Origin of the sequence: Halobacillus sp. A1-3, assembly GCF_050971765.1 — a bacterium.
Taxonomy (GTDB): Bacteria; Bacillota; Bacilli; order Bacillales; family Halobacillaceae; genus Halobacillus; species Halobacillus mangrovi_B.
This window is the reverse complement of record NZ_JBPCEO010000006.1, coordinates 115,344-230,686: the sequence shown is the minus strand read 5'-3', so window position 1 is coordinate 230,686 and position 115,343 is coordinate 115,344. Positions and strand designations below refer to the sequence as shown.

Sequence of the window (115,343 nt, the reverse complement as noted above, 5' to 3'; positions counted from 1 at the left end):
GGTAAGAAGCCATAGGGTGCTGATAGAATTGATCAAATTCTTCCCACTCATCAAGGTGCAGGAGTCTAGAACTTCCTCCTATCGCATTGCTTTCTTCCATTTTCATCATTAAAAGCCAATCGGTCGGTTCATCCACATAGGTCCCGTCCGTATGAAGCGTAAACCTTCTATATGCCTGACGCAGATAAGAGTCACTGTCGTCCGTATGCTTAACTGAAAAACGCGCATAATATTTTTTGGACATCGCATCAAAATTCGGAATTCCAGCGATATGAGTCAGCGCCGTTGAAAACTTGACGTAATCCTGGTCATCTGTCGTCCGCTGTCTTAAACCGACCGTAAAACCTCCAGAGTTTCGATCATGAAGAATATGACGCAGCGTTTCACCGAACTTATCATCCAACAATCTTAGTAAAGTATCGGAGGTCATTAAACGTTGGTACGGGATATATTCCAATTGTTCATCACTGATTTCTTTCACTTCTTCAAGAAATTGATCAATGACACGTTCCTCTATTTCAATATGGTAAAGTCTGGCGTGCTCAGGATGTGGCTGAATCTTATACCCTTTTCCTTTGATTGATGATAACTTTTCTTTCTTCATTTCAACTGTACTCATAATGATTCTCCTCCATAATAAAGTATTGGTTACATTTCTTTATGGGCCCATAAAAATCAAAAAAGCCAGTCTTCCCCTTAATGGGAAAACTGGCTTTAAGCTGCGTTAGGAGTTTCTGGCGCTCAGAAACGGGACAGCTTTACAGTTAAGATATTGAATTTTACTTAGTGTCGTTGTGCAACCGGATTTTAAAAGGGGATGCCTTTCTAAAGGGTTGCTTTCTAAAACTTATGTTATAACTTTTAAAATTTTCTGTCAATGCCTTTGTTAGTATTCTCACCCACTTACTTCTGACGATAAGAACATACATATAAAGAAATTATTTTCCTAAAACCATGAATTCACCTATTTTATGAGATTAATGTTTGGAATATTTTTCATTTATAGTGTATGTTTGTGAATAAGAAAGAAAATTCTGTCATTTCATGTTCGTTTCTTACTAATCAAAGGGGGATGTTGAGGTGCGTCAACGAATTTTTGTTAGTGTTGTGGTCTGTCTTCTAATAGTTATGATGGGTATCGGAACAATAGCTGCAGACAAGAAAAACGACTACTTTGTAAATGAGGCGAAGCTTCCGTTTAAAGCTCTTGATGGTATGGAAACTGAACGATTGTGGGGCGTACATAATGGAGCAGGCTATAGAATAGAAGTTCCAGAAAACTGGAACGGTGATTTAGTTCTCTATTCTCATGGATACCGTAATGAGGAAATTAAAGAACTAACCGTAGATAACCCTGCTAACCTACGAAAATACATTCTTGAAAAAGGGTATGCCTGGGCTGCCTCAAGTTATAGTAAGAATGGTTACGAGGTCAAACAAGGAGTGAAAGACACTCACGCACTTGGTGAATTTTTCAATGGAAAAGTGGGTAAGGCAGAAAACACCTATATTGTAGGGCATTCCATGGGAGGTCATATTACCGGAGTACTGGCTGAACAATATAAGAATACCTATGATGGGGCGATGCCTATGTGCGGGGTCATGGGTGATAATGAGTTGTTTGACTTTTTTACAGATTATAACCTTGCTGCGCAAGCACTCGCTGGAGTTTCCACCCAGTTCCCAGCTCCTGCTGATTACCAAACAACGATCGTTCCGCAAATAAAAGAAACACTTGGATTGAACACTGGATGGTTAACAAGTGAAGGAAAAAAACTTCGTGACCTTACTATGTATTTATCCGGAGGAGAACGGCCGCTTTTTGGTGCAGCATTTGCTAGTTGGAAAGATTTCCTTTTCACCCTCTATCGCGAGGATCCCTCGTATGGAACCCAGGGAAATCTAATTGATAATACGGACTCTATCTACCAATTGGATTCTCTTCCAGAGCTGTCAGAAGAAGAACGAGAGCTCGCTCGTCTGATTCCTGAAATTACAGCAGACCCTCAGGCAAGGAATGAAAATGGGCTGGCTAAAATTCCTCATCTCTCTGGGGAAATTAATGTCCCAGTCATGACACTGCATACGATTGGAGACTTATTTGTGCCATTCTCAATGGAGCAGCTTTACGCTCAAAGAGTTGCGGAAAACGGAAAGTCAGATATGCTAGTCAGTCGGGCTGTAAGAGCGGTCGGACACTGTGAATTTACACCTGCTGAAGAGACTGACGCATTCACTGCACTAGTCAAATGGGCTGAAGACGGTGATAAACCTCAAGGTGACCAAATTTTAAATCCTGATATTGTAAACAATGAAGACTTTGGTAGTGAATTCACTTCTCCATTAAGACGTTATGATCCCTTAAAAAATAGAAACTAGTGTATGGATATAAAATGGTCTGATTGAGAGCATAAATGTTTGAAAGTAATAAGAAGGACAAGTTTTCCGATTAGGAGGCTTGTTCTTTTTTATTTAATTTTTATAAAATCCACACTCTCTCTTTTTTGTTATGATTTAAAAAACCGATTCTCAAAGGAGCGTCACCTATGGAATTAACTGATCAACTAGGAAAAGAAATCATACGCAGACTATCTAAATACATCGACGTCACAATAAATCTCATGAATGCAAAAGGTAAAATTGTAGCAAGTACAGATCCTAACCGGATCGACCAATTACATGGTGGTGCACAGACAGTTATTGAAACGACGGAATCCCAGTTTATTACGAAAGAAAATATTGATTGTTATTCGAATGTTAAACCTGGAGCTAACCTGCCCATCTTTCATAGAGGAAAGCTAGCAGGAGTTGTTGGATTAACAGGAGATCCTGAGCACGTCGTGCAAGCGGCAGGGATGACCCAGGGATCTGTTGAGATTGCACTGGAACAAATCTTCATACAGAGGCAAGCGTTTTATCAGGAAAGACAATGGAGTCACTGGCTGCAGCGACTTCTTCAAGATGGAGAAATGGACCATGAGGATTTAGAAAGTGAAGCTAAATTCACATTACGGGTAGATGTACACCAAATATGGCAAGTAGGCATCTTTCAATCTGACAACCCTTTTGAGCTTGCTGAAAATCTTCGGAAAAATCTCCATCCGTATAATCCTCTTTTTGTGCTTCCTTTCCAAGAAAACAGGGTCATTGTTCCTTTTCCATACGATGATTTTCCTATTAAATTATCAGCAATAGATGGAGTAAAAATTGGGATTGGGGAACCTGGATATTCCGTAGCGGGGGTCAGGAGCTCCTACTATCAGGCAAAAGAAGCTATTGAACTATCGGGCGAATATGGAAAAATCGTTTACAGTAAAGAGCTTGAAATGGAGAGACTATTGAACTTTAAAGATTCATTAACTTATGACGAAGTAACAAAGGTCTATCGACAGCGATTCACTCAACTAGAACAAGCCTATATCGAAACTCTTACCTCATATTTTGATAACGACTTAAAAATGTCCAGAACGGCAGAGGCCTTGCATATTCACAGAAATACACTCATTTACCGGCTGGATCAAATCCATAAAAAAATAGATTTAGATCCCAGGAAGTTTAAAGACGCCATCCTATTACAGAGCATTCTTTTAAACACTTAATTTGTGCAATTGCACAAGTATCCGCTTACATTATTCAGAATTTTTGTATCTTTCATCAATTGTTTTGAAGAAGAATATTCGTTTCAATAGAACTAAGCTAATGTTGGGAGGTACCTAAATATGAAAATCGTTTTATCACCCGATTCATTTAAAGGAAGTCTATCATCAATAGAAGTATCAGAAATTATGAGACGTGCCTTTCTAAATGCTGAAGGAAACGTGGAAACAGTATTAAAGCCAATGGCCGATGGTGGTGAAGGTACGCTAGAGACGTTGGCAAAAGGTACAAATCACCAAAAGATTCATTTTCCATGTATCGGGCCCCTTGGGGAAGAGCGAGAAAGTTGGTATCTACAACTGAACCAGAAGCTGGTCGTTATCGAAGGGGCCAATATCGCAGGATTACCTCTTATTTCTGAAGAAAAAAGAAATCCTGATCATACAACAACTTTTGGTATTGGTCAGGCTATCCAACATGCGCTCGACAAAGGTCACCGCGATTTTATTGTGGCCATTGGAGGGAGTTCGACCAATGATGGCGGGATGGGCATGCTCCAGGCGTTGGGTATGAAGGCATTTACTAAAGTTGGAGAAGAAGTTGGTATATTTGGAAAGGATGTCTTAGACATTGAACGTGTTGATTTCTCTTCCATCGATTCTCGCCTGTTAGAATCCACAATCCGCATTGCTTCTGATGTTGATAATCCTTTAACAGGTCCCAGGGGGGCAAGCCATATTTATGGACCGCAAAAAGGTGCTACAGAAGAACAGGTCTTAACGTACGATCAAGCTCTCGAAAGGTATGGTCTTCTACTGGAAGAGGAATGTGGAAAACAGTTAAGGACAACCCCAGGTGCCGGCGCCGCGGGCGGGCTCGGTTTCGCTTTTCTTTCCATTGGAGCAAAGTTAGAATCTGGAGCTAAGCTTGTGGCAGAAGCGATACAGCTAGAAGATGAAATCAAGCAAGCCGATCTGATTATTACAGGGGAAGGTCAGAGTGATGAGCAAACGTTATTCGGAAAAGCTCCTGGTTATGTAGCTGAACTTGCCCGTAAGCACAAAAAACCCGTCGTTCTTTTATCTGGCAGCTTAGATGGTGATGTGGAAAAGTTAAATGAACTCTTCACAAGCTGTTTTTCGATTGTACCTGGACCTAGATCACTGAAGGATTGTATGGATCATGCAGAGGAATTTTTATATCATGCCTCTCAGCAAATTGCTCGGTTCACCTTAAGAAAGATACATTAGATAAAGGAGTGAAAGTATGGATGGACTCGGTCTTATCTTAGTTATTGTTTTAGGTGTTTTATTTGTCATTTTGGCTACAGCTAAGTTCAATCTCCACCCTTTTTTATCGTTGTTACTCGCTGCATTCGCCATAGGTATCCTCTCAGGTATGCCTCTAGCAGACGTTGTCGAAGCCGTGAATAGCGGATTTGGTGGGTTAATGGGTGGAATCGGACTCGTTATTGTCTTTGGTACCATCATTGGTGTCATTCTGGAAAAATCAGGGGCTGCTCTTCGTATGGCTGAAGTTGTCCTTCGAATTGTAGGCGAAAAACGACCTCAGCTTGCTATGAGTGCAATCGGAAGTATTGTCAGTATCCCTGTCTTTTGTGACTCTGGATACGTTATTTTATCATCGCTTAAGAAAGCGCTTGCGAATAAAGCGAAAGTTACCATTGCATCAATGGCGATTGCCTTGTCTACCGGTCTATTTGCTACACACACCCTTGTTCCTCCTACACCGGGACCCATAGCAGCTGCAGGAAATATCGGAGCTGAAAATTATCTGGGGACAGTCATTTTGTTCGGCGTCAATGTAGCTATTCCCGCCATTATCGTCGGGTATATTTGGGCCATGAAAGCAGGAACGAAGATTCACATTGAAAATGATGAAGACACCTCTGTTTATGATTATGATGAAGTCGTAAGCAGCTTCGGAGATATGCCTTCAGCTGCTAAATCATTCGCACCGATTCTAGTACCGATTCTGCTTATCGGATTCAGTTCAGTCATCACATTTGCCGGTTGGTCAGGAGCTCTTTTTTCCTTTTTCTTATTCTTAGGATCTCCAGTAGTTGCACTGCTTGTCGGTGTCCTGTTTGCTTTCGCATTACTTCCTAAATTTGATCAAGAAACGCTGACGGACTGGGTCGGGATCGGTATAAAAGAAGCAGCCCCTATTCTTTTGATTACAGGTTCAGGCGGGGCGTTTGGATCTGTAATCAGTTCAACCAGTGTTGCAGAATTGATTAAAGGAATTGCAGGGAACGATGTAGCCGTAGGAGCGTTGTTCATTTTCATTCCATTTGTGATAGCGGCCGCTTTGAAAAGTGCTCAAGGTTCTTCCACAGCAGCCATCGTTATCACTTCTACATTAATCGCACCGCTCCTTCCACAAGTCGGTATTGAAGGTGCTGTGCCACTGTCACTTGTTGTCATGTCTGTCGGGGCAGGCGCAATGGTTGTCTCCCACGTTAATGACAGCTACTTCTGGGTTGTAAAAGAATTCAGCGGTATGTCAATTACGCAAGCGTACAAGGCGCAGACGATGGGAACTTTGTTACAAGGGATAACAGCGATTATTGTAACATCTGTCCTGTGGTTTATTTTGGTATAAAACAGGAAACATCGCGCAAAAACTGCGCGATGTTTTTTCCTTTTCTATGATTATTCAAAATTACACTTAGTGAGCAATCAATCTTTTCCTAAATTAGAAGTTTACCAATATTATGAAGTTGGACGAGAGTTATGGCATGGGTTAATTTGCCCCTAATATACTGTACCTGTTCATCTAGCTTTTTAATTTAATACTTTCACGGTAAACCCACCCGCTTCCACTATCTTCTTCTCCCCACCCACCTCAACAGTATAAACACCAGTTTGGCTGGTAGGTGTAATCGAGTTAACTGTCTGGTTCCTCTCACAAAAATAGATCCTAATTTCATGTTCATCCTCTGGGTCAATCCCCGTTGAGTTAAACTCCATTACGCTCAAGCCGTCTTCAGTGACAAAAGAAGAGTCATTTTTCAGTGTGGTCCCTGCAAGGCTGCGGTCATAGATGCCTTGAAGTAGTTTGATAACTTCTGCAAAACCAAAAAAAAGAATCCCAGAAACAAGCCCACTTGCTAAGGCACTCAATCCTATTGCTGTTTGGAGACCTGGTATAGCGGATGCTAACTCTTCATCTCCAAAAAATATAAAACTAGATAGTATTCCAAGTGCAATAAAGAAAAGACCGCATATACTTAATAAGTTAGCTACTTTGTTCTGATTCCCGATCATAAAAGCCTACAACTCCTTCCCCCTTAAATGATTCGAAGCTATATTATGTTATAATTTTTCATCTTATGTATTGAGATATGTAGCCTTTAAATAAAAACTTTCACTAATTTTAGCGAAAAATAAAATCTTCGAATCAATCCCCCTCTCCATAAATATAAAAAATAAGGGAAGGGAGGAATCCTAAGATGAGATGGATCCTTATTGTGGGTTTCGTTTGCACTTTGCTCACAGCCTGTTCGACCGCAGACGGAAATGATACCAATGAAAGCGAAAAAGTGAAGAATGAATTTATGGATGAGGTTACGGATCAACTGAAACAAGGCGACCTTTCCAAGTATGTCTCCACGGAATTAGAAGTGGAAGATGTAGAGAGTATCTTGAGAGGAGATACGACGCATTATGGATTTAAACTGACAGGAAAGTTGAACCGGGAGTTTGAATCATTGACGGAAAGAGAACAGTACGAACTCTTAAAAGAATTTGACTCTAAAGCTTTTACAAAAACCTTTGATGAAGATCATATCGATTACTCCTGTGAAGTGGACTCCATCGCACTCTCTGATTCTTCCGATACGTTTGAGGTCTCACGGGCTACTTCCTTTATCATTCAGAAAAATGATCAATACTTCAGTCCAACTCCGACCGTTACGGCTTACAAAACTTTAGACGAGGTGGATGATTCAGAGATTTACAGCTATATGAAAGACCAGTACGACAAACTCACTGATTCCGGTGAGAATTATGATCCTGATTACCATGACCCGTTAGTTGCGGAAAAAGCGGCAGATAAATTTAGTATTACCGCAGAAGAAGCGGCTGAAATTTATGTAAACTATCAAATAAGAAAAGAATGAGAAGCTCGGCGCATTGCCGAGTTTCTTTATTGCCCGGATGATTGATTTCTTCTCCTGTTTGAGCGATATCCTTTCAGAATTCGTTGATATCCTCAATCATTGGAGCGATTCCAAAAAAGACTTCGTCGATTTCATCCCGATTTCGCTATTCACTCCTCCATCGATCGAGAATCACTAAAAAATGGCTGCCTCCCTGAGAGACAGCCTGCTTTCAATCCTATCAATTTAATGGATAGACCATTAACCCCTTAACAAGCGCAAAACCGTTGTCTGCAAACACATCCACTCCCCGGCTGTCAGGATCAGGATAAATCCGATTACTCATAGCGATCCTGCCGCCATCACTGAAAACCTCTACAGAAGAGGTATCAAGAAAGACGTGCAGTGTGATTTCATCATTTGAGGCAACGACTTTAGCCTTACAGCTTGCTTGTGGTCCCTTACCACCTTTGCTTCTGTTGACAACGACTTCTTTTTCGACCTTGTCATAAAAAACAAGGGTTTCCTCAGAGCCGTCATCAGAGCAACGAAGTTTCAGACCAAAAGCAGTCGATTCAGACTTACTTAAATCAAACGTTACTATTATCTCCAGCGTTTCGCCCTTGATATCACTCAGGTAAGAGGCTTCCCCTTCCTTCACTAACAGATCCTCAAACTGATATTTTTTCCTGCGCAGCTTTTTCAGCTCTTCGACAGGTGTCTGACTCATCCTGCCATCATCCAGCAGTTTCAATTCGCGTGGAAGAGTCATGGCTCCGGCCCATTGATAACTTTGAGTAGGTATCTCGCCTCCCCACATATCCATCCAGCCAATCAGGATTCTCCGTCCTTTGTCGTCTTGAAAAGTTTGAGGAGCATAGAAATCTAATCCTAAATCAAGTTCCTGGTAGTGCTTTTGGGTGAAGCGCTTACTTTTATAAGATAAGTCTCCTACTATATACAGGGTCTTAGCGTCTTCCATTTCCATTGGAGAACAAATCAAAACGTGGTGCGCTCCCAGCTTAAACAAGTCCGGGCATTCCCACATCACGCCTTGAGACCCATTACTTTCTGCCATCACACCCTCATACTTCCAATCCAAGAGGTCAGCTGAAGAATACAGAACGGCTTTTCCAACTCTATCCTTTCCTGTGCCAACAACCATGTACCATTTGTCTTCATGCTTCCACACCTTTGGATCGCGAAAGTCTTCCGATCCATCAACTGGAGGGGCAGCGACCACCGGATTTCCTTCAAACTTTTCAAAATGAACTCCGTCTTCACTGACCGCTACACACTGGACTTCTTTTGGACTGTGATCATCGACATGCCCTGTATAGATTAAGTATAATTTCCCGTCATGCTCCACTGCACTGCCGGAGAAACAGCCATCCTTGTCATACGCTTGATTCGGTGCGAGTGCAATGGGAAGATGCTGCCAATTAACGAGATCCTCGCTCTTCATGTGTCCCCAGTGCATTGGGCCCCATTCGGCACTGTAAGGATGATGCTGATAAAAAACGTGGTATTCGCCGTTAAATTGGATCAAGCCGTTCGGGTCATTGATCCAATTGGCCTGAGCCATGATATGATAGCGCAATCGATGGGGATCAAGCTTTGCCGTTTCGGCAGCTACCCCCACTGCCTGATCTGCTTGTCTTAATAATTCGGTATGTCCTCTCTGATTCAGTTGCACCTTACCCCTTCTTTCTATTATGCAGACCCTTGCCTTGACTCATCATCCACATGGGTGATCGTCTCAAAGACTCGATTGCACAAATAATATATAAAATAGGCACCTACACTTCCTAATAGAAGAATAGAAATCGGAAAAGTAATCAATAAATAAAGAGCGATGGCCATCGTCCCTGCCAGCAAAAACGTTGTACCTGGATAGGAAAATGTCAGCATAACCGCATTACGTATCGTATTTTTAGCATCCGTATCGACATGAGCGATGACCGGAAACAAGTAAGTCGACACGATGACAAACATGAACGTCAAAATAATCGTGACGATAAATAGTAACAAGTGAAACGACGAGGCAGATGGATCAATCAGAATATAATCAAGCACAAGCAGCACCCCAACCATTATCCAGACCGCACCAATTTTCATGGTTTGATTTATGCCTTCTTTAAAGAATTTCCAGAAAGGCTTTACTACCACGTAATCGCGGTCTCTTTGCCATTTCCTCACAACGGAATAAAGCGCTTTCGTTGCTGGAAAAATGGTTACGACCGGTGTACAAAACACCAGCCACACCATATTCAGCAAAAAGAAGTTCACGATTACATCGAGTGCGCGGAACCAATTGTTTTGAAAGATATTCATCGTTCACCATCTCCTTGTTGTTTCCCTGTGTTCCTTATGAATAAGCCGAATTCATGCTCCAAATTCGAAGCTTGTGGACTGAAACATCTTCAAGGGCTTTATTTGCCCATATCGATAGCCCCGTGGCTTCCCGCCGAGTTGGATAGACGCGGCTCGTCAGTCCGATTCGTTCATCTAAGTAGACTTCAATCATCGAGCGGTCAAGAAAAATATGCAACTTCACTGTGCTACTATTTATTTCCACTTCTCCGCCTTCAATTCCATTAATCACTTCTTCATCTAAGCTGGATTTTTCCCGGTTGATCTCAAACCGCTTTTCACTGTGATCATAATACAAAATCGTTTCCTCATCATGATCATCCGTATGCCTTAAAACCATCCCGACTGCACTAGCTTGATCACTTTCAACTTCCAAGTTAATCTCAAGCATATCCCCCTGGACATTTTTCAGCTGCTCATTCACTGTTGCAGCATTTGTTGTTTCTTCAAGTGAGAAAAGTTGTTCCTTTCGAAGCAGCGCCATTTCTTCAATTGGCCGCACCATTAAAGAATCGTCTTCGTGAAGACCGAGCTCAACAGGAATTCCCCCGTTGTGCGCCCATCCTGCTTCATATTCATGCATCGGAAGCCTTTTTCCTTGAGCGATGCTGAAGACAAGGGATCGGCCTTTCGGATCGACCATTCCGCTTGGACCGGTGAAATGCTCCCCTACATCCGTAAGACGCGGTTCTTCATGATCAGGGGCAAACGTCAGGGATTCAGCGTCCCAGCTTCCGATCCAGTACCATACGTACTTGATATTGTCCGGATGAGGGTAGTCATACCAGGGATTGATCAGGAATACATGCTTTTCTTTTCCACTCGAATCTCTTCCAAGCGGCAGGAATACGGGCAATTCCCATACATGACCAGTTTTCGGATACTTGGCATAATCGCCCTCCATAAACGATCCTTCATAGGTCCATCTTTCCAAATCGTTAGACGAGTACATCAGGGCAGTGCCACCGACGTAGCGATCCCCTTCTTTAATCCCAGAACCGATGATTTGAATCCAGCGATTGCCCTCTTTCCATACAAAAGGATCGCGGAACTGTCCGTAAAAAATTCCTCCAGTCCTAGCCTTCAACCCTTCTTCCTGAACAGTCACAACTTCCGGATGCTTCTGCCAACACTTTAAATCGCGGTCCCCGTCCTCAGGAAACGTACTGCGCGCGATTGCCGTACGAGTCGGAGGAAAAACGGAATCATCTCCCGCAGTTATGAACAGCACCGGTATACCATCATCATCGACCACCGCTGAGCCAGACCAGTCTCCATCCGGGTCGACAGCACCTTTTTCCGGCATCAAAGCCATCGGCAGATCATGCCAGTGCACGAGATCCTCACTCACCATATGTCCCCAGTGGATGTTATGCCAAAATGGACCACGCGGGTTAGCTTGATAAAATAAGTGATACTTACCTTCAAAATAAAGCGGGGCATGCGGTTCATTCATCCAGTGCTCTGGTGGTAAGAAGTGATACCCCGGCCGGTGCGGATCGTCCGCCAATCGGCTGCGATCCATCGCTACATTCGCTTCTGGCAAGCTCCCGTCATTCTGATCAATCCTGGATTCATAGATATCCAGCACTTCTTGGTCAGATAAGGCTCTCTTATATACGGTAACTTCATCGATTAGTCCACTGAACATGTGAAGAGCCACAGCTTCATTAATCATTAATGCCTGATTGTTTTTTCCGATCCATAACGGCTGATCCGAAAGAACAAGGCGGGAACCGGCTGTTAAAGATTTTTCTGCAACCTTTGTTCCATTGATAAAAAGATTCAGCTTGCATGCCTCAGAATCAAAGGTCCCAGCAACCATCGCCCACTCCCCAGCAGGAATTACCTCATCCCCAGACCAGACTTCCAGCCACTTCTCTCCTGTTCCTACTTGGAACGAGCATTCTCCGTGGCGGTAATGGCCTAAAATGAACCCTCGCATCTCTTCACGATGATGCTGGTTGATCACGGCGGTTAGTCGCTTCTCATTACCTGATTCGAACGAACGGGCCGCAATCCAGGCAGCTACTGTAAATGCCTGCTCTGGGAAAGAATCACTTTTCCAGCCTTCGCTCTCGACCCAAGTCGAGTAGCCATCAAATAGGAGGCTCGATCCCTCCAACCCTTTTCTCCAAACGGGATCACTGTTCGGTTTATACTTTGCTTCATTGAATACATAGTTGATATAATGCTCTTCCCCCGAAACCTGCTCGCGGACATGCTTTCCTTTTCCTTCATCAAACTTCCAGGAGGCTAGCAAAGGAGCTTTCATCGCACTCCCCCTCTCTCTTATAAATCAGAACAAGCCAGATTACCAGATAACCTGGCTTGTTCGGTTGGCTTACTTTTTGTTTTCGTTGAAACGCTCAAGGCCATTTTGATAGATTTCCATTAATTTAGGAAGCCCCATCTGTTCGAGCGTCGCTTTGTATTCATCCCATTCTTCTTCAATACCGCCATTTAACAGCCATTGTGCTTTCTTCTGCTTCACGAACTCTTTTATATTGACTTCGATCTGGTTGATTTGCTCAAGTTCTTCAGGGCTGAAAAAGATTTGTGGATACTTCTCTTCTCCAAGGTATGGCTCATAGTAATCCTGGATATCTTTCAAACGCTGTTTAGCACGCGGTTCCATATCAACCACTGTACCGAAGTCTTCTTCAAGTACTACGATTGGTCCACCTGGTGCAACTTTCTGACGAAGCTCTCCCATCGCCACATCTTCAGGCAATTCTTTGTTTACAAGCATACCGTTTTCATCTTTTTCATAGATGGTGCCGATTGGACCCCAGCTGACTTGAGCGGACATATACGGCTCATACAACTGGTCAACCCAGCGCATCGTTACTTCTGGATGCGGGTTGGCTTTTGTGATCGCAAATGCTGCACGTCCATATTCTGATAGATTACTAGGTCCGATGAATTTCTCGCCGTCCAAGTTTTCTAAAACTGGCAGAATCGCATAATCATCGGCGCGTTCAGGCCCGACGACTTCTTCGGTTTCCCACCAGATGTAAGAACCAAGCGTTTCGTCTTCGGTTTTCCCTTTGGCGAAGTAAGCTTTGGAATCCTGGGTGAAGGACTCTTCATCAATCAAGCCTTCCTCAACCCAGCCGTGGAAGTAAGAAATCGCTTCTTTCCATCCTTCTTGTGCTGGTGCGTATTTCACTTTTCCATCTTCCACGTAACGGTGATCATCCGGCTGGTCCGGTACACCGAAGTTGGAGAAGAAGTTGCTGAAGTTTCCAGTCCAGAACTCATACATGAAGCTTAGCGGAATTTCATCCTGCTTACCGTTTCCGTTAGGATCTTCGTTTTTGAAAGCGACTAACACATCATGGTACTCTTCAAGGGTTGTCGGCATTTCAAGTCCCAGGTTATCAAGCCACGTTTTATTGATGGATGCGAAGTTCGGTGTCCTCACAAGTCCCATTTCCTCAGCGCGCGGCAAAGTATAGATATGTCCATCTGGAGCGGTGATCATGCTCTTAATTCCCGGACGTTTTTCCAATACTTTTTGCAAGTTCGGCGCATGTTCTTTAATTAAATCTTCAAGTGGAATCAACGTTCCATTTTGTCCGTACGTTACAATATCGTGATCCGTAAATTGCGCGTCATAAAACGCATCAGGCAAATCTCCGCTGGCAAGCATCAGGTTTTTCTTCTCCTGATAGCCTTCTCCAGGGATGTTATCCCACTCGATGTGGACATTCGTGTCTTCCTCTAACTGCTGTACAATTTCCATCTCGTTGTAGTCCGGGGCGAGCGGTGCTTTCGGTGATACAAAGTTCAGTGTGACTTTTTCATCGACGATCGGCAGACCTTCTTCGTTCATATCGACGCTTTCTTTCGTCTCACTATCTGCCTCTTTATCCTGACAACCGACTAAAATCAATCCGAATGTAAGTAGAATGAATAAGTATAACAAACTCTTTTTCATAGGATTTCCCCCTATCCTTTAATGGTTGGAATAAAAGTCGTACAATCGTTCGAAAGCAGCGCCCGTTCACCTCCTTTTAATGAAATCCAAATTCCTTATCCCTTGATTCCGCCAATCATGACTCCTTTGACGAAGTACTTCTGTACAAAAGGATAGATGATCAGCAGTGGAATTGTAGCAACGATAATGACGCCGTATTTGATCAGTTCGGAGATTCGCTGTTGAGCAGCATAAGAGCCGATATCAGAAACCATGTTGGCTGCCGCTTCGTTTTGTATCAGAATGTTACGAAGCACAAGTTGCAATGGATAAAGACTTTCATCATTCAAGTAAATCAGGGCATCAAAGTAAGAGTTCCAATGGCCGACGGCGTAGAAAAGTACCATAACCGCTATGATCGGCTTCGATAGAGGCAGAACGATCTTTGTGAAGAATTTCGTGTTGGAGCACCCATCCATTTTCGCTGCTTCTAAAAGAGCATCCGGAATGGTCGATTGGAAAAACGCTCTTGTTACGATGATGTTCCAGACGGCAACTGCTTTGGGCAGAATCATCGCCCACATGGTGTTGACCATACCGAGATTTTTAACAACTAAATACGTCGGAATTAATCCACCAGAGAAAAACATTGTGAAGACGAGAACCATCAGGATAACCGTTCGCCCTTTCAAGTCTTTTCTCGATAACGCGTAAGCGGCCATCAGCGTTAATGTTACGTTCAGCGCTGTTCCGACAACCGTGTAAATGATCGAGTTCTTATACCCAATCCAGATCATGCTGTCCTGGAAAATCCGTTTGTACCCTTCAAATGTGATGTCTTTTGGAAAAAGCCATACATCGCCCGCGTATATTCGGTCCGGATTACTGATCGAAGCGATAATAATGAAGTAAAGAGGGTACAACACGGCAAGCAGCATGATCGTAAGCATGACATAATTCAATACATCAAAAACGATATCTTCCTTCGTTTTCCGTGAGTTTCGGACGACTTTCTTATTACTGGCTACATCCATTTATTGTTCCCTCCTTTACCATAGGCTCGAACCAGACATGCGTTTTGCTGCTCGGTTAACCGCCCACAAGAGAATTAAGTTAATAATCGCGTTGAACAGTCCAACGGCGGCAGCGAAGCTGTATTGCGCCTGCTGCAAACCAACTTTGTACACATAAGTTGGAATAATCTCCGCACTTGAAACGTTCAATGGAGTCTGCATCAAGTAGGCTTTTTCAAATCCGATATTCATCAAGTTACCAACGGACAAGACAAGCAATATGACAGCTGTCGGCATGATCGATGGGATATCGATGTGTAAAATCCGCTGAAACTTGCTTGCTCCATCCATAATTGCCGCTTCGTGCATTTCCGGGCTGACTCCAGAAAGTGCAGCCAAGTAAATGATTGCTGCCCAGCCTGTTTCCTGCCACAATCCCGAGCCGACATATAACGGTTTGAACCATTCCGGCTGTGAGAAAAAGGCGACAGACTCTCCACCAAACATCATGAGCAAGTTGTTAATGATGCCATTGTTGGAGAAAAAGACGTACATCATACCGACTAAGACGACAACGGAGATGAAGTGCGGAGCGTAGATGACAGTTTGCACAAATTTCTTATATTTCTGGTGCATCATCTGGTTAAGCAGCAACGCAACAATGATCGGCAGTGGAAAACCGAAGATCAGCTGCAGGGCACTAAGTGATAACGTATTGCTGATCAAGCTCCAGAAGTTGTAAGACTGAAAAAAGCGGACGAAGTGTTCGAACCCGACCCACGGGCTGCCGAGCACTCCTTCTGTCGGCATGTAATCTTTGAAAGCGATCAGGACTCCGTACATCGGCACGTAGTGGAAAATCAAAAAATAAATGAGAGCGGGTAAGAGCATCAGGTACAGTTCATAATTGTTCTTGAACTGTTTAAAACGTCCGCTCTTTTTCATTTCCTTTGGCAAGACGAGCGTTCGACTTTGTTTCCCAGCCATCTCTTTCATGTTCCATTCCTCCCTCCTTTTCTTGGCAAGTCTCCCATCCTCAACAGGATCCTCTGATCTTCAGCGTTGTAGGAAGTCTATACTCTTGAAAAGGCTCTTTAGGATTCTTCAACCGATTCAAAAGCACTTCCGCAGCCTTTTCCCCAAGCTCAAAGGCCGGCTGTTTGATGACTGAAAGGGCGGGCTTTGTCACTTTTGTCCATTCATAATCGTCAAAACCAATAACAGCTAACTCATCAGGTATATTCACATCTCGATTCTGAAGAGTAATCATGGAACCGATCGTCATTACGTTGTTAGCGATAAACAAGGCAGTCATATCACTTTCATCTAAAAGCTCATCTGTCAGCCTTTCTCCAAAGTGATAACTTGCTTCACCTATTTTGACGAGGGATTCATCGACATCAATGCCGTTGTCGTTTAACGCTTTACGGTAACCTTCGTAACGTTCGTCACTTGTGGTGAGCCCAAGCGGTCCAGATATGTAACCAATTTTTTTGTGACCTTTGTCGATCAAGTGCTGGATCGCTTCGTATGTTCCTTTAGCATTATCAACAAGAATGCAGTCGCCGTTATAAGAGGCAGGTTTTCTATCAATAAAAATGGTTGGATAATCATCAGGTAAGTATTCACTCAGGTAAGTGTGATCTTCTGCGGTGGGGGCCATAATCAATCCGTCGATCAACTGGGAATGGAAGACTTCAAGCTGTTTCTTTTCCATGTCAAGATCTTCATTGGAATTACTGAGTATGAGGTGGTAGCCGTGCTTTTTCAATTGATGTTCAATTCCGTGAGCAATGGTCATGAAGAAGAAGTTCGACGTATCCGCCCGTTTTACGGGAATCAATAATCCAATCGTCTTTGACTTTTGACTTCGTAGGCTTCTGGCAATCGAATTCGGACTATAATTCAGCTGCTTCATCGCATCGGTTACTTTCGCCGTTGTCTCTTCTGCAACAAACCTGGTCTGGTTAATCACATGAGAAACAGTTGCTGTCGATACTCCGGATAAAGCAGCGACGTCTTTGATGCTTGGTCTTGCGAGTGGAGATGCTTTTACGTTGTCTTTCACTCCATCTCCTCCTTTTCTATTCATTTAAACGATTACGTCGATTGATTTAATCGTTTACGTAATCGTTTAACTAGACTATATACGCTATTGAAAACGCTGTCAATATAATTTTCTGAAAATTTACTGAGAAAATAGAGAATTTTATCGATTTGGTGATTTTAGTCCTAGTTACCCCTAACCATATCAGAAAATTCAAACAGTTCTATATACTCTGTATACTTTCAACATTTTTTCCTATAATTGGTTATATTCCAACTAGGAGGTATGTAATGAAGAAAAAACATGTAATTCCAATGGCCGTTCTATCTTCTGCTTTAGTCATGGGAAGTGTGGCACCGTCCAGTACTTTAGCTGTGAGTACTCAGACCCCAACAGAAGTTGTACAAAAAAACGTACATAAAGCAAATGACAACCGTCCGTTCTTTGTACAAGAAAAACATGCAGAAAAACAAAATAAGGCTGACGAGCGTTCTGCAAAAGCGTTCTTAAAGAATAATAATGCCAAATATAACATCGATTCTCCTGAAGAAAGCTTAGACGCTGCTGAGGTTAAAAAGGACCAGCTAGGCATGACGCATGTGAAGCTGCAGCAGAAGAAAAATGGCGTTCCTGTCGATGGGCATGCCGTTACCGTTCATTATAGTAGTGACAATCGTGTTCAAACTGTAAGCGGTCAATTTAATGAGTCTGTCGAAGACGCTTCGATTTCAACAGATGCTTCTCTTTCCAAAGAAGAAAGTATTAACAAGGCGAAAGCTTCTGTGAAAGCGCCTAAAGAGCTTCCATATGAACCTTCTTCAGAGCTTGTGATTTATCCGTTTGATGATGAAAATCACTTAGCTTACAAAGTCAATGTTACGTTTATGGGAGAACAACCAGGAAACTGGTTCGTCTACGTGGATGCAAATTCAGGGGAAGTCATCGATCAGTATAATGCGATCATGCATGCAGATGGCTATCAATCTTCCACTGGAGCTGGATTAGGCGTACTAGGTGACCATCGCGAGCTTCACATCTCACACCAGAATGACAAGTCCTTTAAAGATGGCACTAAGTTCTACCTGCTCGATCAAACGCATGAGAATTTAGACGGGATTTACACGTACGACTTTAAAAACAGCTGGGCATACAACCAGCTTCCAGGTGAGCTTTTCCAATCCAACGATGCTGCTTTCACCGATGATTATGACCGTCCTGCGGTAGATGCTCACTATAACTCTGAAGAAGTCTATGACTATTTCTTAGAAGAACATGACCGTAATTCCATTGATGGTGAGGGTATGCCAATCATCTCAAGCGTCCACTTCGGAGAAGATTACAACAATGCGTTCTGGAATGGTCGTCAAATGACGTACGGGGATGGAGACGGGGAATTCTTCATTCCGTTATCTGCAGGTCTTGATGTTGCGGCTCACGAAATGACACATGGAGTCACCACCAACTCTGCTGGTTTGAAATACCGCTTCCAGTCCGGTGCACTGAACGAAGCATTCTCTGACATATTCGGTGCTCTTGTTGACGAAGAAGATTGGGAAGTCGGTGAAGACATCATGGCTGAAGAAGCTATTGCTTCAGGAAGAGAATCTTTGCGAAGCTTAAGCAATCCTAGCAAATATCCAGTAGGATCGACTTACGCGCCTTATGGCGATGGAAACGGCATGTACCCTTCCCACATGGACGAGTACTATGATCTTCCGATTGATCTCGATAACGGCGGCGTTCATATTAACTCTTCGATCATTAACCATGCCGCTTATATCACAGGCGAACAAATTGGGAAAGAGAAGCTTGGTCAAATCTACTACCGTGCACTAACCGTCTATCTGACTCCAGACTCTGACTTCAACCACGCAAGAGAAGTGCTGATTCAGTCTGCAGTGGATCTTTATGGTGAAGGCAGTGCTGAGGCGCTGGCGACCGCAGATGGATTCGATCAGGTAGGTATTACTGAATAAGATGATATACAAAAAGTTAAGAAGCTGGCAAGAAGCCAGCTTCTTTTTTTGGTGGATGTGCGGTTTGATTGATATACACTGCCATTTCGTTGATTCCATGTCTCCTTTGAGCGATTCCTATAGGTTTATGGTTGATACTCTTCTACTTTTTGATGGAAATGTCTTAGTCATTAAAATCATTTCCCAATTGCAAAGAATGATAACTATCCAGTAATTCCGTTCTCCAGGATCCGAACCGTGACATTTACTTTCACCGGAACATTTGGATACATCTGTTTCCATTCCTTTGGATCAAACGTTCCTCGGCGGTTTTTAAGAATTTCCCCTAGTCCCAGGGGGTCAACACCATTCTCTTGGAAATCCTGGATAAGCTGTGTACCCTTCTCAGTAAAATAGGCATCGAAAGCTTTTTCTAATTCCCTGGTTGTCATTTTTTCATTCGTAGGAACAATTTCTCCGACCATACCACTAACTTTAAGGTTGATTTGAAATTCAGGCTTCTTTCTATCTCCTTTTATTCTGTACTTCACTTTAGACCCAATGTTTTGGAGAACGACTTCATGGTTCTTATACTCAATCGGCTGCAGCCCATCTTTAAAATTTTGACTCAACAACTTCAAGACAAACGCATCTGAAAAAGGGATCGTATGAACCATTTTTTCCTTATCAAAAAACACATAGCCGTCTAACATGAGTTCGTCTCCTTCTCTTTTGAAATAAGGAAGAGAGGGATCCATGCCTTCCGCATAATAGGCATATAAGAATTTTTGTAAATTTTGGGTAGGTATATATTTCGTCGTATTCTGTTCAATAAGTTTTTTAATGTATTCCCCTGTGGGTTGAGTCTTACTGTACTCCCCTTTAATAATGTTTTCCGCATTTCCAGCGACAATCCCCAGGTACACATCTCTACCAATGTCCGGGTTTCGCTGAAGGAAGTCGATATAATTAGAAATATCTTTCTTTGCAATCTCGTCTCCGTATAAAACCACCGACACTTTCCCCATCCTTAACGGCATAGATGATTTATTTTCAATGTCCCGATGAATTTCCTGTACGTTGTCTCCAATTGCACTAATATGTTTCTCTTCGACCCCTCCGGACTCGTCCTGAATAAATTGGGGAATTAGAATCGTCCCTTTAATTTTTTCTTCTTCAACAAGGTCAAAAGCAGCAACATTTACAAGCGCTACGTCCTCTATACTTTTGTTAGGAACACAGCCTGTAAGAAAAAGCAATAGAATCAACAAGCTATGAAAAATATAGTTACGTTTCATTACGATTCCTCACTTTTTTCATAATCAACATGAACAGAAACAGGACGGGGATATACATTAAAAAGTAAAAACCAACTTCACCGGTGAAACTATTTAGTCGATCAATGGCTCTACGGTCTTCTAAGAAAAAGACGGTCACATAAAGGATTACACTGTATCCCCATAGAACGTAACGTTGCTTGATATTAAACATTCGTTTTGGAATTCTGCTCGCTGCCCACAAACCGAGACATAAGTTTGGGATAATGACAAATACCCATAAGGAGATCCCAATAAATTCGAACCTTTCTACAAAACTAAAGTTAATAATTTTCCAAAGAGAAATGGTTCCCCAGGTAATTTGGTCAAGCTGTTTTTCGCTAAAATACATGAACGAAACGATAGCTGTGGCTAAATAGATCAAAACTGTATAAAACACTCCGAAATGTGCCCACTTTTTAGAATCCTGTTTATTTTTTATAAAAGGATAATAAACGAACAACAGTCCAATCCCAAGAAAACTGAGGATGCTGAATTTTGTTGAGGCTAGCAGCTCTACAATGGAGTGATCGATGGATGGATAAACGTTGTCCACATTTCCATATTGAATAGGAAAAAGCTTAAATAAAAGCAAAGGCAACCCCAGAAGGACACCTGCCATACTGGCACCCGTAATGACTCGAAATCCTCCTGCGACATAATAATAAACGAGCAACACAAAGACTAACGTGAAAAGCCATAAAGGGAGCTTTGGAAAGATCCACGTCTGGATCACTTCTATAAACGTTCTCAAAACCGTGACACTTAGGAGCAAGTAATATAGGCTAAAAAGGAAATTCATCCCCCCGCCAATATATTTTCCATAGACGAACGTATGCACAGTGACAATATCTCCATCCACTGTTTGAAGGATCCGATAAATCATCCATAGCAGGATATGTAGTCCTATTCCACCCAGGATAATCGAAATCCAAGAATCATAGCCCGCTGCAGAGGCAATATATTTCTCAAAACCAAGGATTCCGACACCTACTTGCATCGAGTGAATTAAGAAAAATACCATCGTCGAGCTCACTAATAAATGTTCAGGTATTTGAAGAGAAGAGTTATTCATCAATATCTCTCCTTTCCTTCGCTCTTTTTGGATTGAAACGGAGCGGATCATTCGAACGTGCCTGTATAGGTCTCTTTGTTTGTCTGTTAAACGGCAGGCGAATAAACGCATCCTTTAAGTCCCTGAATCTTAGCGGATATATAGGCGCTAAAAAAGGGCGTCCAATGGAAGTGAGTTTAATTAAATGACCGATAAAGAACACCATGACTATCGAGATACCTACAAGTCCCCACATTTGCGCTCCTAATAAAAATGGAAAGCGAATGAGACGAATTGTATTACTAATTTGATAAATAGGAGTTGTAAACGAGGCAAGAGCTGCTAAGGCCACAATAATTAATAACACATTGCTGGTTAACCCCGCATCTACAGCTGCTGTACCGATGACGATACCACCTACAATACCAATCGTTTGTCCAACTTTAGTCGGCAGACGGGCTCCTGCTTCCCGGAGCAATTCAATCGCTAATTCTAAGATAATCACTTCCAGTATAGGTGGAAAAGGGATATCTGATCTTGAAGAAATGATGGTTGGTAACAGGTCATCAGGAATCATTTCATGATGATAGGTTAAGATGGCTACATAAATTGGGCTGCTAAGAACTGAAAAGAATACCGCAAACAGGCGAATTATCCTGAAGATCGAAGCGACCGGCCAAGGTGAGAAATAATCATCACTCGCGGAGAAAAACTCCACAACAGTAGTCGGGCAAGTCAAAGCGTGAGGAGCACCATCCACCATGATGGCGATCTTTCCCTCACCCAAAGAACCCGTCACTCGGTCGGGTCTTTCTGTATCTAAGATTTGAGGAAATGGAGAATGAGAATTGTCAGCCAGCATTTGACTAATATAAGAACTGTCATTGATTTGATCGTATTCAATATCATTAAGTCTTTGAATGACCGTATTTACGTTTTCCTCATTGGCGATCCCATCAATATAAAGAACCGCTACTCTTGTTTTAGTAACTTTACCTATATTCATTTCTTTTACAGTGAATTGTGGCAAAGGAAGGCGTTTACGAACAAGATTGATGTTCGTGTCCAAAGATTCCACAAACGCTTCTTTAGGTCCTACGACGCTGAATTCGACTTCAGGTATGCTTACTTTCCTTGTCTCCTCTGAAGGCGCTGGGACGAGTAAGACTTCCTTAGCCGTATCTTCCAATGCGATTACTACATGGCCAAGCATCACTTTATCCCTTATTGTTGATAGCTCGTCCGTAATCGATGTACCTTCTACAGGAAGGGCCTCTTCCATCCCCTCTAATGATCGAAAAGAGTGTCCTTTTATGGATTGTAAAATCTGCTTGTTGACCGTTTTCGGATCGACAAGAGTTTCAAAATAATAAAGGACACACTTATTTTTTCCTTTGAGCTTATATTCTTTAAAATCCTTCGATTGTTTCAGCTTTTCCGTCAGCTCTTTTAAGTCCTGAGATTCTTTCGGTAACTCCTCATTCCTTTGCTCTTTCCTTTTCACGGTAGCATGCTCCTCATAGTTTCCGTAGTAGTCGCTTGCTTTTCTAATTAGTGTTAGAAGAAAGGAATGAATTTATTCCCAACGGAAAAGCTAACAGTACAGAAGGAGGGAAGAATGTGGTTTATGCATACATAGCCCCACTGGTAACACTGGTCGGTTTCTTTATTTCTGTTGTCTTAGTATATGAAAAGTTTGCAATGTTTTTTTTATATACCTTTATACTAGTCACATTTTTGCTTCCGTTTATTCTCCTATATCGGGCTGAGGGAGAAGAAGCGAAGAAACAAAATTGACTCAAGTATAAGTAAGTGAATAAAAAAGCTGATTCCTATTAATAGGAATCAGCCGTGGGTAACTACTATTCAAATAATTACAATACGATATTCAGTTCCTATTCTTGATTCAAGAAGATCTATGTCATCCCGTCAGTGACACATCTGAACCCTATATTCCCCGTCGAACTATCCATCGTATTCGAACTCCGAGCAGCAACACGATAACGGTTACAGTATGATTTATGACAAAGGTAAGAGCCGCCTCGCATGACTTTGGGAGGCTGGTTGTTCAAACGTTTCGGATCAATCTTTTTCTCTGGGTGATTGGAGAACCAATCGGAACACCATTCCCAGACGTTCCCCGCCATATGATAAAGACCGTATCCGTTGGGCGGAAACGTTTGGACTGGCGCTGTTCCTTTATATCCGTCCTCTGCTGTATTCTCACGTGGGAAATCTCCCTGCCAAATGTTACAGTAATGGTTGCCATTTGGAGTCAGTTCATCTCCCCATGGATATCTCTTTTGTACTAGTCCTCCCCGTGCTGCATATTCCCATTCTCTTTCAGTTGGCAATCTTTTACCTGCCCAATCACAGAACGCCACTGCATCATTCCAGGATACGTGAATAACGGGATGATCCATACGACCTTCTATCGATGAACTCGGCCCTTCCGGTTGAAACCAATATACTCCTTCTGCCGCCAGCCACCAGGGTGTATTTGGAATTTGCTGAACCTGATAAGGAAAATCACAAGGAACAAATTGATAAAAGACGAAGGACCATCCATAGTGTTCGGCCTCAGTTTTGTATCCCGTCTCTTCTACAAATTGTTTGAATTCTGCATTGGTAACTGTATGGCGATCTATGTAAAAAGGCTGAACTTCTTCTTTTCTAACAGGACCTTCTCCATCAAACGGAAAACCTTCTTGATCATCAGTCCCCATTAAAAACTCGCCGCCAGGCAAGTAAAGCATTTTTTCTTTAAACTTAACGGATTGATTTTCCGTTTTCGTTCTCTTAGCCTTCTCTTGGCTAGTCTTACTTTCAATTGTAGAACGACTCGCTGAACAACAGGTATGTTTCATTTCTTCCCCTCCTTATGTGCAAATCTCAATTCTTGAAGTGACTGGATAATGATCGGACGGATAGCTTCCGTCGTAGGTATTTCTATCAATTTGCGTTTCTAATACCTTACCATTTGGCGTACAAAATATGTAATCAATGGGGACTCCTTCTGATCCGCCTTGAAACGAATGAAAAGTGTTCCCTGGAGTCTCGGTTAAAGCTGCATATGAATCTTGCAAATCCGTTGTTAACCCGAGGATAGATACTTTGCCTCGTAAAAATTCGATAACGCTATTATCTGGTTGGCTATTCAGATCACCAGTCAATACAATAGGGATATTTTTTTCTCGGTAATGGCTGTTCATCCTCTCCCAAATTAAAGCGATCCCGTTCTCTCTTGCTGATTGGCTGATATGATCTAAATGGGTGTTATAAACTAGGAAGCTTTCGAAGGGCTTTTCCCTCGACCGAAAATGTCCCCACGTACATATTCTCGGAAAATCACTGTCCCAGCTTATACTATTCGGCACTGCCGGTTGATCCGACAACCAGAACTGCCCGGAATCTACACATTCTAGTACATCGTGATTATAAAAAATCGGGCAGAATTCGTCGCTCATTCCCCCACGCCTTCCTTCACCGATCCAACTATAGTCAGGAAAAAATCTTTCTAGATCTTTTATCATGTGAATCAAAACTTCCTGCACTCCTAAGACAAGTGGATTGTGCTTCTTTATCATTCTGGCCACTTTTTCTGCTCGATACCCCCAGCTATCCACTCCATCTTGCGGGAGATCAACCCGTAAGTTAAAAGTCATGATTTGTAAATCCATGATTGAAGCCTCCTTTCAAGTAGATGAAAGGATCAACTAGTAGAATAGTTGATCCTTTTTTCCGTTACAAATATCGGTTTATTCAATGGTTTGCTGATTAGCTTTATTGGTCAGTCGATCCGTAAAGAAGGAAGTCCCGCGTTTAAAGGCCGTCAATCCGTACAGCATGGAACTCCAATCGATGAGCGTTACCTTGGTCGGATACTTTTTCTCTGGACCTTCCAGGTGCCACCAGGAATACCTATGCAGTCCGTACCGGTACGATTCGCGTAGTTTACGCTCATCCTCTTTATCTTCCGGATTCTCATACGTATCGTAAGGCAAATGGAGTTGATATAGTGCATATAAATCATATATTCCAGCAGGATAAACAGGTAAAAACCCTGCTACGATATAAGCAGATGCCACATCTCCTGGGGAGTTATTGATTTGATCTGCGTGATACCCTCCGTGCAGCCCGTCGTTAGGACCTGCTCCGTACCCCCACACATAGGAAGGGACATCGTTATGCTCTTTCCATTTTAATCGGTCAGCCGCACAAGCATTTTCATAGAACTCACGGTAAACCTCACTCTTTGTATATTCCGGTACAAGGTAAAAAGGAAACTGATGGACGAATGAAGACAGAAAGGAATTTGCGCCTTCTGCTCCATTTGTATCGGTGAGGACGGGGATATCTCTGTAATGAACTTGTGGCAATTCACTGATGCTTTCTTCTGAGAAATTCTGATTCCATAAATTCTGGATGTCTGGATTTTCTGGCTGACCCAGCATAGCTAGATGAGCGACCAGCACATATTCATTATAGGCTGGAAGAGGCATAATTCCTTCTCCGTCTTTTACCACCATGTTGATGGAACCTGTATCGATATCAGCGACTACGATACTCCAGTCGATCTCATTTAATAGTTCATTCGCCATGACATTAATTTGAGGTACGGTCTTTTTGAAGTGCTGGCCAGCAAACAGTGCACCAGCCACTAATAAAGACGTATCGATGGTCGAGATTTCAGAGCGCAGGTTTTCCCCTGTTTCCATATCCACAAAGTGAGCAAAAAATCTGGTTTTCTCATCACGTGCAGGCTGACAGTTATCGATTTTTCCTAATGCAGCGCTTAAGGTGATGATGACTTTTTCCGCAGCCTGCTCATCCCAGCCTTCCGTATCAGCGACACAAAGACCAATTAAGCCTACACCGGTCGCCGCTATGGAGCATTTTTGTTCAGGGTTTTCTCCATATGCCATCCAACCATCCGCATATAAACCTGTCTCTGGGTGACGGGACGCATCTAATAGACGATAAGAGTCTTCATACTGACGATCAAAAAAGCTTTTCACATGATCCGGTAGTTTCTTATAAAACTCTGTTGTATTCATTAAAGTCAATGACTCCCTTTATTGATTAGAGTTGTAGATTTTCTGAAATTTTTGATGGCGTTTTTCCAGGCGCTCAGCTGCCTCATACTTATCTTCCTTACGAAGTTTTTCTACATAGTTATGATAATTTCCTCTAGTATGGAATGGACCGCCTTCCTGGATGACATTCCACATTGGATCCGTAGGAGAATCAGAGGTAGCCATCTGTTCGGCGACCCACTCATCCAAAAGCCTCAGTCCTTTTCCAACGATCTCTGGTTTTTCTTCCACTAGATTAGTAGTTTCGTGAGGATCCTTTTCAATATCAAACAGCATAAGATCAGGAAAGTCTTTTAGCCCATCATGATAGGTTCGTATGAACATCCAATTATCAAAACGAACTCCACGCTGGCAGCTCCATGCCCCCTGGCTAACGACGAGATATGGACGACCTGCTTCTTCCCCTTTTGTAATGGCAGGAAGAAAACTAGTCCCATCCCAGCGCTCCCGTTGTTCTCCACCGACTAATTCTGACAAGGTCGGACCTACATCAATTTGATAATGGAAATCATCATCGACGTGGCCTTGTTTTAACTCCGGCCCTGACATGATGAGCGGAATGCGGCTCGTAATATGATCCGCTGTCTGGTGATCGCCATATACGTTCAATTCACCTTGATTTTCCCCATGATCAGCTGAAATGATGATCAGAGTTTCCTCTAACATTCCTTCTTCCTCCAAAGCATTCAGAAGGACACCGATGTGATCATCTACATGCTTGATAGCGGTGTCATATCCATCAATCCAGCGTTTGAAATCTTCCACGCAAGTAATCTCTTTCGGAAGGTTTGGCCAGCGGTTATTCGCAGGGATATCTGACGCACTCATCGGACCGTAGCTTTCTCTATGCTGTGCAATGATTTCATCCGTGAGCCAGTCTGGGGCTGGGTCATTCTCGAAAGGATTCCCATAGTCTTCAGGGGTACGGTAAGGTGTGTGCGGATCCCAAAAATTTAAGTATAAGAACCAGTCCTCTTTTTCTGTGCCTCGGCCTTTAATCCAGCGTAAGGCTTCCTCAGACACATCACCAGCTGTTTCTCCTGCATGCTTACCCGTATCATGCATTTCTAAAAAGCCTTCTAATACGTTCCATTTTGCGTGACGGCCAGGGAACGGACTAATCATAGCGGTGTGGTGGCCTTTGAAACGAAGGTCCTCCACCCATGCCTGATAAGGACTATTATGGTGATTGAATGGACGGTCTTTTCCTATCGGTCTAACATCTGCATCGAGTCCTCCGTGGTTGATTGATCCAGTATGAATGCCAAAACGTGAACTGAACAATGCATTTCGTGATGGCGCACACGGGGCGTCAGATGCATAATAATTCGTGAATCGGACCCCTTTTTCAGCAATACGATCGATATTCGGCGAAGTGTTGCGGTGATACCCATATACCCCAAGGTGATCCGGTCTTAATGAATCAATATCAATATAAAGAATCTTCATAGTGATCTCCCTTCCTTAGAATCTAAAATTATCAGCAGTAATTTTACAGAGTGATGTATTCCCCACCCCCTTAAAGGTTAGGTTGAAACAGAACCATCAGCTGATCGTCTACTTTCGCGTGTTTCAGTGAACGAAGATAGGTAAGTTCTCCTTTTTGTTCAACATCATAATTCTCGCTAGGAACTACTTCTCGGCTCGTTTTGAAAACGATGAGATCCTCAGATTGGGTCAGACGGAAATCAATCGAATCCGCTTCGATGTTTGTAACCTCTGCCGTCCCGTAAATGATTTCAATACCATCAAACCTTACATTCAGCGGAAGCATGACCCCATCTTTCGACTGCAGTTCCAGCTTGCGACCATCCATCAATTTTTCGCCATTTTCATAAATTGAGAGCTCTTTATCAAACCCATCTAAATTAAGAAGATGAAGGAACCTTTCTCCCAGCTCATTGGCAGTTGTAGTCATGAAAACACCGTGATACTTGCTGTCATTCGATAAAGTGACCTTCGCACCCAGCCGTTCAATGGTCTCCTGAAACAAGTTGATATCACACTTATAAGGGGTAGCCATCACCACGGCTCTCCCTTTTCCTACTTTTGTATCAAATCCGCACACTTCATCTGTTCCATAGATCCTAATCAGAGGCTCTACTTTTGGTTCGATTTCAAATACCTGGGCTTTATGGACGCGAATCTCAGCCCGGCCTTTTGCCCATCCTTCTGCAAAAACAGATAAATCATAAGTTGGACCTGCGAGTCTTATTCCTGTAGGCTGAACGTCCATCGCCTCTGACAGAACCGTGCACGGATGACCTTCCATATCATGGGTAGGGACTTCTCCATACAGAAGCAAGCCTCCTCCATCGTTCAAATAGTTGACGAGTTTCTCTTGGATGGATTGGTCCATATATCGGGCTGAAGGAAGCGCCAGCACAGGGGTTTTATCCGCATCAATGGATTTATTTTGGATATCTACAGAACCAAAACGATAACCTGCCAAAAGCATCGCCCGTCCCATGTTTTCCCACGCAGCCGTTGAACGGTTACTTTCGATATTCTGATAAATTTCTCTCATCTTTTCACTCTCGGGATAGCGGGCTTCGGTCATATAATAATCAGGGATAAAACCAAAAGCGACGTCATCTTTTTCTTCTTCCATGACGGCGAGTTTATCAGAAACGGCCATCATTGTTTGGATGGAGCGAGCCATTCGTGGAAACGTGTAATTCAGCTCCCCTTCCGGACTGATCGGGGCAGCAAATCCATGCCTCTCACCTGTCGAGGCAATCCGATCATTTCCATCCTCCCGCTTTTGATTCATTCGATAGTTTCTTCCGCCGGTCATTAAGTAGTAATTGATCAGTCGGTTTCCTTGTGCCATACACATGCGTGTTTTGAAATCAGCTGCCGACGGATCAAGACGCCCGCTGAGGTTATCTCCGAAATTGCCATCTCCGCAATTAAACTCTACAGAGGTCAACGGCTGGTCCGGGTTGTGGACTGCATCCATGAACCCATTGATCAAATAAAGATCTTGAAAGGTTTCCATCGTTAAATCGCCAAAGTAAATATCCGATCCTGACAGGTAGCCCGGTGCCTGGGTATAGGATTCATACAGCTGACTGATGCCAATCGGAAACGTGAATCCTCTCCCTCCGCCAGTACCGTGAATGTTGACGATAAAAGGGATCTCCTTAACACCAAACTCTTCAGCGTAGGCTCTTAAGGTTGCAATATACTCTGCAAACCGGTGCCGCATAAAGTAACCAAGGTCAAAATGGAGCTCGCTGACATATTCTTCTTTCGGAGAGCGGATGGATTTTTGACAGGCGGGAGACTGGTCAAGTTTAAACGGATAACGCTCCACTAATGTTTTCTCGTCGTATTGTTCCTTCAACCAGGTAACAAAATGAGTAAGGACATTTTCGGTCAAATCCGGGCAATTGCTTACCCATGAAAGCATCCCCACTTCGTTATCCAGCTGCACCCCGATAATATTGCCGCCATTGGTTTGCAACCTTGGAGCCGTCATCCTCATCACAGCCTCATACCATTTCTTCGTTTCCTTCAAAAAATTCGGTGCCATATAATCCAGTGTTTTCGCTAATGTTGCCTTCCCATCCCAAGTGATCGGGACGATTTCCGGGTGCTTTTCGATCACCCAGTGAGGGATGCCTTCATTTTTCATTTCCGCCATAATGAACGGTCCTGGACGCAGGAAAAAGTAAAGATTATTTTCTGCACACAAATCAATAAACCCGACTAAATCCAATTCTGATCGTGTTTTCCCCTCTAAATCAATCTGTCCTTCTACTTCTTCATGACAAAGCCAGGGTACATATGAAGCTACCGCATTGCACCCCGACGCTTTTAATTTATCAATACGATCCTGCCATTCTGAGCGATCCAGTCGATAGTAATGAATTTCTCCACACATAATGAGCTGGGGTTTACCGTCAATCAGGATTTGTTTATTTTTTATCTCAATCAATTTACCGTCTCCTCTCTATCTCATCGTTTGAAAAAATAAGCCTCCTGCTCTTGATAAAACAAGAGGCTTATTCTTCTCACTATTCCTTAAAGATAAATATCAATCATATTGTTTTCTTCGTTAAAGAGACCCTCCGCATCTTTACGATTAATGCGAAGTCCCCCTTCCCGGTAAGTGTTATTCAGAATCGTTGCTTCTACCGGTTGAGTATTGATCGTTACACGCTCCTCTTTATTTCCGAGATGGTAAACGAACGTGACAGATTTGTTATTGATTTGGAAATCGAAGGTTAATCCATTAAAGCTTTCAGGAAGAACAGGATCAATTACGATGTCATCCCCTTCCTGACGGATACCCAGACAATTAGAAATCAATTGATTCATGTAGATTCCAGGACCGCTGGAATAGATGCGCCACCCGCCCTTCACAGCCACGGAACCATCGCGCAGCTGATCGAAATGTTCCGCTGCTTCATAACGCGTGTTGAACTTTCCGTCCGAGCTGCTGAAATACGCATTGCTCTGTCTCGTTTCCGCATTTGGCACGACCTTCTCGATCCCGATCGGATTGATCTTTTGCAACCCTTGCCATACCTCATCCTCTTTTCCTAGTTTCGCCATGGCTTCAACGAAACGGATGTGTGCATGAACATACTGCAGTCCGATTTCACGTCCAAAATTCGCTGCCTGCTCTGCGCGTTGGAAGTGGGTGCTTACGCCGCCTACGTAATTTGCAGGACGATTCATCAATCGTACCCCATCTGGACAATCAAGGTTTTCCTTAATAATTTGATAATGGTTTTCTGCCTGCTCGGCCGTCAGTAATTCACTGATGATGCTTCGCTGCATCGGCAGCAACCTGTAGTCGATGCCAGTTTTCGTATCTTGCGGGTGAAGCATAAGTTCCGCTTGCTCTTTATCTTCTAGATAAACAAATCCAGGCAAAATGTCGGTCTGCAGCATGAACGTCTTAAAGTCTCGTTCAATACCAGCCGCAAGCAGAGCCAATTCAGCTGAAGCTTCATGTTCAACATCCTCAAGCACCGCTGATAACTTTTCAATTACCTGATAAGTTAAGGCGACTGTCCAGCTGCTGACCATATACTGCTTCAATTGAGCATTCGCTGGCTGTAGGGTATCATCCCAATCACCATCACCGTAAGAAGATAAATGTGTATCATGCAGGAAATGACCTTTGATATAATCGATCTGTTTCTTCGCATGATCAAAAATCGTCGCTGTCTCTTCTGTCAGCGCGAAGCCATCATCCCTTTTCGAGTAAGGCACCTTCTCCTTTAGAACCTCGTAATCGTTTGTCGCTTCTAAATAATCGCCTAAAGCTTTCAATGGCCAGACGATGACGTCCCCATGACTTTCTCCCGCCTGAATATGCGTGTATTTATCAAACATAAACCACTGCGGCCAGCTGCCATCTTCTTCAAATTGATGAGTGTAGACCGTTTTGAGAATCTCTTTGACAGATTCAAAGTTTTGAGTAGCCATAAAGTACTCGGTTGGTCCCTGGCACACATCACGAGTTCCCCAGGCAGCTCCGCTATATTGCTCAAGGCCATGCGGTACGGAAAAATGAACAAGCATATTGTGGGTGTACCACCATGCCAGTGCATTCACTTTATTGAACTCTTCAGTCTCCTTACCTTTATGAGCTAGATGGAATCCATTCATCACACCTCGATAATATTCGCGGTAACTCTCAATTTCTGCTATAGCCGTCCTTTTCTCCACCGCAAGCTCTTCCCCGTGAAGCAGCCCCTGCATCGTTATCTCCCATTCACTCGCCGGTTGGATTTCACATACTACGAGCGAAGCGGAATTAGGCTGCACGTTAGTGACAAGCTTTTGCTCATCAGCTAGCTTAAAGTCGGATCCTTCGATATGAAGCTTGTACGTGAGGTTCGGATGAACACTGGCATTCATGGATGCGGGATCAGCTGTAATGGTGATCACTTCTCCGTTTCGTTCGACCTGATACGGCACTTCATACTCATTCGGGTGCATGACAACTTGATTCGTCACGAGGTAACGATACTTGTTTCCACTCGTTGCTTGGACACTGATTCGCACTTCTGGTGTATCAAGTGTCGTATAGCTGGTGATCACGAACGTTTCGTCCATCGTTTTGTAGTACCAGCGCGCATAATTGAAGCCTAATTCGTACGCCGATGGCATCGTTAACAAACGATAGGCCCCTTCGACTTCCACGTAAATCCGCTGACCTGAGGTTTTCAGGACATTCAAGGGATTACGGGCATTCGTCAAAAGCTTGTTGAAATTCGTGTTTCCTACAACGGTCTGCGCGTTGAAAATGCCGTACATCCAGGAAGTAGAAGTGACCGTATTTTCTTTAAGACGATCATTCTGTCCGGACATTAAAATGTGCCCATGCGGGCGCTCTACAAGGTTTTCTTTTTCTTTCAGTACGACGTGTTCATGCGTATTTGTGAAGAAAGAAAGCAAGGTGTTTCCATTCCACTCTTCCTGGTGACGTTGAGGATATAGTTGATTAATTTCATCACTGGAAAGCTCCTCCCCGCATAAAACGTCTCCGATTCCATCTGCTTTTGTCACTTTTTCGGCAGGCTCCAGGTCAGGAAGATCCTTCGTTTGAACTCGTTCCCATGCTTCCGCAATCTGGTCCTCATATTCAAGCTCAGTCACCGCCAACTCATGGTTTTCCTCAAACAGTCCGTAGAACACAAATTTTTCCTTACCAGATACTTTCACTTTTTCTGATTGCAGTGCGGTGTAGGCAAATTCATATTGATAGACTTCATTCGCAAGTGCAGGCTCTACCAGGACTTCCGGTTGGTTCGTTTCTTTATAAGATTTGCCGAAGAATTGAAACCCGTCTGTGGAATAGCCGACAGAGCGTGTAAGTGAACCTTGTTGTAAATAAGGGAACCCAGTGGATTGGCCCTGGTTCTGTCGGGAACAGACGACGTAACCTCTAGCATCATCCTTGAAAATACGGTGATCGATGTATTGAGATATGTACGCTTCATTGTTTTGGAGGGCTCCTTTTTCAGCCAGTCCGAGGTCTTGCCCATAAATGACATCGACTTTTGTATCGTTTCCTTCAACATTAACTTCCCAAAACCAGATCCCTTGGTCGGTCAAATGGAAAACGACTTGATACGAAAGGTTTTCTATCTTCCCTGTCCAGATCACCTGTTCCTGACCGAAGGCGACTTCACTATTTGAGTTCACGCCAAGCATGGGATAGGCTTGAATATCGTTCTCCTTGTGCAGGCGTAAATATAGGTTGTTCAGCGATCCATCGACGGGATTGGAAATCAGCTGGTTGAGCATCAATGACTTGTATGTAATCTCTGCTATATCCCCGCTGTTCAAAAACGCGAAGCTGTACTCTCCTGCTGTCTGTTTAATCGTCGTATTTTTCGTTAACATCATTTTTCATCTCCTATTCATTAATCAACTTTCACTACCATTGAAACGTTTCAATTAATCTATAAAAAATTTTGCTAGACTCACTCTGAATAAATTTGGGTTCGTTACTATTTAAGAGGAATGGAGTGGCTGGGAAACGACTCGCTTTCCTGCGGGGGAAGCTGGCAAGCCTCCTCTTTCGCTACGCTCTCTGTGGGGTCTCGCCTACCTCCTTCTCCCGCGGGAGTCTCCCCGTTTCCCAGCCACTCCTGCTTCACTGAGATTAACGAACCCATGAATATGAATATTCGGTTGCTTCTCACTTTCATAGCGTTTTCGTTATTCTCTCAAAGGCTGGGAGGGCCGGGAAATTGCGAGACTCCTGTGGGATGAACATGCTAGGTGAGACCCCGGAAGACGTAGTCTGAGGAGGCTCAACCCATGCCCACGGAAAGCGAGTGATTTCCCGGCCCTTCCCCCACCGCTTTAAGTAAACGGAAACATCCATGCAAAAATTCTCAAAGCAGAATCTGCCAAGCTACTAATGTTTAAAGCCTGTAAGACGAGTAGGTTTCACTATTCCCTCAACCAGGGATTACTCTCCAGTGATTCCGGAGCGGTCCACGCCTTCGACGAACCAGCGCTGTGTAAAGAAATAGACGATAAGCAACGGCAAGATGGACAACATCGTCCCCGCCATACTGATTCCTTCATTAATATTTTGAGTTTCCGCATCTCCTGTGTACAACTTATCAAACGTCGCATTGAACTTTTCTAACTGAATCGGTAAAGTCGTCAGCTCATTACCAAAATACAGACTGGCAAGCGCCGTTTCATTCCAGTACCAGACGAACGAGAACAAAAAGGAAATGATGATCGCTGGAACAGCCATTGGAAGGGCGATCCGTAAGAATATCCGAAAATGTCCGGCACCATCCAAATGGGCCGCTTCTTCGAGTGACTTCGGTATCATCCGGAAGAATTGATAGAAAATCAGGATAAATATCGCGCTGTTCAGCCCCTGACCGAAAGCAGCCGGTAACAAGAAAGCGAAAATACTTCCGACTAATTCAAGTTCATTGAAGAACACATACCGCGGAATCATAAGCACCTGAGGCGGTATAATGAATGTGATGAGCACTAGGGCAAATAACACTTTTTTTATCGGAAACTCGAATCTGGCAAATCCATATCCGATTATCGCGGCAACGGCGGTCTGGGCAATCGATGGAATCACCGTGACATACAACGTTTCCATTAAGGTCGGCAGCATGTCCAGCACCTTGTAGGCCACCTCATAGTTTTCTAAATAGAAGGTTGAGGGAATCCAGCTGACCAGTGGATTTAACAGGTCTTCCAAGGATTTAAAACTATAGGATCCCATGTAGATGATCGGGAATAAGTAAACGAACCCGATTCCGATCAAAAGGCTGTACACACAGAGCTTGAACAAAAACCCGTTGTTCCCTTGTACTCCTAATAGAAAGCTCTTCATTTTTGTTGGGAAATCATTCATCCGTAGCTTCGCAGCGTGTTCCTTCACCTGCTTTTTCTGTACGCGTGCTAACTTTGTCTCCATTCTTCATCCTCCTTCCTTTATGTGTACTTTTTGTTTCCTCTGATCGCCATGGTACCGACACCGATCGCCAACACAATCGTGATGACAACGAAGTAAACCCAGGAGAGAGCAGAAGCATAGCCGAAGCCCGTGGAAATATCGAACATACTGCTTTGGATATGATCAACGACAGGATTCAGGGCGAACACCGAATACGTGACGATTGTATAGATCAAATTCACAATAATCATTGGAAATAGGGTCGGCAGCGTGACCTTCCAGAAGCATTCCCAATTGGAAGCTCCATCAATTTTGGCAGCTTCATAGATTTGCCGGTCTGTTTTTTGCAAAGCCGCTAAGAAAATTAAAATCTGAACGCCGGAGTACCACAAGATGATGATCAAGTTGTCCATCAAGTATGTGAGAATGGTATTCAAGAACCCATCTGTATTCGATAGAAACATAGCGAAGAGCGCATAGTTTTCAATCGATGGAATCGACGTGACATCCTGCTCCATCAAGTCCGTAATAACAGGACCACTGGCAATGATCACGGGCAGGAAGAAGATCGTTCGAAAAAACCCTTTCATACGAATCGGCTGATTCAATAACAAAGCAATGATTAAAGAAAACACAATGATAATCGGTGTTGAAATGACAAGTTCACGTAAAAATTTGAGCAAGATCTGCGTAAATTCTGCATCTACCGTAAAGGCATACGCGTAGTTTTCGAACTTAATGAATTCCGTCTTAATTCCGCTAGGTGTAATTTTCACCTTTTGAAAACTCAGGAACAGCGAGTAGAGCAATGGAAATGCCGTGAAAACGAGAAACCCAATGATCCATGGAGACAAGAACGATAATCCCAGCAAGCTTTTTTTTCTTTTCAATGAGAGTTGCTTCATGATTCATTCCCCCGGTCGATCACCTGATATCCTTTAGCTTCCACTTCAAATTCTTCTGCCTTCACGTCCTCACTTGTGTAGTTAACGACGATCGCTTTTCCATTCGAGTAACCGACTTCCACCACTCCCGTTTGATGGACTTTCCGGTTTATAATCTTTGCTCCTTCGACCTGTCCCAAGCTTTGCTTAACCTTTTTATACTGGTCAACAATTTCTTTTTCCCACCCTTTAAATTCAGACGTGTAAAGATCTTCGGATGGCGTGTGCATCAACTCATGAGATGGTTCTGTCGTCAGGTAGAACGAAGGATAAGCACCATATTCGATCATGCGGAGCACTTCGTCTACAGGATTGTAATGGAAATTGGAAAAGGAAGCGTAATAAGGGATGTAGCCTTTTAATACGATTTGCATGAACGGCACCGTATCGGTCACAAAGTTATAATTGGATGAGTACATCGGAATATCCAGATAACGATCAGTCTCTGACAACAAGTAGTCGTTCGGTTGATACAACGCAAGAGACTCCATATTTGCGCTTAATACCTCGAACATATTCTGATAAACCGTCATCACTTCCGGTCTCTTCATCTGATGGTTAAAGTCAGAGAACAACGCATTTGCGCTCGTATCAACGGCAAGGTTTCTTATCTCATTTTCTTCGTACTTGGCGATATCCTTTTTAGCTATTTCAAGCGACTTTTCCGGACTTAGATAAAAGTAAGCTTCTTCCTCGCCCTGACTTGCGATGGTCTCTGAATTGATTTTCCTTGCGACATCTGTCCGGCCGGAAAATCCGTTCGCACCCTCATACGCCTTTGTATAATCCGTGTAGTAATACAACGGGACATTCTCATTCTTGAAAAAGTCATTCACTTCCTTGAATTCTTCGTTACTTCCTACCTTACTTTCTAATGGAAACTTCTCGGGAAGCGTCCCTGTCAAACCGCCTTCTGACCAGCCGCGGTAGGTGACGTGCATATCCTCCACCCCTTGCTGCTGCAAACGTTTAACGTAGTCAGGCAAGTCCTTGACTGGGGTCATCGGCTGAACAGAATCCCAGAGTAAGCCTTCTTTCATTTCTCCTCCAAGAAACTCCAAGCGGATATCGACTTGATCTTTCCCTTCCTTGAGCACGTCATTTTCTACGAGATACTGCTGGTAAGTCTGAGCCATTCCGACATAGTTGGCTTCTTCATCATTCAAAAAGGTGATCCGTTCTTTAATATCGAACGCATTCATATCTTTCTGGAAAACATTAAAGCCGCTCATGTTTTGGCTCGTTGGCTGATAGTACTGGTACCGGTAATTATACTGCGCTGTGATCCAATGAAAATCGGTCGATACGCCAGAAGGGTATGCGAGGATGTCCGCGAAGTTTTTCCCTTCTTCAATGACATTCACATAAGCGTTCTCATCGACGCCATTTGTAACGCCGTATACAGGCATCGTCACTTTATGAGCCGGAGTAACCCGAACGACTTCCTCCGTTTCAGTCTTCTTCCTCTTAAACCCTCTGTCCTCCCCATAAATGGATGCTCGATAAGGAGACATCGATGCTAATTGCTTTTCTTCAAAACGCATCAGTGCACCACTTCCATCAGGGATGAACATGTAACCATCCTGATCTGTTCCTTCTACAGCACCTAAGAACGGATAGACTCTTAGAGTAGCGAGCTTATTTTCTCCTTCGACGATTTTGTCATGAGGAACACTTACCTCAATAGACGCTCCATCTAAAAGAACATCGAGCTGCAGCGCGATCTCTGATTCTTCAAAAGCAATCGTGGCGGAGAAGCCGTTCTCCTCTTTTTTCAGAGACACCTGAGATTCATTGGCTAAGATACTTTCCGAAGACGTTTTATCTCCGTCAATATAATCGATGGTTAAGGCCGAATGAGCCATATTGGACCACATGGTGTTCAAGTTGTATTCCTTACCTTTGATAAGTCCGGAATTCCAGATAAAGCCGGTTTGTTTGTTTTCAATCTTCAACGCGAGAGAGGCTTCTTCCACATATAAAACAAGGGTGTCGTTCTCTGCGACCTTCTCATACCCCTCGACGCTGTTGTCCTTTTCAAAGGATCCTTCCTCATCTTCTGGTTGAGTGTATTGATTGGATTTATATCGTAGCATCTTCGTTGAACGTTGCTTTTCTTCTTCAGAAATATCGGTTTTGGGTTCATCGTCTGTCAGTGTCGTGGCAATGACTTGAACAGGAAAAAGTAAAATGACGATGAGCACCATCCACTTCCATTTATTAGACACGAAGAATCACCTCCTCAATGATTGAGATGACAAAGTCAATGACTTGATCGAACAGTACGTAAAGCACGAAAAAGATTAAGACTGTAAGGAACATGCCGAAGATCGTTACGAGAAAGTTCCTGACAGTACCCCAGAAGGAATAGTCATGGATTTCCTTCATCGTCGTAAACAACAAAACGATCGACCAGATAATCATGATCTGCATAGAGAAGTTATAGACGAATGCTTCGTTGTAAGTTAACACATTGGAAACGAGCGTAATCGGCAGCAAGAATAAGATCGCTGGAGCAAGTGAATAGATCGTTCCGATATAAACATCCCTGAATCTTCCCGCTCCATCGGTAATCGTGCTGACAAGATAGTTGACACCAACGAACAATAATAACGGAAGTAAGACCGTTCCTACTTCAAAAAAGACATTAACATCCACAAGCGTCCTGTTTGTAAAAAGGAACCCTGTCCAGTAAATCGTCAACAGGTACTCAACGACTAAGAATAGGTAGAGAATCGTCGCAGACAAAATCGATACGCGTTCGCCGTTTTTCAAATAATAGACACTATCGATCGGATGCTTAATGAAACGAGGCAAAAAGGCCAGCTGGTTTAATAAACTTTTTCGCTTCATCTTCCTGCCCATATCTCTTGCAGGCTGTAAGATATTTTTTCTCTTATCCGTTACCTTGATCGTCACCCTTGTCACGAATACAGCGAAGAGAAGCATAAAGGCTCCTGCCAGATTCTCCTCCATCCAGCGGTAACGCAATTCCCAAAAGGCATTTGAATAGCCTTCTTTATCGTTGGCTAGTCGGAATTCTTCTAGTGACTCGTCGTATTGCTGTTGTTTATAAAGGGCTTCCCCTTTAGCTGTGTGGGCGAGTCCGAATGAGGAATTCAAACGGAGAATCTCGTTCCAATATTGTTCACTTTCTACATAGAATCCTTCTTCAAAGAGCGCTAATCCTTGATGAAGCGTTGTTGTAAACTCCGTAGGTTCATAGACTTGGATTGTTCCTTGCTCCCGGTCGGTCACGTAAAGCCTGCCTAAATCATCGACTTCGATCCCGGACGGCTGCATGGTCAATCCCAGCCGGTTCGTTTCACTTGTTTTCCCGCCAAAGGAAAAAAGCACATTCCCAGCGCTGTCATATTCAGAGATGACCCCATCATTTCCAACCGTATAAATATTACCGATCGATCCTACCGCAACATCCACTAGATTCGTCTTTTCTGTCATTTCGGAGGGCAGAATATTTCCTCCTGCGATGTTCAATTTACGAATCGATTCCCAGGTCGTGCCTGAAGTGACGGTGTAAACTAACCCTTGATCATCGATCGATATATTCGTCGGTGCCGGGGGTTCTTTCATGAACAGGCTTGCTTGCTGACGCTGAGTTGTAATCATCTCTTGAATAAACGATTTAACAGATGGTCGTAACGTATTTGCGCCATAATATCCGAGAAAAGTTCCATCCTGACTCAACTGGATGATTCCGTTGTTCGCACTTTCTCCGATTATGTAGATGTTCCCTCGCTTATCCACCGAAACCTTTTCCGGTTTAAAGGGGGCATTTTTTCCGAATAACGGAGATTCCGGTCTGGTGTATTCCTGAAGTAGTTCTCCATCTTCTTTGAATTTCAATACTTTTTGGCTCCCATAATCCGCCACATACACGTTGTCCTGTTGGTCGGTATAAACGCCTAACGGCTGCTGCAATAGATCTTTGCCATAGACCTGCAGTGGATTTCCTTCATCGTCAAATTTGGTTACGGTTTTGGTTCCGGAATCTGCGACATAGATCTGGTTTTGATCATCGACGTAAATGTCTTCCGGATTGACGATATCTGCTCCTTTTGCAAATAAGCCAATGGGAGCATAAGCGGTTTGTGTTTCAATTTGCTCTCCATCAGCTGTTAATGTTTCTGTTTTATAGGGGACAGAAACGGAAGCAGAGGAAACTGCGGGAAACAAAATGAGTAACCATAAGCTAAGCAATGCAATGAAAAATCCCCTCATTTCCCTTCCTCCTTCTCGTTACTTGATACCAGAGTGTGCCATTGTGTTCATGACCTTGCTTTGCAAGAAAATGAAGATGATCAAATTCGGCACGAACATGATCAGCGACGCTGCTGCTGCCATTCCCTGCCCCGCAACAGAGTTGCCTCCCGTATCTGATGCTAGCGTCGACATAAAGAAAGCGAACGTTTTTAAATTTTCGTCGTCGACAAACAGCGTAGAGGTTTCAGCGTTGTTCCATACCGCCTGGAAAGCCAGAATGGCGATTGTTGCGATAGCTGGTTTAACTAATGGCACGATAATTTTAAAGAATATATGAAAATCATTGGCCCCATCGATTCTGGCTGCTTCGAGCAATTCATCCGGAATTTGATCAATGAACTGTTTGACAAGGAACAATCCGACCGGCATAGCTAAAAGCGGAAAGATATGGGCGAAGAATGTGTCTAACAACCCTACTTCATCAATCAGTAAATAACGCGGAATCACGACGGCAGCTGGAACAAACATCAAAGCAATCGTATTAATTTCAAAGATGGTTTTCTTGAACTTGAAGTTTTTCTTTGAAAAGACGTACCCTGCCATTGTACTGATCAAAACTGTAAGGAAAACGACAATGAGTGTAACGACGATACTATTAAAAAGATACCGGGACATCGGTACGCCCGTTGCGTTGGTATTGCTGGCGAGATCCTGGAAGTTTTGAAGCGTTGGCTTTTGTACAAAGAATCTCGGTGGATAAGCGAAAAGCTCATCAATCGGCTTAAAGGCATGTGAAAAAATGTACACGATTGGAATGATCATAAGGATCGCAATCGGAATCAGTATGAAATAAAACTTAAGCTGACTTTTATGAAACCGGTCTGGATTTATTTTCGTCCCATGGAAAGATGCCATGTGTCCCACCCCTCTTAAAATTATCTATTAATCTTTTTCTCCGAATAATTTCATAGCCACTCTAGAGAATGCATAAATGAATAAAAGCAACAATACGGACAAAGCAGCTGCATATCCCATTTCATAACGGATAAAACCGAAGTCTTCCAAGTGATTGACGATTAGCTGTCCAGCATATTGCGGCGTCGGGTTCTGACCGGATAGTTCTACTCCGATCGCTCCGGCCTGGAAAGTTGTAACGACAGCCATGACCGCTCCAAAAAGCATTTGCGGCTTCATGGAAGGAATCGTAATATAAATGATCTCCTGGAATCGGTTCCTGATGCCATCAATATAAGCAGCTTCGTATATTTCCCGGTCAATATTTAATACACCTGAAAGCATGGCCAGGAATCCTACCCCCATGGATCCCCACAATGTTACGACGATCATGATGGTCATTAAGTATTCTGGGGATTGCAGAAATTGAACGGGTTCGTTGATGAAGCCCATCGAGATTAATAGATTGTTCAAATACCCGGTCTGATCTCCACTGAATATGATCTTCCACACAACGGCCATGGCCACCCCCGCCGTCATAGACGGCGAGTAGAGGATCAAGGCGAGAACGGTGCGCGGTCCTTTAGAAATTTGAGCAAGCATCCACGCAAGTAAAAAGGCGAGGATGTAGCCACCCGGTCCCACGATAAGGGAAAAGATCAACGTATTAGGTAGCACATACTGCATGAAGGTGTTATCCTGCGTAATGATGTTGACATAATTGGATAATCCAATAAACGAAGGTAATTCAATCGTATTGAAATAGGTGAAAGACAAACTAATGGCAATAGCGACCGGAATGATGATGAACGTTGTAAATAACAGTAAATAAGGAGCCAGAAAGACGGATGTGCTTAAGTATCCTTTACTATTCATTTGTCTCCAGCCACCCTTCTATCGTTTCAATCGTAGGAATATTGTAGTCTTTGACCACGTTTCCATTTTCCATATATCCGAATTCCTCAAGCTTCCGCCTCATTTCACGGTTGATTAAGATGACACTGTCATCAACAGCCGCCCGGGCATTTTCTCCTTCAAAGACGACTTTGTTCCATACATTACTGATTTCACGTTCCACCATGTAGGCGTACGGCGTCTTAGGTACCTCTCTCAAATACTCCCACTGCTCGAGGATCACTTCTTTGTGCTCATCAGGCAGTGGCAATTGAGCAAAAGAATCCAGATTCGCTGTGTTCCACATATATTCAGGTCCGAATAACGTCTGCAGTGTGACTGCAAAATCGGTCTGAGTTTCTGAAGACATCCACCACTTCAACAGCTCCCAGGCATCCTCTTTTTTCCCGCTTCCATCAAAAATCATCGAAGCTTGGCCGGAGCCTGGCGCCCACCTGGCTACACTGCCATCTTCTTGCTTGACGCCGGGCTGTGGAGTAATGTCCCACCACCCAGAAATTTCAGGAGCAGCTGTCGTCAGCTCAACATACGTTCCAAACGGGGCGACACCAATGGGAAGCGTAGAGTATCGAAAGTGGTTGTAGAATCTCGGTACTTGAAGCGGCATACTGTAAATGGTAGTAAGGTCAGCCATGAACTGAATGCCTTCCAAAGCGTCCTCTTCATCGATCGTTGTCCCGATACCATTTTCTTTATAAAGACTGCCGCCAAATTGATAGATGAACGGCGCTGTGGTTTGAAAAGCCTTAAACGCGGATTCCTGAGCCAATGGTGTATAATAATTCATTCCGTACCGCTGTAATTCCGGAAGAATCTCTGTTACATCTTCCCATGTGTCAGGGACAGGAATATCAAGCTCCTGCATAATGTCTTTACGGTAAAACTGGACGAAAAAGTCCTGAGTCTCAGGCAGGGCATACACCCCTTCATCCACGATGAGTGGCAAAAATGCACCTGGGGAAAACTGTTTTCCAACTTCTCCGAAATCCTCGAACTGTCTTAAATCAACAGCAGCGCCACGGATGGCGAGTTCATAAGGAACCCAGTTACTGATCCCCAAAGCCAAATCCGGCTGGGTGTCAGCTGCGCTCGCTAAGACAAGCTTCTGCTCATCCGGCATTAAGGAATATTTCACTTTGATACCTGTTTCCGGGGTGAAATTCTGATCCGTCATGTTTTGCAAAAGCTCTACATACTGCCTTGGACGGTTCACCCAAACCTCCAGCGTATCGTCGCTCACTTCTGCTGTCGCTAAGTTATCTTCTGTAAACGACTGGAAAAAGCTGACGATAGAATCTTTCGCTTTTTTAAAGAAACCAGCCTGTGGATTTGGTAAAGAGGTATCCCCATGGACATAGAACCGATCCAAAAGCAGGGGTTGAGCGGTCAAATCCGTAGAAATGTCCCCCAGAAGCTGCGCAGCTGAATTAGAGCCCGTTGATAATTGTGTCAGCTGATTCGGAATTTCATCCGGTGTTTCGGCCAGCATTTCCAGTCTTTCAATTGCAATTTGCAACGAAGCGATCTCCGTCGTCTCTTCCCCTCCACTCAAGGAAAGTAAGTAATCTGTCTCTTCTTTCAACTGGTCCGCCCAGCCATTTAATTGATCCTGTATGTCAGGAAGGTATTCTTCAATATCCCAATCACGGTTGCCCTGTCCGTTTCCGATTAATTTTCTGATCGATAAGGAAAGCTCATCAATGCCTCTCATCACTTTATCGATTGTAAACAATACACGTGCATTCGGAGACGGATCGGCCTTCAGACTGATCGTGTTTTTACCCTCCTCGAGATAAAAGAGGTAAGGATCGCCTTTTTCATCACTGATTGTCTCGTTGTACCACTCTTTACTGTATTTGAAAGCGTACTGCTCGACTTCCTCAAAAGGAACACGATCATTGATCTTGATCGTCCGATACACTGGAGACTGGGATTCTTTATTTTGAATCGCTTTAAAAGATAACTGATAATAACCTGCTTCTTCTGTCTCCACTTCCCACGTAACGGTTTGACCAGGTTTCTTCCATGAGTCCCCTCCTAACGTATTTAAAAGGAGGTGGTCCTGATCATATGGATGGACGGATGGATCTTCTTCCGCCATCGGACGAATATAGGAGCTGTTTTTTTCAAACGGGTGCTCCGCTTCATACGTTGTCAATTTTTTCGGTTTTGCTGCATCTTGATGTTCTTTCACATAACTTGCATAATCAGGGATTTGAGCGGGTGCAGTCACATGAACATCACCGACTAGCATTTCCCCTCTTAAATTCTGAAGTGTTATCGTATTTTTTCCTTCGTTTAAATGAAATTTAAGTGGACGTTTGTATTGATATGTAGAATCTTCCGCTTTTACATTCATCCATTCTTGAATCGGTTCTTGTTTCGGAATGATTTCATTTCCAGAACGATCCGTTTCAAAGTCTTCTGTTTCATTTTTCCATTTGGCAGGGAAAACGATCTGTCTGCTTTCAGAGAAAGGATAGTTCCCATTCACCTGGATTGCACCCTCTATTGGCATGATCAAATCACCTTGCGGGTAATAATCGAATCCAATCTCGTATAATCCTTCTTTTTCAACCTCGACTTCAACCGTTAATGACTTTTGATTACGCCAATAGAATACGCCATCCCCATATCCATGGCTTTCTGATGATGGGAGTAAGTCTTCATCGTCAACATTTGTAAATGAAGAAGGTGGGACAGCTCGCTCAAACTGAGCGATGCTATCCAAACCTTGTTTCTTCCATTCGTTGAGTTCGAGGTGATAACTCTGTTCTGCAATTTGCTTCACAGCCTCCTCGCCGTCTTTTTCACCGTTTGCTAGAACGACTGTCTGCGGGATGAAGAACAGAATTATTAGTGACCACAAAAGCACGTTAGACTTCATGCTATTACCTCCTCAACCTTTCTCGTTCGTTCTTACTTAAGAGCTTCTTTCGCTTCTTCGTATTTCTTGTTCGCTAATTCATTAATTTGACTCGCATAGTTTTCAATGTTGATCTTTCCAGAAACACTTGCGTCAATAAGCGCTCCAATCGGTGCATTAGCCTGATCGCCAACTTCTACTCCTGTCGGTGCTTCCCAGCGAGCTTGTCCATAGCCAGGAGTTGTCTTGAATGGCTCGACTACAGCATTTTCGATGTTTTCATAAGCCTTCTCTACTCCTGCTACGTCAACTCTTTCGAAATAAGCATCTAAGACTTCTTGGTCGTTAATCAGTGGTACACTGGATAGACCAAGTTCATCTTCCTGATCTGTGATTTCGATACGCTTCATGAAGCCATCTTTACCAAAGCCCATCCATTTAGCGAGCTTGTAAGCAGCTTCTGGATGTTCTGTAGAGCTTGAGATTCCGTAGAAGTCATGAGTAATGACCGGTCGATCTCCTGGAATACCGATGAAATCCCAGTCAAAATCGGCATTTTGTTCATATCCACTAAGGGCCCATGTTCCACCCCACATCATACCGATTCCGTTATTGAACCAAGCTTCTGTTACGTCTTTCCCGTTAAAATTCGCTTTTTGATCTTCTGTCAAAGTTGCGTATGCATAGCCGTTTGTATTCATGTCATTCGCTAATTTTATTCCGTTGATAAACTCTTTACTATCTAGAGAAAATCCATCATTAAACGTGTACCAGCCCAAATCCTTGCTTGCTGCAGCTGGATACCATTCAGGAATTGCGTTTGCTTCATTCAGACCGACAACTCCTTGATTTACATTGGTTACATCACTTGCGGCTGTCTCAAATTCTTCTAAGCTCATTCCAAAATAAGGAGCGTCCAAGTTCGCCTGGTTGTACAAGTCCTTGTTTACAAAATACCCCATGATATGTTGAGAGGAAGGAACAGAGTAGACACTTTCGTTATAAGTAATCGCTGTTCTTACGCTTTCTGGAAGCTTTTGATATTCCTCATCTGCTTCAACATATTCCGTGATGTCCAAAGTCCAATCGTTTGCAACCGCTGTTGGAACATTTGTCAAAGAAAATACATCCGGCATTTCCCCTGCACTTGCTGCAGAAGCCAATGATTCTTCCCAAGGATCTGCAATCGATTCGTCGATTTCCACCTTAATGTTAGGGTTCTCTTCCATAAAAGCGTCTAGCATCATACGGTTAAGGTTCTTTTCACCTTCCGTACCGAAGGACCAGCTGGCAATCTTCAAGGTCACTTGATCGCCATTGCTCTCTTCAGAATTTCCTTCACCTTCTGATGATGATTCATCGGAACAAGCAGCTAAAAATAAGACCAAAACAGTTAATAAAGATACAATAGAAAACCATTTTTTCATTCCATACACCTCTTTTATTATTTTTACTTGGATTAAAAGAAAGCAGCATTTCTTTCAATCAGCAAGTTGATCAAACAAACTTCTCAAAATCTATGGTCGCTTCTTCCTCCAGGGATCTGAGCAGAGTTACATGAAAAGTGTCTTCGGCTTCGTTATCCACTATGATTCCTGGAGATTCCAATGGTCTCCATGTAGAGGAGATAAATCGGAAGACGTCCTCTGCTTGCTTCAGCTTCACTTTTACACGTAAAGCGTCAGCTGTTTCTTCGACATTGAATACTTCCGCTGTTCCATAAGTGATGGTTACATCATCACGAATAGGGATATTGACCGGAAGCATCAATCCGCTTTTAGAAGGAATACTGACTTTGCTACCTTCAAATAATGGCTGCCCCGCTTTATAAACTGGGGTTTCTTTTCTATATTCATCAAAATTATGAAGGAAGATGAAATAGCTCTTTTCGGAAATAGCACGGATAGAAATATCCAGTTCTTCTTCGAGTTCAAAGTCGCTTTTCACACCTACCCTTTGAGCAAGCTCCCGGATGACGTCATATTCATGGTTGAAATTCAACCCCAGTGCCGCTCCAAAGACAAAGAGGCGACCTTTGCCAACCTCCTTCTCAAAAGCAACCACGTCCTCTGCTTCATCTTCTGACCAGGCAAATGCTCCTTTTTCATCCTTGAACGTTTCCATATAAGGAACTTTGACACTGTCGATGTCACCTGCTCGGACAAAACCACTCTTGCGGTCTTTAGACTCCACTTGGATATATTCTTTTAACAGAGTAAATGGCTGATCGTTCAAATCACGGGTCGGAATCGTCGGAAACAGGACTAGCTTTCCACCATCCTCTAAGTAATCGACTAATTTTTGCTGAACTTGCGGATCCATCCACTTCATTGAGAACATCCATAGCGTCGGAACCTTGCCGACATCAATCTTTCCATCCTCTTGAACATTCAGACTGTTGAATACAATGTTGTTTACACGTAACCCTTTTGCCATTCCATTGAAAATGTTCAAATCGCGTTCGCGTTGAAACGTTTCAATTAACGGCGAAGAAAAATGATTACTATAATCAGTCATGTAGTAATCAGGATAAAAAGCAAAGCATGTATGCCTCGTTTGTTTCGCTTCCAATAACGGTTTTTCAAACGTTTGGAACATCTTACCGAGGTGGCCAATCACTTGAAAGTGCGGCTTCTTTTCTCCGCTGGCTGTAAGCGGCGCCTGCCACTCATGCCGTCTTCCGTTTAGACCGATGCCTTCGTAGTTTTCTCCTCCGACAAACATATAGTAGTTCACGGCATTCATGCCGTTGGCAAAACACAGTCTTGTGGTGAGATCAAACGTACTCGGCTGCAACTTGGGCCTGTATGAGGCGTTTCCTCCCTGAAACTCAGCAGAGAACAGCGGCTGATCAGGTGATTGAATTGCTTTTGTAAAAGCATTAGCAAGCACAATATCGATGTAGTTGTCGTATTCGATATTCCCGATATAGTAATCTCCCGCTACTAATGTGTCCTCCATCTTCGCAGCTTCTAACAATTGCGATATTCCAATTGGATACATCGTGCCTCGCTTCAGAAAGTCCGTCGTATGGAATCCATGAATGTTAATCACAAAAGGGACGGTGATTCCCAGCTCAAGGGCCAATTGCTTCAAGTGTTCCAAATACGCTCGGTAGTGTTCTCGCATAAACAAAAAATAATCATTTTTCAGTTCAACAGGTAGGGGCTGAATGGTATCTCCGCTTTTGTATACGTTTTCAAAATAGGTATGATCGTTTGCAGACAGTGATCGTTTTTCTTCTAAGTATTGTTGAAATTGCTTTACCGTCACTTCATTGAAATCACCTTGATGTGTGACCCAATGGAACATCCCTACCTCGTTATCCAGCTGGAAAAGGATGACTGGTCCGCCTTGATCTACTTGATACGGCTGAATGACTGAACAGACCGACTCATACCAGTTTTTCACCTTTTCTAAATAAATCGGGTGAAGATAACTGACTACTCGAGTTGCATGTTTGTCGCCTTTCTCTGTCAGCGCGACCGCCTTCGGGTAGTTCTCAATGAACCAGGTCGGAACGCCGTGATCGATAATTTCCGCCATCACATAAGGACCTGGGCGAACGAGACAGTATAATCCTTCTTCTGCAACCATTTGTAAAAAGGATTGAAAGTCACGCTCTCCTCTTGTCTCGCCTGTTAGATCTATGTACCCTTCTTCGATTTCGTGGAACTGCCACGGCACATAGGTGCTGATCATATTGATGCCAGCTTCTTTCACATCTTTTAACCGATTTCTCCACTCTTGCTTGGGAACTCGAAAGTAATGAAGTTCTGCACCAAATAAGATCGTTTCTTTTCCATTAATCATGACCTTTTCCTTCTCAACTTGGATACTTACACCCCCTTTCAGCTTGAGGAACGTGGCACAAATTCAATAGGAATTTGTTCTCCATCTACATCAGACTTCTTCTCGAGCATTCGGAACATCGATTCAGCAGCTATTCGCCCCCATAATTTTTTCTGTACTCGAACCGTAGATAAGGACGGTTGAAAATATTGGGCCAAGTCGATGTCATCAAAACCGACGAATGCGATCTGTTCAGGGACTTTTAATCCTCTATGTTGGACAGCCTTGATAGCCCCCATCGCCATCTCATCGTTAGCTGACACAAAAGCGGTCGGATATTCATCATGATTATCCAGGTAATCCATCATCCCGAACATTCCGCTGATTTCTGTAAAATCAGCGCGGATCAAATCAGACTCATGAAAAGTTAGTCCTCTTTTTGCGAGCGATTCTTTAAATCCCTCCAAGCGCTTTTCACCATCGTAAGACTCCTCTGAACCAGCGATAAAACCGATTCGCTGATGACCTTGTTCCACGAGATGATTCACAGACTGGTCAATCCCTAATTTGTTGGGAAGGAGAACTTCCTTGACGTATGGATTGTCCAACTCCCGGTCCAATACGACCATTGGGAACTTATCACTAGCTAAACTGTTTAGTAAATCATTGCTGATGTGATAATTTAAGATGATGGCTCCATCTACGTATCGTTCTACGAGCAGGCGGTGCTTATCATCAGAAGCACAAACCACCATTTCATATCCTTTTTCAATCACCGTATCCTGGATGCCTTCTAATATTTCGTTGAAGAACGGTCCTGTAAATCCACTTAAGAAAAATCCGATAATATTGGTTTTGCTTTTTTTCAAATTTTTAGCGTTTCTATTTGGTCGATAGCCGAGTTCTTTTGCTGCCAGTAACACCTTGTCTTTTGTTGGCTGAGTAATCAGCTTACTATCATTCATGACGTAGGATGCAGTGGCTACACTTACATTAGCCTTTTTTGCAACATCTTTTAACGTAGACAACTCTTTCCCTCTTCTCTACCTCTAAGGCAACTATTAATAGTTTTATTGAAACGTTTCAATAGTATTATAACCAGTAAAGAAAGCGATTACAATATAATTTTCAGAATTTTTTATGGTTTGTCGTTTTTTGAGTGTTTAGTACTAATATTGAGAAATTATTACCATCTTTGGCTATTCTACTCTCACAGCCATTTCCTGTGCCTTCAGACAAAGCTCAGCAGCCTTAAAAGCATGTGCTTGAGTTATGGCGTTTTCAGTGTGATGAAGAAAATCACGGATAATTTCACGTAAAAAAGACTTTAAATTTGAGGTGTGGAGAACTAGGTGTTTGCCTCTCCAAAGGTTTACTCAAACCATAACCAATAAAGAAAAGCGCTTAACCCAATTGTTTCATGGGTTAAAGCGCTTTTTCCGAGCCACCATCTATTCTCTTTTAGTTCAATCTCTTAGACGATTTGTATGCTGAAGGAACCACTCATATAACTTTGGATTCCGGTATGTTTCGGTCCATGAGTCATGACCCACACCCTCATAAATCGTAAAATGAATATCTCCGCCGTGTTTTTTTATGGCTTCCACCATCTCTTTAGACCTTTGAATAGGAACGATATCATCTTGATCCCCATGAAAGACCCAGGCAGGGGTATCCTTAATTGTTTCTGCCTTTTCTACTTCTCCACCACCACATACAGGCGCAATAGCTGCAAAAGTCTCAGGTGATCGCGCAGCCAGATGCCACGTCCCATAGCCTCCCATACTTAGACCGGTTAAGTATATCCGTGATTGATCGACGTTATAGTTGGCCTGAATTTCGGATAATAGCCTTTCTAAAGGGTCTAATTCCTTTGTCCAAAAGGAATCTTCTGAACATTGTGGGGAAGCGATAATGAAAGGAAACTCTCCTCCTTCTTCAATTTCTTTCGGGAGTCCTTGCCTTTTTACAATCTCTAAATCTATTCCGCTTTCTCCTCTTCCATGTAAGAAAAGAATAAGAGGCCACTTTTGATTAGAACTTTGATCATATTCCTTGGGTAGGTGTAAAAGGTATTCCAAAGGTCTTTCATTTTGGCTTCTCTGTTTTAACTTGCACTTCTTTTGCATGTCAATCTCCTCCAAATGTTTAGCAGGTTTATAGATAATAGGAAAAGTAATTATCCAATCTTACTTCTTTCTATCCTTCAACACTTCTCTATTGATACCCTTTATCATTTTGACTAAAGTTGGTAACCTTTTAAATGTGGCCATTAACCTAGCCATACTATATGATCAACTCTCGTATAATTCTAAAGGAAGTTCATCAGGGTCCTTAAAGAACGTAAACTTCTTTCCAGTAATCTCGTCCACCCTTACTGGCTCCACCTCTATCCCTTTTTCTTCAAGTTCTCTTTTAAAGCCCTCTACATCATCCACCTCAAATGCCAGATGCCTTAGCCCTCTCGCTTCGGGATAGCTTGGTCGCTCAGGTCTGTCTGGAAAAGAAAACAACTCGATCTGATACTCATTTCCGATTGCTAGATCTAACTTATACGAGTCCCTTTCTTCTCTATAAGTCTCTTCTACGACTTTAAACCCTAGAGTCTCAACATAGAATTGTTTGGACTTCTCATAATCAGAACAAATAATCGCTATATGATGAATTTTATTTATCTTCATGTTTATGCCCTCCCTATCTCTTAATCACTTAATACTACTATATCTTTCTATGTAGGAGGAAGACAGCTCTCGACAATTTCCATTTTATTTCCACGTATATTTTCTAGCAATTTGTAGGCAAGATGTTTGAAAAGGAGGTGACTTAGATGTTACTGATCATTGTTCTAGGATTTGTGATTCCATGGTTAACAGCTGGGTATGTGTATAAAAGGACACCAAAACTCTTTTTTACAGTGGCCCCCTTCGCTGCACTCATTGCCCTAATTTTGAACCAGCTAGGAATCCAAATCGGCCTGTGGACCATCTCCCCCTCTTCAAATGTCGTACTTATTGATACGATCTTTCTTGATCTAGGCATTTTTACGATATCAGCCGTATGGTTTACGTATTTCCTCTATTACAAGAAGAAAAGCCCAATATGGGTGTATCCGCTGTTTGTACTAGGTATGACAGGAGTAGAATTTATTGCTACTTTGCTACACACATTGTCCTATCATGAAAAGTGGAACTTCTTCTACACGTCTTTAATGTACCTTGGCGGATTTGCCACGATCCATCTCATCATTCGTAAGCTAGACAAACTTGAAGTCTACCCTTGATATCCTCTTATTTTGCGGTAACAGGTACGCAGTGATCACTTCACCGTACCTGGTACCACTTCGCTTCTTTTTGGGTGCCAGGTACCGACTTATTAGATTGATACCTGACACTAAAAAAGGCCACCTCCCAAAGGCAGCCTCTTTGTAAGTATTACGAAAACAACACACCTGCATTCCGCTCCAACATCTGCGAAACCTGCTCCTCCGTCATCCCTCTTTCTTTCAACTGCGGAAGAATACGCTTAAACAGATGATCAGGCGACCAATTCTTCATCAGTGGCTGAATTGGTTCAGGAATCACAGGGTCTCTGCCCCACCAGACATTAACCGTATCGTGAGAAAGAAACAGCTGTTTTTCATAGCCTTGCCCTACCAATCCCATGAGAACTGTCATTCTCGCCTCGTCCATCGGTGCACCGACCATCCCCTGGAGTCCGAAGCGATCCATCGCGATATAGACGCCCTGGTTTAAGGTTTCTAAATGCTGGGTGATATCGGTTGTCCCACACATGTGGCCAATGACAATTTTGGATGGGTCGGCTCCTTGTCCAATGAGAAAAATGGCTTGTTCAGGTCCCATCGTCCCTTCCTGCGTATGAGTAAGCAAGACGATCCCTGTTTCTTTTTGAGCTTTAACGGCTGCCCGGAAGAACATTTGCTCATACTCGGTAATTTCTCCTTTACTGGAAGCGAGTTTAATAATTCCAGGCTTAATACCGGTTCCTTCGATCCCATTTGTGATTTCTTCCATAAACAGTTCATAGATTTCCTCTTCAGCTGTTCCAAGCTGTTGGCGGAACTTAAAGTACGGAGTAGCGCCTTCGCCTTCATAGTAATAACCGGTGGCGCAAATGATGTTCAGGCCTGTCTCCTCGGATACCGCTTTTAATAGATTCACATCTCTACCGCATTCATTTGGCGTTGGATCGACAACTGTATCCACGCCCTGTTCCTGAATTAGACGAGCCACTTCTATCCCTTGCCGCTTCTTTTCTTCGAAATCTGAAGTGCCAAGTGTCATGTCTCCTTGAAACCCTGGATAGCCGAAGTAAAGGTGCTCGTGGATCAAGGTTTTCCCAAGTTCATTGGCATCTACCGGTCCGAGTACCGTTTCTACGATCCCCATCCAAATTCACTCCTTATTGTTCTCTTCTCACAGACTTGAATTCTTGATTCTTCTGATCTCGAATTTTCCTTCTCAAAATTTTACCGACACTAGATTTAGGAAGCTCCGACTCAAACTCTACGATACGAGGGACTTTATAAGACGCCATATTCTCTCGGCAGTAAGCAATCAGCTCTTCTTCTGTCGCCGTCTTTCCATCTTTCAATACGATAACGGCACAAACCGTTTCTCCACGGTACTCATCAGGAACACCAACAACCACTGCTTCCTGTACCGCATCATGTTCATAGATTACTTCTTCGACATCACGCGGATAAATATTGTATCCACCAGCAATGATCAGGTCTTTTTTCCGGTCAATAATATAAAGGTATCCTTCATCGTCGACTCGCCCGATGTCTCCGGTATAAAGCCATCCATCTCGGAGTGTTCCTCCAGTCTCTTCTGGCATATTCCAATACCCTTTCATGACCTGCGGACCGCGAAGCACCACTTCTCCAGCCTCACCGACAGGAAGTTCTTCAGTTCCTGTTCCGACATCGACGATCTTATAATCTGTAGATGGCACACCGATCCCAACACTGCCTGGTTTTCTTTCAGCAAAAAGAGGCGTGCAATGAGTAACAGGGGAACTTTCGGATAACCCATACCCTTCGTACACTTTTGCACCTGTTTTAGCTTCAAAACTCCGCATCAACTCCTGCGGCATCGGCGCACTTCCGCTGTTACACACACGGATGCTGTCAATCCCGTATTCCTCTGCTTTCGGATGACTGTTGATCGCAACATACATTGTCGGTACGCCTGGGAAAAAGGTTGGCTGCTCACGCTTGATGGTTTCCAGCACCTCTTCTAAATCAAAACGAGGCAGTATGATATTTTTCGAACCTGAGTAGATGGAAAGATTCATACATGAAGTCATACCAAACACATGGAAAAGAGGAATGACCGTCAAATAACGCTCATTGCCCATTTCGACTTCATCCTTAAAGTATTCATTCGTCTGCACTACATTGGCGACAACATTTCGGTGGGTAAGCATCGCCCCTTTTGAACGACCTGTCGTTCCGCCTGTGTATTGAAGAACCGCTAAATCCTCACTCGGGTTAATATCCACCGGGCTAGGAGGTCCCTCTGCCTGTTTCAAAAACTCTGGAAATTCAATTTCATCGCTAGCCCCTTCAAAATTCCCGTTGAACATTACTACAATGACGTTTTTTATTGACGTTTGGTCCTTTATTTTTTCTAGAACGGGTAAAAGAGGTCCATAAATGACAATCGTCTCTGCTCCTGAATCGGTTAGGATATGAGCAAGCTCACGCTCAACAAGCATCGGATTCACTTGAGTAACTACTGCCCCTGCTTTTAAAGTCCCATAGTAACTCGTGACATAATGAGGACAGTTCGGAAGCATAATGGCTACACGATCGCCTTTTTCCACGCCTTCTTTTTGCAGGGAGGAAGCAAAAGCGTGGACTTGGCCGTTCAACTCTTCATAGGTGATTTCATGTCCATAAAACGAAACCGCTGGATTATTCGGGAACCGATCCACCGACTGCTGCAAAACGTCTGTAAGCGCGATATCCGGAATGTCTACTTCGACCTGAATATGTTCTGGGTAATGCTTTCTCCAAACTCGTTCCATGTATGTTTTCCTCCTTATATTTAAAACGTCAATCCTCCACCATCGACCATCAGCGTTTCACCCGTAATAAAGGAAGCCTGGTCTGATGCTAAAAACAAAACCGCTTCCGCCACTTCTTCCGGCTGACCTAACCGCCCAAGCGCATTCGCTTTTGAAATGATATTCCATTTGCGCTCATCCTCACGCCAGGGTTTCACAATCGGCGTATCGATCACACCGGGGCCAACCGCATTGACGCGAATGCCGTAACGGCCATATTCCAGTGCCGCATTTTTTGTTAACGTAACAAGTCCACCTTTTGAAGCGTTATAAGGTCCTGATCGCTTCTTTCCTTTAAAGCCAAGGACACTGGAGGTATTGATGATGACGCCTTTCTCTTGCTTTATCATGATCGGGGCCGCATGTTTGATGCCAAAAAACACGCCCTTCATATTGATATCCACTACGGTATCCCATTCTTCTTCGGAGAGTTCATGGAGCTTCTTCTCTTCACCTCCAACTCCCGCATTGTTGAATAGCACATCGATGGAACCCAGTGTTTTTTCTGTAAAGGAAACGGCTTCCTGGACACTCACTTCTTTTGTCACATCGAGCTCAAAAAACTCAGCTCTTCCCCCTTGTTCTTTGATTTCCGCTGCAACATTTGCCCCTTGATCCGTATTTCGATCACTTACGATGACCGCCGCTCCTTCTTCTGCCATGCGAAGCGCCGTAGCGCGCCCGATCCCGCTTGCTGCCCCTGTAATCAGAACGTTCTTCCCCTCTAATCTCACTCTGTTCCCTCCTTTTTTCATTTGTTAACGCTTTCATATACTGACTAGTTGGTATGTAGTGTTGAAAAAAATTTACATATGCTGCCTATTGTCACTATATATCAATATTTTAGAAAATTCAAACATTATCCTGAGTTGGGCTTTGGGTGATTTTTTCACTACGTTGACCCCCACTTCATTTCTGCTGCTTCACACACAAAAAAAGAGACAGCACCTCCTCAACAGTGCTATCTCCCATTCTCATTTATTGCATCATTTCCATCTGCTCCAACGCTTCCGGATAATTGATCGTATCAAATACTTCTCCAGTATCTGCATTCACGACCTCTATCATTACATTATAATCATCTGGATTGGCGCCATCGAACACCTGGAAGAACATTCCCGTCATCCCAACGCCCATAGTCGCAAATCCATCAAAACTGTTCTCGTATGCTTCCTGGTCGACCGTCATCGTAATTTTGGAAAAAGACGAATTGGCTTTGATATCCTTAATCGAAGGAAAGTCTCCGCTGGTTTTAATATCTTCGATGGAAGCTTTCATTTGCTTTTCCATCTCTTGCATCATTTCTTTATGTTTCTTTTTAGACATCTTATAAGTAATCGTTCCGTCTCCATTATCGACGACTTCCTTCACACCGGCAGCTTCAGCCTCGGCCTTCACTTGTTCAAAATCGGTTTGCTGCATTTCAAAGAATGTTTTCGGAAGAGTAACTTCAACGTTCATTAAATTCTTATCAACACTAATCGACGTGTCTTTGTCTTCATCAGAACTCGTAGCTTCAGTGTCACCTTTCTCTTCGTCAGCGCTGCTTCCTTCACTTGACTGGCTGTCTTCATTCGCTGTAGTTTCTTCTTTTGTTTCCGCACCTTCAGCTTCCGATTCCGAACTAGAGTCATTTCCACAAGCTCCTAATACAAACAGAAACGCCACCAAGACAAACAACAGTTTTTTCATGTTTTTGCCCCCTCCCTGATATTAAAAAACACCCTCCTCATACATATGTTCCTTTAGCTTATTTATTAATATCGTACCACATCTTTTTAACTAGAAGTAGAAGAATCTATCCTAGTTTCGTACCACAAAACAACTAGACTTTCACCCTATTGAATAGGGTATAGACTTATAGAAAGACCAATTACTGACAGAAAGGAGCTGTTTTCATGTTTAGCCATGCTCTATCTACGATTAAGGGTGGGTGGCAGCTGCTGAGGTTTATAGCCGTTGTCTCTTCAAGCGTTGCGACCATAGTATCCACCCTCCTTCCTCTTTACTTATATTCCGATGTTTCCTCCAGTCAGTTGTCATACATATTTATGCTTTTAATTTTTGGTGCTGTCCTTATCCATGGTGTACTAACTCACATCTTGAATGATTACATAGACGATAAATCCGGGACAGATACCCACAGCCCAGCAATTTTGTCTGGAGGAAGCCGTGTTATTCAGACGGGCACCATTTCTTCTGAAACGATGTGGAAATTAGGAAAAGGATTGATTTTAATTTTAAGCATAGTAGTTATCGGGCTACTATTAGCGCAATCCTTCAAGCTAGCAATCTTATTATCTATCGGGATGTGGGGAGCGATTTCTTATTCCTTACCTCCGCTGCTTCTAAGCTATCGTCCTTTTCTCGGAGAATGGCTTTCCACTTTTCCATCCGTGTTATTTCTTGGACTAGCGGGGGCATGGCTGGCATTGGACACCCTGCCAGAATGGGCCTGGCAGAACGCGACTATTAATGCATTGATCTGTATTGCCTGGGTAATGATTCATCATATCCCCGATATGGAAGCCGATCGCCAGGCAACTCCGATGAAACAAACGTGCGTTGTGTGGTCAGCAGATACATTCGGTAAAGCGTTTTGCCGTCTGCCGGCTCTGTTATATTTTGGACTTACAGGGTTGTGCGCAATCTGGCTAGGAATAGACCGAATAGTTGCTGCAGGTGGAGTTCTTGTTACGGTAATCATTTCAATGGTACTTATCGTAAAAATGGATGTAGATGATCATGAGCAAGTTTCGAATTATGAAAAAGTGATTTTAATGCTAGCGATGGGGACGGCTGTATGGTTAGGAATATGTATATGAAGGAACCTCTAGAATCCTGAACGTTACTTTTTCAAATTAAATCATATAGTCGATATGAAGTTCCATTAGATTCTCACCCCATTTTGAATGATTGGAGCCGGAATGCATGTCCGTTTTTTACAAGTGCATAATATTTGAAAAGGGTATGATAGGGAAAAAGGATTCTTTTTAACTAGGAGGAGAAAAGAATGAAACCACGCGTATCAGTATTGACTTTGGGTGTAGAAGATCTAGAGAAGTCACTCGAATTTTATAAAAATGGTCTCGGGCTTCCGACTGAAGGTATTATTGGACAAGAATTTGAAAATGGGACAGTCGCTTTTTTTGATCTCCAGAATGGATTAAAGCTCGCTATCTGGGAACGAAAAAGTTTAGCTAAAGATGCGAATGTACCCATATCCCCTTCAAGTTCCTCAGAATTTACCATAGGCCACAATGTTAGCAGTAAAACTGAAGTGGATCAGGTTATGGAGGAAGCAAAAAAAGCCGGGGCAAAAATCACGGACCCAGCTAAAGATACATTCTGGGGAGGATACTCTGGTCATTTCCTGGATTTAGATGGTCACCTGTGGGAAGTCGTCTGGAATCCAGAGTGGGAAATAGAGGACTAACTTCCGCTATTAGTGAGAGCAGCCGGAATTAATAGCTACTTAATTAGTTTACTGTCTATTTAAGATCATTATGGAGATAGGAAAAAGGCTACCTTATTGCAAGGTAGCCTTTCACTTATTCAAGCCGCTTTATCCTTTGACTCATACAACTTCTCAGCTAATTCCTTCTTAAAGCCAAACAGATAAGTCAAAACAAAACCACCTGCATAAGAAATCAGCAACCCAATAATGTAAGTCAGGTATTTTCCTTCAGCGATCAACGGAATAAGGGAAACTCCAGAAGGTCCTACCGTGATGGCACCCGTATTGGTAAGAGCGAGGAAGGCTCCTCCAAATCCAGCACCTAGACACGCTGTAATGAATGGACGTCCAAGCGGTAGGGAAACCCCGTAAATGAGTGGTTCACCAATTCCTAAAACCCCGACAGGCAGCGCATTTGTAATGGTCTTACGCAACCGTTTATCAGTGGTTTTTAGATAAATTGCAATCGCAGCACCGACTTGTCCTCCGCCGGCCATGGCTAGTACAGGAAGCAATGTCGTAAACCCGATACTTTCGATCAGTTCAAGGTGCACAGGAATCAGTCCCTGGTGCAGACCAACAGTTACAAGTGGCAAGAACGTAGCGGCAAGAACAAATCCTCCAACGACTCCGCCAACTTCGAGCATAACGTCAACAAGAAACCATGTGAGTCCGCCCATAATCAGACCAGCAAATGGTTGAATCAGCACAACGGTAATCAGAGAACCTACTAAAATTGTGACAAGCGGTGTAAGCAAAAGATCCAGGCTGTCTGGCATGCGGCGTCTTACAAAATGTTCAATTTTAACGAAAATATAAGCGGCTAAAATGACACCTACAAGACCACCAAGTCCTGTGCTGACACTTAAATCTAAACCGAATAATTGCAGTGTTCCAATTTCACTTAAGACAGGAGCGTAGATAAGCAGTCCGGCAATCCCACCGAGGACGAGCGTTCCTTTAAATTCCCGTGCCGTATTAATTCCGACAAAGATTCCTAGACTTCCAAATAACAACGCACCAACAGATTTCAATAGAATATACCAATCGGATTCCAAAATAGCTGGATTTAATACTCCCTGTTCAGGGTTTGCAAGGTTCAAAATCAAGTTGGCGATACCAAGAATTAGACCTGAAGCAACGAATCCCGGAATCAGCGGGATAAAGATATTTCCAATGTGGCGCAGCATTTGCTGTGGCTTGGTCGTTTGTTTCGCTTTATAAGCAGCTTTCGTATCAGCAGCTAAATCGAGGTCGCCTTCCTCTTCTTCAGCATCTCCGCCTTCAAGGCCTGTCACTTCACCAAATTCGAACGCCACCTTGGACACTTTACCTGGTCCGAGAACAATTTGGATCGTTTCATCCTCAATGACTCCCATAACATCACTCAATTGCTCGATCTTTTTGAGGTCGACCTTAGAATAGTCTTTAACGTTGACTCTCAGTCGGGTTATACAGTTGGCAAAACTAGCGATATTTTCTTTTCCACCTAAATGTTCAGCTATTCTTTTGGCAAGTTCTTGATTGTTCATCGCGTTTCCACCTTTCTATTTCCAAATAGCTTGGCGAACAAATCCGTCTGCGTCTTGTAAACTTGCTTCTGCTTCATCCCTGCTGCATTTTTTTTCGATCATCACGATAGCGACTTTCGGCTTGTGATTCGCTTTTTCCAAGTAGTCTTCCGCAACTTCACGTGTCACGCCTGTGGCTAATGAAATAATGTTTTTCGCTCTCTCTACCAGCTTCTGATTGGATAACTGCACATCAACCATCAAGTTGCCATATACTTTGCCGATGCCAACCATCGCTCCTGTTGAGATCATATTCACGACAAGCTTTTGTGCTGTCCCCGCTTTCAAGCGTGTAGAGCCTGTAATAACTTCCGCGCCAACGACCACTTCGATGGCTGTATCAGCAAAACGGCTGATATCCGATTCTTTATTGCAAGTAACTGATACCGTATGAGCTCCTAGCTGCTGGGCATACTGTAAACCGCCAATCACATAGGGGGTACGGCCGCTGGCAGCTAGTCCAATAACAGTATCTTTACTCGTAAGCTGCAATTCTTGTAAATCCGCTTTTCCGAGCTCAGGGTCGTCTTCTGCGCCTTCAACGGCTTTCATAATTGCTCGGTCTCCTCCGGCAATTAATCCGCGTACCTTTTCGAACTCAGTACCAAACGTAGGCGGGCATTCGACCGCATCAATAATTCCCAATCTGCCGCTAGTTCCCGCTCCGATATAAATGAGACGTCCGCCATTTTTGAAGGAGTCTACAACGAGACGTACAGCTGCTTCAATAGAATCCAGTTCTTTTTCAACTGCTAATGGGACTTCCTGGTCTTCTTTATTCATTACTTGTAAAAAGTCTTTAGTGCTCATATCATCAAGCTGCATCGTATGTTCGTTTCGCGTTTCTGTCGTAAGATGAGTAATCATGATTTGTTTTCTCCTTTTTCACCACTTTGTTGAATAATTTCGTGTGTTCGTTTCAAATGGAAAAGTGTTTCTTCATATTCTTCATGCGCACAGGCTGTGTATAAAATATCTATGACGTTCAGCGTCGACATTCGTGAACTCATCGCGGCACTGCGAAATTCATCTTCTTTGGCGGCTACAAAAAGGACGGCATCGGCAAGAGAGCTGATTGCAGTATCGGCATATTTCGTAATGACGATGATTTTGGCTCCCTGACTTTTAGCAATTTGAACACAGTCGATTACCTGCTTCGTTTCACCCGAGTAGGAAATCGCGATCGCTACGTCCTCAGGTCCTAAGTTCACGGCCGATACGCGCTGCATATGAAAATCGCTATAAGCCGTACACGTTTTATTAATTCTCATAAACTTTTGAACCGCATCCGATGCGATCAAATAACTGGAACCTACACCGTACAGGTCCACTTTGTTCGCTTGTAAAATATATCGATAAGCCTTTTCCAGTTCTTCTATATTAATGAGCTGCAAACTGTTGTGCAGCGATTGGATGTTATTGTTCGTAATGACTGACATAATGTTTTCCAATGAATCTTTAGGCTCAAGTTGTTCTTTTTCAACCTCGTGCATGCCTTCAATAGACAAGTCTCCAGCCAGTTTCAGCTTAAAATCCTTAAACCCCTCATAACCAAGAGCCTTACAATATCGTAATACCGCAGAGGCGCTGGAGTAGCTAGCCGTGGCTACTTGCTGGATCGACATGGAAACGATCTCTTCAGGGTGGTCTAAAATATAACGCGCCACCACTTGTTCGGCTGGATTGACTTTCGTTACAGATTCTCTTACTCGATACATAACTCCGTTCATCGTTATACACCTCAATTGAGTATGTGTCTTAAGCGCTTACACAGAGTATAACTCTACTGAAATAAAAAATCGATAGAATAGAGTTTTTTGAAATAAAATATCAAATAATGAAATAAGCCTCATAAAAAAAGGAAGACACTCCAGCGCCTTCCTTTAAGGAACCAATCTTATAAAAGAAAATCACAAGTCCATTAACTCAACTGGCTGATTAGAACCCAGCCGATTAGAGGGAAAACACTGATAGAAGTTAATAGAATCAAAACGCCATTCCTGGACTCGCTTTTTTGTTTGTTAAGATACTCTCCGTAATTGATTTCACCTTTCGCAAACTTCAAACCATTTTCACTTGGTTCTACAGTGTACAGTTTTCCACTCTCGTCCTGTAAAGTGATTTCTGTAATTAAACCAGAAGAATCGAGTTCACATGGCCCCTCTTGTTCATCAATGTTGATTGATTGTCCTCCCGCTATGAGCAGCCTCACAGGTGTATACACAGAATGTGATCGAATCTTTTCGTAGATCGTATAACTATGTTTCTCGATGGCATCCTTTGGAAAACACATCCTTATCACCTCCGCTCACATTGTATTTCTTCCATAAAGAAATGGTGAATGCTCTAAGGAGGTCCAGATAGATTTCATTCACACAATAGTCTCAATTAATCATAAGACCTACTATAGTCTTTAGTTCAAATAACCTCGTTTGAATTAGCATATTTTGGGAACACTTTCCTTGAATTCGATTCTAATTAAGGAGGCGTTTCTATGAAGAAGTATTATCTGTTTAGCATCATTCTGGCTCTTGGCTTAATTTTAGGAGCCTGTGGATCATCCGAAAGCCAAGACAACTCCGACTCTACAGAGCAGACGAGTGAACAGGACAGTGAAGCCACTAGTGGAAATGCGGATAGTTCTGAAGGTTCTTCTGAGGAAAATACCAGCAGTAATGAAGGACAGGACACCGAACTGGCATCTGGTATTGATACCGTCATTGCCTCTGTTGAAGATTTGGATTCCAGCTTGGAAGACTCCGCTGACGTAAATGCATTAAATGAAAAAGGGAAAACTCTCGAAGAAGACTGGGACAGTATCGAAAAGAAAGTCGAGGAACAGTTTCCGGATCAATATGAAAAAATAGAAAAAAGCCTCTATCCACTCATTGATGAGGCTAAAAAAGACGAACCTGATATGGAAAAAATGAAGGAATTGGTGCAGCCCACGTTAGACAGTCTGAATGAATTGAAACAGAATGTTGGCTCTGAGGGCTAAACGAAAGAAATAGAATAGACAAAAAAGACTGCCCGCTGAGGCAGTCTTTCTCTCTAATTAACCATCCTGCTCTTGCTTCGATTCCATTACCTCTCCAGTTTGACCATTGACCTTCACTTCATACTCTGTCTTTCCATCCTTCATCTCAACCTCATAGTGACCATCATCAAGCTCAACCTCGACGACTTCACCTTTGCCTTCTTTCTTAGCGACTTCTTCAGCTTTTTCTTTAGAAACCTTTACGTCGGCATTGCTTTCCTTTTCATCTGAATCATTGTCATCATCGCGTTCGGACTTCACAACTTCACCAGAATTCGCATCAATATCAACATCAGCTTCTTTCCCGTCTTCGGTTGTTCCTTCCACTTCATAAACGAGACGGTCCCCTTCTTGATCTTTTTCTACCTTATCAATCGTCAGTCCCTGCACTTCCTCTTTCGCCGCTTTTTCCGCATCTTCCTGAGAAAGCTTGGCCTCCTGGCCGTTCCAGTCATCACCATTGTTTGTCATCGCGTTTACACCAAACGCTCCACCTAAAACAATCGCTCCTGTAATACCGCCTATGATTAATTTTTTCTTCATTGTAGTTCCTCCTTATGTTTGATTCTATCTATAGATTACACAGACAAAATGAGAATCAAAGGAGAGAAAAATGAGAATTTGATGAGAAAATTAATCATCCCAGCTGACAGACATAACTTCCCCGGTAATGGCATTCACTTGAACGGTCGCTTCACTTCCATCCTCTCGTTCAACTTCTACTAAAAAGTAAGCACCGTCATCCGATGACTCGTAATCGATATCGTCCACATTGCCGGATACACGTTCCAAAGCGACTTCTCTTGCTTGTTCTTCTGTCATCGGCTCGGCCGGCTGTTCTGATTCTCTAGAAGGGGCGTCTTCAGGAGTCCCCCTTTCCACATGTTCAAAACTAATGATGCTTCCGTTTTCCTCGGAAACCTCTAACCGATATTCACCTGTTTCGAGGGTCATTGCCACAATGTAGCTATCATCACCTGGTTCGATGCTTGTAATTTTACCGTTGTATTGCTTTTCAACTTTTTGACGGACTTCATCCGCCGATACGCTGTCTTCACCCGTCCACAACCGAACTCCCTGCCATCCTAAGAAGAGGAGGACGAGGCCAGTCGCTATAGCGATTATCACTTTGTATTTCATCGTTCGTCACCTCTCCCTCCAGTTTACAAAAGGATTATGAGAATTTACTGAGAAGGCGATAAAAGAATCGTTGCAGAAGTTCCCTGTCCTATTTCACTATCTAATTGAATCTCTGCGCCAAGGACTTGAGCTAACTCTTTAGCTAAAGAAAGCCCTAGACCAAACCCTCCTGATCTTCGGGACCTCGCTTCATCCACTTGATAGAATCGGTCGAACACTTTTTCAAAATGAGCTCTGGAAATGCCAATACCATGGTCGGTAATAACAATCCTTGCCTTATCACCGACTCTGTCCATCCGAACGTCAATTGGCGAATCACTGTACTTCCGGGCATTATCCATAAAAATATAAAGCAGCTGCTTCAGCTTATGCTCATCAGTCTTTACTTGTAAGCCATTGGTAACTTCAAACACGACTTCACGCTCATAGGCTTTTTCAAATGCATTGATCGTAGATTGCAGGATCTCAGATAAGGAGTAATTCTCCCATTCCATATTCCAGTGCTCATCCTGTTTCGCCAAAAGTAGAAGCTGCTGGGTCAGCTCACGCATCCGTTCCGCTTCGGATTGAATCGCTTCGACGGATTCCTTAAAAAGAGCTTCGTCGTTCTTGCCACGCCGCTTCAATAAACTTGAGTATGACTCAATAACTGTCAGAGGTGTCTTCAGTTCATGAGAAGCGTTCGATACAAACTGCTCCTGCCGATCATAGTTGGCCTCCAATTGATCGATCATCTGGTTGAAGGCCTCTGTCATCTGATAGAGCTCATCCTTAGATTGCTTTGGTGTCTCTATTCGTTGAAACTGGCCGCTCCCTCGGATATGATTCATCGTCTGAATCAGCGAGGTAATCGGCTTTGTTATCAAGTTGCTCAATAACCTCGCAGAAATAAACAACGGAATGATCGCAAGAAGCGTCACAACGAGTAAGACAATCCTTAATAACTCCAAATTCTCTGCTTCTGCCTCCATAGACTCGATCATTTGCAAAGACGCCACTTCACCGTCCGTCCAGACAATCGGAAGCGCCACAAAAGCATAAGGCGAGTCGTCAATTGCGCGGACTTCTGTAATTTCCTTCTGGTAAAAATGAGTCTCTTGTTCAACCAGATCCTGCTCATTACCAGCCGTCACGGTCGCGTCTGACTCGTTATTTTCCAGTACAATCTTAAGCATCCCGCCAGGAGGCACGTAAGCCCGAAGCAAGTCCTGGGTTGCGGCAGCACTCTGGTTCTCACTGACACCCGCTAGTACCTGTTCTGCCTCTTGCTTGGCTTGCTTGAGCTCGGTATTGAACATAATGTTTTTGAAAGAAAAATAAATCGCCACGTTAATCAAGATAAGCAGGATGACAAACAACACCGTCGTGAACACATGAATCTTATTCGTCAGCTTCATCGCGGATCCTTCAATACATAACCGACGCCTCTGACCGTATGTAGAAGCTGGGGTTCGTAGCCTTTGTCCATTTTGTTTCGTAAATATCGCACATACACATCGACAATGTTGGTGTCTCCGTAATAGTCATATCCCCAGACGTGATCGAGCAGTTGTTCACGGTTTAAAACCTGACGTTGATTTTGCATGAAATAAGCAAGCAAGGAAAACTCCTTCGCCGTAAGCTTGATCGGCTCCTCCCCTCGAAAAACTTCATGTGTTCCTTCGTTCACAGTTAGGTCAGCTAAGCGCATCGTTTTATCATCATCTGCTGGTGGAGCAGCCTTTGTCCGTAATGCAGCGCGAATCCTCGCCAATAGTTCTTCAATTTGAAACGGCTTCGTGACATAATCATTCGCACCAAGATCGAGCCCTTCCACTTTATCCTCCAGCCCATCTTTCGCCGTCAGCATAATGACTGGTGTTTGATCACCAACTGAACGAATCCGTCGTAAAAGGTCCACCCCGCTCATCTCAGGAAGCATGACATCCAACAATATCAGATCCCACGTTTGTTCACGGAATTGCTGCATTCCTTCTAAGCCGTCGAGAGCTTTGACGACACTGTATCCTTCATATTCAAGCTCGAGTTCAAGCACTCGAGCGATTTTTTCTTCGTCTTCGACCACTAAGATTGATGGCTTACTCATCGTCATCCCTCATTCGTTCGTATCGTTTACCGATAGTCTAGCACAGCTGTGGAAGATTTTTCATTCTTATATATCCAGGGATTAATAAAATAAAAAAGCCAAATTCTCTTAGCTCCTTGAAGAGAATTTGGCCTATCTTTCTACTACAATACCTTAACCTAAGTTCGTAGTTTCTTTTTTACTTTCATCTAACTCTTTTTCCAACAATGAAACTTTATTACGTTCTTCTTCCAACTGCTCTTTGAGTTGCTTGTTTTCCATTACGAGCTCATCTCTTTGGTCCATTAAAGCATTTAAATCTTCTCTCGACTTCATAGATTTTCCCCTACTTTCTTTTAATAGTTAATTCTGCCGGATACTAATCTTAGATGTCAAAATTTATCAGATGTTTTTTCGTAAGGAGGCTAGTTATGGTAGCCTCTATTAAGATATTATGTTGAAAGTTGTCGAATATTGCAAATAATTCGATTCATCTTCTGTTATCGTAGTCATTTTAACGAACAAAAAAACCTGATTCTAGCTGACCTCAGCTTAAGAAACAGGCTTTTTTTATTTCATTCTTTCTACTAGACTTTTATTTTAATATATGGCTATTTCGACCATTACAAAATTTTAAACTATTTATAGAGTAACAGTCTCCTTAAGCGGACTTAATACATCCTTAACAGCAGCCGCAGATTGATCCAAAGCCGCTTTTTCCTCATCCTTCAAAGGCAGCTCTATAACACTCTCAATCCCGTTTCCACCCAGGATCGTCGGAACACCTAGATAAATATCTTCATAACCGTATTCTCCTTCCAAATAAGCAATGGAAGGAAGAATTCTCTTCTTATCTTTGACAATCGCCTCTGCCATTTGAACAAGGGAAGCGGCTGGTGCATAGTAAGCACTTCCTTGTCCTAGAAGATTGACGATTTCTCCGCCACCTTTACGGGTGCGTTCCACAATATCGTTCAGCTGATCTTCTGATAATAGTTTATCTAATGGGATTCCACCCGCATAAGAGTAGCGTACAAGGGGAACCATGCTGTCCCCGTGTCCTCCCAGAACGAAACCAGACACATCTTCCACAGAAACACCTAACTCCTGTGATACAAACGTATTAAAACGAGATGTGTCCAGGACACCTGATTGGCCGATGACTCGGTTCTTTGGAAAACCAGTTGTTTTATAGCACACGTAAGTCATAGCATCTACCGGGTTACTCAATACTAGGATATAACTGTTTGGTGCATACTTTTTCACATTTTCAGAGACATCCTTCATGATTTTCGCATTTGTTTCTACTAATTCATCACGGCTCATCCCAGGTTTTCTTGGAATTCCCGCTGTAATGATAACCATATCTGCATCTTGAATATCCTTATAATCGGAGGTCCCGGTGATGTTCGAATCAAATTTCTGCACAGGACTTGCTTCTAACATATCCAGCGCTTTTCCTTTTGTCGGATTCTTCATGGACAGGATGTCTACCAAGACCACGTCACCTAGTTCTTTTTGTGCAATCATAAGAGCGGCTGTTGTGCCGGTATAGCCAGCTCCAACAACAGCGAATTTATTTCTCTTGAATGACATGCTCATTCCTCCTAATTAATTCGCTTCGCTTTCTTGTTGATTCTCTTCTTTTGCAGCATTGGATGAAGGAGTTTTCTTTCTTCTTGCAGGTGCTGCCTTTGGTTTAGGTTTGGATTCACTCGATTTCGTATCCGTGTTCACACTTTCTTTACCGTCTTTTTGTAAAATAACTCCCGTACCCTCGTCTGGATGAGGAATGACGTGATATCCTACGAGTTCTCCTACACGGTTGACCGCTTCTTTCCCTGCATCAACAGCAGCTTGAACAGCACTTACATCACCTTCTACAAGAACTGTTACTAGGGCAGCATCGATTTTCTCCTGTTTGACGAGAGTCACATTGGCTGCTTTTACCATCGCGTCAGCTGCTTCAATCGAACCAACCAGTCCTCTTGTTTCAATCATTCCTAAAGCTTTAGCCATTCGATCCACTCCTTTCTACTTCGACTGAATCTACAATTCCAATAATCAAGGCATCAATGGGAATAGCAGGCCCATCTTGAAGATGAGAGCTTGCACTACCTTTTGTCACCATTACCTTGTCTCCTACACCTGCTCCGATACGGTCAACCGCTACGAAGGTCGGTGCTTCAGGAGTATTATCCGAACGATCTGGCTTCACTACTAAAAACTTTAGTCCGACCAGACCGTCTTCCTTTCTTGTTGCCCATATATTCCCAATCACTTCGCCTACAATCATGATTCCAACCCCCTACGACTCCTCAATACTAATGGAGATATTGGCTTCTCTTGCTGTGTCCCTCGCTAGAGGAGTAATAATGGTTTTCTGTGAGATGTGAATGTCACTGTACGGCCACTTGTTGATCTCTTCCTGATTCAGTAGCTTTCCATTAAAATAAAAAGGTGAATCGGACTTTTTGTTTGGAGGTGGTGGAACTTCATCTGATTTCAAAATGGAAACATGATAAGATCGCAATTCTTTTTCATATTCTCGCATTTTGCGCAAATACGGAGTAGGTACCTTCTCTGGCTGAGTGTGAATCCATTCCATAGAACGGTCCAGAATAAAGTGAATGGCTACACCATTGCGCATCAATTTTGCAAAACTATCGCTTTCCGGAGTATCCGTTATTCCTAGAGCACTTTTTACAAACAAATCTTGATCTACATGAGGAAAAACGGCTTGAGAAATACTCTCAGATCCATCAAAGGAAGTCGGATCTACCCAATCCAGTGACCAGCTCGATTCCAACTTTTCGATAAGCTCGTCTTTGTGGCCATCCGTATGAATCACATGAAGAACGGGTTTTTTCTTCTCTCGGAGAACCTTTTTCTCCTTTAATATCTCAGCTACAATTTCTTCAATGAGCTGTTGATCATACATAAGAGGGCTCCACCTTTTTTAGCGTCCCTTTTTCTCCAGTCCTAATGGATCCAGCATTCGCTTCGTCTGTATCAATATGCATTTCTAACTGGTATTTTTCCGAGACGCGAATGATCGTCTTTGAAAAACTGACTTCACGCTGCGGGTTTTTCACTGTGACTTCGACGACATCCCCATCTTTCACCTTATAGTTGTCAGCATCCTGAGGGCTCATGTGAATATGAGCTTGAGCGATAATTAAACCTTCTTCTAAATAAATGCTTCCCTTTGGTCCAATAATGGTTACCGGGCTGGATTTCTCTATATCACCGGATTGTCTAATCGGTGGTTTCAGTCCTACTTTAAAAGCATCCGTTTGACTTACTTCCACTTGAGCGGCTGACCTGAGCGGTCCTAATATCCTAACCTTTGAGATGCTTCCTCTCGGCCCAGCTATGGTAACCGTTTCATTGGCTGCAAATTGTCCAGGCTGAGATAACGGAGCCTTCTCACTCAATTCATACCCCTTTCCAAATAGAACTTCTAGACTCTCTTTATTTAAATGACAATGTCTAGCGGAGACCCCGATTGGGACCTCGCTAGACGTGTTTTTCTCTGACATTTGCTTCATAACTTCTTCTACAATCGATTCTAAATGATCTCGACCCATTTTGTTCCCTCACTTTCCTCACTTACTCTTTAGGAGTAAACGATGTTGTTATTGGGCTGCGTCGATTTTAGGTAAAATGCTCTCGAGTTCATTGTGTGGACGAGGGATAACGTGTACGGATAGAAGCTCTCCGACTCTTTGAGCGGCTGCACTTCCAGATTCTGTAGCAGCTTTTACCGCCCCTACATCACCACTAACTAAGATCGTAACAATCCCTCCACCTACATGAATTTTTCCGACTAAGTTAACATTTGCTGCCTTCACCATTGCGTCCGCTGCCTCTACAGATGCTACTAAACCTTTTGTTTCGATCATTCCTAATGCGCCATTAAGTGCCATAATATATTCCTCCTAAGATTTTTTATTGATATTTTTGTAGTACTTTACTTACTATTGCAGATACCGTTTGAGCATCAACTTCATCCGTATCTACTTTTTTCAATACTTCTGATATTACTTTTTCGACATCATTTTCTTCCTTGTGGTTCTCTTTCACGTTTTGTGTGGAAGCGGATGGTTTAGGAATCTCCACTTCCTTCACTCCATAAGCTAGTCTTTTAATATTAATCAAGTGACGGGTCGTAATATTATCAGAGGTGATGTTACCTCCGTATGACCCGCACCCAAGAGTCAGCGATGGCTTCAAGTTTGTCGTTGCACCGACTGCCCCAATACTTGAAAGCGTATTAACCATTAGTCTTGAGACCGGCATCTCCTCACCGAACATCCTTGCAATCTGGTCGTCATTTGTGTGAATCGATAAACTGTGTCCACGGCCACCTAAATCCAGAAGCTCTATGCACTGCTCTTTCGCTTGATCTACGTTGTCAACCGTATATAAAGCAAAGATCGGAGATAGTTTTTCAAGAGAGAAAGGAACATCTTTTCCTACTTGATTCTCTTCTGCAATTAAAAGCCTTGTAGCTGGTGGTACATCCACCCCAGCCATTTCGGCTATTTTCCTAGCCGGGCGTCCGACGATTTTCGGATTCAGTTTCCCTGGAGCCGGAGAAATGAGTCGGGCTACTTTTTCTTTTTCAGCACCTTCAAGGAAATAGGCCCCATTATTTTTTAATTCGCGAACGGCCATCTCTTTAATATTTTGATCGATAACGATCGCTTGTTCAGTAGCACAAATAGTTCCGTTATCAAACGTTTTACTGTCCACGACCATCTTGACAGCCTTTTTCACATTACAAGATTTCTCTAAGTAGACAGGAACATTTCCGGGGCCTACCCCATAGGCTGGCTTTCCTGAACTATAAGCCGCTCGGACAAGTCCTCCTCCTCCGGTGGCTAAAATAACATGTACATCCCTGTGTTTAATTAGCTCTGTGGTCGCTGGCATCGATGGCTTCGAGATCCACCCGACAATCCCTTCAGGAGCCCCCGCTTGAACCGCTGCGTCATGACAGATCTTTAGGGCTTCAACTGTACACTTCACAGCAGATGGGTGAGGACTTACGACAATCCCGTTCCTTGTTTTCAAAGAAATCAATGTTTTAAAGATCGCCGTAGACGTTGGATTCGTAGTTGGGATAATTCCTGCTACAACCCCAAAGGGATAGGCAAATTCCGTAATTTTATTTGCTGGATCTTCATGAATAGCCCCTACGGTTTTGTCATTTTTAATGGATTCATAAACATCTTTTGAACCAACTTGATTTTTAATTGTTTTATGTTCGACTACACCCATAGACGTTTCTTCTACAGCCAATTCTGCTAAATATTTCGATTTGTCATAAGCAGCTTCAGCTACAGCTGCGACTACCCGATCAACTTTTTCCTGAGAAAAAGCTTCATATTTCTTTTGTGCAGCGTTAGCCTTCTTTACAGCTGTTCTCATTTCTTGCATCGATTGTAAATCGTGATCAAATTCCACTAAAATTACACTCCCTTCTCTTTAACTCCGAACAGGATGACTGGCTACATCAATCACGGCTTGACGAAACGCATCCGCCGCCGCCATACAGGAGGATTGAGAACCAGTGAGCAGCCCTCCTCCAAAGTTTGTTTCCGTTGGAGGACCATAAAAGCAGGCTAGTTCAACATCTGAAGCTTTTAGTGCCGCATCCAATGCGTAGGTAGCTTCAAGCGGTGGAGCAATCAGATAAGCAATCGCTCCTCCTTGTTCTACACCTGCTTCTTTGGATAAAAAGGATCCAGTTCTTGAAACGACGTGAGCATATAAGCTATGTGATTGTTCATCATCAAGTGCTTCAAAATAAGCTTGGCCATCGACAACCTGGTGAATGACTTCCATGGCACTCTTCACTTCATCTGGATCCGGCCCTGCAACGACACCCATGAATTCACCGGATAAGGGACCAGAGGAATGGTCAGCACCGGCATAAAACGAGTGAGCATATGCCACTTCCACGTCTGCTTTCTTAGTAGCTTCATCAAGCGCCGTGACGCCGACATCGTCCATCGTTATCGTAAAAAGGCCAAGACTTCTTTGAGATGAACTTAAATTAAACTGCTTAGCTAACATAGGATCTACGTTTGGAATGATACGGACAGAAAGAATCTCGGCATATATAGGCTCTAACTTCATTTCTTATTCCTACCCTTCCTTTTTCACAAGCTCGACGCCGCTTGCCTCGTAATCTAGTATTTTTTCTATGACGCCGCCTAAGTAGGCTCCCGCTTCCACTGGTGGAATGCCTCCTCGGTGAATATTGGAAACGACTTGACGCTGAGATTCGATCGTCCCCTTTCTCGGCTTGTAACAAAGATAGGCGCTCATCGATTCCGCACTGATAAGCCCTGGACGTTCACCAATTAAGTACACAATCACCTCAGGCTTTAACTCTTCTCCGACATCGTCCATAGCAGCCACACGGCCTTTTTCTATAAAGAAGGACGTACCGACATCAAGGCCGAGACTTTTCAAAGACTGCTGGAGCGATAGGTACACATCCTCCAGATTTTCATCAATGGCTTTGGAACTGAGGCCATCAGAAACGATGATTTGGACTTGAGGATTTTTCTTGCAAGCTTCTTGGATTTTTTCTTTCGCTTCATCGGAAAGCTTCCTGCCATAGTCAGGCCTGCGAATGTATGTTTCTTGGTCACTGACCTTTGTATTCACAACAAACAAATCCAAATCCTCTAACAAACTGCGGTCGACAGTTCCATAAACGGCATCAACTGCAGCTGCGTGATCGTAACGGAATTGAAGCCATGTGTTCGTCTTCGGTCTGACTCCCGCTCGACCAACACCAATTCTTGCGGGTGTCTTACTCTTCAATTCTTGTATATCCTCACTATCCTCTTTCTGAGCGGAAGATTTAGTTTTTGTCTCTGAACGAGTAGGTTTAGACTCTTGTTGAGTTGGAAACTTTGATAAAATAGCTTTTCCTTCTATATGAGCCTCTGTATCTGTCGTTGATTCAATCGTTTTGTAACCCTTATCGGAAGACGTGTGGTCCCAGATTTTCACACCAGAAGTTGTGGGCTGGTGATCTTTTTTTGGATCATTCATTTTTTCCATGACCAGGCGAGTTACCTTTTCAATCATTTCTTTATCCATTCGCATCACCTCCTATCGAGTGAATATCGTTGGATCTCCAGCACGGGAGGTCAGCTTCCCGTTTTCCATAATTCCCATGATCTCAAGCCAGTTTTCAAATTCAGGAGAAGGCTTCTTTCCAAACGTTTCTCTTAGAGTCGCTACATCGTGATAACTCATGGACTGGTAATTCAACATGCAGTCATCCCCCATGGGGGTAGCAATGATAAAGTTGACGCCAGCGGTAGATAGCAAGACTCCTAAATCTTCTATATCGTTTTGATCGGTTTTCATATGGTTTGTATAGCAGATGTCTACACCCATCGGGATCAGATGCATCTTACCCATGAAATGATCCTCAAGCCCTGCGCGGATCACTTGTTTGTTGTTGTAAAGGTACTCTGGACCAATAAACCCGACTACCGTATTGACAATGAAAGGATCATAGTATTTTGCAAACCCATAATTTCTAGCCTCAAGCGTCAGTTGGTCGATGCCATGATGGGCTTCTGCGGATAATTCTGATCCCTGACCCGTTTCAAAATATAGGCGCTGAGGACCGGTACCTGTTCCTTTCACTTTTGCAAGTTCGTTTGCTTCTTCGAGAATGGCAGCATCAATACCAAAGGATCGGTTTGCTGTTTCTGTTCCGGCAATACTTTGGAAAATCATATCCGCAGGGGCTCCTTGCTCAATGGCTTTCATTTGAGCTGTAACGTGGGCCAGTACGCAGTTTTGTGCGGGAACTTTCCACTCTTCCATAAAATCTTTCGTTGCGTGTAAGAGCCTCTTCACACTTTCGACTGACTCTTCAACTGGATTGATTCCGATCACCGCATCTCCTATTCCATAAGAGAGACCTTCTTTTAATGAAGCCATCATTCCGTCTACCCGATCAGTTGGGTGGTTCGGTTGTAGTCTTGAAGCCAGGGTACCTTTCTGGCCGATGGAAATATTGCATTTAGTTACGACTTCCAATTTGTTCGCCGCAAAAACTAAATCCAAGTTGGACATGATTTTTGTTACAGCCGCAATCATTTCACTATTTAATCCTCTGCTGAGTCTTTTAAGGTCTTCTCCTGATGTATCGCTGGAAAGAATGTATTCTCTAAGCTCCGCCACACTCCAGTTTTTAATTTCTTTATAAACAGGCTCATTGATTTGTCCATCAATGATACGTGAGACCTCATCATCTTCTGGAGCAAGCATCGGATTCTCTCTAATATCCTTCAGCAACAATTCGCTGAGAACGGTTTTGGCTGCAATTCTTTCCTGGACGCTTTCTGCCGCAATCCCCGCTAGCCGGTCGCCCGATTTTTCTTCATTGGCTTTTGCAAAAAGCGATGTGAGAGAAGAAAATTGATACGTGTGATCTAAATGTGTTGTAGTTAAATTCACTGAAGTACCCTCCTTTCTGTTAATGGAATGTGAGTGTTTTGATAACCACAGGCACTACACCCGAGTCCAGAGTAGAACCTATATCCAAGTAATCTCCGTTTTCAACTTTGATCTGGTCGATACAGACAATCTCTCGGTTCTTGTTAACGACCTGGAGTGCTTGCCCCAGTGATTTGGCCAAGTCTCTTTCCAAAACAATAACGATAGGCTGATTACTTAAATAGTTGTCAAAGGCGTTTGTTAACGCTTTGGCTAACCGCTGTATATCCTTGAATCCTAAAAGTGGAATATCAGAGAGATAGACCGCTATCTTGATTCCTTCTCTATTTGGATCAAAGACATCTACGCCAGCTTTAATATTGTTTTTCAACTGTTGTAAGGCTCTGTCGAATCCCTCATCAAAGGTGATAATGTGTACGGGCATATTTCGCAGAGGGAGCGTTTGATTGTCGACTTGGATGGTTGCTCCACTGATTTCTGTCGTTTGGGTACCAGCCCCGAGCACCGTAGCTCTCACTGTTTCTCTTGGCTTAATCCACTCTATTTGACTCAATTGTTGGTTAGCCCGTAGAGATTTGGCTAGCAATACACCAATATCGTCATAGAGATGGTTTGAGGTACAGTTATCCGGGAAGTAAATGCATTCCGATACTCCCCCGGAGAACATGATCTTATCTACCGGTCTGTTCCATTTGGGTTTATGCCCTAAGAGAAGAGGTTCGTCACCTTCCAACTTTCCATTCAGCATTTTGGATACGACCTCAGCCATATAACCCGTGACTTTTGATAGTTTCCCAGAATCTACTGGCTCCTCCTCTTTAAGAGTCAGCCCTAGATTTTCACTAGCTTTTTTGATTGGATCTGCGATATATTTGATTTCGTTTTGATTTAATTCTATTAATTTCCCACCTACATGAAGAGTGCAGGTGCCAAGCAGCTTTCCGTAATGGTAGACCGCGACGTTCGCAGTTCCACCACCAATATCGATGTTTGCAATGGTTTTGTTTGTCTGCTTCGATAACTCATAAGCTCCTGAACCTTTCGCTGCAATGATACTCTCTAAGTCGGGGCCGGCTGTTGCTACTAAAAACTTCCCCGCATGATCTGAGAGATGATTGATCATGTCTTTGGCGTTTGACTTGGTTGCAGTTTCACCTGTTATAATCACTGCGCCTGTTTGGATCTCCTCCGCTTTTATTCCAGCTTCCTTATATTGGTCTCGGACAAGTTCATCGACTTTTTCCATGTCGATTTCTTTACCTTCAACTAATGGAGTTCGAAATATGGGGCTCTCATAGATGACTTCTTTATCAGTGATTTCAATACGCGGCATATGAGTCATACCAGCCGTATTTCTCAGTGATAATCTACTGATCACCAGCTTTGTGGTACTTGTTCCTATATCAATTCCTGCACTTATGATGACTTCAGTACTTCTACCACTCACGAAGCGCACCTCCACATGTACAAAAAAAGGCACCTTACACAAACTATCCGCAGGGATAGCTGTATAAGGCGCCTTTGCCATTTACCATTCATTTTTAAAGTATTCTTAATCAGAATATTAAGTCATTCATGACTATTTGTAAAGGGTTTCATTAAAAATGACCTCTTCATTCCCCTCTTCTTCGACATAGTCTCTCATTTCTTGAAGACTATTGCATGTGACGAGTTTTCTAATGGAGTTCAACCCTTTTCGATTCACAGCAGAAGTGATGACAATCGGTCCTTTAGGTATAACTTTTCGCAGCTGCTTGACCGCTCTCGAAAGGTCTGCTTGGTCATCATCTGCTTTTGTGACAACGCCGATGGGAAGTTTATTCAACCCTGTACTGAAACCAGGCGGGAAAATCATTTTCTTTTTTGTAGCATCCTGAATAAATAAAACGTGAGTAACCTCTAGAGATGTCGCCATAATATTTTTATAATACATAGGATTTTCCGTGTACTCTCCAGGTGTGTCCACAATCCAATCCTCATAGTTCAATGATTGAGTTTTCATGGCTTTAGCTTCGTGTCCAAGCAAGGCGTGAGTCAACGTAGATTTCCCTGCTCCGATCGATCCAATCATCATAGCACGATTTCGTTTGGACAATGATACGCCCCCCTTATGATTTCGTGATTTCTGAAGGAGTGTATCCAAGAGTTTCGGAAAGAAAACGATTGACTTCTCTCATTGATTGATCTACCTCCGAAACACTTCCTATCAACACAAGACTCCCTGTAAATCGATCCAAAAACCCAATCTTCACATGGGCTGCTTTTGTTGCATAATCTCCAGCTATAATCACCGTTTCACTGGGGGTCAACGTTAGTATACCTAATGCTCCTGACTCCTCGATACCTAACTTTTCGAACATATCAATATCAGGATTGGCAATAAGGTGACTGAGAGTGATTTGTTTTCCAGGAACAAATTCTTGTATAAACCGTTTCTTCTCTTCGCTCATTTTTGTAACCCTCCAGATTTCTCCTCAATTATTTCGCTTCTTTTTTTGACTCATCAGAAGCAACTACATCCCCCTCAAAAGCTTCTTCTTCAATATATTCGTCTTTTGCGATAACCCCAGTTTCCCGGTCAATTCGCTCAAGCTCTCTTGCCTTCGGAACAGATAGCCAGTAAGCTAATCCGATAGCGATCACACCTGCTGATAGCTTTCCAACAATAATAGGAAGAATCAATGTAGGCTGAAAGTTAGCTGTAAAGGATAGGTGATCTCCTAATAAGAAAGCCGCACATACTGCAAAAGCAATGTTGATGACTTTATCCTTCGGAGGCATATGACGAACCAGTTTAAACATCGCTAGGATATTTGCAATGGTAGCGACTAAACCGGCACTCCCTACAGAGCTCAATCCAAGCTTTTTACCCATAGCCTCCAAAGGTCTTGAAGCATATTTTCTTAGTAAATAAACCATTGGGAAAGCACCCGCTAGCATAATTCCAATATAACCGGCAGTCTCGAGCGCTCTGAATTGGTCTTCAGAATCAGCCATAATCGGATCGAAACCCCAAGCACCGGATACATTCGTAAATAGACCCGTGAAAATTTCAACAATTGAGAAGACCAATACTAACTTGATCGCTGCATCTAGGATTCTTCCAAACCACATAAACCCTTTAATCATAATATCGGGTAAGAAATACAGACCAGCTGCTAGAATAACCACAAAAATCAAAAGTGGCGTAAGGTTCATAAATATTTTCAAGTAACTCAGTGTAAATTCATAAGAAGACTCCGTGTTGGTAGAAACGACTTCTCTTACTTTAGAGTTTGTCATCGTGATGATAACACTTGAAATGAATACACCAATAGGAATGGTCAGTAAACCCGACATAATCCCTAAGGCCATGAACTTATGGTCACGTTTATCTAACATCGCAAGCCCCATAGGTATAGAAAATACGATTGTTGCCCCAGCCATGAAACCAACAATCAAAGCCATAATCCATCCTTCATAAGACTCTTGGAGTGCTTGAGCTAACTGATATCCTCCCATATCCGATGCCAGGATTGCTGTAGCAGCAATTGCTGGATCTGCCCCTATCTTTTCAAAAAGAGGACCAACAACCTTATCTATGGACCAGGATAAATAGGGAATGGAAGCCATAATTCCTGCTGCAGGAACAAAGATGTGCCCAATGGCGTGAACCCCTTCCATAAATTGACCACCTAATCCATCCTCACTATTCTTAATGGAGGCAATCGCACCAATGACTGCACAAGCCATAATAATATAAATGACAATGTTACCGATTAATACCATCCAGCATCCCTGCCTTTCTAAATTTTTTATAAAAAAAGATGCTAGAAAAACAGTAAGGTACCCTCACTGCTCTTCTAGCATCTTTGCTAGTTCGTATTCACTTGGAAGTGGTTAGCGGCGGTTCTGAATATTTCTTTAAAATCTTCAAAGCGACTTTTTCTAGCGGCATCTGCTTATTCATACTGATTTCTCTCATCTTTTTGTATGAAACCTCGTCTGAATAACCAAAGTGTTCCATTAACAATCCTTTAGCTCGCTCTACAACTTTACGCTTTTTCAAACGGTTATCTGCTTCTTTGACTTGAACACGATACCTTTCCGAAACCATTCCTTGATGGAGGGCAATCTCTACAGCTGGAATTAAACGATCTTCAGAAATCGGCTTTACGATATAGCCTACAATATTCGCTTCTTTGGCTTTTTCTATGAACTCCTGCTGACTATATGCCGTTAATAATAGAATTGGTATATTGTACTTTTGAGAAATGATCTTACTAGCTTTTAGACCATCAAGCTTTGGCATTTTGATATCCATAATAATCAGATCAGGCTCCAGCTCATGGGCAAGTTCTATGGCTTTTTCGCCGTCTCCTGCTTCCCCAGCGATTTGAAACCCTGCATCTTGTAAAAGTAACGCAATGTCCATCCTTACTATGGATTCGTCTTCAACCAGCAATATTCTCTTGCTCATTTAACCCCTACTCTCCTTTGGAAATCTGAGCTTCGCTTCCGTTCCTTGTTCGATACCGATAATCTCAAATTCTCCTGATAAATCATGTTCCGCCATTCGCTTCACAATATCAAGGCCTAAGGAAGATGTATTCTTCCCTTTAAATCCAACACCATTATCCCGTACAATAACATCCATCATCCTAGAATCCTGATTGAAAATGACATCAATATGCCCACGTGCTTTTCCTTCAAAGGCATGGTTCACGCAATTTTGTATAAGTTCATTAATAATCAAAGCGATTGAAACCGCACGGCCAGACTCGATCGTCAAACTGTCACCAGAGTAATCAATTGTGATTTTTTTACTTGAATAACCCGTATAAACAAGCATATCGCCAATTCTTTCCGTCAGTTCATAAATATCCACCTCATCAATGCTGCTATTGGAAAGGATAACTTCATAGACAGAAGCAATACTTAATATCCGGTTTAAACTTTCCAGAAAATAAACTTTGCTTTCCTCAGGAATCCCCCTTCGCATCTGCAGCCTTAAGAGACTAGCTACCGTTTGCAAATTGTTTTTCACACGGTGATGAATTTCTTTGATGGCAACTGACTTAATAATTAATTCTTTTTCTTTTTCTCTTAGGTCGGTGAGATCTCTTAGAATAATAAACATGCCATTATATTTTTCATTTAAAGGCAAACGGATTTTTTTAATCTTAAACGTTTTATCGAAAGCCTCCATCTCGGTAACTAATAATTCATCTTCTTTCTCAACAATATTAGTTAATATAGGCAGTTGTTCGACTAAATTCTCGCCATACTCACAGTTTGTCCCCTTGAGCTCATGAAGCAGATTAATCGCCGCTGGATTAGAATATAAGAGTTCCCCTTCAAGGCCAACGAAGAAAAGAGCTTCTTCCATAAGTTCAGGGACTAACGGCTGTTGATCTGAATGTCCCATCAAAAGACCGCTTAAAGATTCTGTCGTTTTTGACAGCGCTTCCAATTCTTCCCGATCTTCTACCTGTTCACTGATGTCCTTCTCCATGATTAAAGCACCAATGACCACATTTTCATCGTTGAAGATAGGCACTACGCTTTGTTCCACTTTTTTACGTTCTTGAGTGATCGCACGGTTAGAAGTCATTGCATTTCCAGACTGCAAACAGTAAAGCACGGCCGGCTCAAATGTCTCATATGCAATGGTACCTACAACTCTGTTTTGATAGATCGATTTTACTGTCGTAGGGGCAGCTTCCGCCACAACAATCGCATGTTTTTCATTCGTTAACAAGCAATCGATAAAGACATTGGCCTTTGATAAATCTGCCATCAGCTGCATGCTCTTACTGACTTCTTTAATCTTTTCGATATCACTCGTTTCTAAATTAGTCTTCGATTTACATAAAGATTCAATTTCTTCAATGTCTATCATAGTTAAGCTTTCTCCTGTTGTGAACTGTTCTAATTGAAATTCCTCTTCCAAACTATTAGAATTATAGACTTGAAGAAAATGTTTGTCAATATTCTGAATAATCATTGCATTTGTGAAAACTTAACCCCACTAGCTTTAGATTGAAGCATCTTTTCGATAATATCGGCCAAATAAGCCCCTGCTTCTACTGGTGGTACACCACCTTCGTGGATATTCGAAAACACCGTACGGTCGGCCTCAACACTCTCTTTATTCGGTTTATAAATGATATAGGCACTTATGCTTTTGGAAGTAGCGAGCCCTGGTCTTTCTCCGATTAGTGAGATGACGAGATCACAATCAACAAGGGAGGCCACTTCATCTTGGATCCATACTCTGCTTTTTCTTATAAAAATTGGATTTTCTATGCTGATATTCTTAGCCTTTAACCCCTGGATTAAAGTTGGCAACAAGTCAGGGATCGTCTCTTCTATTCCAGTAGAGCTCAGCCCATCTGAAACAACAATTTGCACCTGCTTTCCTTTCGTCGCATTTTCAGTCAGCCATGAACGAGACTCTTCATTCAACTTCCTGCCGACATCTAAATTCATCAGGTATTCCTCCATGGAAGTCGCTTTAGAGTGGAGAATAGGGAGATCCATACGAGTTAAAACATCATCTCCAACATCTTTAAAAACGGCATCTTGAGCCGCTGCATGATCGACCCTGAAGTCTAAGTAATTTTTCGTTTTCATCCGTGTGCCCGAACGGCCGATCCCAATTCTAGCAGGGGTTTCTTTTTGTACCTGTTCAACGTACTCACGATTTTTCGGCTCGTCTACTCCTACCTTCTTTTCCTGTCGATAGACGATGTGTCTATTTTGATATTCTTGTGTGTAAGACTTTCTTTTTGGGTTGGATTCCTTTCCCTCCATCTCAGAAAGTACGTCTTTAACGATTTGTTCAATGTTCACTTTATCACTCCCTCCTTAATCAAATATAGACAAGTCTCCAGCATATTTCGTAAGGCGTCCTTCTTCCATAATCCCCATCTTTTCCAGCCATTTCTCAAATTCGTTCAATGGTCTTAAGCCCAGCATTTCTCTCAGACTAGCATCGTCATGAAAACTTGTATCCTGATAACTGAGCATCACGTCATCCCCGCCTGGAACGCCCATGTAAAAGTTTGCGCCTGCTACTGTAGTTAGCATACCAGCGATTTCCTGATCATTTTGATCCGCACTCATATGATTGGTGTACGTAGGGGCTATTCCCATAGGCAAGTTGTGCAGTTTACCCATAAACAAATCTTCTAGATCTGCACGAATCATCTGTTTTCCATCATATAACGTCTCTGGACCAATAAAGCCTGAGACATTGTTTACCATGAACGGCTTCCATCTCCACGCGTATCCGTATGTCCTCGCTTCCAGTGTCTGCATATCTACCCCAGAATGCCCGTCCAATGAAACCTCAGATCCTTGCCCCGTTTCAAAATAAAAGAAATTAGGACCAGCAGAAGTGCCTTTAGATTTCATCAATTCGTAGCCTTCATCAAGAAGTTCTTGATTGACACCGAAGTCGTCGTTAGCCAACTGAGAACCTGCTAAACTTTGAAATAGCAGAGCCACTGGCGCTCCTTTTTTAAGCGCTTGCATTTGCGTCGTTACGTGAGCCAATACACAGTTTTGAGTTGGTATATCCCATTTTCGCATGAACTCATGGCTCATGGTCAGTAGTTTTGCAACCGAATCAACGGCCTCATTATTCGGGTTAATGCCAATCACGGCATCGCCAGACCCGTATGATAGTCCTTCTTTAATAGAAGTTAAAATCCCATCAGGGTTATCAATCGGGTGATTAGGCTGACAGCGAAATGCCAGTCTTCCAGGTTCACCAATCGTGGTATTGCAATGCGCTTGATGCTTCATCTTCTGTGAAGCTAAAACAAGGTCGATACTTGACATTAATTTAGCCACCGCGGAAATCATTTCACTGGTTAACCCTCGACTTAGCCTTTTTAAATCATTAGAATTTGTTGAATGACTCAGAATATACTCGCGGAGTTCGCCGAATGTCCACCCAGATATTTCGTTATACACAAATTGACTTACATCATCATAAATCACCTTCGTTACTTCATCCGACTCGTAGGATATCACCGGATTCTCAAAAATGTCTTTAAGCTGAAGTTCACTTAACGTGTACTTCGCTGCCATACGTTCTAAGGAAGATTTCGCACCAATACCGGCCATTACATCTCCGGATTTTTCTTCGCTGGCTTTTGCCAATACATCTTTAATGGAGTTGAAATGGTAAGTCTCGTTCCGTAATTGACATGATAGCTTCAAATGCATTCACCTTCTTTGTAGTAGTTAAAATAAAAAAGGCACCACTATCGCTAGGATAACCTAACGAAAGTGGCGCCTTCGCCGAATAGATTCACTTTCTACAAAGTATATCAAAAGTTTTTCTGAAAATACAGACTTATTTTAGATGGATTAATTTAATAGCATATTGACTCACAATATGCCAGATAGAACCTATTACAAGTCGGAAAATGATGAAACAAAATATTTCCTGGGAAATTAATGACTTTTTTGAAGAAAATTAAATAAAGAAAACTCCAACTCCCTCTATTCATTAACCCTAATAAGATGTTTTGAGCGATATTTGCCGGGCGTAGTGCCAACTTTCTTTTTAAACACCTGATTAAAATAACGAGAGTTTTCATAGCCAACTTTTTGGCAGATCTCATTAACTTTATAATTCGTAGTTTTTAACAACACTTTCGCGTTTTTCAATCTTAACGAGGTTAAATAATCAAACAACGTCATATCCATCTTCTTGGAAAATAAACTGCTTAAATAGGAAGAGTTGATGTGATACATCTCTGCTAGTCTATTAAGTTCTATTTCTTCATGAAAATGCTCATCAAGGTATTTTCTCACCTCCCTGACAAGGTTGTCATTATAGGAGATTCTATGATTCTCTATATAATTTTCCCACTGCTTCGTGTAAGTGTAGATCCACTTTTGAATAGAAGCTAAACTATTAAAACCCTTAGCTTCTTCATAAAGAAGGAGATCGGCATGAACAAGATCTTTATTCTTAACATTATATTCTTTTTCCAGATAGGTATTGAGGCTGTTTAAGAACTTGTAATAGAGGTATTTTGACTTTTCAGGGGAGAGTTCTTCCGCATAAATGTAATTTAAGATAGTATCCGCTAGGTGATAGTATTCCTCAAACTTACTAATCTGCTGACTGAAATCTTCTATTTCGAAAATCATCCGATAATCAATACTCTTTTCGTGATTAGGAAGGGTGCTGTAATCTGTATAGCCTTGATTATAGAAAAATCCGATATCATAGGCCCTTTTTGCTCGTTGGTAGGCGTTGTGCATATCCTTCATGTTGTTGAAGCACCCACTAACTCCGGTCGTAGTTATAACCCCCAGCTCTCGTTGAATGGTACTAGTCACTTGATCAGCAAGTCCCTCTTCCATTGAAGCGGTCTTGGTATTTCCATAGACCATAACGATTTGTTCTTCAATTACATGCATGAATACAGAATAACCCTTGGACATAAGCGGCTCTTTGAATAGCGTAAGATATTTTTGCTCATTCTTCTTAAGATTTTCATGCAGAGTCGCTTCTTTTACACTGATGACAGCTACTTGATAAATATTAAAATGCCGATTGATCCATTGAGTATCTATTCGTCCACCAACTATACTTTCTAGTAAATACTTATCTTCCAATTCATCTAAGTATCTTTCTACATTATTCTGTTCGCTTTTTTTCTTATATTTTTCGATTGCTTTTTTAATAGCTTCTGCTATATCATCCATCTCTATAGGTTTGACGAGATAATCAACAGCTTCTAATTCAATGGCTTTTTTGGCATATGCAAATTCCGTGTGCCCGCTAATCATAATAAACATCGTTTGATTTGTATAAGATTTTGATTGCTCTACCAATTCTAAACCATTTAACCCTGGCATGCGGATGTCAGTAAGTACAATATCAGGTGGAGAATCTTTTATAAACTCCAAAGCTTCAATGCCATCCGATACCGTATTAACATCACTGACTCCATACTCACTCCAATTCATAATCGTTTTCAGGGCGTCGAGAACTACTTTTTCATCATCAACGATTAAAAGACTATACAACACTCATCACCCCCGTATTTGTGTTTGCATCGAATGTTCTCTTATATATCCGATTGTGATAATTACTTTTGTGCCTTTCCCTTCTTCGCTTTTTACGGTTATCCCGTATCTGTTTCCGTAGAAAAGCTTGATTCTTTCTCTAATATTTGAAAGACCATATCCATAGGTTGGATTTGAAGTACCTACTCCATCATCAGTAACTTCAAAGAGAATTCCCTGATGAGTCCGCTTACCTTTGACCATAATCGACCCTGTTTCCTTTTTAGGTTCAAGTCCATGAATAACGGCATTCTCAACTATGGGCTGTAATAATAATTTAATCATCTGTTCATCGTTAAGCGTCGGGTCCACATCAAAGGATACTTCTATTTTGTTATCAAATCTTATATTTTGGATTTGAAGATAGTGGTTTAAGAGTTCGACTTCCTTTTTAACCGTGGACAAGTGACTGCCATCATTTAAAGTAAGTTTGAACAGTTTAGATAAACTGATCGCTACATTGGCAATAGGCTTAGCTTTTGCTTTCATAGCCATCCAGTATATGGAATTAAGGGTATTATATAAAAAGTGCGGATTAATATGGCTTTGCAGTGCCCGTAATTCTGCTTCTTTTTCTTTGATTTGAGAGGTGTACAACTGAGTATTCAAATCATTATTTCGATTATATAATTCAACTAATCGTGCTCCGACCTCTCCTATTTCATCATTTTTGTCTAGTCCAGAATCATCCACTTCTTCTCTATACTCCATCTTATTCGTAATTTTTCTAAGTACAGTTAAATGGCTTGTGATTTTCCTCGAAATTAAGAGCGCGAATAATAAAGCTACAACAAAAGAAAGGATTAATATGGATAAAATAATAACGCGGATATATTTAAATTCGCTAATGACACTTTCATAAGGAAGTAGACTGACGATTCCCCATTGAGTCGTTTCATTCCTTTGGACATTTAATACATACTTAGATTGATTAAAAGTAACTGTTTGACTTTCCACACGATTATTCGTCTCAACTAGAGGAATAATTTCATGAACGGGGATGTTGTCCGATCCGCTAAAATACAATGGATTACTTCCATTATAGATAAGAACAGCGCCTTCTGTATTGACTCCTTTCAGCATCTGATCAAACACACGTGGATCGACACTGATCATGGAGTAGCCAATTTCCTGCGAAGTACTTAAGTCATGGATCGTTCTCCCAAACAGAAGGGACTCACGATTATTATCGGTCAATGAAAGGTCGGGTGCTTGAAACCACGCTCCTCCCCATTCCTTGTTTTCAGGTGAAGAATACCAGGGAGAGGAGGTGATTTTATCGTAAATGTTTCCTTCAATATTTCTTTGACCACGATTTACTTTGAGAAATTCATTGTGGGAATTCCCAACATAAATCCCATTGATATAGGGGTTTGTTACTACAGTAATATTACTAAGTAGATCTTGTGAATCCATTTCCAGTTGATACAAACGAGGTGATGTCTGCTCATAATTCAAGTAGCTTTGTACTTCATTAGATAAATAGATAATGGTAGAGATATTTTCAATGTCATTTACAAAACGAGTGATATTATTATTTGCTAAGCTAAGATAATTCTCTGCCGCTGTCGATAGTTTCTTTTCTACTAAATTATTTATATAGTTGAACATGAACGGCCCTACAATTAGGAGAGGAATCAGCGAGGATAGTAAGGCAAGCGTAACAATCTTATCTCTGATTCTCCACTTTCTTTTAGCAAAAGGGTTCACACGCATCGTCTCATCTCCCCGTACTTCACTCGTTCGATCTTCCTACTTCTATTATAAGTGGTCTGGGGAACATGTGAAGCTCACCATATGGATTTCAGATGAAAAATTTTCAGATCATTCAGTTTGACAGCTCCATCTTCAGCGAATACTAATACATCGCTGCCATCTGTTTTAGGAAACACCAGGTTCGTTATAACTGCTTCCCCACCATTGGCGAACACTTCTACGGAAGACCGATCAACAAAGATATGAAGCTTGAATTTCTTGTCACTAATTTTTATTGGTGCTCTCTCTATACTCGAAAAGGTCTTGTGGAAATAACTGTCCCCAGAGCATCTCCGGTCTACATATACCTGTTTATTGTCAACGTCATAACCAACGATTGTCTCTTCATGTTCAGACTTTAAAACTTTAAGCCCGCATTTTTCTGCTGAATTAATTTCAAACTCTGCGACAATTTCGATAGATCTTTCACCAAAGGAATCAGGTAGAAGGTACTCTTCAGAATCTATTTCTCGCTGTTCAACGGTATGTGTATCAACGCGAAGCTTATGGACCTCTCTTACAGGCTGCTGATTTATTCTTAACCCGTTCTCTGTTTCTACCAAAGATAAAACTCGCGGTATTGTCATCGAACTTCTCCATGTCGATGTCGGAACATCATTCGCATAATTCCAATTACTCATCCAGCCCATGGAGACACGTCTGTGTTCTTTCATATTTGAAAACATCACCGATGCATAATTATCTCTACCATAATCGAACCATATTTCAGTATCATGATCATGGTCATTAACGAAATGAGTCCCATCAAAGTCCCCAATAAAGTATTGCGTCCTCGAACCAAAAGGAATGTTTTCGTTCTCCCCAATACTCACGATCATCGCCCATTTCCTTTTGTTTGTTCCTTCAATGGATAAAGAAAACAGATCGGGACATTCCCAGACACCATCATGTGAGCCTTCGTTTTCTCCAAAGCTGCTCAGAAATTCCCACTTGATTAAATTATTCGATTGGTACAATCGCACGTGGTCTCCTGCAGCAACGACCATTACCCAATGACCTGTTTCGTTATGCCAAAACACTTTCGGATCCCGAAAGTCCGTAATCGAATCATCCATTAAGACAGGATTTCCTTTGTATTTCACCCATGTCCGTCCCTGATCAACACTGTATGCGATACTTTGCCGCTGGCGGGGACGGTCTGAATCTGGATACGTATCCGCATGGGTAAAAATCGCAACCATTCCTGGCTCATCTGGAAATAACCCAGAGGTATTTTCCCAATCAATGACGGCACATCCGGAAAATATCATCCCATTTTCATCAGGTGCCATTGCAATCTGCAGCTCTTCCCAGTGAATCAAATCTTCACTAACCGCATGCCCCCAGTGCATGGGACCCCACTTTGTACTATTGGGATGATACTGATAGAAGAGATGGTACTCCCCTTTGAAATAAACCATTCCGTTCGGATCGTTCATCCAATTAGACTGAGGACTATAATGGAATTGTGGACGATACCTTTCTTTTCGAACTTCTAAAAGATCATTTTTTGATTCCATAAATCACCCGTCCTTTATTATTCTTTTACCGCTCCAAGTGTCATTCCACTTACAATGTAACGCTGCACCATAAATGAAAAGATCATCACTGGAAGGCTGAAGGAAACAGCAGCTGCCGTCATAGGGCCTAGATCTAAATTGTAAGCAGTTAGAAATTCGGAGATTCCAACTGTCGCTGTTTTGGATTGCGTACTTGTCATTAATAAAGCAAACAGAAAATCATTCCACGCGAGCATAAACGTAAAGATCGCTGTCGTCGCCAGTCCTGGAAGACTAATCGGCAAAATCACTTTCATAAAAGCACCCAATCGACTGCATCCATCAACCCTTGCCGCCTCATCAAACTCTTTAGGAATCGAGTCAAAGAATCCAATCATCAGCCAAATGGCAAAAGGAACATTAATGCTTGTGTACACTAAGATTAACGCTAACTTTGTATCTACTAATCCGATATCCTGGATGATCATATACATTGGAATCGCGATACTAATCATAGGAACCATCCGGATTGTTAGCGTAAATAATAAGAATATATTTCCTATTCTTGATGAAAAACGAGATAGGCCATAAGCACCCAAAGCTCCTAAGAACACACTTAAAGCTGTACTAATCGAAGCTGCAATTAAGCTGTTCATAAAATACTGAGCAAATGGCAAGTATTCGAACATACCGATGTAACTCTCAAGTGTAAACGTAGATGGCCAAAGTGACGGAGGAGCGGAAACAGCTTCTGATGATGGTTTCAAAGAGGTTAGAATTAAATAAATGTATGGACCTAAAAACAATAAAGCTAGAAAACAAGTGAGCAGGATGATAAACGTTTTCCATCCTCTCTTTTTCAGCTCCAATTTGATGGATTGCCGAGTCCTTTCTCGTTTTTGGACACCTATTGCCGTATGATTATCCATCGATTTACCTCTCCTTTCTTATACCTTTTTGGCGCTCGGAGACCATACTTTAGATATAAAGAAGGAACTCAAGCAAAGTAAAAGAATGATAAAGATGACAGCCATCGCACTCGCTTCCCCTACATGGCCGTATCTCGTAAGCATTTTGTACATATACGTGCTCAGTACCTCAGAGGAAAAGCCAGGTCCTCCCTGAGTCAGAACCCATACAATATCAAACGTTCTCGCTGCATCAATCATCCGGATCAACACTGCGACGATGGCCACTGGAGCAAGCGCAGGCATTGTTACATACCGAAACGTCTGCCATCTATTGGCGCCATCAATTTGCGACGCTTCATATAAACCTTTTGGAATCCCTTGTAGACCCGCTAACAAGACAAGCATCAAAAAAGGGGTCGTCAGCCAAACATCCGCGATGATGGTTGAAAGTAATGCATATTTAGCTTCTGATAACCACAGAATTTGCTGAGGACTTGAAATAATTCCTAACTTGAAAAGAATCCAGTTAATGATGCCGAATTGATTATTCAACATGAATTTCCAGACAAGACCCGAAACCAAAGGGGCAATCATTAACGGAGCAAGCAACAGCGTTCTAATCAACTGGCTTCCTCTAAAACCTGTGTTTAATAAAAGAGCCAGTGTCAGTCCTAATAAGAATTCAATTCCAACCGCGGCAACAATATACACGATCGTATTCCAGGTAGCTTGAAGAAACCGTTCAGACGTAAGGGCACTCATATAATTCTGTAAACCGACAAATTGCTTCGCCGCTGGTTCAAGGATGTTATAGCTGAACAAGCTATCTTTAAGGAGTAAAAAAAGGGGATATAACAGAAATACACCCATGAATAACCCAGCTGGTAAAAAAAATAAGATGGATAAACGACTGTTTGTGTAAGGCATGGGTTTCTCCTTTGCTCATTGATTTTATTCACCCTTCTCTGTCTGAAGTATCCCATCAAACAGAGAAGAGCAATAGACTAATGTTATTTAGGCGGCAGGATCCCTTTAATGACTTCAGCTGCCCAATCCAGTGATTCTTGTGGTGTTTTCTCTCCCGATAGTGCGTATTGAACTGCAGGGATTAAGGCTTCGTTTTCGATTTGTTGCCATTCTTTAATTTTCGGACGGTTTTGCGTTTGATCTCCGTTTAACGTTGTCATTAAAGGCTCTAAGTGCTCATAACCTTCTTGTGAACTGTACTCTTCAAAGACGGACTTCCTTGCTGCTACTCCTAACGACTTCATATACAATTCATTCTTCTCATATATAAACTCAAGGTATTGCTGTGCGATTTCCGGTTTTTTCGAGGATTTTGGTACTACTTGATACCAAGGTCCTGGAACAGCACCGATTCCTGCATCCCCAGCAATCATAGGAGCTGATCCTACTTTACCAGCAACTTCTGAAGTTTCCGGATCGTTGGATGGTACGTAGAAATGCCCCCACGCAATCATCATGGCAGACTTTCCACTCCAGAAAAGCTCAGCCGTTTCAGCAGAAGCCATCTCTAATGCCCCTTTAGGTACGGATTGATCTTCGTTCAACAAAGTTGTAAGAAACTCCAAGGCTTCTACATAAGGCTTTTGATTGACAAGGACTTCTCCGCCTTCCCCTACAACTAAAGAATCTGCACCCGCTTGAGCGGCGTGGTCTAACCAGCTTGCTACAGAGTCTCCGTTATTCGCTCCGAAGACTGTCGTCCCATATTGATCAGGTTTCCCATCACCATTGGTATCCTGTGTGAAAAAGGCAGCCATGTCTCTATATTCCTTCCAATTCTTCGGTGGAGCTAACTCATAACCGTATTCTTCTTTAAAGGCTTCCTGATTGGCTTGATCTTCAAAAAGATCCTTTCTATAAATGACATTCTTCGCGTTTGTCCAAACGGGCATCCCGTACTTTTCACCATTGTAAGTACCGCCAGAAACAAGGCCTGGGAATAAATCATTTTCCACTTCCTCCGTAATCACGTCATCAAGAGGCAATAAACCACTTGAAAGGGCAGGAAACCAGAGAATATCAATCGTTGCAACGTCAAAAGCTCCAGCTCGTGAAGCCACCTCTGCTTTTAATTTGTCATAAACGCCCGAGTAAGGAACAGCCTCAATTTTCACTTCATATCCAGTTTCTTCTTTAAATTCATCTTTCGTTTGGTTGGCTACTTCATAAGCAGGGCTTCCCCCTTCAACGAGTACCGTCAATGTTTTATCATCACCCGATTCTTTACTTCCTGTTTCACCATTCGTACTATTAGAGCAGCCGCTGACAACCATAAGTAACAGGACTAAGAAAAAAGGAATGATAACCTTCCAGTTAAAAGTTTTCAATTAACTCTCCTCCTTATTTGATTACAACTATTAACGATCCCAAAGTCCGTGTTCAGGCCATCTGCGTGGAAGACGATCTTCTACATGAGGCAGATCGGATAGTGGTTTATGAGGTTCAAGCTGATACCAATAAGCAACAGAGGAATAATCATTTCCCTGATCATTCGCATGCCCATGTTCAATTGTTGCTTTAATAGAGGTAGTAAACCGTATTGGATCTTCTACATGAAATCGATACAGGCTCCATTTTCCAAAATGCTCCTGTACATCGCTTCCTAGAGACACGCCATGGTAAGGTCCCGCGTATTCTCCACTCGGAAATCCCCAGGCGGCATTAAAGTAATCTTCCGTACCTGTTCCATGAAGAGAAGGTGGCCATTCTTCTCCGTCAATGAAGAACATGTCGTCCCCTTCGCCTGGCCATGTAAACGGCTGGTTTGAGGCATCGAAGTTATCGATGTTTAATACGCACCCGACATAATGTCCTTTTCCTTCTGCATCTAAGATGACGTAATTTTCATCTCCAGATAGATTCTTACCAGGTAGTTCCCATGGTGCTGGCTCATCAACGTCGGCATCATGGGCCACTTTTTGAGTAGGGTTTTCTCGATTCCAAGAGGCATGAAATCTTCCCATATCATCAGGGATTTTGTTCTCATCCTCATAAACTTCATAATCAACATAATAAAACAAGTTCTCCACTCTTGATTCACTTTCGTTGATCAGTTGAATTTTAGCTCCATCACCGAAAGGCATCGGAAAGTAGCTGTTCATGGAAGCAGCAAAAGGGCCTTTTGGACCTCTGCGTTCTCCCATCACCATACTTAATGGTAACGATACATAATGCTTGCAAGTCGCATGACCAATTCCGAAAAAATCACCCAAAGGAACGCGAACACTTGGATTTTCTTCGCCGTCCCAGTACATCTCGAGGACGAGCTTTCTTAAGTATTGTGGAGCATAACATCTCGTTGTCATCCAAATGTGTTTGATACATCCCGCTCCTTTGATGTCAGCCATTACAGATGTATCTCCAGGTTCAACAACATCAAAATCACGATTCCCTCCTGTTCGATCATAACTTGATTCTCTTTTGCTGCTTGCATCTTTAATAATTGGCAGTCCGCCTAATGGACTGTTTGGTTCCCAGACATTCATGTGACTTCTCCTTCCTGACGCTCAGTTAAAGCGTTTACATTAATGAATTAGAAATAATTATTTCTTAATTAAAAGTGTATCGTTCTGTTCATTATTTGAAAATTCTAATATTTTTCGATATTGTTAGATATTTTTGAAAAAGTGCGGGGAATAATTTCAGAGAAGTAATAAAGGAAAAAAGAGGTTAAAATATACTTCATTTAAGGCGGATTTCTTATTTAAACTATAAATCTACGGTTCCTTTTTCTAATAAAAACAGATAAACTATAGAGGAATTTGAAATAAAGGAGCCTATAATGAAAAGAGCTTATATTAATGAAATATTCTTTATTCGCTTCATAGCCTGTCTTTGTGTTGTCTTTATTCATTCTATTACTCTATCTCAGCAAAACTATGACCTGTCTGCCTTTACTACAGACATGTTCTATCAGTTCAAAATGACACTCATGTTCGCAACACCAGTGTTTGTCATGATTTCAGAGTTTTTGCTTTCTTATTCTTATCCGGACCGGATGCCAAAAGCAAAACCCTTCTGGAAAAAACGCATCCTTTATATCTTTGTTCCATACCTGGTCATGTCTTTAATTTATACCCTGTACGGGTTATGGGCAGGAGCAGGGATTACATGGTCAGGATTTGTTGAGTTATTCTTTGATAAAACTGTCCTAGGGGTATGGCATGGCTACTTTGTGCTAATCATTTTCCAGTTCTATGCCTTGCATTTCTTATTGAAAAAATACTTTGACCGTTATCCTCCGCTCGTGATGATTGGGTTATCGTTAGTCATCAACGTACTCTATTTAGGGTTCTTTAACTTAAAAGGAAGCAGCAGTTTCCCAGCGTTTTCGTTCCTATGGGATCATTACAAGCTTCCGTTCTTAGGCTGGATCTTTTACTTTACCATTGCTTACTATGCCGGTAAGCATATCAATGTGTTCCTGGACATGCTGAAAAAGTATAAGTATTATGTGATTCCTGGCGTAATTATTACCGGGTTGATTCCGCTTTATATAAGGTATTCGAATTTCTATTCAGTCGTCTCGTCCAAGCGTTTCGATATAGTGGTTTATACGTTCTTCGTTTTCTGTCTGCTCTATTTGATTGCTATGAAAATGAAGAAAACTCCACTGTTTGTGATGTGGGTAAGCAGCTGCTCCTACGGGATTTACCTGTTACACCCGCTGGTACAATACAATGCGATTCGATGGTTCGATTCTCTACCGTTTACGATGACCCTTGATGTCCACATCGCTTTGTTATTTATTTTAGGAGTCGGTGTGCCGATGATTGCTGTTTATCTGTTAAATTTAATTCCTTACGGTGCTTTTGTTGCAGGGAAAATCAATATGCCAAGAACTCCTGTTAAAGTTGATGAAACAAAACCAAAAGTATCATGATCTACAAAAGGCGAAGCATCCAACCATAGGATGCTTCGCCTTCTTTTAATTAGGGAGCTAAATGCTTTTCCCTTTTACGTTTAACTGTGGTTTAAGGGGGGAGCCTGGAATTTTGTATTGTTTGAAAGTTTGTTCAACCATCTCTTCTGAAGTAAAATCTCTTTCCACTTTCTCTCGGGCAGCATAGATGATTTTATGTCTCAATTCCTCATCAGATTTCAAAGCTAAGATCTTTTCTCGAAAAGCTTCTGGGCTATGGTCCTCTACCAACATTCCCGTCTCTTTATCTATAATGGCTTCCGATATACCTCCCCTGTTAATAGAGACCACGGGCGTCCCCGTGGCCATAGCTTCCAGGATGACCATTGGAAACACTTCTCTCTCAGAGGTAAGCAGAAGTACATCCATCGACTGTAGAAATTCCTGGGGTTCTTTTATTTCACCAAGTAATTGTACTTGTTCCTCAAGCCCTGACTGCTTAATTTTTTCAGCTATTACCTCACGTTCAGGCCCGTCCCCGGCAATGTAAAACTGTACATCTTCTTCTGCCTTCATAGCGGCTGCAATATCTACAAACAATCGATGGTTCTTTTCTGGAGATAACCTTGCTAGAATTCCAACCTTAAATACCTCAGGCTGAGTCTTTTCAGTAAAAGGAAATTTATCGAGGTCAACCCCGTTGTAAACGGTGGTGATCCTATCTTGGTTGACTCCATAATCTATTAAAACTCTTTTCTCGTAGTCACTTACTGTAATAATCCCAGTAACAGCATGATTCATCAAAAAGGAAAATACTCTCGGAAACTTTTCAAGAGCCGTGATATTGTGCTTCGTGTAAATGACTTTAATTTTCCGTTTCCAAACAAGCTTTCTCAAACAGCTTGCATACATAACCATCCGCAGACTGTTCGCGTGAATAACATCAATGTCCCACTTATGGATAAATTGATTAAGCTTCCATAAATTTAATAGGTGGTTATTCCTGGATAACTCCAAAAAATTTTGCTTGTTACCAATGTAATTCGTTAGTTCCCCTCCACCGGAAGCGGCATAGAGATGAAACCCTGGGCCTGTTTTCATTTTGTTTTCGAGCTTGATGAAATAATTTTCAGCTCCACCCATCGTCAATTTGTCTGTCAGCATCAATACATTCATCTCTATACGGCCTCCCTTTCAATACGATCGTTTTCCTTAGCCTGGCCTTTTTCATCTTCATAGGAAAAGTAAGTAGACAGGATAGCTAGATATAATAAGAACATGTCATTAACGATCAGCGATAAAAACATCATCTGAAACATAAATCCAAGGAATGTTAAAAAGAGAAATGGATGCTTCAAGTGAATATTAGACCGAAAAATTTGATAGAGCACCGTAAGTACAAACAAACCATACACAAACAAACCAATGACTCCTGATTCCGTTAACACTTCAAGGAATGTGTTGTGAACAACAAGGTTATCCCCGTATTCAAACGAGTTGTAGTCGGCGAAGTTGCTTGCACCAATTCCAAACCAGGGATGGGCTAAAAAGAACTCCCATGCCCTTCCCCATAGTTCAAACCTTCCACTTCCACCGTCAGAGGAAAAGTCTTGAAATCTATGCTGCAGAATATCAAGAACACGGAATTTCATCGCTAGACTGACCGCCCAGGCTATAGCTAAGATAGAAAAGGTAGATAGAAATAAGCGCAATTGGTTAGCTGGTTTGTTCAATAAGAAGTAAACGATGAAAATAACAAGGAGAATCAACAATCCCCCTCTGGAAAAAGAGAGTACACTTGTAACTAAACACAGGGTGAGCCCGATCTTATTTTTCAACGAGTCGCGTTTACATAAAAAGAAAGTAAAAAAGATCGTATTATAAAATACAAAATAGTTCGGGTCTTCCATCAAACCAATCAATCTGGGGTAATCACGGTCAAACCAGACACCATAGCGTATGACTCCGTCTCCTAATAAAGAAAAACCATTGCTTTTCAGTCCCCATACGTAGAGAAAAAGACTTCCGATATTAAATAGAATCCCAGCATTGGCAATCGCATTCTCCAATTGCCTTTTTTGAAACATTTGGAGAATCCCTTTCATGAAGATATAAAAGACGATATATAGTGTGATCCCAAGCATGACCCTCAGACCTGATGATGCATATAAGGAGAATGCGCCAGAAAATACATACACCAGATAGAAAAAAAGCAGCGTCACTTCAAAACTCTGCAGCTTTTGAAATCGGAAGGAAGCCGCCAGTATGATGACAAGAATGCCCAAATACATCATATGTGGCTTAAAGGCAAAGCCGAGGTAAATGTGATATTTACCAAGCATGACTGAAAAGAGCAAGAAAAACAGCAGCAGACTGCTGCGCGGTCTTTCATAGGAACTAAGATGCTCCATCATGGGCCTCCTTCCTAATTTTCGATTTGGATTCCTTAACCAAGCCCACCTTTTTCAAGAGCGCCGGAACTTTTTCTCTCCATTCCTTGTCCATTACGGCAAGGGCAAGAATAAGAACAAATTGGGTACATGCAGCAAGGAATGGAATAGACGATAAGAATACTTCTATACCTAGTAGAGTGATGAAAAAGTAAATCAAATAAGGAACTACTGCTCTTTTTCCCAAGACCATTCTGTCAGGATGACAAATCAGAAATCCGAATAACAGGATCACCTCAATGAGAACTCCAGCGACCACTGCTCCTGTTAATCCATACCTTTCACTAAAAAAGGCATAAAACATCACGCCCGATGCCACGCCTACAGCTAGCACCGTCATTCTTCGAGACTGAAGTGCTCTCGTTGTCAGCCCGTCCCCTAGAGCAATACTGCCTCCCTGAAAAACCATGACTAAAGCCAGCACTTTCAGTAAGAACGCTGCTTCCATCCATCTCTCTCCAAATAATACTCCGATAACAAAGTCAGAAAGATGGTAAAAAGGGATAGCAGCAAGCATGCCAGCAAGTAACATCAATTTCACCTGTGTGATACTCTTTTTCACATGCTGCTCGTAGTCTCCAGCCTGGAATAAACGGAACAATACCGGAAAGAAAGCTCCGGCGATAATAAATGGCAATTGCTGCAAAGCCTGTGGAATGCGGTAAGCGACAGCGAAATAACCAACTTCTTTCCATGTTAAGGTCTTTTCTAAAACAATTGGACCAATCTGCGGAAGGAGAATGAATAATAATCCGGTCACTAAAAACGGTCCCCAATGTTTCCATAGTCCTTTATAAAAAGGAAACCTTATAGAAAGTTTCAGAGTCTTAGTCGTTAAAAATATCCCAAAACAACCGGCCAGAAAATAAGCGGATCCATACAAGAAAAATACGATCATGGGATCTATATAAAACCATTTCCCAACTAAAATAACGGTGATCAAAAGGCCTGCAGAAACCATTCGTATCATCCCTGAATACTGCATTTTCTCCAACATCTGAAAATAGGTGATACTAATGCTCTGCATGGCTATCCCTATCACAAGTGGAAAAATCAGGGCATAGGAAAGTGTAATCAATGCTGTGTCACCGGCGTACATCCAATGAATAAGAAGGAATCCAATCATCAGCGTTGCTAGTGTAAGGCCAAGACGCAGTTTTATAAATGACGCCATGATCAACGAAATGGATGCTTCTTTCTTTGCCCCTTCGCGAAGCACAATCTGGTTTAATCCGGCTTCCGTTAAATAAGCCATAATCATCGCAAAAGCGAGTACCACACTAAATTTTCCATAATCATCTGTGGAGATAAAAGAGGCCAGCACAATCAACGATGCAGCATTTAAAATGCTGGAAAGTGCCGTACTGTAAAATAAATGAAAGATATTCTTTCCTATGGAATTTCTAATCTGCTTCATAAATTTCAGCCCCTTTACTCCTTGCTAATCCATCACTTTTGGTAAACAACACCAAGTATCTTGCATCCTGCCGTCTCAAGTTTTGATTGGGCTTTCTTTATGTCTTCAAGCTTATCCTTGTTCTGCTGAACGACCAGCACTGCTTCCTGACACCCTTCAGCAATCAACTCTGCTTCAACTCCTGATGATAAGGAAGGAGCCGAAAAAATCACTCGATCATAATCCTTCATCCAGGAATCCACATGCTCTTTAAAAGAGGGCGATAGCCAGATATCCATTGGTTTTTGATCAATAGAACGTTTAGCCAAGAGTACATCCAGGCTAGGGAGAAAAGTAGGATAAACGGTTGTTAATGGATCCTGATGGTTTTCTCCAGGCCGCTCCATATGGAACCATTCGTGAAGCATGGGTTTGTTCATATCAGATTCAACAAGCAAGACTTTTTTCTCCTGAAGAGCAATGGCTGCCGCTAGTTCTGCAGCGATCATGGCTACCGACTTTCCTGCAGGTATCGAAGTCACCATCAGGATGGATGGGCTTTTTTTCTCAACTTTTCGACTGATCACCTTCATCTGGTCGAAGCTGACAATCCCCTTCTTTTTCTTGTCCCCGCCGTGAATGATATCTTCAATGGGACTCTGCATGAATTTTCCCTCCTTTTTTCACTTTTCCTGACTCACTTGCGAGCTGTTTTCTGTATGATTTCGGAAGGCTATCAGAAGTCGCAGCCACTTCCCCAAGTACGGGTAACCCCAGTTCTTTTTCAAGTTGATCAAGGCTTTGGACGGAATCATCCCAATGGTCTTTTAACATCGCCATTCCAATCCCACAAAATAATCCCACCATTGTTCCGATCAACATGTTCACAATCGGGCTTCCGACTTCTTCTACTTTATTGGTCCCTTCCTTTTTACTAAGAACAGCTATATTTTCCATTTGCATGGAGCCTTTCATCTCTTCTACTGAAGTGGCAGCAAGAATGTTAGCCAACTCGCTGGCCCGATCCTTTTCCGAATCTCTGATCACTACCGAAATAATCTGGGAATCTTCTTTATTTTTTATTGTGATTTTTTCTTCCAACTCTTCCTGAGATAGATTTATATCCGCCTGTACGGATTCCAATACGATCGGACTTGTAATAAAATCGACCGTTGAAGCAATAAGTCTGTTCACTGTTTGAGGATCAACGTAAACATCCTCCTGATTCCCCAGGTTTCCAACGAGAATATATTCGGTCGCTTCATACGTAGGTTTTAAGAAGTAAAATACAGCAACACCACTTAAAATCGATACGCAAATAGTCGTGATCAAGATCGTAGCCATTCTCCGTTTGAGAATACGGAAAAAAGTTTTGATATCCATTGGTTCTCTCATGAAATCACCTCTTGCACCCCGTAAGGATTTTCCTGCTGATAAAATTGAACGGTCTTCAGCAGCCCTTCTTGCAGTGAATAACAAGGGGCCCAGTGCAGCATGGATTGGGCTCGATCGTTTTTTAAAACACTCGAGCGAATATCACCTTCTCGGGGTGGACGTAAAGTAGGCTGAATAGGTCTCCTTAAAGAAACCGCTAAATGGTCAATAATTTCGTTGATCGATGTTTCCTGTCCTGTCCCTACATTAAAGATTTCATTTTTCCCGTTTTCCAATGCAGCAACATTTGCACGAGCCACGTCTTTGACGAAAACAAAATCCCGCGTCTGGTTTCCATCCCCAAAAATAACTGGAGATTCCCCACAGATTAATTTTTCGATAAAGAGAGCGATGACTCCGGCTTCTCCATGAGCATCCTGTCTTGGTCCGTAGACGTTGGCATAACGTAGAATGGAAAAGTCAAGGTTATGAGTATGTGCAAAAAGGTGGATGTACTTTTCAGCATGTGCTTTTGTCAGACCATAAAAGGAAATCGGCTGCACGTGATGCGCTTCATCAATGGGAAGATAGCTCGGGTTGCCATAGACAGCCGCCGTTGATGCAAACACGACTTTTTTGACTTTATGTTTCGCGCTAGATTGTAAGATATTAAGGGTCGCAACAATATTTTCTTCACAGTCATATAAAGGGTCTGTAAACGACTGACTTACAGAAACCTGGGCAGCCTGATGAATAACATAATCAGGCTTCTCTTTAGCAAAAACCTCATCCATGTCTTTTCGAACATCCCGTTTGTAAAAACTCACCTGTGGGAGAAGGTTTTTCATATGTCCTGTCACTAGATTGTCTACCACGACAACCTCGTAGTGGGAATCTACTAATTCTTCTACTATGTGAGATCCGATAAAGCCTGCCCCGCCAGTTACTAACACCTTCATGGCAACCTTCCTTTCGTAATTTAAGTAAAATAAAGCTTATGACACTTCACCTATCACTCTTCGAAGGTAGAGTAGTTGTTGCTTTGTCCTTTATCTATCAATCGATCTTTAGGTAGATTCATTTTTATGGAATTCCCATAGGATTGTTCGGTTACTTCTATTAAAGGATGTGAATCCTCTATGATGGAAGCGTCCCAAATCATACCTTCTATGGTGTTATTGGTCCCTGATAAAATCACCGCTTTATCTGTACTCTCTGTCAGCTGGATCTGAAGGTTGCCAAACATATTCCCGGAGACCTCATTAGGAATGGTCACGTCACTATCCAAGTGGATACAGACGACGCAGTCATCAAGGGTCATATTTACAAACCTGTTTCCATTTACAAAATTGTGTTCCTCTTCATTCCTGGGAGGCGTTGCTAGGAGATGCACGGCGGTGTGAAACCCGCTCACATTCACTCCTGTCACATTCACAAAACTGATAAATTCCTCGGATGTTTCTGCGGAAAAATAGATTGCTTTTCCACGATTCGTAGCGCTGGAATTGTACAACGTCACATTTTCGAGCTGTATGCGCTCAGTCGTCCAAACCTGTTCTTTTCCACTTACATGGATCACAGCACTTTGAAATTCAGGAGTGGTTATTTCAATGGTTCCATTTGAGATCGAAGTTTTTCGTTCTAGCTCCAATACATTAAAATTACCTTCGACAAGAAGCTTCGTAGCCACTCCCATTTCCAGTGCGACTCCCTCTTTCAACCGTAATCCTTGTTTCAAGATATAGGTCTTACCCAACAACTGGACAGGAAGTTTGTCCCTTTCATAACTGGAGTCAATCGCTGCTTGGATGGCTCTGGAATCATCCTTACTGTCATCCCCACTCGCCCCAAATGCTTCCACACTAATTGTGCCAGTCTCTTGACCCGCCCCCTTCATAAAAAGTCCTACTAACACAACCGCTGTTAAAAAAATGATTATTCCTATATAGATCCGCTGAGCCTTCATTTTCAAATCCTAACTATACGTAATGAGAATACGAAGGTTTCTCCAAATAAAGGACTTCCTCATCATTTTTCCTTCGATTCTCCATTAACCGTTTTCCGTTCTGGATGACGACGAATTCCATATCATGAACCGCTTTCAAGGTGTAATCTTTTCCGGCAGAAATCGTAATACTGGACCCAGGGCCGATGTCTGAAAACCCACCCTTTGAGACCAGGATGCCTTCCCCTTCTGTAACCGTCCATATTTCCTGATTCGTACTGAACTGGCCCTGTATCATACTTCCAGCGTTCAAATGGACTTTTTCCGTCAGGTTTTCTGTGCCATTTTTCTTTTGCTTATAATCAAGCACTCTGCTCCATCCCCATGAATATTCCTCATATCTTGGCCTATCCTGAAAATGGGAAACGTACTGTTTAATTTTGTGACTACACTTTTTATCCGTCACCAACAGACCATCAGGACTTGCGGCTACGACAACATTCTCTACCCCCATCAAAATAATCGGGATATCCAGTTCATTCACGATACACGAACCGGATACATCTTGACTGATCACTCCATTTCCAATGACTCTTGTGTCCATTTCATCGGTCAACGTGTTCCACGTTCCAAGGTCTTTCCAGTAACCATCATAAGGCAGGGCGATAATATTGCTTGCCTTTTCAACTACTTCATAATCGAAACTGTTGGATGGAAGCTTGCCGTAATACTTCAGTAAAGCATTGTACTCGACAGGGATATTCTTACGTTTGAGTAGCTCGATGATATATCCCAGCTTGAAACCAAATACACCACAATTCCAAAGGGCCTGCTGGTGAATTAGCTTTTTAGCTAATGACTCTTTCGGCTTTTCGCAAAACTGACTTACTTTAACAAAATCGCTCTCTGTTCTATTGTTCGGAACGATATACCCATACTTTTCCGAAGGGTACGTGGGTTTCACCCCGAGGAGAGCTAAGTCGGCATCACTCTCGTTCAGACCCCACTCGAGTTTCTTGACCGTCTCAAAAAAGTGGTCTTCCACAAATGGATCGACAGGAAGGACGCCTACAACTTCATCTACGCTGCACCCTTCTACGGAATAAAGGTACACGGCTGCTAATGCGATGGCCGGAAAAGTATCCTTCCGTTCTGGCTCTACCACCACAGGAGTACGTTGACCAAGCTGATTATGAAGCATTTCTACTTGAGAGCCATTTGTGGCAACAATCGCTTTATCATCCAAGTTATACTTCCCGAGCTGCCGCCAGACGCGCTGAACCATAGACTCCATCTTTCCGTTTTCATCTTTCAACACTTTTAGGAATTGTTTGGACCTGGCAGCATTGGAAAGCGGCCATAAACGCTTTCCGGAGCCTCCTGATAACAGTACGATTCGCATGTCACCCACCGCCTTTCATGATTGAACGATCATTGGTTCTAATTTTTCTTGGGTTTCAGAACTTCGGTGTCTCTCAGCCTCCTGCCAGGTTTTTATCAGCCTGTTACAGTTTTTCTCCCATGAATAATGGCTTCTTACAAAGGCTTGCCCTCTCATGGCATAACGTTCTTGTAATTCGGGTTTCTCAATCAACTGTTTAACAGCTGCGATCATTTCTTCTTTATTTCCTGTGCAGATTAGTTCGCCTCCACGCCTTCCTGCAATTCCCTGCAAAGCTGTAGGAGAAGCAATGGTTGGCAATCCACATGCCATGGCTTCCACAATTTTGTTTTGCATCCCCGTCCCTGACTTCATTGGATAAATACCAATTTGCGCCTGCAGCAAAGGAATGCATATATCCTTAACAAATCCGGTCACCACTACATTGTCTTTGCCGTTTAATGTTGTAACTCTCTTAACGGGGTCCTTTCCTACAATATAAAATTTATAGTCTGGATAGGCCTTATGAATATGCGGCCAAACCTCATTCACAAAATCAAGGACAGCTTCGACATTCGGATAATACTGCATGTTTCCGTGAAAAAGGATGATTTTTTCCTTTCTCATCGAAGGATAACTGGCAAGATGCTGTTTCGTAATGGAGGTTCCATTTGGATTCACAACGATTTGCGGATGGTTCAAATAGCTTTTATCACTTTCCGAAACAATCGTAGTGCGGTCAAATTTCTTTAATATGACTTCTTCATATCGTTTCATCAGCCGTGACTCTAGCAGGAATAATGGTTTTATCAACTTTTTCTCCTTTTGGGCACGGCGTTCCATATTCAGAGATAAGGCATCAATCATATCCAAACACTTTGGACTATTGGTATCGATCACATATTCCGCCATCCTAACCGTCTGTACATGAATCACATCCGGATTAAGCCTGCGATGAATCTCCATCACACGTTTCTTTATTTTAGGATTGAAAAACAGATTGACTTGAACCGGTTTAAAGTTATAAAAAGTCTTTAATGACCGAAGCAGCATTGGTATTGGATGCATCCGGAAAACAATCACTTCTTTACAATAAGGGGAAAGCTTTTTTTTGATGAGCTCCTTTTCTTTTCTCGTTTTTGCAAATGTAAGCAGATGAACGTGATCGCCATTAACTTTTAATTGTTTGATCTGTTCCCATGCAATCAGCTGGTCCCCTTTATGGGGTGGGTATGGCGGTCTCGCCGACATGTACAATACGTCCACGTTAAACCCTCCTTTTTATCTAGCACCTTTTCCAGTAAGGACAATTTTAAAGGTCAGTAGTAGTATTTTTAGATCAAGGAGCAAGCTCCTCTTGCGAATATACTCTAGATCGTAAGCCAGCTTTTCCTCAGGGGAGATATCATAACCGCCATTTACTTGAGCCCATCCGGTTAATCCAGGTTTTACAGCGAGACGGTTAATAAACCCTGGCGTTTGTTGATTGAATAATTCAGTAAAAACAGGGCGTTCCGGTCTTGGACCAATGAAGCTCATCTCCCCTTTTAAAACGTTCATAAGCTGTGGGAGTTCATCTATTCTAGTTTTTCGGAGGAATCTCCCTACTCTGGTCACCCTGGGATCATTGATCTCCGCCCAGCGTGGTCCATCTTTCTCAGCATCCATCTTCATCGTTCTGAGTTTTAGTAACTGAAAGGGTTTCCCCATCATCCCTACTCTTACTTGCGGATAAAAGATGGTGCCTTTCGAATCTAGTTTAATGGCGATCGATAAAATAAGAAGAAGAGGTATGAATATGACTAAACCTGCAAAAGCCAGAACAATGTCAACGAACCTTCGGGCAAAAACATATGGAGTAGATGATAAAGACTTGTTTTCAATAAGGAACACTTCCGCCTCAGCAGCCAACCTTCTGATTTCCCTTCTTTCCTCCATCTTCACTGTCAAAACCCGCACCTCCATAAATTCTTTTTTGAGAAAAACTCCACTTTCGTTCTTTATGAAGAACTAAACCTTGAATGTATAGTAACAGATCTCACGTTCTTTATAAAGAACTTTTGTTGATTATTTTACTTTTTTTGCGAAGCTGATGTGTAGAAACCCAGGTAGAGAAAGGAAGAGAGCGGCTTCAACAATCTATCTGGAAAACCGACTAACTGAGGGTATGAGCTTAATGCTCGAATAATGAGGAAAAATAGATCCATAGATACTAGAAGTCCCGAAAATAACCCCGTCCAATTTCGGAACTCCTTGTAAATTACTAGAATAGTATAGAACATAAGCATTACCTGTTTTTTGTACATTATAAAGAACAACACATGAAACCATTACATCTATAAGGATAAAATCGTAATGCTAATTAAAGGAAAGTAGGAACAAAAGATGATCGAAGACATCTATGTTGAAGACTTCACCGGTGCGAATGATTCTTTGAAAATACAAGCGGCCATAGACTTTGCAAGTAATAATAAAGGGAAGACTGTAATCTTAGGAAACAAGAGTTATCTCATCACAGCACCCATCGTCATTAAAAAAGGAGTTAAATTACTGTTCAATTATGGAAGCCAGTTTGTAGTGAAGGGGAACTTTCGAGTGTTGGAAGTGCAAAATAATGCTTCCCTTGAGGGAGCGTACATTGCCATAGACGATCCTGCATTTGCTTCAGATGTTATTTACTTAAACGGGAAATACAAATATTACAACGTATGGAACCGAACACAAATTAAAAATATTAATATCGTCCATTGGCATAGCAGCCACAAGGGTACGGGAATATCACTCTTTTCCGGGGGGCCAGGTCACGAAATTTCATTCGTTGACTTTGAGAATATAAAAATTGCCGGGTTGAAAACCGCTTTGAAAATGGTTGCTAATCGGCCATCTACAGGGTTCGCCTGGATTAACGCAAACCGTTTCCTCAACTTGTCGCTTGATGATTGCATTGAAATGATCATGATGACAAGCAGCTCTACAATCCCTAACGAAATTAGTGGAAATCAATTTCAAAACCTCCAAATCCAGCCCACATCTATCACTACGAAAATTCTTAAAGTTAGTGGACAATTCAACTATATTCATGGCATGGCCTGGGATGTTCCCTCTACACCTGTGATCGAGTTAACCGCTAACAGTATGGATACCACCCTGTATATCCCTTCTGTTTCAGGCAACCAAATCATCGATCGAGGACAGCGAAATAGAGTCAATTTATAAACGGTAGTTCTATTGAAAAGAATCAAACTATGAGAAAAGAAGAAGCGTCCATCGAGGACGCTTCTTCTTTTCAGAAATGGATATCACTATGAAAATATGCCTAACCCTTTTTTCGTTTTCATCCGCTCTGGCGGATCTGTATACACCATCTCACCATCTAAGATCACACTTGCATTCTCCATAAACTGATAAACCGTATCGGTTCCGTACTTTTTCTGCATTTTATCATACGCAGCTTTCATGTAGAATTTCTTTTTCTTTGTATCCCGCGCATCCGAAGCTATCACGTGTGCCAGATTATGTTCAATCATGGTAAACGCTAACTTTTGAGCAGAGCGTCCATATTTTCCTACAATACTGCCAGCCGTTACTTGCATAATCGCGCCATTCCTAACAAAATGATAAAGAAGGTCAGGCTGCTCCTGAACCACCTTATTTCGCTCTGGATGAGCAAGGATTGGCTTGTACCCCGCAAGCTGCAGTTCGTATAAAACATTTTTGGCGTAATTAGGCATCATATTGTATGGCAGCTCAATAAAGATATACTTGCTTTTATGATTGACAGAAAGGAGCTCTTCCGTCTCAAGAGCACTCATAATTTCACTGTTCATTCTCACTTCCTGACCGTACAATACCTCCAGTGGAATTCCTTGTGCTTTAAGTTCTCTGTTAAAATCCTTCACTTTACTGATGATGGAATGATTGGGGTTATGAAAGTTACTCGTCATATGCTGAGGAGTAGCAACAATGGTTTCAATCCCCTCCTCCACTGCCTCTTTTGCCATTTCGATGCTTTCTTCTAGTGTTTGTGCCCCGTCATCTACACCGGGGAGAATATGGCAATGCAAATCAATCATTCTAAACACCTCTCCTATATTCTAGTTAACTTTCTGTATGGGTAGTTCTTTAAAAAGAACATTTATCTTAAAAAAATATACATGAATCAATAGTCCTGCAGTTCATTATTTAGAACTGCTGATATTATTATAAATGGATAAGTTTGGATTTAAAAGTTCAAAAAACAACTATTTATTATGGAATTATGTAATAAACGATTTAAAACCTTTGTATATCATTAATTAGCTTCTTTTTCCTCTTATTTCCTTTTTAAACACTTTAAACTATAGTTCCATGTCATCAGTTCTTAGTGCCGACTATTCCTTATAAAGAAAGGTCCCCTCTTATATAGAGGAGACCTTTCTAGAATCTATTATTTTTCGTTCAAGGCTTCTACCATTTTTTCAGCTGCACTTTCACTGGACATCGGGTTCTGACCAGTAATCAAGTTACCATCACGAACCGCATAAGCTGTCCAGTCTTCCCCTTTAGAGAAGTTCGCTCCTTTGTTGCGAAGCTCTGTCTCAAGCATGAATGGCATATGCACATCTAAGCCCATGCCGATTTCTTCTGAATCTGTGAAGCCAGCTACCTTTTTCCCTTTTACAATTGGTGTACCGTCTTCGTACGTTGCATTCACAAGACCGCTTGGACCGTGGCAGACGGAGCCAATGATGTTACCTTGTTCCGCATGTTTTTGCAATACATATTGCAAGGTTTCACTTTCAGGAAAGTCGAACATTGTTCCATGTCCACCTGGAAGAAAAATTCCGTCAAACCCTTCCGCGTCTTCTTTGGAAAGCTTGGCTGTATCTTTCAATTGTTCTTGAGCTTCCGCCCATTCTGCTACTTCTTCTTCTGGAATACTGTTTGGATCCAGTGGAACTTCGCCACCCTGGATGCTTGTTACTTTTACATCGTAGCCTTGTTCTTTGAAGGCATTATAAGGCACCGCATATTCTTCCAGCCATAGGCCTGTTTTATGATCGTCTGTTATCTTCGTGTGATTGGTTACAACCATTAGTACGCGTTTGTTACTCATTGGTTTTGCCTCCTTCAATTTGGATCCATTTTGATGTAGTCTTCATTGACCACATGTATGTTATACCATCTATATAGAAGATACCGAAAATCATTTGCTCAATGAAGACACAGTTTCCTTTAGGAATGATAAGTACATGGAAATAAGGGTTTTAGAACAAAAACTAGCGTTATACAAATAAAAAAATCCTTAACAATAAAAGGAAGCCCTCTCTTTAATGAGTCCGCTTCCTTTTTATTTATTCACCCATCAATTGTAACCATGACTCCCGCACTACCCTTCAGTAGCAAGGGATCAATCGCAATTTCCATATTTTTCTCCAGCTATAATGCGGTACCCACTAGCCATGAGTTCATTTTTGCAAAAATAGTACTTACAAACTATGCACACTGAAACCCCTTTCAATACTAGTGAAAGCGCATTATAATTAAGCCATAAGATGATCATCGAAATAACACCCGTATAATTCTGCAAAAATTACCAGATAATAACCAGAACAAGGGGGATCCCTATGGTACTGGATAAAAGACGTGCACACTTATTATCCATCATTCAACTATCGAATGATCCTATCCCGACAAAAGATCTGGTTGCAAAAATGAATGTGTCTCAACGCACGATTTATTATGATCTTGATCAGATCAACAGTTGGTTAGAAGATCAGAATTTAGAACCGATTGAAACGAAACATGGTGAAGGGCTGTTTCTGCCTGACACAACAAAATCCAAATTGAACCTTCAAAAGGATGAAAGTTTCGATAATTGGCAATACCAATTATCGAAGCAAGAACGAGAAGTACTCATTAAGTCAAAGATATTATTGGAAGAACAAGATGCCTCGATGCAAAGCTTCATGGACCTTACGAGCATGAGTCGAGGCACCGTCGCGAAGGTTCTTAAAGCGATTAAAGAAGAGTTCAGGCAAGCCGGATTGACGTTGTACTATCAGAAAGGCTCCGGATACCGATTAAGCGGTCCAGAGGAAACAAAAAGAGAAATGCTTTCGGATATCCTGGCCGTCATCTTCTCTCACCCAGAATGGCAAAACGTCCGGAATGAAGTTCACCGTATGATTGAGCCTGGAGATGAGGACTCGTCCCAAGAGACCGACCAAAGACACACCGTGAGAAACCTTCTTTTTGAAGCTGAACAAAAATTAGGATTGACGTTGACCGATGAGATGGTAGAGATCCTTTCTCTACAGATCTTAATGATCATGAAGCGCATCCAGTCAGAGAAGTATATCGTTGTTGAAGAAGAGGAAAAACAGGTACTCAAACAAACAGAGGCTTACCAGGCATCCCTGTTAATTACGAACAAACTCAAGCAATTATGGGATGTTTCCTTTCCAGACGATGAGATCTGCTTCATTACGATGAACTTATTAGGTTCCAAGGTTCAGCATGATGACTTCAGCCGCTATACGGAACGTGAACTTTCCGGACTGCGCGAGGTCGTTCAACGGATGATTTCTGACTTTCAATTGTATTCAGCTGTCGTGTTTGATGACAAGAAAGGGCTTGAGGAAAATCTTATTTTTCACATTAAGCCGACGTACTACCGCTTGAAATACGGTGTAAAAATCGCCAATGATTTAGCGGAAAGTATCCAGGAGAATTATCCTGACATCTTCCACTTAACGAAACGCGTGATGAAACACTTAGAGCTTTATGTTGGAGAGAAAATCCCTAATGAAGAAGTTGCCTATATCACCTTGCATTTCGGCGGATGGCTGACCAAAGAGAAGAAACAGGTGGAAACGAAGTACAGAGCGATTATCGTTTGTGAAAATGGGATTGGAACATCCAACATGCTACGCACCCAACTAGAAAATCTGATTGCAGGATTGAACGTGACCAAAACCATGTCGATCCGGGAATACCAGTCCATCGAACCTGACACAGACGTGATCTTTTCGACAAATTATATTAAGGCAAAAGACATTCCCGTTATCCATGTTCCAGCCATCTTGACCAACCTTGAAAAGGAACAGATTATGCGGCGGATGAATGAGCTTTTCCATTCGAAACAGCCAGAAAAAGATTCTACGGATCTGGTGATGGATGTCATCGAACAATATGCGACGATCCATCAGAAAGACGAACTGAAAAGGGAATTAGTTCAACTTTTAGACCAAAATACACCGCTGACAAAGGAGCTGCGAAAGCCTATGCTCAACGAATTATTAACAGAAAAAACGATACAATTCAAAGATCATGTATCCAGCTGGGAAGAAGCCATCGAAACGGCTGCTCAGCCCCTGGTTGATCAAGAATCGATCAAACCAGAGTATATTAAAGCGATGATTGATAATGTTAAGGAGACGGGACCTTATATCGTCATCGCTCCAAGAATCGCCATCCCCCATGCACGTCCCGAAGCTGGGGTGGAAAAACTGGGAATGAGTTTCTTGCGACTGAAAGAACCTGTTTACTTTTCAGACAAGGAAAAACACCGTGCCCAGTTAGTCATTGTTTTAGCAGCTATTGATAATCAAACCCACTTAAAAGCATTAGCTCAGCTTACTGAGCTGTTATCAGATGAAGAAAATGTCGAGCGTTTAATTGAAGCCAATGATGCAAAGACTGTCATTGAACTAGTCAACAAAACGGTAGAAGCTTAAAAAATTTGAGGAGGAATTTAAAATGAAAAAAGTATTAGTTGTATGTGGAAATGGTTTAGGAAGCAGCATGATCGTAGAAATGAACGTAAAAGCAGCATTGAAGGAAATGGGGAAAGAAGCAGAAGTTTCCCACACAGACTTGACTTCAGCAAAGTCTGAACAAGCCGATCTCTACCTAGGTTCAGAAGATATTGTAGGCGGCCTTGAAGACGGAAACAAAAATGTAGTGAAACTGAAAAACTTGATGGACAAGAATGAGCTCCGCGAAGCACTAGAAAACAATCTGTAATAAAAACTAAAACAACAAAGGAGCGTTACACATGATTGATTTAATAATGAAGGATATCTTAGGAACACCGGCCATACTTGTTGGTTTGTTCGCCCTAATTGGACTCCTTGTGCAACGCAAAAATACAGGCGATGTTGTTTCAGGCACCCTTAAGACAATCATGGGCTTCGTAATCCTAGGGGCAGGGGCGAATGTCCTTGTCCAGTCCCTGGGTCAGTTCAGCAGCATGTTTAATGAAGCTTTTGCCGTCCAGGGCGTTATTCCAAACAACGAAGCCATCGTTGCCCTTGCACAGGAAACATTCGGTACAGCGACAGCAATGATTATGCTGTTCGGTATGGTCGTCAACATTCTACTCGCCCGCTTCAGTCCTTTTAAGTATATCTTTTTAACTGGGCACCATACGATGTTTATGGCCGCTCTGATCGCTGTAATTTTAACTACTGGCGGGTTTTCCGGGGCATCTCTAGTCATTCTGGGATCCATTATCCTTGGTACCTTGATGGTGTTATCCCCGGCTATGCTTCAGCCTTTCACACGTAAAGTAACGGGTTCTGATGACTTTGCCGTTGGACACTTCGGTTCATTTGGATATTTAATTGCGGCTCTAGTAGGTAAGGCTGTCGGAAAAGGTTCTAAATCTACAGAAGAGATTAAAGTTCCTAAATCTCTAAGCTTTCTTCGAGACACATCCGTTTCTGTCTCCTTAACTATGGCGATCCTCTTCTTCGTCGTAGCAGGAGCTGCAGGACCTGCTTTCGTTCAAGGTGAACTAAGCGGTGGGCAAAACTTTCTTGTATTCGCCTTCATGCAAGGTCTTACCTTCGCTGCTGGTGTCTACATCATTTTAGCTGGTGTGCGTATGCTACTTGCTGAAATTGTACCAGCCTTCAAAGGTATTGCAGAGAAGATTGTACCAAATTCAAAACCAGCACTAGACTGCCCAGCAATTTTCCCATTCGCTGGAAACGCTGTGATCATCGGATTCTTCTTCAGCTTTATTGCTGGACTTGTAAGCATGCTGTTCCTGCCACTACTTGGATTAAAAGTTATTGTGCCAGGACTTGTCCCTCACTTCTTCACAGGTGCCGCTGCCGGAGTCTTCGGTAACGCAACTGGTGGTAGAAAAGGTGCCATCATCGGTTCTATGGCGAACGGGGTCATCATCAGTTTCTTACCTGCCCTGTTGCTACCTGTTCTTGGCTCACTCGGATTCCAGGGTACGACATTTGGAGATGCTGACTTCGGAGTCGTTGGTATTATCCTTGGTAACCTGATCCGAATGGTTGAATCAAATGGCGTGATCTTCGCCCTCGTATTAGGTATCATCGCTATCCTTTTCTTCCTTGGCTTCAGATCAAAAGCAAATGGAGATAAGGAAAATCCAGATACGGATATTGCATAATAATCTATCAAGAATCCCTTCCTGATTGCAGGAAGGGATTCTTATGTTTTATTTACTAAAAAGACCAAGCAACTTCGAGCGTTTCACCTGCTCTGGTTCAAAAGTATCCACCATATTCCCTTTTACAACCGCCTCAGCATTTTCAGCGAAAAAGAACACTCTTTCCAACCCGTATTCTGCTCTTACCGCTGTGTAAGCTTCCGTCAAACAGAAGCCGCGATGCGATGTATTATGAGCATCACACGAAATCAGATGGGCCAAATTCGCATTCATTAATTCATAGGAGAATTTCTTATACTCTTTGCCAAAATGTCCAAGGATGCTTCCAGCCGTTAATTGTGTGAAAGCACCATTATTAACAAACTCATAAAGCAAATCAGGTTCTTCGATCAGCTGTTCATTACGCTCCGGGTGAACAATAATTGGGCGGTACCCTGCCACCTGTAGATTGTACAATAACTGCTTAGCAAACCACGGCACTTGCGCATGTGGAAATTCAACAAGGACATAATTGGTGTGTTCATTAATGGTCAGGATTTCCCCATTCTGTAAGTCATCCACAAAATCTCCATATACTCTGGTCTCCTGGCCTGGCAGGACAGTTAATGGAATATCACGTTCAGCTAATGCTTCATTCAACTTTTTTACTTTAGGGAGGATTTCCGATTTGGAGTTATCAAACCTTGTAGTTTTATGGTGAGGGGTAGCTACAATCTCAGTAATTCCATCATTTACTGCAGCCTTCGCCATTTCAATACTTTCCTTTAGAGTCTCCGCTCCGTCATCTACCCTGGGTAAAATATGGCTATGTAAATCAATCATTCCTAGTGGCTCCTTTCCATTGAACTTGTACTTATAAATAAAACTAACCTGATTTTTATAAGACAGGTCCTTTCCTTATTTAGTCATTTACTTACCGTTCTTTTCCCTATCTTGTTCATTAAATAACTAGAATCGTGAACTTAATGACAAATATCGACCCTTATAAATATTACCTACTACACAGGGTAGAGAGAATCCTGCTTTCAATTTTAGGAAAACAAGTCTGGATATCCCTTACCCTAATGTAAAATCTGACTTACAAGTCTCCCCAAAAGAAAAACCCCCAAGCATTAAACTTGAGAGTCGATCTCTTATTTTCCTCCTGTAAAAGTAACTCCTTTGATAAAATAGCGGTTAAAGAACGCGTAGATCAATAAGGACGGTATCGTCATAAGGGTCGACGCAGCCATGATTAAATTCCAGAAGCTGATATACTGCCCTTTAAAGGAGTTCAATCCAAGCGTCAGAGTGAACATTTCTTCGGAAGACATAATGATTAATGGACGCATGAAATCATTCCATGATGACATGAATATAAATACGGCCTGAGCTGCCAGTGCAGGCTTCGCCAAAGGCATGACAATCTTGAAGAATGTGCCGATTCGGCTGAGGCCGTCCATCTGTGCAGCTTCCTCTAGTTCTTTCGGGAAGTTTAGGAAGAACTGCCTCATCATAAAAATGAAGGTCGCATTCACCATACCGGGAATAATGAGTCCCTGATACGTATCCAGCCAGCCGAAAGCCTTCAAGATGAGATAACTAGGAATTAACGTCACTTGGAAAGGAATCATCAATACGACTAAGATCAGGAAGAACCAGAACTTGCGACCGGCGAATTTCACTCGTGCCAGTGCATAGCCCGCCATTGAGTTAAAGATGATATTCAAGACGACCATAAAGGCCGTAATAAATAGAGAATTGAACATCCACCTTAGAAACAGCGGTTCTCTTGAAAAGATTTCCGTATAGTTATTTAAGGTAAAGTTTTCAGGGAAGAACGTGATACCTGATACAATCTCTTCTAAAGGCTTAAAGGAAGAAAGGATCGCCCAAAGAAAAGGCATAAAGGTCACCACGGCGTATAAGATTAATATTCCGTACACAAATGGCTTCGTAAATGTTTTCTTCTTCATTGGTCTCCTCCCTTAGTCATGAAGTTTTTCCTCACCGAAAAATTTTTTCTGGATGATCGTTACAATCATAATGATGAAGGCAAGCACGACAGCCAGCGCTGAAGCATACCCCATATCAAGAGATTTAAAGGCGTACTGATAGATAAGCAGGACAACGGTCAATGTCGAGTTATTCGGTCCACCCGATCCTCCAGAGAAGATGTAAGACTGATCAAACAACTGGAAGGTTCCGATTACTCCCATGACTACGACGAAGAACGTGACAGGTTTCAGGATAGGAATCGTAATAAAGATGAATTTCTGCCACCAGTTGGCTCCATCAATGGTAGCTGCCTCATATACGGAATCAGAGATATCCTGCATCGCAGCCAGATAAATGACCATAAAGAATGGGGCAGTTGCCCAGATGTTCATAATCATAATCGACTTCAAAGCAATATCAGGGTCCGCCAGCCAGTTATACGTTGGGAGGCTTAAAAACGAAAGAAACGAGTTAATTAAACCATCTGGATTGTACATCCACATAAAAATAATGGTAAGGACCGCGGAAGACGTTACCGTTGGCAGGAAGAAAATAATTCGAAACGCATTTTTCCCACGAATATTTGAGTTTAAGGCTGCCGCAAGTAATAAAGCTAAACACGTTTGAACGGGTACCACAATGAGTACATATTCTGCCGTGTTTTTCAGGGCAATTATCGCCCGTGTATCGTCCAATGTACGGGTATAGTTTTCAAGTCCGATAAACTCATAGCCGATGCCACCGAGCAGCTGCACATCATTTAAGGATAAGTAAAAGGCATATAAAATAGGGATAACAACAAATACACCAATGGTAAAAATCGTCGGAGTCATAAACAAATAGCCAGAGAGTCCTTCTTTCATTCCTTTACTCATGTATCGCTTCGGCCGTTTTCCTTTTTTCGGAGGTTTCGACTGTTTCTGTTCATGAGCATGGTTTTCTTTTCTAGCCGGTTCCATATCGCCACCTCTTTCATTCTTGATACCACTTTGCCGACTTCATTCAAGAAAAAGCATGAAGGATAAAGGAAGGAAATCGGATTCCTTCCTCATGATCCATCAGCCAATTGCGCTAATTAGTTCGAAGCTTTGATCTCCTTGTTCGCCGTTTCTTGCGCTTTTTTCAAGGCTTCCTCGAGGGATTGATCCCCAAGTAGGGCACTCGTGAACTGGTTGTTAAAGTTGTTATTGATGGTCGGAAGGTTCGGACCTGCCTGCCATGGCTGAGCATAGGATGCTCCGTCAACAAACGCTTTACGAATAGGATCTTCATCAAATCCAAGCTCAGCAGCTACCGATTCACGCGTCGGAAGAGCTA

The 115,343-nt window shown here is 42.4% G+C and carries 99 protein-coding genes (2 of these 99 cut by a window edge); 15 read left to right on the top strand and 84 right to left on the bottom strand.

The genetic code is table 11. The features are described from left to right. Positions 1 to 619, bottom strand: partial view of a glutarate dioxygenase GlaH gene (glaH, locus tag ACRYKC_RS12500; protein ID WP_433807063.1) — the 5' portion only. The gene continues 317 nt to the left of window position 1, outside the view; the window shows 619 of its 936 coding nt (coding positions 1–619); the start codon lies at positions 617 to 619; the stop codon falls past the left edge of the window. Positions 620 to 1,080: 461 nt separating this feature from the next. Here glaH and ACRYKC_RS12495 point away from each other — a divergent pair, with 461 nt between their 5' ends. From ACRYKC_RS12495 to ACRYKC_RS12480, 4 genes are all read left to right on the top strand, one after another. Further along, positions 1,081 to 2,379: a hypothetical protein gene (locus tag ACRYKC_RS12495; protein WP_433807062.1), complete on the top strand. Its 1,299-nt coding sequence runs from the start codon at positions 1,081 to 1,083 to the stop codon at positions 2,377 to 2,379. 167 nt (positions 2,380 to 2,546) lie between these two features. Further along, positions 2,547 to 3,599: a CdaR family transcriptional regulator gene (locus tag ACRYKC_RS12490; RefSeq protein WP_433807061.1), complete on the top strand. Its 1,053-nt coding sequence runs from the start codon at positions 2,547 to 2,549 to the stop codon at positions 3,597 to 3,599. 120 nt (positions 3,600 to 3,719) lie between these two features. Further along, positions 3,720 to 4,847, top strand: a complete 1,128-nt coding sequence (locus ACRYKC_RS12485) for a glycerate kinase (RefSeq protein ID WP_433807060.1) — start codon at positions 3,720 to 3,722, stop codon at positions 4,845 to 4,847. 16 nt (positions 4,848 to 4,863) lie between these two features. After that, the gene (locus tag ACRYKC_RS12480) at positions 4,864 to 6,222 is read left to right on the top strand and encodes a GntP family permease (protein WP_433807059.1); all 1,359 of its coding nucleotides are present in this window, start codon (positions 4,864 to 4,866) and stop codon (positions 6,220 to 6,222) included. 182 nt (positions 6,223 to 6,404) lie between these two features. Here ACRYKC_RS12480 and ACRYKC_RS12475 read toward each other — a convergent pair whose 3' ends face one another. After that, positions 6,405 to 6,887, bottom strand: a complete 483-nt coding sequence (locus ACRYKC_RS12475; RefSeq protein WP_433807058.1) for a hypothetical protein — start codon at positions 6,885 to 6,887, stop codon at positions 6,405 to 6,407. Positions 6,888 to 7,072: 185 nt separating this feature from the next. Here ACRYKC_RS12475 and ACRYKC_RS12470 point away from each other — a divergent pair, with 185 nt between their 5' ends. Beyond that, positions 7,073 to 7,741, top strand: coding sequence for a hypothetical protein (locus ACRYKC_RS12470; protein ID WP_433807057.1), 669 nt, complete (start codon positions 7,073 to 7,075; stop codon positions 7,739 to 7,741). Positions 7,742 to 7,961: 220 nt separating this feature from the next. Here the strand turns inward: ACRYKC_RS12470 and ACRYKC_RS12465 are convergent, their stop codons facing one another. The 7 genes from ACRYKC_RS12465 to ACRYKC_RS12435 form a co-directional block, all read right to left on the bottom strand. After that, entirely contained in the window at positions 7,962 to 9,416 is a 1,455-nt protein-coding gene (locus ACRYKC_RS12465) for a glycoside hydrolase family 32 protein (protein ID WP_433807056.1), read from the bottom strand. Positions 9,417 to 9,433: 17 nt separating this feature from the next. Then, complete coding sequence (locus ACRYKC_RS12460) at positions 9,434 to 10,054, bottom strand: YesL family protein (RefSeq protein WP_433807055.1); 621 nt, start codon at positions 10,052 to 10,054, stop codon at positions 9,434 to 9,436. A 34-nt stretch (positions 10,055 to 10,088) separates the two neighbouring features. Continuing rightward, complete coding sequence (locus ACRYKC_RS12455; protein ID WP_433807054.1) at positions 10,089 to 12,368, bottom strand: GH32 C-terminal domain-containing protein; 2,280 nt, start codon at positions 12,366 to 12,368, stop codon at positions 10,089 to 10,091. A gap of 69 nt (positions 12,369 to 12,437) precedes the next feature. After that, entirely contained in the window at positions 12,438 to 14,036 is a 1,599-nt protein-coding gene (locus ACRYKC_RS12450; protein WP_433807053.1) for an ABC transporter substrate-binding protein, read from the bottom strand. 95 nt (positions 14,037 to 14,131) lie between these two features. Beyond that, entirely contained in the window at positions 14,132 to 15,049 is a 918-nt protein-coding gene (locus ACRYKC_RS12445) for a carbohydrate ABC transporter permease (protein WP_433807052.1), read from the bottom strand. Between the two features lie 15 nt (positions 15,050 to 15,064). Beyond that, a complete protein-coding gene (locus ACRYKC_RS12440) occupies positions 15,065 to 16,015 on the bottom strand; it encodes an ABC transporter permease (protein ID WP_433807131.1) in 951 nt (316 codons plus the stop codon). A 49-nt stretch (positions 16,016 to 16,064) separates the two neighbouring features. Next, on the bottom strand, positions 16,065 to 17,096 hold the full coding sequence (locus ACRYKC_RS12435; RefSeq protein WP_433807051.1) for a LacI family DNA-binding transcriptional regulator: 1,032 nt from the start codon (positions 17,094 to 17,096) through the stop codon (positions 16,065 to 16,067). 269 nt (positions 17,097 to 17,365) lie between these two features. On the opposite strand from ACRYKC_RS12435, the gene ACRYKC_RS12430 reads away from it, so the two are divergent. After that, positions 17,366 to 19,051 carry a M4 family metallopeptidase gene (locus ACRYKC_RS12430; protein WP_433807050.1) on the top strand — a complete coding sequence of 562 codons (1,686 nt, stop codon included), beginning with the start codon at positions 17,366 to 17,368 and terminating at the stop codon, positions 19,049 to 19,051. 203 nt (positions 19,052 to 19,254) lie between these two features. On the opposite strand, the gene ACRYKC_RS12425 is transcribed toward ACRYKC_RS12430, so the two are convergent. The 21 genes from ACRYKC_RS12425 to gloA2 all read right to left on the bottom strand — a co-directional run bounded on the left by ACRYKC_RS12425 (position 19,255) and on the right by gloA2 (position 51,780). Then, on the bottom strand, positions 19,255 to 20,328 hold the full coding sequence (locus tag ACRYKC_RS12425; protein WP_433807049.1) for a Ger(x)C family spore germination protein: 1,074 nt from the start codon (positions 20,326 to 20,328) through the stop codon (positions 19,255 to 19,257). After that, positions 20,318 to 21,421, bottom strand: coding sequence for a GerAB/ArcD/ProY family transporter (locus ACRYKC_RS12420; protein ID WP_433807048.1), 1,104 nt, complete (start codon positions 21,419 to 21,421; stop codon positions 20,318 to 20,320). The genes ACRYKC_RS12425 and ACRYKC_RS12420 overlap by 11 nt, the downstream gene beginning before the upstream one ends. Further along, positions 21,414 to 22,904 carry a spore germination protein gene (locus tag ACRYKC_RS12415; RefSeq protein ID WP_433807047.1) on the bottom strand — a complete coding sequence of 497 codons (1,491 nt, stop codon included), beginning with the start codon at positions 22,902 to 22,904 and terminating at the stop codon, positions 21,414 to 21,416. The genes ACRYKC_RS12420 and ACRYKC_RS12415 overlap by 8 nt, the downstream gene beginning before the upstream one ends. 412 nt (positions 22,905 to 23,316) lie before the next feature. Then, positions 23,317 to 24,267 carry a formylglycine-generating enzyme family protein gene (locus ACRYKC_RS12410; RefSeq protein WP_433807046.1) on the bottom strand — a complete coding sequence of 317 codons (951 nt, stop codon included), beginning with the start codon at positions 24,265 to 24,267 and terminating at the stop codon, positions 23,317 to 23,319. Positions 24,268 to 24,279: 12 nt separating this feature from the next. Then, on the bottom strand, positions 24,280 to 25,080 hold the full coding sequence (locus ACRYKC_RS12405) for an endonuclease/exonuclease/phosphatase family protein (protein ID WP_433807045.1): 801 nt from the start codon (positions 25,078 to 25,080) through the stop codon (positions 24,280 to 24,282). Between the two features lie 78 nt (positions 25,081 to 25,158). Continuing rightward, positions 25,159 to 26,457, bottom strand: a complete 1,299-nt coding sequence (locus ACRYKC_RS12400; RefSeq protein ID WP_433807044.1) for a hypothetical protein — start codon at positions 26,455 to 26,457, stop codon at positions 25,159 to 25,161. An 18-nt stretch (positions 26,458 to 26,475) separates the two neighbouring features. After that, positions 26,476 to 27,945: a sulfatase family protein gene (locus ACRYKC_RS12395; RefSeq protein WP_433807043.1), complete on the bottom strand. Its 1,470-nt coding sequence runs from the start codon at positions 27,943 to 27,945 to the stop codon at positions 26,476 to 26,478. Between the two features lie 70 nt (positions 27,946 to 28,015). After that, positions 28,016 to 30,439, bottom strand: a complete 2,424-nt coding sequence (locus ACRYKC_RS12390) for a beta-galactosidase (RefSeq protein ID WP_433807042.1) — start codon at positions 30,437 to 30,439, stop codon at positions 28,016 to 28,018. Positions 30,440 to 30,525: 86 nt separating this feature from the next. Then, entirely contained in the window at positions 30,526 to 33,870 is a 3,345-nt protein-coding gene (locus ACRYKC_RS12385) for a GH36-type glycosyl hydrolase domain-containing protein (protein WP_433807041.1), read from the bottom strand. 571 nt (positions 33,871 to 34,441) lie between these two features. Next, on the bottom strand, positions 34,442 to 35,425 hold the full coding sequence (locus tag ACRYKC_RS12380; protein ID WP_433807040.1) for a carbohydrate ABC transporter permease: 984 nt from the start codon (positions 35,423 to 35,425) through the stop codon (positions 34,442 to 34,444). A gap of 17 nt (positions 35,426 to 35,442) precedes the next feature. Continuing rightward, on the bottom strand, positions 35,443 to 36,309 hold the full coding sequence (locus tag ACRYKC_RS12375) for a carbohydrate ABC transporter permease (protein WP_433807039.1): 867 nt from the start codon (positions 36,307 to 36,309) through the stop codon (positions 35,443 to 35,445). After that, positions 36,306 to 38,576 (bottom strand): DUF5696 domain-containing protein, encoded by a 2,271-nt coding sequence (locus ACRYKC_RS12370; RefSeq protein WP_433807038.1) that lies wholly within the window; start codon positions 38,574 to 38,576, stop codon positions 36,306 to 36,308. Before ACRYKC_RS12370 ends, ACRYKC_RS12375 begins: the two co-directional genes overlap by 4 nt. Next, entirely contained in the window at positions 38,569 to 40,590 is a 2,022-nt protein-coding gene (locus tag ACRYKC_RS12365; protein ID WP_433807037.1) for an SMP-30/gluconolactonase/LRE family protein, read from the bottom strand. Before ACRYKC_RS12365 ends, ACRYKC_RS12370 begins: the two co-directional genes overlap by 8 nt. An 18-nt stretch (positions 40,591 to 40,608) precedes the next feature. Beyond that, positions 40,609 to 41,487, bottom strand: a complete 879-nt coding sequence (locus ACRYKC_RS12360) for a carbohydrate ABC transporter permease (RefSeq protein ID WP_433807036.1) — start codon at positions 41,485 to 41,487, stop codon at positions 40,609 to 40,611. 27 nt (positions 41,488 to 41,514) lie between these two features. Next, complete coding sequence (locus ACRYKC_RS12355; RefSeq protein WP_433807035.1) at positions 41,515 to 42,402, bottom strand: carbohydrate ABC transporter permease; 888 nt, start codon at positions 42,400 to 42,402, stop codon at positions 41,515 to 41,517. Then, positions 42,395 to 45,328 carry an extracellular solute-binding protein gene (locus ACRYKC_RS12350; RefSeq protein ID WP_433807034.1) on the bottom strand — a complete coding sequence of 978 codons (2,934 nt, stop codon included), beginning with the start codon at positions 45,326 to 45,328 and terminating at the stop codon, positions 42,395 to 42,397. The genes ACRYKC_RS12355 and ACRYKC_RS12350 overlap by 8 nt, the downstream gene beginning before the upstream one ends. Before the next feature lie 32 nt (positions 45,329 to 45,360). Continuing rightward, positions 45,361 to 46,734, bottom strand: coding sequence for an ABC transporter substrate-binding protein (locus ACRYKC_RS12345; RefSeq protein WP_433807033.1), 1,374 nt, complete (start codon positions 46,732 to 46,734; stop codon positions 45,361 to 45,363). 70 nt (positions 46,735 to 46,804) lie between these two features. Then, the gene (locus tag ACRYKC_RS12340; protein WP_433807032.1) at positions 46,805 to 49,120 is read right to left on the bottom strand and encodes a beta-galactosidase; all 2,316 of its coding nucleotides are present in this window, start codon (positions 49,118 to 49,120) and stop codon (positions 46,805 to 46,807) included. Between the two features lie 38 nt (positions 49,121 to 49,158). Continuing rightward, positions 49,159 to 50,127 carry a LacI family DNA-binding transcriptional regulator gene (locus tag ACRYKC_RS12335; protein WP_433807031.1) on the bottom strand — a complete coding sequence of 323 codons (969 nt, stop codon included), beginning with the start codon at positions 50,125 to 50,127 and terminating at the stop codon, positions 49,159 to 49,161. Positions 50,128 to 50,565: 438 nt separating this feature from the next. Continuing rightward, positions 50,566 to 51,228 carry a carboxylesterase family protein gene (locus ACRYKC_RS12330; protein WP_433807030.1) on the bottom strand — a complete coding sequence of 221 codons (663 nt, stop codon included), beginning with the start codon at positions 51,226 to 51,228 and terminating at the stop codon, positions 50,566 to 50,568. A 165-nt stretch (positions 51,229 to 51,393) separates the two neighbouring features. After that, positions 51,394 to 51,780, bottom strand: coding sequence for an SMU1112c/YaeR family gloxylase I-like metalloprotein (gene gloA2 / locus ACRYKC_RS12325; protein WP_433807029.1), 387 nt, complete (start codon positions 51,778 to 51,780; stop codon positions 51,394 to 51,396). A gap of 146 nt (positions 51,781 to 51,926) precedes the next feature. Here gloA2 and ACRYKC_RS12320 point away from each other — a divergent pair, with 146 nt between their 5' ends. After that, positions 51,927 to 52,379 carry a hypothetical protein gene (locus ACRYKC_RS12320; protein ID WP_433807028.1) on the top strand — a complete coding sequence of 151 codons (453 nt, stop codon included), beginning with the start codon at positions 51,927 to 51,929 and terminating at the stop codon, positions 52,377 to 52,379. A 151-nt stretch (positions 52,380 to 52,530) separates the two neighbouring features. Here ACRYKC_RS12320 and ACRYKC_RS12315 read toward each other — a convergent pair whose 3' ends face one another. From ACRYKC_RS12315 to ACRYKC_RS12300, 4 genes are all read right to left on the bottom strand, one after another. Continuing rightward, the gene (locus ACRYKC_RS12315; protein WP_433807027.1) at positions 52,531 to 53,505 is read right to left on the bottom strand and encodes a phosphotriesterase family protein; all 975 of its coding nucleotides are present in this window, start codon (positions 53,503 to 53,505) and stop codon (positions 52,531 to 52,533) included. A 13-nt stretch (positions 53,506 to 53,518) separates the two neighbouring features. Next, complete coding sequence (locus ACRYKC_RS12310; RefSeq protein WP_433807026.1) at positions 53,519 to 55,150, bottom strand: long-chain-fatty-acid--CoA ligase; 1,632 nt, start codon at positions 55,148 to 55,150, stop codon at positions 53,519 to 53,521. Between the two features lie 20 nt (positions 55,151 to 55,170). Beyond that, positions 55,171 to 55,923, bottom strand: coding sequence for an SDR family NAD(P)-dependent oxidoreductase (locus tag ACRYKC_RS12305; protein ID WP_433807025.1), 753 nt, complete (start codon positions 55,921 to 55,923; stop codon positions 55,171 to 55,173). A gap of 244 nt (positions 55,924 to 56,167) precedes the next feature. Continuing rightward, a complete protein-coding gene (locus tag ACRYKC_RS12300; RefSeq protein ID WP_433807024.1) occupies positions 56,168 to 56,881 on the bottom strand; it encodes a hypothetical protein in 714 nt (237 codons plus the stop codon). Positions 56,882 to 57,087: 206 nt separating this feature from the next. Here ACRYKC_RS12300 and ACRYKC_RS12295 point away from each other — a divergent pair, with 206 nt between their 5' ends. After that, positions 57,088 to 58,014, top strand: coding sequence for a prenyltransferase (locus ACRYKC_RS12295; protein WP_433807023.1), 927 nt, complete (start codon positions 57,088 to 57,090; stop codon positions 58,012 to 58,014). Between the two features lie 188 nt (positions 58,015 to 58,202). Beyond that, on the top strand, positions 58,203 to 58,625 hold the full coding sequence (locus ACRYKC_RS12290; RefSeq protein ID WP_433807022.1) for a VOC family protein: 423 nt from the start codon (positions 58,203 to 58,205) through the stop codon (positions 58,623 to 58,625). Positions 58,626 to 58,744: 119 nt separating this feature from the next. Here ACRYKC_RS12290 and ACRYKC_RS12285 read toward each other — a convergent pair whose 3' ends face one another. The 4 genes from ACRYKC_RS12285 to ACRYKC_RS12270 all read right to left on the bottom strand — a co-directional run bounded on the left by ACRYKC_RS12285 (position 58,745) and on the right by ACRYKC_RS12270 (position 62,510). After that, positions 58,745 to 60,178 (bottom strand): PTS transporter subunit EIIC, encoded by a 1,434-nt coding sequence (locus ACRYKC_RS12285; RefSeq protein WP_433807021.1) that lies wholly within the window; start codon positions 60,176 to 60,178, stop codon positions 58,745 to 58,747. Positions 60,179 to 60,193: 15 nt separating this feature from the next. Next, a complete protein-coding gene (gene murQ / locus ACRYKC_RS12280; RefSeq protein WP_433807020.1) occupies positions 60,194 to 61,084 on the bottom strand; it encodes an N-acetylmuramic acid 6-phosphate etherase in 891 nt (296 codons plus the stop codon). Then, on the bottom strand, positions 61,081 to 61,947 hold the full coding sequence (locus ACRYKC_RS12275) for a MurR/RpiR family transcriptional regulator (protein WP_433807019.1): 867 nt from the start codon (positions 61,945 to 61,947) through the stop codon (positions 61,081 to 61,083). Before ACRYKC_RS12275 ends, murQ begins: the two co-directional genes overlap by 4 nt. Positions 61,948 to 62,138: 191 nt before the next feature. Next, positions 62,139 to 62,510 (bottom strand): hypothetical protein, encoded by a 372-nt coding sequence (locus ACRYKC_RS12270; RefSeq protein ID WP_433807018.1) that lies wholly within the window; start codon positions 62,508 to 62,510, stop codon positions 62,139 to 62,141. A 201-nt stretch (positions 62,511 to 62,711) separates the two neighbouring features. Here ACRYKC_RS12270 and ACRYKC_RS12265 point away from each other — a divergent pair, with 201 nt between their 5' ends. After that, the gene (locus ACRYKC_RS12265) at positions 62,712 to 63,215 is read left to right on the top strand and encodes a hypothetical protein (RefSeq protein ID WP_433807017.1); all 504 of its coding nucleotides are present in this window, start codon (positions 62,712 to 62,714) and stop codon (positions 63,213 to 63,215) included. A 57-nt stretch (positions 63,216 to 63,272) separates the two neighbouring features. On the opposite strand, the gene ACRYKC_RS12260 is transcribed toward ACRYKC_RS12265, so the two are convergent. The 30 genes from ACRYKC_RS12260 to ACRYKC_RS12115 all read right to left on the bottom strand — a co-directional run bounded on the left by ACRYKC_RS12260 (position 63,273) and on the right by ACRYKC_RS12115 (position 92,715). Then, positions 63,273 to 63,797, bottom strand: coding sequence for a PepSY domain-containing protein (locus tag ACRYKC_RS12260; RefSeq protein ID WP_433807016.1), 525 nt, complete (start codon positions 63,795 to 63,797; stop codon positions 63,273 to 63,275). A gap of 90 nt (positions 63,798 to 63,887) precedes the next feature. After that, entirely contained in the window at positions 63,888 to 64,394 is a 507-nt protein-coding gene (locus ACRYKC_RS12255) for a PepSY domain-containing protein (protein WP_433807015.1), read from the bottom strand. A 44-nt stretch (positions 64,395 to 64,438) separates the two neighbouring features. Beyond that, on the bottom strand, positions 64,439 to 65,791 hold the full coding sequence (locus ACRYKC_RS12250; protein WP_433807014.1) for a sensor histidine kinase: 1,353 nt from the start codon (positions 65,789 to 65,791) through the stop codon (positions 64,439 to 64,441). Continuing rightward, positions 65,788 to 66,480, bottom strand: a complete 693-nt coding sequence (locus ACRYKC_RS12245; RefSeq protein ID WP_433807013.1) for a response regulator transcription factor — start codon at positions 66,478 to 66,480, stop codon at positions 65,788 to 65,790. The genes ACRYKC_RS12250 and ACRYKC_RS12245 overlap by 4 nt, the downstream gene beginning before the upstream one ends. A 153-nt stretch (positions 66,481 to 66,633) precedes the next feature. Continuing rightward, positions 66,634 to 66,795: a hypothetical protein gene (locus ACRYKC_RS12240; protein WP_433807012.1), complete on the bottom strand. Its 162-nt coding sequence runs from the start codon at positions 66,793 to 66,795 to the stop codon at positions 66,634 to 66,636. Positions 66,796 to 67,101: 306 nt separating this feature from the next. Next, on the bottom strand, positions 67,102 to 68,055 hold the full coding sequence (gene mdh / locus ACRYKC_RS12235; protein WP_433807011.1) for a malate dehydrogenase: 954 nt from the start codon (positions 68,053 to 68,055) through the stop codon (positions 67,102 to 67,104). Between the two features lie 15 nt (positions 68,056 to 68,070). Then, a complete protein-coding gene (locus tag ACRYKC_RS12230; protein ID WP_433807010.1) occupies positions 68,071 to 68,478 on the bottom strand; it encodes a BMC domain-containing protein in 408 nt (135 codons plus the stop codon). After that, the gene (locus ACRYKC_RS12225) at positions 68,471 to 68,755 is read right to left on the bottom strand and encodes a EutN/CcmL family microcompartment protein (RefSeq protein WP_433807009.1); all 285 of its coding nucleotides are present in this window, start codon (positions 68,753 to 68,755) and stop codon (positions 68,471 to 68,473) included. The genes ACRYKC_RS12230 and ACRYKC_RS12225 overlap by 8 nt, the downstream gene beginning before the upstream one ends. Positions 68,756 to 68,767: 12 nt before the next feature. Next, complete coding sequence (locus ACRYKC_RS12220) at positions 68,768 to 69,400, bottom strand: hypothetical protein (protein WP_433807008.1); 633 nt, start codon at positions 69,398 to 69,400, stop codon at positions 68,768 to 68,770. Continuing rightward, positions 69,393 to 70,049, bottom strand: a complete 657-nt coding sequence (locus tag ACRYKC_RS12215; RefSeq protein ID WP_433807007.1) for a phosphate propanoyltransferase — start codon at positions 70,047 to 70,049, stop codon at positions 69,393 to 69,395. The genes ACRYKC_RS12220 and ACRYKC_RS12215 overlap by 8 nt, the downstream gene beginning before the upstream one ends. A 48-nt stretch (positions 70,050 to 70,097) precedes the next feature. Then, positions 70,098 to 70,388 carry a BMC domain-containing protein gene (locus ACRYKC_RS12210; protein WP_085028730.1) on the bottom strand — a complete coding sequence of 97 codons (291 nt, stop codon included), beginning with the start codon at positions 70,386 to 70,388 and terminating at the stop codon, positions 70,098 to 70,100. 22 nt (positions 70,389 to 70,410) lie between these two features. Then, positions 70,411 to 71,931, bottom strand: coding sequence for an aldehyde dehydrogenase family protein (locus tag ACRYKC_RS12205; RefSeq protein ID WP_433807006.1), 1,521 nt, complete (start codon positions 71,929 to 71,931; stop codon positions 70,411 to 70,413). A gap of 21 nt (positions 71,932 to 71,952) precedes the next feature. Further along, positions 71,953 to 72,606, bottom strand: a complete 654-nt coding sequence (gene eutL / locus ACRYKC_RS12200) for an ethanolamine utilization microcompartment protein EutL (protein ID WP_433807005.1) — start codon at positions 72,604 to 72,606, stop codon at positions 71,953 to 71,955. A gap of 9 nt (positions 72,607 to 72,615) precedes the next feature. After that, positions 72,616 to 73,584 (bottom strand): ethanolamine ammonia-lyase subunit EutC, encoded by a 969-nt coding sequence (gene eutC, locus ACRYKC_RS12195; RefSeq protein WP_433807004.1) that lies wholly within the window; start codon positions 73,582 to 73,584, stop codon positions 72,616 to 72,618. Between the two features lie 12 nt (positions 73,585 to 73,596). Then, positions 73,597 to 74,961, bottom strand: coding sequence for an ethanolamine ammonia-lyase subunit EutB (locus ACRYKC_RS12190; RefSeq protein WP_433807003.1), 1,365 nt, complete (start codon positions 74,959 to 74,961; stop codon positions 73,597 to 73,599). 19 nt (positions 74,962 to 74,980) lie between these two features. Then, positions 74,981 to 76,408: an ethanolamine ammonia-lyase reactivating factor EutA gene (locus ACRYKC_RS12185; protein ID WP_433807002.1), complete on the bottom strand. Its 1,428-nt coding sequence runs from the start codon at positions 76,406 to 76,408 to the stop codon at positions 74,981 to 74,983. A 132-nt stretch (positions 76,409 to 76,540) separates the two neighbouring features. Continuing rightward, positions 76,541 to 77,056, bottom strand: a complete 516-nt coding sequence (locus ACRYKC_RS12180; RefSeq protein WP_433807001.1) for a EutP/PduV family microcompartment system protein — start codon at positions 77,054 to 77,056, stop codon at positions 76,541 to 76,543. A 13-nt stretch (positions 77,057 to 77,069) separates the two neighbouring features. Beyond that, complete coding sequence (gene eutS / locus ACRYKC_RS12175) at positions 77,070 to 77,411, bottom strand: ethanolamine utilization microcompartment protein EutS (RefSeq protein ID WP_433807000.1); 342 nt, start codon at positions 77,409 to 77,411, stop codon at positions 77,070 to 77,072. A gap of 28 nt (positions 77,412 to 77,439) precedes the next feature. Then, complete coding sequence (gene eutH / locus ACRYKC_RS12170; RefSeq protein WP_433806999.1) at positions 77,440 to 78,729, bottom strand: ethanolamine utilization protein EutH; 1,290 nt, start codon at positions 78,727 to 78,729, stop codon at positions 77,440 to 77,442. A 97-nt stretch (positions 78,730 to 78,826) separates the two neighbouring features. Next, a complete protein-coding gene (locus tag ACRYKC_RS12165; RefSeq protein WP_433806998.1) occupies positions 78,827 to 79,420 on the bottom strand; it encodes an ANTAR domain-containing response regulator in 594 nt (197 codons plus the stop codon). Next, a complete protein-coding gene (locus tag ACRYKC_RS12160; RefSeq protein ID WP_433806997.1) occupies positions 79,421 to 80,947 on the bottom strand; it encodes a sensor histidine kinase in 1,527 nt (508 codons plus the stop codon). Then, entirely contained in the window at positions 80,944 to 81,795 is an 852-nt protein-coding gene (gene eutC / locus ACRYKC_RS12155) for an ethanolamine ammonia-lyase subunit EutC (RefSeq protein ID WP_433806996.1), read from the bottom strand. The genes ACRYKC_RS12160 and eutC (ACRYKC_RS12155) overlap by 4 nt, the downstream gene beginning before the upstream one ends. 15 nt (positions 81,796 to 81,810) lie before the next feature. After that, the gene (locus ACRYKC_RS12150) at positions 81,811 to 83,172 is read right to left on the bottom strand and encodes an ethanolamine ammonia-lyase subunit EutB (RefSeq protein WP_433806995.1); all 1,362 of its coding nucleotides are present in this window, start codon (positions 83,170 to 83,172) and stop codon (positions 81,811 to 81,813) included. Between the two features lie 285 nt (positions 83,173 to 83,457). After that, positions 83,458 to 84,999 (bottom strand): response regulator, encoded by a 1,542-nt coding sequence (locus ACRYKC_RS12145; RefSeq protein ID WP_433806994.1) that lies wholly within the window; start codon positions 84,997 to 84,999, stop codon positions 83,458 to 83,460. A gap of 6 nt (positions 85,000 to 85,005) precedes the next feature. Further along, positions 85,006 to 86,754, bottom strand: a complete 1,749-nt coding sequence (locus ACRYKC_RS12140; RefSeq protein WP_433806993.1) for a cache domain-containing sensor histidine kinase — start codon at positions 86,752 to 86,754, stop codon at positions 85,006 to 85,008. 74 nt (positions 86,755 to 86,828) lie between these two features. Next, entirely contained in the window at positions 86,829 to 88,313 is a 1,485-nt protein-coding gene (locus ACRYKC_RS12135; protein WP_433806992.1) for a glycoside hydrolase family 32 protein, read from the bottom strand. 17 nt (positions 88,314 to 88,330) lie between these two features. Then, positions 88,331 to 89,221: a carbohydrate ABC transporter permease gene (locus ACRYKC_RS12130; protein ID WP_433806991.1), complete on the bottom strand. Its 891-nt coding sequence runs from the start codon at positions 89,219 to 89,221 to the stop codon at positions 88,331 to 88,333. An 18-nt stretch (positions 89,222 to 89,239) separates the two neighbouring features. Next, positions 89,240 to 90,130, bottom strand: a complete 891-nt coding sequence (locus ACRYKC_RS12125; RefSeq protein WP_433806990.1) for a carbohydrate ABC transporter permease — start codon at positions 90,128 to 90,130, stop codon at positions 89,240 to 89,242. 83 nt (positions 90,131 to 90,213) lie between these two features. Beyond that, entirely contained in the window at positions 90,214 to 91,557 is a 1,344-nt protein-coding gene (locus ACRYKC_RS12120) for an ABC transporter substrate-binding protein (RefSeq protein ID WP_433806989.1), read from the bottom strand. A 30-nt stretch (positions 91,558 to 91,587) separates the two neighbouring features. Continuing rightward, positions 91,588 to 92,715, bottom strand: coding sequence for a glycoside hydrolase family 172 protein (locus ACRYKC_RS12115; RefSeq protein ID WP_433806988.1), 1,128 nt, complete (start codon positions 92,713 to 92,715; stop codon positions 91,588 to 91,590). Between the two features lie 296 nt (positions 92,716 to 93,011). Between ACRYKC_RS12115 and ACRYKC_RS12110 the strand changes: the two genes are divergently transcribed. Further along, positions 93,012 to 94,112, top strand: coding sequence for an acyltransferase family protein (locus ACRYKC_RS12110; RefSeq protein ID WP_433806987.1), 1,101 nt, complete (start codon positions 93,012 to 93,014; stop codon positions 94,110 to 94,112). A gap of 57 nt (positions 94,113 to 94,169) precedes the next feature. On the opposite strand, the gene ACRYKC_RS12105 is transcribed toward ACRYKC_RS12110, so the two are convergent. The 10 genes from ACRYKC_RS12105 to ACRYKC_RS12060 all read right to left on the bottom strand — a co-directional run bounded on the left by ACRYKC_RS12105 (position 94,170) and on the right by ACRYKC_RS12060 (position 104,575). Beyond that, on the bottom strand, positions 94,170 to 95,267 hold the full coding sequence (locus tag ACRYKC_RS12105) for a glycosyltransferase family 4 protein (RefSeq protein ID WP_433806986.1): 1,098 nt from the start codon (positions 95,265 to 95,267) through the stop codon (positions 94,170 to 94,172). Between the two features lie 2 nt (positions 95,268 to 95,269). Further along, entirely contained in the window at positions 95,270 to 96,502 is a 1,233-nt protein-coding gene (locus ACRYKC_RS12100) for an O-antigen ligase family protein (protein ID WP_433806985.1), read from the bottom strand. Beyond that, positions 96,489 to 97,958, bottom strand: a complete 1,470-nt coding sequence (locus ACRYKC_RS12095) for an oligosaccharide flippase family protein (protein ID WP_433806984.1) — start codon at positions 97,956 to 97,958, stop codon at positions 96,489 to 96,491. Before ACRYKC_RS12095 ends, ACRYKC_RS12100 begins: the two co-directional genes overlap by 14 nt. A gap of 32 nt (positions 97,959 to 97,990) precedes the next feature. Next, complete coding sequence (locus ACRYKC_RS12090) at positions 97,991 to 98,602, bottom strand: P-loop NTPase family protein (RefSeq protein ID WP_433806983.1); 612 nt, start codon at positions 98,600 to 98,602, stop codon at positions 97,991 to 97,993. Continuing rightward, positions 98,586 to 99,332: a YveK family protein gene (locus tag ACRYKC_RS12085; RefSeq protein WP_433806982.1), complete on the bottom strand. Its 747-nt coding sequence runs from the start codon at positions 99,330 to 99,332 to the stop codon at positions 98,586 to 98,588. The genes ACRYKC_RS12090 and ACRYKC_RS12085 overlap by 17 nt, the downstream gene beginning before the upstream one ends. Beyond that, positions 99,329 to 100,270, bottom strand: a complete 942-nt coding sequence (locus ACRYKC_RS12080) for an NAD-dependent epimerase/dehydratase family protein (protein WP_433806981.1) — start codon at positions 100,268 to 100,270, stop codon at positions 99,329 to 99,331. The genes ACRYKC_RS12085 and ACRYKC_RS12080 overlap by 4 nt, the downstream gene beginning before the upstream one ends. Before the next feature lie 53 nt (positions 100,271 to 100,323). Continuing rightward, the gene (locus tag ACRYKC_RS12075; RefSeq protein ID WP_433806980.1) at positions 100,324 to 101,208 is read right to left on the bottom strand and encodes a pectate lyase family protein; all 885 of its coding nucleotides are present in this window, start codon (positions 101,206 to 101,208) and stop codon (positions 100,324 to 100,326) included. Between the two features lie 82 nt (positions 101,209 to 101,290). Further along, on the bottom strand, positions 101,291 to 102,658 hold the full coding sequence (locus tag ACRYKC_RS12070; protein ID WP_433806979.1) for a sugar phosphate nucleotidyltransferase: 1,368 nt from the start codon (positions 102,656 to 102,658) through the stop codon (positions 101,291 to 101,293). 15 nt (positions 102,659 to 102,673) lie between these two features. Beyond that, on the bottom strand, positions 102,674 to 103,903 hold the full coding sequence (locus ACRYKC_RS12065) for a glycosyltransferase (protein ID WP_433806978.1): 1,230 nt from the start codon (positions 103,901 to 103,903) through the stop codon (positions 102,674 to 102,676). A 15-nt stretch (positions 103,904 to 103,918) separates the two neighbouring features. After that, positions 103,919 to 104,575 (bottom strand): sugar transferase, encoded by a 657-nt coding sequence (locus ACRYKC_RS12060; protein ID WP_433807130.1) that lies wholly within the window; start codon positions 104,573 to 104,575, stop codon positions 103,919 to 103,921. A gap of 447 nt (positions 104,576 to 105,022) precedes the next feature. Here ACRYKC_RS12060 and ACRYKC_RS12055 point away from each other — a divergent pair, with 447 nt between their 5' ends. Next, positions 105,023 to 105,853, top strand: coding sequence for a hypothetical protein (locus ACRYKC_RS12055; protein WP_433806977.1), 831 nt, complete (start codon positions 105,023 to 105,025; stop codon positions 105,851 to 105,853). Between the two features lie 86 nt (positions 105,854 to 105,939). Here ACRYKC_RS12055 and ACRYKC_RS12050 read toward each other — a convergent pair whose 3' ends face one another. Continuing rightward, entirely contained in the window at positions 105,940 to 106,710 is a 771-nt protein-coding gene (locus ACRYKC_RS12050; protein WP_433806976.1) for a tyrosine-protein phosphatase, read from the bottom strand. A 353-nt stretch (positions 106,711 to 107,063) separates the two neighbouring features. After that, on the bottom strand, positions 107,064 to 107,732 hold the full coding sequence (locus ACRYKC_RS12045) for a type 1 glutamine amidotransferase domain-containing protein (protein WP_433806975.1): 669 nt from the start codon (positions 107,730 to 107,732) through the stop codon (positions 107,064 to 107,066). A gap of 511 nt (positions 107,733 to 108,243) precedes the next feature. Here ACRYKC_RS12045 and ACRYKC_RS12040 point away from each other — a divergent pair. Genes ACRYKC_RS12040 through ulaA form a run of 3 tightly spaced genes read left to right on the top strand, consistent with a single transcriptional unit; the run spans position 108,244 to position 112,049 of the window. Beyond that, on the top strand, positions 108,244 to 110,355 hold the full coding sequence (locus tag ACRYKC_RS12040) for a BglG family transcription antiterminator (RefSeq protein ID WP_433806974.1): 2,112 nt from the start codon (positions 108,244 to 108,246) through the stop codon (positions 110,353 to 110,355). Between the two features lie 22 nt (positions 110,356 to 110,377). Then, a complete protein-coding gene (locus ACRYKC_RS12035) occupies positions 110,378 to 110,644 on the top strand; it encodes a PTS sugar transporter subunit IIB (RefSeq protein ID WP_085028664.1) in 267 nt (88 codons plus the stop codon). A gap of 31 nt (positions 110,645 to 110,675) precedes the next feature. After that, positions 110,676 to 112,049 (top strand): PTS ascorbate transporter subunit IIC, encoded by a 1,374-nt coding sequence (gene ulaA / locus ACRYKC_RS12030; protein WP_433806973.1) that lies wholly within the window; start codon positions 110,676 to 110,678, stop codon positions 112,047 to 112,049. 48 nt (positions 112,050 to 112,097) lie between these two features. On the opposite strand, the gene ACRYKC_RS12025 is transcribed toward ulaA, so the two are convergent. The 4 genes from ACRYKC_RS12025 to ACRYKC_RS12010 form a co-directional block, all read right to left on the bottom strand. Continuing rightward, the gene (locus ACRYKC_RS12025; RefSeq protein WP_433806972.1) at positions 112,098 to 112,871 is read right to left on the bottom strand and encodes a tyrosine-protein phosphatase; all 774 of its coding nucleotides are present in this window, start codon (positions 112,869 to 112,871) and stop codon (positions 112,098 to 112,100) included. Positions 112,872 to 113,182: 311 nt separating this feature from the next. Further along, complete coding sequence (locus ACRYKC_RS12020) at positions 113,183 to 114,004, bottom strand: carbohydrate ABC transporter permease (RefSeq protein WP_433806971.1); 822 nt, start codon at positions 114,002 to 114,004, stop codon at positions 113,183 to 113,185. Between the two features lie 12 nt (positions 114,005 to 114,016). Next, positions 114,017 to 114,901 (bottom strand): carbohydrate ABC transporter permease, encoded by an 885-nt coding sequence (locus ACRYKC_RS12015; RefSeq protein ID WP_433807129.1) that lies wholly within the window; start codon positions 114,899 to 114,901, stop codon positions 114,017 to 114,019. Positions 114,902 to 115,101: 200 nt separating this feature from the next. Continuing rightward, positions 115,102 to 115,343, bottom strand: the 3' portion of a protein-coding gene (locus tag ACRYKC_RS12010; RefSeq protein ID WP_433806970.1) for an ABC transporter substrate-binding protein. 1,039 nt of this gene lie beyond the right edge of the window; only the last 242 of its 1,281 coding nucleotides appear in the window; its start codon lies beyond the right edge, outside the window; its stop codon occupies positions 115,102 to 115,104.

Coding starts and splice junctions, on each gene's coding strand:
- ACRYKC_RS12490 (WP_433807061.1), top strand. CDS start 2,547: ATGGAATTAACTGATCAACTAGGAAAAGAAATCATACGCAGACTATCT.
- ACRYKC_RS12485 (WP_433807060.1), top strand. CDS start 3,720: ATGAAAATCGTTTTATCACCCGATTCATTTAAAGGAAGTCTATCATCA.
- ACRYKC_RS12480 (WP_433807059.1), top strand. CDS start 4,864: ATGGATGGACTCGGTCTTATCTTAGTTATTGTTTTAGGTGTTTTATTT.
- ACRYKC_RS12475 (WP_433807058.1), bottom strand. CDS start 6,887: ATGATCGGGAATCAGAACAAAGTAGCTAACTTATTAAGTATATGCGGT.
- ACRYKC_RS12470 (WP_433807057.1), top strand. CDS start 7,073: ATGAGATGGATCCTTATTGTGGGTTTCGTTTGCACTTTGCTCACAGCC.
- ACRYKC_RS12460 (WP_433807055.1), bottom strand. CDS start 10,054: ATGAATATCTTTCAAAACAATTGGTTCCGCGCACTCGATGTAATCGTG.
- ACRYKC_RS12455 (WP_433807054.1), bottom strand. CDS start 12,368: ATGAAAGCTCCTTTGCTAGCCTCCTGGAAGTTTGATGAAGGAAAAGGA.
- ACRYKC_RS12450 (WP_433807053.1), bottom strand. CDS start 14,036: ATGAAAAAGAGTTTGTTATACTTATTCATTCTACTTACATTCGGATTG.
- ACRYKC_RS12445 (WP_433807052.1), bottom strand. CDS start 15,049: ATGGATGTAGCCAGTAATAAGAAAGTCGTCCGAAACTCACGGAAAACG.
- ACRYKC_RS12440 (WP_433807131.1), bottom strand. CDS start 16,015: ATGGCTGGGAAACAAAGTCGAACGCTCGTCTTGCCAAAGGAAATGAAA.
- ACRYKC_RS12430 (WP_433807050.1), top strand. CDS start 17,366: ATGAAGAAAAAACATGTAATTCCAATGGCCGTTCTATCTTCTGCTTTA.
- ACRYKC_RS12425 (WP_433807049.1), bottom strand. CDS start 20,328: ATGAAACGTAACTATATTTTTCATAGCTTGTTGATTCTATTGCTTTTT.
- ACRYKC_RS12420 (WP_433807048.1), bottom strand. CDS start 21,421: ATGAATAACTCTTCTCTTCAAATACCTGAACATTTATTAGTGAGCTCG.
- ACRYKC_RS12410 (WP_433807046.1), bottom strand. CDS start 24,267: ATGAAACATACCTGTTGTTCAGCGAGTCGTTCTACAATTGAAAGTAAG.
- ACRYKC_RS12405 (WP_433807045.1), bottom strand. CDS start 25,080: ATGGATTTACAAATCATGACTTTTAACTTACGGGTTGATCTCCCGCAA.
- ACRYKC_RS12400 (WP_433807044.1), bottom strand. CDS start 26,457: ATGAATACAACAGAGTTTTATAAGAAACTACCGGATCATGTGAAAAGC.
- ACRYKC_RS12395 (WP_433807043.1), bottom strand. CDS start 27,945: ATGAAGATTCTTTATATTGATATTGATTCATTAAGACCGGATCACCTT.
- ACRYKC_RS12385 (WP_433807041.1), bottom strand. CDS start 33,870: ATGATGTTAACGAAAAATACGACGATTAAACAGACAGCAGGAGAGTAC.
- ACRYKC_RS12380 (WP_433807040.1), bottom strand. CDS start 35,425: ATGGAGACAAAGTTAGCACGCGTACAGAAAAAGCAGGTGAAGGAACAC.
- ACRYKC_RS12375 (WP_433807039.1), bottom strand. CDS start 36,309: ATGAAGCAACTCTCATTGAAAAGAAAAAAAAGCTTGCTGGGATTATCG.
- ACRYKC_RS12365 (WP_433807037.1), bottom strand. CDS start 40,590: ATGAGGGGATTTTTCATTGCATTGCTTAGCTTATGGTTACTCATTTTG.
- ACRYKC_RS12360 (WP_433807036.1), bottom strand. CDS start 41,487: ATGGCATCTTTCCATGGGACGAAAATAAATCCAGACCGGTTTCATAAA.
- ACRYKC_RS12355 (WP_433807035.1), bottom strand. CDS start 42,402: ATGAATAGTAAAGGATACTTAAGCACATCCGTCTTTCTGGCTCCTTAT.
- ACRYKC_RS12350 (WP_433807034.1), bottom strand. CDS start 45,328: ATGAAGTCTAACGTGCTTTTGTGGTCACTAATAATTCTGTTCTTCATC.
- ACRYKC_RS12345 (WP_433807033.1), bottom strand. CDS start 46,734: ATGAAAAAATGGTTTTCTATTGTATCTTTATTAACTGTTTTGGTCTTA.
- ACRYKC_RS12340 (WP_433807032.1), bottom strand. CDS start 49,120: ATGATTAATGGAAAAGAAACGATCTTATTTGGTGCAGAACTTCATTAC.
- ACRYKC_RS12330 (WP_433807030.1), bottom strand. CDS start 51,228: ATGCAAAAGAAGTGCAAGTTAAAACAGAGAAGCCAAAATGAAAGACCT.
- gloA2 (WP_433807029.1), bottom strand. CDS start 51,780: ATGAAGATAAATAAAATTCATCATATAGCGATTATTTGTTCTGATTAT.
- ACRYKC_RS12320 (WP_433807028.1), top strand. CDS start 51,927: ATGTTACTGATCATTGTTCTAGGATTTGTGATTCCATGGTTAACAGCT.
- ACRYKC_RS12315 (WP_433807027.1), bottom strand. CDS start 53,505: ATGGGGATCGTAGAAACGGTACTCGGACCGGTAGATGCCAATGAACTT.
- ACRYKC_RS12310 (WP_433807026.1), bottom strand. CDS start 55,150: ATGGAACGAGTTTGGAGAAAGCATTACCCAGAACATATTCAGGTCGAA.
- ACRYKC_RS12300 (WP_433807024.1), bottom strand. CDS start 56,881: ATGAAAAAACTGTTGTTTGTCTTGGTGGCGTTTCTGTTTGTATTAGGA.
- ACRYKC_RS12295 (WP_433807023.1), top strand. CDS start 57,088: ATGTTTAGCCATGCTCTATCTACGATTAAGGGTGGGTGGCAGCTGCTG.
- ACRYKC_RS12290 (WP_433807022.1), top strand. CDS start 58,203: ATGAAACCACGCGTATCAGTATTGACTTTGGGTGTAGAAGATCTAGAG.
- ACRYKC_RS12285 (WP_433807021.1), bottom strand. CDS start 60,178: ATGAACAATCAAGAACTTGCCAAAAGAATAGCTGAACATTTAGGTGGA.
- murQ (WP_433807020.1), bottom strand. CDS start 61,084: ATGATTACTCATCTTACGACAGAAACGCGAAACGAACATACGATGCAG.
- ACRYKC_RS12275 (WP_433807019.1), bottom strand. CDS start 61,947: ATGAACGGAGTTATGTATCGAGTAAGAGAATCTGTAACGAAAGTCAAT.
- ACRYKC_RS12270 (WP_433807018.1), bottom strand. CDS start 62,510: ATGTGTTTTCCAAAGGATGCCATCGAGAAACATAGTTATACGATCTAC.
- ACRYKC_RS12265 (WP_433807017.1), top strand. CDS start 62,712: ATGAAGAAGTATTATCTGTTTAGCATCATTCTGGCTCTTGGCTTAATT.
- ACRYKC_RS12260 (WP_433807016.1), bottom strand. CDS start 63,797: ATGAAGAAAAAATTAATCATAGGCGGTATTACAGGAGCGATTGTTTTA.
- ACRYKC_RS12255 (WP_433807015.1), bottom strand. CDS start 64,394: ATGAAATACAAAGTGATAATCGCTATAGCGACTGGCCTCGTCCTCCTC.
- ACRYKC_RS12250 (WP_433807014.1), bottom strand. CDS start 65,791: ATGAAGCTGACGAATAAGATTCATGTGTTCACGACGGTGTTGTTTGTC.
- ACRYKC_RS12245 (WP_433807013.1), bottom strand. CDS start 66,480: ATGAGTAAGCCATCAATCTTAGTGGTCGAAGACGAAGAAAAAATCGCT.
- ACRYKC_RS12240 (WP_433807012.1), bottom strand. CDS start 66,795: ATGAAGTCGAGAGAAGATTTAAATGCTTTAATGGACCAAAGAGATGAG.
- mdh (WP_433807011.1), bottom strand. CDS start 68,055: ATGTCATTCAAGAGAAATAAATTCGCTGTTGTTGGAGCTGGCTATACC.
- ACRYKC_RS12230 (WP_433807010.1), bottom strand. CDS start 68,478: ATGGCTAAAGCTTTAGGAATGATTGAAACAAGAGGACTGGTTGGTTCG.
- ACRYKC_RS12225 (WP_433807009.1), bottom strand. CDS start 68,755: ATGATTGTAGGCGAAGTGATTGGGAATATATGGGCAACAAGAAAGGAA.
- ACRYKC_RS12220 (WP_433807008.1), bottom strand. CDS start 69,400: ATGTATGATCAACAGCTCATTGAAGAAATTGTAGCTGAGATATTAAAG.
- ACRYKC_RS12215 (WP_433807007.1), bottom strand. CDS start 70,049: ATGGGTCGAGATCATTTAGAATCGATTGTAGAAGAAGTTATGAAGCAA.
- ACRYKC_RS12210 (WP_085028730.1), bottom strand. CDS start 70,388: ATGGCACTTAATGGCGCATTAGGAATGATCGAAACAAAAGGTTTAGTA.
- eutL (WP_433807005.1), bottom strand. CDS start 72,606: ATGAAGTTAGAGCCTATATATGCCGAGATTCTTTCTGTCCGTATCATT.
- eutC (WP_433807004.1), bottom strand. CDS start 73,584: ATGGATAAAGAAATGATTGAAAAGGTAACTCGCCTGGTCATGGAAAAA.
- eutS (WP_433807000.1), bottom strand. CDS start 77,411: ATGAGCGAAGAGAAGAAACGGTTTATACAAGAATTTGTTCCTGGAAAA.
- eutH (WP_433806999.1), bottom strand. CDS start 78,729: ATGGTATTAATCGGTAACATTGTCATTTATATTATTATGGCTTGTGCA.
- ACRYKC_RS12165 (WP_433806998.1), bottom strand. CDS start 79,420: ATGAGCAAGAGAATATTGCTGGTTGAAGACGAATCCATAGTAAGGATG.
- ACRYKC_RS12160 (WP_433806997.1), bottom strand. CDS start 80,947: ATGATTATTCAGAATATTGACAAACATTTTCTTCAAGTCTATAATTCT.
- ACRYKC_RS12140 (WP_433806993.1), bottom strand. CDS start 86,754: ATGCGTGTGAACCCTTTTGCTAAAAGAAAGTGGAGAATCAGAGATAAG.
- ACRYKC_RS12135 (WP_433806992.1), bottom strand. CDS start 88,313: ATGGAATCAAAAAATGATCTTTTAGAAGTTCGAAAAGAAAGGTATCGT.
- ACRYKC_RS12130 (WP_433806991.1), bottom strand. CDS start 89,221: ATGGATAATCATACGGCAATAGGTGTCCAAAAACGAGAAAGGACTCGG.
- ACRYKC_RS12125 (WP_433806990.1), bottom strand. CDS start 90,130: ATGCCTTACACAAACAGTCGTTTATCCATCTTATTTTTTTTACCAGCT.
- ACRYKC_RS12115 (WP_433806988.1), bottom strand. CDS start 92,715: ATGAATGTCTGGGAACCAAACAGTCCATTAGGCGGACTGCCAATTATT.
- ACRYKC_RS12110 (WP_433806987.1), top strand. CDS start 93,012: ATGAAAAGAGCTTATATTAATGAAATATTCTTTATTCGCTTCATAGCC.
- ACRYKC_RS12105 (WP_433806986.1), bottom strand. CDS start 95,267: ATGAATGTATTGATGCTGACAGACAAATTGACGATGGGTGGAGCTGAA.
- ACRYKC_RS12100 (WP_433806985.1), bottom strand. CDS start 96,502: ATGGAGCATCTTAGTTCCTATGAAAGACCGCGCAGCAGTCTGCTGCTG.
- ACRYKC_RS12095 (WP_433806984.1), bottom strand. CDS start 97,958: ATGAAGCAGATTAGAAATTCCATAGGAAAGAATATCTTTCATTTATTT.
- ACRYKC_RS12090 (WP_433806983.1), bottom strand. CDS start 98,602: ATGCAGAGTCCCATTGAAGATATCATTCACGGCGGGGACAAGAAAAAG.
- ACRYKC_RS12085 (WP_433806982.1), bottom strand. CDS start 99,332: ATGAGAGAACCAATGGATATCAAAACTTTTTTCCGTATTCTCAAACGG.
- ACRYKC_RS12080 (WP_433806981.1), bottom strand. CDS start 100,270: ATGAAGGTGTTAGTAACTGGCGGGGCAGGCTTTATCGGATCTCACATA.
- ACRYKC_RS12075 (WP_433806980.1), bottom strand. CDS start 101,208: ATGAAGGGGGCGGGTCAAGAGACTGGCACAATTAGTGTGGAAGCATTT.
- ACRYKC_RS12070 (WP_433806979.1), bottom strand. CDS start 102,658: ATGCGAATCGTACTGTTATCAGGAGGCTCCGGAAAGCGTTTATGGCCG.
- ACRYKC_RS12060 (WP_433807130.1), bottom strand. CDS start 104,575: ATGGAGGAAAGAAGGGAAATCAGAAGGTTGGCTGCTGAGGCGGAAGTG.
- ACRYKC_RS12055 (WP_433806977.1), top strand. CDS start 105,023: ATGATCGAAGACATCTATGTTGAAGACTTCACCGGTGCGAATGATTCT.
- ACRYKC_RS12050 (WP_433806976.1), bottom strand. CDS start 106,710: ATGATTGATTTGCATTGCCATATTCTCCCCGGTGTAGATGACGGGGCA.
- ACRYKC_RS12045 (WP_433806975.1), bottom strand. CDS start 107,732: ATGAGTAACAAACGCGTACTAATGGTTGTAACCAATCACACGAAGATA.
- ACRYKC_RS12040 (WP_433806974.1), top strand. CDS start 108,244: ATGGTACTGGATAAAAGACGTGCACACTTATTATCCATCATTCAACTA.
- ACRYKC_RS12035 (WP_085028664.1), top strand. CDS start 110,378: ATGAAAAAAGTATTAGTTGTATGTGGAAATGGTTTAGGAAGCAGCATG.
- ulaA (WP_433806973.1), top strand. CDS start 110,676: ATGATTGATTTAATAATGAAGGATATCTTAGGAACACCGGCCATACTT.
- ACRYKC_RS12025 (WP_433806972.1), bottom strand. CDS start 112,871: ATGATTGATTTACATAGCCATATTTTACCCAGGGTAGATGACGGAGCG.
- ACRYKC_RS12020 (WP_433806971.1), bottom strand. CDS start 114,004: ATGAAGAAGAAAACATTTACGAAGCCATTTGTGTACGGAATATTAATC.
- ACRYKC_RS12015 (WP_433807129.1), bottom strand. CDS start 114,901: ATGAGTAAAGGAATGAAAGAAGGACTCTCTGGCTATTTGTTTATGACT.